This is a genomic window from Sphingobacterium kyonggiense, from assembly GCF_039536825.1.
GTDB classification, from domain to species: Bacteria; Bacteroidota; Bacteroidia; order Sphingobacteriales; family Sphingobacteriaceae; genus Sphingobacterium; species Sphingobacterium kyonggiense.
The window spans coordinates 72,815-188,157 of record NZ_BAAAZI010000004.1 but is presented as its reverse complement, the minus strand read 5'-3'; the positions used below and the strand labels follow the sequence as shown (position 1 = coordinate 188,157).

Below are 115,343 nucleotides of genomic sequence, written 5' to 3'. Positions count from 1 at the left end.
TTATTTATTATTTTAAAAACCAGGCAACCATTCCACTGCTCTCTAAGTTAGAGATGACTTATATCCCTTTTTCTATCTCATATCTCACGTCTCATATCTAATAGCGCAGCGGTCTAATTAGGTAAGTGGATTTATCCCCGACGAGAAGGAACAGAATGTCCGCCCGTTTAATTTAATTTTAGACAAAAGATAATAGAAAACAGATAATAGACATCTAAAAACTGATTCTAGATGGCGGGCGATGCATGCATCGCCCCTACAAACAACTGTGATTTTATTAATCCTAACCACCATTACTGTAGGGTCGAAGCATGCTTCGACCGCCTCTAAATAATCTCATAAGGACAAAAAATAACGGCATAAAAAAACCAACTGTCTTGAAATGGCAGTTGGCTTTAAAGATATAGTTTAAAGTTCCTAAATCTTCGATTTAGGATGACGGGTTCTTGTGGGGGTGGAGAAAAGACTCTTCGCTTCGCTCTGAGTTGTAAATAACATAATCAACCTTATCAGTCTCAAATCTCATATCGCAGTGATCTAAATAGATGGAAGCATACTTCAACCGCATCAAAATAATTCCTTAAAACTATCTCGCCAATTGGTCTAACTACTTTATGCTATCGACTATATACTGCCCGCAGGGCTCAGACTCTTCGCTTTGCTCTGAGTTGACCTACAGACGTCTTTTATCTGTTGTCTTGTGTCTGTTATCTCACATCTCCTATCTCACATCTAATAGCGAAGCGGTCTCCTAAAGCAACCTATTATTCTCATCCGGGAAGATCACCATAGGTTTGAAGGCTTTGGCTTCTTCGCGTTCCATAGTTGCGTAGGAGATGATGATGACGATGTCACCGACTTGCACAAGACGTGCAGCGGCTCCGTTTAAACAGATGGTACCAGTGCCACGTTCTCCTGGGATAACGTATGTTTCCAGACGGGCGCCGTTATTATTATTAACCACTTGTACTTTTTCATTGGCGATTAAGTCAGCAGCTTCCATTAAGTCTTGATCAATGGTGATGCTTCCTACATAATTCAACTCCGCTTGTGTAACACGAGCGCGGTGAATTTTTGATTTCATTACTTCAATAAACATATTGCAAAGTTAGGCTTTTCGATGTAAATGCTTTGTAAATTATTTTGTGGAATCTGCTTCCTGTAAGATGATATTGTCTATTAAACGTACGTTTTCTACCCAAACAACGATTAAGGCTACATAACCAATTCCAGGTTGAATACTTTTTACCGGTTCAAGACTGCTGGATTCAACAATGCTCAAGTATTCTAATGTCAATGCTGGATTACTAGCAAGTAAGTCCATCGCATTTTTCAGTAGTACTTCTACCGATTGTTGATGAATATTATCTTTAATGTAACGCAGGGCTTTAGAAAGATATAGCGCATTTTCTTTGCCTTCTTCCGATAACCTTGCATTTCTAGAACTTAAGGCTAGCCCCTTGTCACTACGGACAGTAGGGCAAATCAATAGTTTAATGGGCAATTCTTTGATGTCAATCATGCGTTGGATGACCATCACTTGTTGAAAGTCCTTTTGACCAAAGCACGCTTGATCTGGCTTCACTAAAGAAAAAAGTTTATAGACGATTTGTGTAACACCTTGGAAATGGCCTGGGCGATGTTCTCCTTCCCAGATGCGGTCTAGATTTCCCAAATCAATATGCCATTCTGGATCATTCGCAGGGTACATCTCCTCTACACTAGGTAGGAAAAGAATGTCACAATCTACAGATTCCAATAAAGCGATATCATTTTCTATAGGTCTGGGATAGTTCTCCAAATCCTTGGGGTCGTTAAACTGTGTGGGATTTACGAAAATACTGCAAACAGTGATGTCAGTTCTCGGCTTTGCGTATTCGATTAACGATAGGTGACCTTCATGCAAAGCGCCCATAGTTGGGACTAAGGTAATGGTCTTGTTCTCCTGACGGACTTGCTGGAGAATCTCCTGCAGTTCGGCTTTAGTACGTACTATTTTCACGTCAAAAATTTAGAAATTAGCTGCAAAAATGAGGAATAAAGTTTAAATTATAAAACGATGATTTTTAATCAATTGTAAAATTGATAAATTATATGTATCTTTGTAGACCGATTTTACTATTCAATAAATAAAAAAACAGTTGGAGATGGCAAAAACGAAAATCTTGTTTATTACCCATGAAATGTCGCCTTTCCTTGAATTAAGTAAAATTTCTGAAATAACACGCCAGTTACCACATGCTATGCAAGAAAAAGGATTCGAGATTCGAATTCTAATGCCACGCTTTGGAAACATCAACGAGCGCAGAAATCGTCTTCATGAAGTGATAAGGTTGTCGGGAATGAACATTGTGGTGGACAATAATGATAATCCGCTAATTATTAAGGTAGCATCCTTGCCGGCGGCAAGAATGCAAGTGTACTTCTTGGATAACGAAGAGTATTTCCAACGGAAGAAAGTATTCCGTGATGAGCAAGGGAAATTCTTTGACGACAATAACGAAAGATCCTTATTCTTCTGTAAGGGTGCTTTGGAAACTGTCAAGAAACTAGGATGGTCACCTGATGTGGTACACTGCCACGGATGGTTTACCGCTATGGTTCCTGCTTATTTGAAAACCGTTTATCAGAATGATCCTACTTTCAAAGATGCTAAGGTGTTTTACTCGCTCTTCAAAGAGGATTTTGAAAACGCTAGCTTAGGAAGTAAGTATGCTGAGATGGCTTCACAAGTGGACATCGACGCGGAAAAATTGAAAGATTATGCTTCAGGTTCTTATGTAGATATCTGTAAAGGTGCGCTTTCATTTACGGACGTAGTGATCAAATGCGATGAAGGGATCAATCCGGAAATCAATGCTTATATTCAAGAGCATAATATTCGCACATTTGAACCTGCTTCAGATGAGGATTATGATGCTTTCGGCGAACTTTATGATGAGTTCGTAAATGAAGAGGTTTCAGCTTAAGCTGCTCTTCAAAGAATCGAAATACGATTTAGAATATATAAAATAATATAAGCTGCATCTCATTAAGATGAGCAAGAAGATTAGAAAAAGGGCTTTAAGCATAAAACTTAAAGCCTTTTTTATGTGCTTCAGGTTTATTTGAGCATCTTTATGCAGATTTAAATAACAATATTGGCAATGAAAATTAAAGTAGGTTTTGGTTTTGATGTCCACCAGATGAAAGAAGGACATCCTTTTGTTGTTGGAGGCGTAACTTTAGATCACCATGCTGGTGCATTTGGACATTCCGATGCGGATGTATTGGCACATGCAATTTGTGATGCCATCCTTGGTGCTGCCAATTTGGAAGATATCGGTTATCATTTTCCAAATACGGATATGCGTTGGAAGGATGCCAACAGTTTAGATCTATTGCGTCACTGCATCGTTTTGATTAAAGAAAAGGGCTTTGTACTAGGCAATATCGATGGAATGCTTTGTTTGGAAGCGCCTAAGATTAAACCATATATCCCTCAAATGAAAGCTAATATTGCTGAAGCAGCAGGTATTTCTTTGGAGGATGTTTCTATCAAAGCGACTACAAACGAGCAAATGGGATTCATCGGAAGAGAAGAAGGTGTTGTTGCCTATGCGGTTTGCCTATTGGAAAAACAAGCTTAGTCGATATTTTCCGACTTTGTTCTAAAATAATTAATGGCAAGGATGACGGCTATAAATGCTAGCAGACTGCCTAAGTAAAATGGAGCGCCCGGTAAATATACCGAGGCGTTCTTTTTGGTAAATGCAGAAAATAAACTGGTCATCAGTAATGGACCAATGATGGCTGTCAGGCTGATGATACATGTTAGCCCTCCTTGAATTTGCCCTTGCTCATTAGCAGGTGTCTGATTGGATATGGAGCTTTGAATGGCAGGGCCGGCAATCCCAGCGAATACATAAAATATACTCGTTGCGTACAGCCATCCGGTATTAGGAGCAATACCCATAGCTAAAAGTGATATGCTGTTCAAGAGTAGACCCAATACAATGGCTTTTGGAATTCCTAATTTTGGAATTATTATGCGAATTAATCCTGCTTGGACTATGGTCAGTAATATGCCTATAAAGCCTAAAGAATAGCCCACCATTCGTTCATCCCAATGGAATTTCTCCATGGTGAAATAAGACCAGGTACTTTGTACGGCATGGGCTGCCACGTTTATCAGGAATATACAGATGACCAAGGCTTGAATTTGTGGGTATTTCCCAATATGCCGAAAACTACCTATTGGATTGGCGTTTATCCAACGGAAGTTTCTACGGTTTTCTTTTTTTAGAGATTCAGGTACTACGAAATAGCCATATAGGAAATTCAAGAAGGAGAGGCCGGCGGCAGCAAAGAATGGAATTCTAGAGCCGTAATGCCCAAGTACACCACCCAATACAGGACCAATAATAAAGCCTAAACCAAAGGCTGCTCCCAATAATCCAAAGTTTTGAGCTTTGTTTTCTGCTGTACTGACATCGGCAATATAAGCTGCAGCAACAGTATGACTTGCACCAGTAATACCGGCTACCAAACGACCTACAAACAGCCAAAAGATGGAAGGGGCAAAGCCTATGAGCAAGTAATTGATGGTGAAACCAAATAAGGAACACAATAATACCGGTCTACGTCCAAAATGATCAGATAAGTTGCCCAATATTGCTGCAAAAAAGAATTGCATAAAGGCATAGCAGAAGGTGAGCCAACCACCATAGGAGGAGGCTTGACTCAAGTCACCATGTATCAGCTCTTTGATTAATGCCGGCATTACTGGGATGATAATTCCCAATCCAATAGAGTCTAAAACAACTGTAATGAAGATGAAAAGAAGTCCTGCTTGTGATTTAGTATTCGGCATAAGATATAACGAAGGTAATTATTTTGAAGCACAATCTTCTAGTACGCTATAAACAGCTCAGCATCTTTTAGGTTTTATTTTTTTATTGCTATAAATACGGGTTTTTATGTAGAAAATTTTGGAGTAGGAAATGGGTTTTAAAGCCTGATTAGCTGATGTTTTAAAGAAAATTGAATTCTAGTTTAGTAACATTTCTATTCATCTAGAAAATTATGGTATTTTTGTAGCGTTCAACAAACAATTGGCACACTTACTGATATTATGGAATCCATGCAGGTCCATAATAAGTGGATTATTCGTTAAATAGCAAATGAAGAGAGAATCAAAGAATAGCAAACTTACAGAAGAAGATGTAAAACGGTATAGCCTAAATTATTGGAAGCTGTTAATCGGGTTAATTGTTTTTGCTGTATTGTTCCTCATTAGTGTCCGTGTGGGGATATTTGGAAAATTACCAACCTTTAAGGATCTGGAGAACCCAAAGAGTAATTTGGCTTCAGAAATAATAACTGATGATAACAAAGTTTTAGGTACGTATTATGTTCATAATCGTTCAAATGTAAAATATAGTGAATTATCGCCTTCTTTAGTGCAGGCATTGGTTTCTACGGAGGATAAGCGTTTTTACGAGCACTCCGGAATTGACTATTCCCGTACCTTATCAACCGTAGTTTTAACGCTTGGTGGAAATAAACAGGGGGGTAGTACCATAACCCAACAGCTAGCATTAAACTTATTTGGAGAGCGTCGCGCGAAGAATTCCTTAAAACGTATCATGCAGAAGTTCCAAGAATGGATTACTGCTGTACGTTTAGAGCGAAATTATACCAAAGAAGAGATTGTGATGATGTATTTCAACACCGTCGATTTTGGTGCTTATAATACCTTTGGTATTAAATCCGCAGCTCGTACTTATTTCAATTCGACTCCGGAGAAATTAACACCAGATCAAGCAGCCTTATTAGTTGGGATGTTGAAAGGTCCAGGTGAATATTCTCCTGTACGTCGTCCTGAACGTGCTTTGGCTCGCCGTAACTTGGTGTTGCAGAATATGCGTGATCAAAACTTCATCAGTAGTGAAGAGTTTGAGAAAAATAAGGCAAAACCTTTAGGATTGAAATTAACCATTTCAAACTATGGGGAAGGTTTAGCTCCGTATTTCCGTGCGGTATTAAAAGAAGAGATTAAGAAAGAGTTTCAACGTTTAGCTATCACTAAACCTGATGGTACTCCTTATGATTTAGATCGTGATGGATTGAAAATCTATACGCCGATTAATTATAAGATGCAACAATATGCAGAAGATGCTCAAAAGGAATGGATGACTCGTCTGCAACGTGAATTTGATAAACAGTGGAAGCGTAGAAATGCCTTTACTGGAAAGAATGCAAATCTTCTGATTACCGGTATGAAGCGTTCTGATCGTTGGCATACTTTAAAATCTGAAGGTATGACTGAGGATCAAATCAAAAAGGAGTTTGAGAAAAAGGTTCCAATGACCCTGTTTACTTGGAAGGGTTCAGTGGATACAGTGATGACGCCATTGGATTCTATTAAGTACACGAAATTGTTCTTAAGAAATGCCATGATGGCGATGGAACCAAAAACAGGTTATATCAAAGCTTGGGTTGGTGGTATTAACTTTGAGCATTTTAAATATGATCAAGTACGCTTAGGAACACGCCAGGTGGGTTCAACAGCTAAACCATTTGTATATGCTTATGCTATTGACAATGGTTATGGTCCATGTGTGTCTATACCTAACCACATGCAGACTTATGGCGATTGGACACCTAAGGGAACCGTTCAAGGTGGTGACCCTATTACTTTAAAGAATGCAATAAAATACTCACAGAACTATGCTTCTGCTTATTTAATTTCAGAAGTTGGGGCATCTAATGTTGCCGAATTCACGAAAAGAATGGGCGTGAATTCCAATATCCCAAATAACTTATCGATTGCATTGGGTTCTTACGATGCTTCTTTATTTGACATGGTGGGTGCTTATTCTGCCTTTGTAAATCAAGGTACTTATGTAGAGCCTACGATGATTTTGCGTATTGAAGATAAAAATGGTGCGCCGATTTATGAGAAGGCACCAAAAGTATCGATGGTATTGAACAGAGAAACGGCTTATGCGATGGTGGATATGCTGAAAGGTGTAGTCGATGGTGGTACAGGTAGTCGCTTACGTTGGGATCCTAACTTTGGTGGATTGAAAAATCCAATCGGTGGTAAAACAGGTACAACGAATGACAACTCCGATGCTTGGTTTATCGGTATCACACCGGAACTGGTAGCTGGAGTATGGACAGGTGCAGAAGACCGTGGTATTAGCTTTAGCAGTATGCAGTATGGACAAGGGGCGGCAGCAGCCATGCCAGTGTTTGGTTTGTTTATGCGAAAGGTGTATGCGGATAAGAACTTGAACTATTCGCAAGAAGACTTCCCTAAACCTGAGGGGGGTATTACCCGTTTTGAAATGGATTGTTCGAATTATTCCAAATTCTATGGAAATGAACCCTCACAATCCGATTCACAACAGTTAGATGATGATCGGTTAGGATTTTAGCCCTAACTTTAATAAATTTAAACCAGACCCGTACGGATAATACCGATTGGTCTGGTTTTTTTGTGTGAGATGATGGAATTTGATTATAAAAAGGAATTAAGCAAAATACCCCATAAACCTGGTGTCTACCAATATTTCGATAAAGATGATGTCCTGATTTATGTCGGAAAAGCAAAGAACCTTAAAAATAGGGTAAGCTCGTATTTTGTCAATCCGCAACAACTTAATAGTAAAACTCGGGTATTAGTTCGCAAGATCAATCGGATAGCTTTTACTATTGTGGATACGGAGATTGATGCCTGGTTATTGGAGAATAATCTGATCAAAAAACATCAGCCACGCTACAACGTCATGTTGAAAGATGACAAGACCTATCCATGGATTGTCATTAAGAATGAACGCTTCCCAAGAATTTTCTGGACACGTAAATACATTAAGGATGGCTCTCGATATTTTGGCCCATATGCCTCTGTAGGTATGATGCATATCGTGCTGGATATGATAAGGGAGCTGTTTCCTCTACGTACCTGTAACCTGAGTTTAACAGAGGAAAACATTTCCAAAGGGAAGTTTAAGGTTTGTTTAGAATATCAGATTGGAAATTGTAAAGGACCTTGTGAGGGATACCAGACAGAAGAAGATTACGATCAGAATCTTTCCGATATCAAAGATATCTTAAATGGAAAAATAGGTGTAGTGACCAATCGACTGAAAGAACAGATGCAAGCTGCAGTGGAAGCTATGGATTTTGAAGGTGCGCATAAGTTTAAAGTGAAACTGGAGAAATTAGCGAACTACCAAAGTAAATCTACCGTAGTAAATTCCTCCATCAGTAATGTTGATGTGTTTAGCATCGCTTCGGAGAATAATTATGCCTTTGTGAATTTCTTAAGGGTGGTCAATGGAGTTATTATACAAACTCAAACAGTAGAACTTAAGAAGCGATTGGATGAAACTGATGCGGAGCTACTGGCTATTGCTATTCCTGAGATTCGATCGAGATATCGTAGTCTTTCCCGAGAAATTATAGTTCCTTTCGAATTGGATATCGAAGGAAACGAGGAGATAAAATTTGTCATTCCTAAGTTAGGGGAGAAGAAGAAGCTATTGGAGCTTTCGCTTAAGAATGTCGCCTATTTTAAGAAGGAGCGACTCCTACAATACGAAAAATTAAATCCAGAAGTTAAAACAGAGCGTGTTTTGACACAAATGCAGAAAGACCTTAGGTTGCCTGTAATGCCAAGACATATTGAATGTTTTGATAACTCCAATATTCAAGGTAATTATCCTGTATCTGCCATAGTGGTTTTCAAGGATGCCAAACCATCTAAAAAAGACTACCGGCACTTTAATGTGAAAACAGTTGAGGGACCGAATGATTTTGCAACCATGGAGGAGGCTGTTTTTAGACGTTATAGGCGATTATTAGATGAAGACCAGTCATTGCCTCAACTTATTGTAATTGATGGCGGAAAAGGACAGTTAGGAGCTGCTTTGAAGAGCTTAAAGCTATTGGGCATTGAAAAGAAAGTAACGGTGATTGGTATTGCTAAGCGACTGGAAGAATTGTATTATCCGGGAGACCAATACCCACTTTATTTAGACAAGAAATCGGAGACGCTAAAGATTATTCAACACCTGAGAGATGAAGCGCACCGATTTGGTATTACATTTCACCGAAATCAACGCAGTAGGAAGACTTTCGTGTCTGAGTTGGACAATATACCCGGAATTGGAAAGGTGACGGTTGAGAAGCTCTTAAAGACTTTTAGATCGGTAAAGAAAATACGTGAAGCTTCTGATGAGGACCTAAAAAAAGTGCTTAACCTTAAACAGGTACAAGCACTTCGACAGTATTTTTCAGAATTGAGCCTAAAGGAAGCCTAGTTCAAGCTTAGCTTCTTCACTCATCATATCTCTATTCCAAGGTGGATCAAAAGTCAATTCAACGATTGCCTCATCGATCCCTTCAATAGCCGATACTTTTTGTTGTACTTCGTTCATCAACTCACCAGCAACAGGACATCCTGGAGCCGTCAAGGTCATTACTATCTTAGCTTGTCTGTTTTCTTTGGTAATAATTTCATAAACCAGTCCTAGATCTAATATATTAGCTGGTTTTAACTCTGGATCATATACAGTAGCCAATGCAGCCTCAATCTGAGGAGCAAGACCTAATCTATCCATTACGATAATGTTCATGTTTGTTTCCTTTCTAAATTAATTATTGGCAGCAGCCTTTTCATCTAAAACAGCCTGATAACAGGCTTCCAATTGTTTCATGACGATCTTCTGCTGATATTTTTTGAGGAATTCTTCTCTACAATTCGCTTTAATCTCTTGCTTTTTCTCAGGATCTAAAGCTGTCCATTCGCCAAGCTTTTGGATTAGTTGGCTATGGTTATGAGGGTCAAATAACATTCCTGTATACAAAGGTACAACCATTTCGCCTAAAATACCAACATTGCTAGCAAGCACTGGAACAGCTAGTGAATAAGCTTCTAAAACAGCCAAAGGCATTGATTCATAGCATATTGATGGAACTATTACTGCGCTGGCAGCTGCCATATGCTTGCGAAGGATGTCCTTATTCTGGAAACCAAAATATTGAATATTGGCACTGTGCTGACAAATCTTCTCAACTTCTTCCTGCAGGGGTCCTGTTCCAAAGACTTTCAACTTGTAATTACTGGCTTTCCATGCATGCAGTAATGGAAGTATTCCTTTTTCTTCTGATAGACGACCTACATAGACAAATTCATCACCGGTCTCTGCCTCCACAGCCGGGAAGTCCTCCACAAAATTGGGCTTAACACTAAACTTCTTAATTTTAACCGGAAAAGTAGAGCGTTCAAATAACCTCTTAGAGAAATCAGAAAGTACAATGTAACGATCAATCATATCGAAAGATCCTCTTTTTCGATGTGTCCAATAAGTAAAGGCCGTCCAAAAGGTCTTGATATAGGAGTTTTCCAACACTTTTAAGCGTACCGCTAACCAAGGAAAGTTCCTCGAAATAGAATCTAGGAAGATGTTTCCATCGTAAAAAAGTGTTGCCGAAGGACATAGCAAACGAAAATTATGCAATGTCATCAACATGGGGATACCTAGTTTTTTGATGTGTAAGATAAATAGGGGACCTAATCCATAATGCATGTTATGGATATGAACAATGTCGGGTTTGAAAGCCTTAATCTTCTCTTTTAAGCGCTTAGTCTCCTTCCAGTTCATGGGATAGGTAAGGTATTGTAGATAACCCGCCAATCCTTTCACATTTTTAGTCGTAAAACGCTCCACTTCATGGTTAGCTAATAGGGCATCCATTTCTTGTTTTACGACGAAGTCCTCGCCACCTATATGTTGGTACTCATTATGAACGATTAATATGCGCATATTGGGGGTCTAATTTCCGCAATTTACACAGTATACAGCGAATATTCAAAAGGCATTTCGCAGTAAATTGCTTATCTTCGTACCAATTTTTAGTAAATATGTTCGAGCAAAATCCCTATAGTAAACTAATCTCCAATTATATTCAGCAAGCAGAATTTCCAAATGAGCCTCGGGAACTTTACGATCCTATTCGGTATATTCTTTCCTTAGCGGGTAAGCGCATCCGACCTATGCTGGTTTTGATGTCTGCAAGGTTATTTGGAGAGCAAGATATGTCCAAAGCTTTACCTGCCAGTGCTGCCATTGAGTATTTTCATAATTTCTCCTTGATTCATGATGATATTATGGATAATGCTCCTCTACGTCGTGGAAAAGATACGGTACATGAGAAGTGGAACAACAATGTGGCTATATTATCAGGTGATGGTCTTTTGGTAAAAGCTTATCAGGAATTGGGTAAAAGTCCGAAGGAGCATATTGCAGAGTTACTAACTGTGTTCAATCAAGTAGCCATTGAAGTCTGTGAAGGGCAGCAGTTGGATATGGATTTTGAGAAACAGCTCGAGGTTAGAGAAGAGGATTACCTTCGAATGATCAAGCTGAAGACTTCTGTACTCTTGGGCGGCGCTTTACAAATGGGGGCTATATTGGCCAACGCTACTAAAGAGCAACAAGATTTAATTTATGGTTTTGGTGTTAACCTTGGAATTGCCTTTCAATTGCAAGATGATTTCTTAGATGTCTATGGAGATCCTTCCAGCTTTGGTAAACAAGTAGGTGGAGATATCCTGGCCAACAAAAAAACCATACTACATATTCATACTCAGCACCTTGCTAAAGATGCAGATCAGGAGGAATTCCAGTTGCTGATTCAAGATTCGAACATCAGTAATGAGGACAAGGTGAACCGTATGAAAAACTTATATGCAAAATTAAATGTTGATCAATACGCTGAAGGGGTAAAACAACGTTATATGCATTTAGCCTATGAACAATTATCACAATTGAATGTAGACGCAACGCGTAAAGAAGAACTATTTGCTTTAGCCGATATGTTGATGCATCGAGCTAAGTAAAATTAGTTTATTTGTAGAGTTTTTTTTATTTTGTAGCATATAGCGTATCGTAATTCGAATGGAGCCATTAAAAATCACCATATTTCAAGCTTACCTATTTTGGGAGAACGTAGATAAGAACCTTCAGAACCTCGGTTTAAGGTTGTCTTCACTACGTGAAAAAACGGATTTAATCATCTTGCCAGAGATGTTTAATACGGGTTTTACGACCAATGTGGAGAAGTGTGCAGAGACCATGAATGGGAAGACCATGCATTGGTTGTATGAGACTTCGCAGAAATTTGGATGTGTGGTTGCAGGCTCTTTGATAATCGAGGAGTCTGGCAAGTATTACAATCGTTTTATTTGGATGTCTCCGGATGGCAGCTTTGTACATTACGATAAGAGGCACCTATTTGGTATGGGCGGAGAGGACAAAATCTTTACAGCAGGTCAATCCCGTATCATTTTCCAATTAAAAGGTTGGCGTATCTGTCCAATGGTATGCTATGACCTCCGATTCCCGGCGTGGTCAAGAAACCAAAATGCAGCATATGATTTATTAGTTTACACAGCCAGTTGGCCAGATAAACGCTCTGCACATTGGCGAGCTTTAATCCCTGCTCGTGCAATTGAAAACCAGTCCTACGTAATTGGTGTTAATAGGGTAGGACATGATGGTAAAGAAGTTTACTATTCTGGAGGATCAATGTGTATTGCCCCAAGTGGAGATGTGGTTTATTATAAACCAGAGGATGAAGATCTATATACTTTTACCTTGAATCCAAAGGATTTGGAAGACAATAGGGCGCAGTTCCCTTTCTTGAACGATCAGGATCAATTTAAAATCTTATAATAGCTGAATTAGTTTAAAAGCGGCTTAGTCTTGATAGGGCCTTCTTAGTATGGCCTCTTGAATAACTGCTTGTCTCAGGTCAAAGCCATGTTCTTCCAAAGGCTGTAATTCTACATGCTTAAGCTTATTGGTCGTATCCTTACTTTTTTGGGTTGAATATCGCTCCTTTTGGATCCGCTTCATTTCTTGGATATGCACCACTTCTTCAGGCATTTCTTTCCTGTAGATGACATCTTCTTTAACGATAGGTTTCTGAACTTCTCTAAATTCTGGGTAATCTTCAAACCTAGGTTTCTGTTGAACAGTTTCTTGTTTTTGATGAGGGATATTAGGTGCAGGATGCCTCATTTGACGTTTTGGCATAGGAATATCGGCTTGTTTCGTTACAGTCTGCTGCTGACGCTTTAGTTTTTCCATGCGCTCCTTAGCTTTGTTCTGTTCCTCCTGAAATGATTTATAAACCTTATAAATAATACCAGCAATTATCAATAGACCTATTCCAAATGGATTTTCCATAGTCTAAATATAATGAATTAATCGAGCAAAAGCTTGTGTATTTCTAAAATAATTTGCTTTTATATATTTTTATTTTATTATTGCAAAGGCAACTTAGCCACCAAATTAACCTTACATGATGAGTGATGAGACGCGTTACGCGGATGAATTTTATTCTTTCCTAACGGGGAGAGTGTCTACGGCCATTGGCAGAAGACTACAACGAAATTTTAAAGAGAGTGGATTGAATATCACTGCAGAGCAGTGGAGTATTCTTTATTTTCTATGGGATGCAGAGGGATTAAGTCAACAAGATTTGGCCAGATTGACCTTCCGAGATAAGCCTTCGGTGTCTCGATTGATTTCTAATTTAGAGAAGCAAAAGCTATTGGTTCGCGTATGTAGTTCAGGCGACAAAAGAACCAACCAGATATATTTGACTGCTTTAGGGCACAAGTTGAAAGACAAGTGTATGCTACAAGCAGAAAAAACTATCTCCGAAGCGATGAGCGGCGTGGATAAGAAATCCATGCAACAAGCTCAACAACTTTTAGAGATAGTTTTTAACAACCTAAAATAGGTCCTATTTCTTGATCATCTTTCTATTAATCAAATACCTCTGGTGCGAAATCGCTACGGCTATTCACTAATTTACCAGTAGATTTGAAATAGATATCTTGGAAACTCAAGGTGTTCTGGCTATCCACTTTACGGAAGAATTTATCCGCAGATACATCGTCTAAGGTTTTGAAACCACAGGCTTCCATAATTTCCACCGTAGCACGAAGTGTATTTCTGTGGAATTGAGCAACACGTACGTATTTATCATCCACATTCAATCCTTTGTATAAGTATGGACGTTGCGTTGCAACACCTACTGGACAAACGTCCTCATTACATTTCAAGGCTTGGATACATCCTAAAGCGAACATCATTCCACGTGCAGAATAACAAGCATCTGCACCTAATGCAATAACCTTTAGGATGTCAAATCCTGTAACGATACGACTGGAAACGATGATTTTAATATGTTTCTTTAATCCGAAATTAATTAGCGTAGTGGTCACAAATGCCAAAGCATCATATAAAGGCATACCTAAGTTATCGGTAAATTCCAATGGTGCAGCACCTGTACCACCCTCTGAACCATCCACCGAAATAAAGTCAGGCATGATTTGCGTCTCTTGCATGGCTTGACAGATGTCAATAAACTCTTGCTTATCTCCAATACATAATTTAAAACCAACTGGTTTGTAGTCTGATAACTCACGCATCTTTTGGATGAAGTGCATCATCTCTACCGGATTAGTAAAAGAAGAGTGAGCAGGAGGAGACATCACATCTGTTCCAGGTACTACGTGACGGATTGCTGCTACCTCTGGCGTGTTTTTAGCCGCTGGTAGAATACCACCATGACCTGGTTTAGCACCTTGAGATAGTTTCAACTCTATCATTTTAACATACGGACGAGTTGATTTCTCGCGGAATAAATTTGGTTCAAAGTAACCGTGCTCATCACGACAACCGAAATATCCTGTACCTACTTGCCAAATTAAGTCACCACCAGAAATATGGTATTGGCTGATACCACCTTCACCTGTATTATGCGCAAAGTTCTGCAAAGCAGCACCTTTGTTTAATGCAGTGATTGCTGTACGGCTCAAGGCACCATAACTCATTGCTGAGATATTGAATACACTTAAGCTATAAGGTTGCTTACAAGCGCTGTTTCCCACCATAGTACGAAGGTTATGATCTTCGATGTGGACAGGGAATATACTGTGCGCAGCCCATTCGTTACCTATGGTTTGCGGGTCAGACTGCATACCAAATGCAACCGTCTCACGTTGGTTCTTCGCACGTTGGTAAACAATACTACGTTGGCGTCTGTTGAATGGACGACCATCTGTATCCGATTCCCAGAAATACTGACGTAACTCTGGACGGATAGATTCTAAAAAGTAACGGAAATAACCTACTACCGGATAGTTACGCAAGATTGCATGGCTTGTTTGGAAGCCGTGGTAAATTGCGACAATCAATAAAGGCAGAGGGATAATAAGTAACCAAAACCAACTTGGGGTAAAGATTAACCCAAATGAAATAATAATCAGGTTGATTACGATAATAATACCGAGAATGAGATTTCTTACAGGCATGATGTTTATCTTGTGCTTAATCCAATTTAAATTTATAAATACCTTTTACAAATGCTGCTATAAATGTGCCATTATTAATTCATAGCCAGCAAGCTCCGGTTATTTAAAGTGCAAAATTAGTAAGTTAGTTGATGATATGAAAAGAATTAACCTTTGTATTGAAGATTTAATGATTTTCTAATTTTCGTCCTTTTTCCCTTTTCTTTTTGTAATAAGGGTTGATATTTGTTGGTAAATAAGTTGCCAATCTGGATTGCTGCTAATAAACTGCAAATGTCTTTGCATCGTAATTTCATCATTTCGTATAGCAGGACCTGTCTGAACAAGGGCAGGGACTTGTTTTTGAACCTTTTCTGCCGTCTCCAGAATGATGGGACGTATCAAATCAAAGGATAATCCATGTTGTTCCATGAGCTCATATGACACTTGGAAAAGGGCATTCGTGAAATTATTCGCAAAGACTGCAGCGACATGAATTGCAAGTCTTTGTTCTGTTGAACATGGAAATACTTGATTCGATAGGTCTTTGGCGAATGCTGTAAGTTTGCTTTCTACTAAATCTGAAGATCCTTCTACGCCCAATGGAACTTGCTGTAGATCGACATCCACTGTTTTTGAGAAGCTTTGAATAGGATAGATAACCCCATGATTAAGATTGTTTTGCAACTGCTCCATTGGAGTAGCCCCAGAGCAGTGAATAACTATTCCTTTTAAATCTTTAGGAAGAGAATCTGATACGGAAGCAATAGCAGCATCACTTACCGGCAGTATATAAAGATCTGCATCTGTTTGGAGATCCGCTAGATCAGCAATCGCAGGTACGGATAAAACATTAGCCAATGCTTCAGCATTGGCTAATGTTTTACTATAAACTTGAATAAGCTGATGCTGTTCTAATTTCAGGATAGCCTTACCCAGATGGGTCGCTAAATTACCACTTCCAATCAGAACAATTTTCATTAAGCTAATTCTTTAGATCCTTTGTTTTTTCCATCTTTTACACGACGGTAGATTGCCATACAGAAACCGATGGTCATCACGATCGTTCCACACCAGAAGAAGTTGATGTAAGGGAATTTAATTGCTTTAAATACCACCCATTTCTTTTGAGGTAATGGCTTCTGGTAAGCCATTAGTTCTAACTTCTTCTCTGCAGGAAGTATCTTCGTGAAGCGGAACATCAACCCTTGTTCTTCAACCGTTTTCGGGAAGTCAAAGTAATTGTTGTTCTTCAATACAAATACAGGGTCTGCATTAAATTCTTTTCCATCAGCAGCGACAATCTTGATCTTCATTTTAACCATGAGATCATTAGCCCCTTTGGACATGTTTTCTACATTCGCATTGTGGTCAACACCCTCGATCACATAATAACCATTACGGTATCTCAAGGTATCCCCAACCGCCACCTGATAAGTAGCTGGCTCATCATATTCTTCCAAATTCGTGCCTTTACCTTCTTCTTTCGGTGTAACACCAGCTTGTGAATCAGATGCCGCAGCAGTAATCAAGGTATAAATATCGTGTGTCAAGAAATGCTTCGTACCTGGAGTTCCAATTAATCCTCCCATTTGCGGATTATTCTGTGCAAATGGACTAAGAATAAAGGATTCCAATACTTTGCCTGTTTCCTCGTCAATCTTTTCGTATTTAATTTTATAAAATACGTTCGGAGCAGCTATTGAATCGCCCACATAGGTAATTTTATAATCGCCCATCTGTACGGGCTCACCTTCTGTCAAGAATAAATTCTCACCTGGTTTTTCAACTTTATCAAAACCTGCAACGGCGATGTAATTACTGTTGTTTACAGAAATAACCTCATTGGTAGCCGCAGCGATCAAAGCTCCGATTAATAATAACCCAAAACCAATGTGGGATACAGCAGAACCTGCTAAACGCCATTTGCCTTTGAATGCATCACCTAGAATACGTAAGTTGGCAAGAATACCAAATACCGCAGAGAAGGTGATGAGGATGTACATGATGTTGGTGTAAACCTTCGTAAAGTAAACGATGGCTGCTGAAATGAAAACAGCAAATACTAATGAAGCGATCGTTGCTGCCCAGAATTTCTTAACATCAGAACGTTTGTATTTTAAGAATTGTGTAAATGCCGTCAATAACATAACAACAACTGCAAAAGCACCCTGCCATTTGTTATAATGTGGAATAGGGTCAATCGGTGGAGCGACCTTAGTACCAAATAAAGCGTTGAATACCGGAATAGAGGTTGTCGCGATCATCTGCACACAGGCAACTGTTAATACCAATGCACCGATAAACAACCAGAATTCACGAGAATAGATTTCTTCTTCTTTTTGTGTACTTGGCATCTGCTTTTTACGCGTTGTCAAGAAAAAGATCATGATGCCTAAGAATGTCAAGTTGAAAAGTATCAACTGTCCAGACATACCCAAGCTGGTAAAGGAGTGAACTGAAGTTTCTCCCAGAATACCACTACGTGTTAGGTAAGAAGCATAAATAACCAGCACAAAGCTGATCAAACATAAGAATGCCGAAGTAAAGTATGCATGACCTGTATTTTTAAAGGCAATCATAACGTGTACCGCTGCAATCAATGTAAACCATGGAATAATGGATACATTCTCTACAGGATCCCATGCCCAGAAACCGCCAAAGTTCAATGCTTCATAAGCCCAGAAAGAACCCATGATAATACCTGCTCCTAAGATCATAACAGCAAAAAGTGCCCATGGTAATCCAGGATTAATCCACTCTTTATAGCGTTTTTGCCATAATCCAGCTGCTGCATAGGCAAAAGGAACAATCATCGAGGCAAATCCTAAGAATAAAGTAGGAGGGTGGATAACCATCCAATAGTTCTGTAACAATGGATTTAAGCCACGACCATCTTTAATCATGCTTAAGTAGTTAGGGTCTTTTAAGAAAGGCCAGTCCATGGCATCACGTAAAAGGATAAAGGGTGAACTACCCACACGTGAGCCAAAGATCTCAACACCTAAAAGCATGGAAGCTAAGAAAAGCTGACACAGCATGACAAAAGTCATAACGGGTGCTTCCCAAGTCTTCGCTCTAAAAACCAATACTATTCCTAAGATGACTTGCCAAAACATCCATAACCAGAAACTTCCTTCCTGTCCTTCCCAAAAAGCAGAAATGATATAATGCGTAGGAAGGGTCGTTGATGAATGCGACCAAGCGTAATGATATTCAAAAAAGTGATTGTAGATAATGTAGAAAAGAGTAGATCCGATAACGAGGATGGATAAGGCATTAAGCCAAAAACCTATGCGTCCCAGTGTTTTCCAGGATTTATCCTCAGGTTGTTTCGCGGCGAAGAAATAAGATATTAAGGAAAATAAGGCTGCTCCGAATGATAATACAACAAAGAATTGCCCAATCTTTCCAGGAAGGAGATTCTCCCCAACGTAATTGACGTCCATATATGGTTAACTGTTATTGAATTAGTTTACTGATGCTGTTTTTGGCTCTGCGGTAATCTCTTGAACCTCCATTTGATCTTGATTGTACTTCGAAGGACACTTCATCAATATTTTACTCGCATGGAACGTATTACCTTCCATTTTACCAGTTAATACGATCTGTTCAGAACGCTCGATATCCTGTGGCTTTGAACCATTGAATACCACTTGACACTCTGTACTGTCGTTGTCATACATGTAAAAAGAAAAATGATTTGCATCCTTCACAGGATCATATGTCAATTCCTTCTGTTTGTTCAATACACCTACAACATACAATTCCGTATTCTTTTCCTTTGCTTCCGTAAAAGTAGAATACGTACTGGAGTCGGTGTAAATCACTAAAATCATCGCAATTGCTACCGCAATGATTACCATTAAAATGATAGAACTCTTCTTCATTATCTTCTAAATACTATTATCCAACTGCAAATTTACGAAATACTAAGGGAAGGAATGAAATTAGCAATTATTTGCAGTTATTTAGAATTGTTCTAATTTACTCTTGCTTTTGCGTGTAAGTGATTATTGCTTAGGTTATTCTGCCTATTAAAGATGAAAGCATTTTAAAGAAAAGATGAAATTTAATGGAGGAGGGTTGGGTGGGGATGGCTTAACTGAAGGATTTAAGTTTGTGTTTCTGCTATCAAGAACCCATTTTGATTGTATAATTTGTGTTATACAATCAAAATCGGCTCGATTTATTCTTCAGTTCCGTCTGGAAGCTTACAATTTTTTTGTTTCGATGTATTTGATCACGGCCGCTTTAATGGCTTGTGTGTATTTTTGATGAGATTGAGGAATAAAATCATAAATAGGATAGGTTTTCTCCCAATCAACATCCGCTAAAGTAGCATTTGCATTCGTAATGGACTTTTCCCATTCTAATTTTTGAAGATTAGGGATATTTGTTTTTAGCTCTTTGTTATAATCCATTCCTATTCCAGCATCCCGATCAGAAATAAAGTAGAATTCTTCATCATAATTTTCTCTATGAATAAGCGACTCACTCTTACTTTTGGTTGCGACGAATAAATCTATTTTCGCTGTTTTTAGTAAACCGCTAAATTGCTCAATTAAATCCTTTAATTTATTCGCTGAATCTGAATTTTTGATAACATTATTTTTATATAAAACACGTAGTTTCCCACCAATTGAAATGTTCGTTAATACATGTGTACCATAAGTTTCGACAAACTTATCTGGAGACAATGTTTCCAAATCTTTCAGAAAAGCAGCTGTAACATATTGTTGAATAGTAGAAGGCGTTTCTTCGATATGTAAGGATTTTATGTATCGAACGATATCTGTAGAAGCTAAACCGACATCATTAGATTGATGTTTGTTATCTTTTAAGGCTTTGTTTTCAGTAATACTACCTGTAAAAAGAAGTTGCTTAGGGTTGCTTAATTCCAATTTGGATTTTACACCAGATCTATTCGTTATATCCAACAAATATTCATTGGCATTTATTCCAGCATAAGAATTATTAAGAGATCCTGATTCTGGATTGATAACAATGGAAGTCTTTAATGCGGCATCTAACTTCTGTACATCAATCACCGGTTTTTTATAAGATGTGCTAGCAAGATATTCCTTGGTAACATCATAGCTGTAACCCAATATGCTAAACTTTTCATCCGTTTTAATCTGTGATTGATCGAATGTATAAATGTTAGCTTTTAATGCTGATGGCTCTGGTTCATCTACAATTTGAATATCGCCCTTCCCACACGATGTAAAAAGAAACAAAAGTAAAATACACTTAAATAAATTCTTGTTTAATAGCTCCATTTTAATGTTTTTTTTCGAATATAGTAAAAAAAGTTAACCATTAAACTAAATCAAGTGTTTTTAGCCGATGTCTTTAAGCTTCTATACTATCCGCTTTAAACTTTTCTCCTGAGAATCGAGTGACTAACATAGCAGCAACCGTATCGCCAGTAGCATTTAATACGGTAGCCAATGGATCAACCAAAGCGCCGATAATTAAAATAGAAGGCACAGCTTCATTTGGAATACCATAAATGGAGATCATCAGCATCTCACCGATAAATCCGCCGTTAGGAATACCGCCTGCAACCATAGATACCAGTAAGGTAATTCCAACTGCAGTAATTAACGTACTTGGTTCAAAGAAGTTCCAACCTAAAATTGAAAAAGCTACATAGATTTTTAATATGGAGGAAATGGCAGAGCCATTTTTATAGAGTGTGTTTCCTAAAGGCACGACAATGCTGGATATTTCCTTAGGAATGCCCATTTTATTGGATGCTAATAGATTGGCAGGCAATGTTGCCAAGCTGCTACAGGTACTTAGTGCTGTCAATGAAGGGGAGATGTTGTGCCTCCAATAGGATCCAACACCTTTGCCTCCTCGTGCTAAAAAAGCATAAACACTGAAAATGACGATGAAGAAAACCATTCCAAAGGCGTAATAAAATCCCAATGGTTTAGCATAAAAACCAAACAGTTCCGGGCCTAAGGTTTTAACTTGATAAGCAAAATAAGCACCCAAACCGATAGGTCCAGCCTTCATGATCAAGGTCAATAAGTTCTCCATCACTTTATTACCAGCATTTAAGAAGGCAGTGAAATGCTTGCCTGCTTCCCCAGATTTACGGGTAGCAACACCGACTAATAAAGCAAAAATGACAAAGGCCAAAATACTTTTACGTGAAAGCAAATTCCCAAATTCATCTACTGACAAAAAGCGTACGATTCGATCGCCCCAAGTCTCATTGGCATTGCCTGTCAGGGGGTCTAGGGCAGCGGAAGCATCCCTAATTGCTGTTACTGGAAAAGCCCATAATCCGGCAATGGTCAGTACGGCTGCGATGATGATGGTACTAATAAATACAATCGTCATAATGATGATGGTACGACCTAGTTTATTACTGTCCTCAATATTGGCTATCGAAGAAGATATGGCGAAAAATAATAGTGGAATTACAGATACAAACAATAGGTTTAAGAAGATATCCCCGACAGGTTTCAGGATATCTACATATTGTGGCGTAAAACGACCGATCAGGCTTCCAATGGTTATTCCTAACAGAAGTAGGATGATACTTCCGTAATTTTTTAGAATGCTGTTCATTTAAGTAATTTGTAAGGCTAAATTAACGGTTTTTTTCAGAATGTCAACTTTAATTTTAGTGGGTTTAGCTGCTGGATGTAGTAAGGAAAAGCATAAAATAATTCGCTTGCCCTGATAGTTTCTTGTAGATTTGCTCAAAATAATCAAGCATGGAATTTGTACAAACGGCTGATGGATCGAAAACACTCTACCACGCAGAAGTTGGAGAACACTATCACTCGAAGCATGGTGCACAGCAAGAAAGTAAACACGTATTCCTTAATACGGGTCTTCGTCATTGGTTGGAAATGTCGGGCAAAACGAATGTTGCCATATTGGAGATCGGTTTCGGAACAGGCTTAAATTTCCTAAATACCGCTGATTGGACCTCGCAGAATCAAATTACATTGGATTATGTCGGTATTGAAGCCTATCCTTTGACGGAAGAATTGATCGCCCAATCGGGGTACAACGAATATATTGCAACAACTATTTGGGATTTCTTTTTAGAAAAATACCCCCAAGCCTTAAATCATAAAGTCCAGTTTTCAGGTGATATACAATGGAAAGTGGCTGTTGATAAAGTCATGGACTTTGAAACAGTAGATCGCTTTGACGTGGTTTATTTTGATGCCTTTGCAGAAATACATCAACCGGAGATGTGGACACTGGAAACTTTAAGCCACATCAGCCAATTCCTGAATCCAGGGGCAGTTTTTGTAACATATGCCATTACAGGCAATTTAAAACGTGCCATGAAGTCCTTAGGCTTTCAAATAGAAAAGGCCCCAGGTGCACCTGGAAAACGTGAAATGCTGCGTGCTACCAAGCTGTAATGATTTTAAGGAAGCTGACCTACCGGTCGGCGGTTTTTCCCAGACCGTTTGGTCAAATCATCTCCTAAGTCTTCACGTGCCTCCTCGGCAATTTGTAATAACTTTTCTTTAATTTCCGGATACATCGTAATCACATTATAGCGTTCGCCTGGATCTCTTCGTAAATCATATAATTCTAGTTCAGTCGTACGTTTACTGTTGTATTTCCCTGCAAAACCATTGTCTGCCGGCATCACCTCTTCATAAGAACGATATTGATGTGGGAAGACGAGTTTCCAATTGTCCAATCGAACGGCCTCAAGATCATTGCGATTGTAATAATAATACATCCTATCTCGATGCGGTCCTGCTTTAGCATTGTAGATGGTCGATAGAAAGCTGATGCCGTCAATTTTATGCGGATGTTGATCATAACCTACCAATTCCGCAATACTGGCAAATATATCCATGCTACTGCTCAGGTGATTATTTATGCGGCCTTCTTTTATTTGCTTTGGCCAATACAAGATGCAAGGCACTCGAACACCACCTTCCCAACCAGCGCCTTTGCCTTCACGGAAACCTGCAGGAGATCCATTATGATTTCCAAAGTTTAACCAAGGGCCATTATCACTCGTAAAAACAATTAAAGTATTGTCTTCGATTTTATTCTGTTTTAAAGTTTTTAGTATTTCCTGCATGGACCAATCTACCTCATGCATGACATCACCAAACAAACCTTGTTTGGAACTTCCACGAAAGCGCTCTGAAGCTGCAATGGGAACATGCGTCATGCTATGTGCCAAGTATAAGAAAAAGGGTTTCTTTTTATGCGCTTGGATGAAATCGACGGCAGCATGCGTATAGGTCGATGTTAATGTAGCTTGGTCCTCTAGGGTTTTAATCTTGCGGATAGTATCTGGAACGACTTGTTCACTGTTGATCTCCAACAAAGGCAATACTGGATAACGACTGTATTGGCTTCCAGGTTTGGAAGGGCTTCCATCAAATTCAACCGGCCACATATCATTGGAATAGGGTAGACCGAGGTAATGGTCAAACCCTTGTTTGGTAGGAAGAAATTGAGGTTCATTTCCCAAATGCCATTTTCCAATCATCTGCGTAGCATAGCCTTTACTCTTTAACATTTCGGCAAGGGTGATCTCCTCGCTCGCTAATCCTTTTTTTACATTGGGACCATAGGCTCCTTGAATCCCCATTCTATTCGGGTAATTTCCGGTCAATAAAGCCGATCTGGATGCGGAACATACCGCCTGTGGCACTAAGAAATTGGTAAATCGAATTCCTTTATTCGCCATGGCGTCCAAAACAGGTGTTTCATAATCCAGTGCTCCGGTTACTCCTAAATCTCCATAACCCATATCATCCATAAATATGACGATGATATTGGGAAGCTGAGGGTTTGTTTTTTGCGCAAAAAGGGAGCTTATACAACTGATGGTAATTATGATGCAGGTTAAGAATTGTTTCATTTGTTGGGGGTTCAGGTTGTCTGTTGATATTCTAAAATTAGAAAATACCCTATTAATCTCAAAGTAATTTAAATTCGGATGTAGCTAAGCCTTCTGAATTTCTTTCAGTTGGGTATTTTTCTGATCCACTAGCTGCTGTTAAAAGTGACTGAATGATTATCATCTTTACTATTATAAATTGCACCTAACAAAGCTTAATGATGCTTTGGTTTTCCTTTGTAATTCATGGGTATTTTCGAGGTGTTTGCTTAGTTACTCTAAGGGAATTTCTTTGGATCTGATAGGGATTTTGTTCGGATCTCGTTCGGTTGGAACCGAACGAGATCCGAAGGAGATCCGAACAAGTTCCGAAGGAGATCCGAATAAGTGTCGAAGGAAACCCTAGTGAGAGACATGGAGACACAATAAAAGACATCAGAAATAGATGTGTGTAAAAAGTGAGAAAGAGGTAATTAGCAGTTGTACCTAGAGCGAACTAAGTTTTTCAGAGTTACCTTATTATATTTAAAATCGAAGCTGGTTTCAATCGCTGAACAGCAATCTTTTTGCTACTTACAACTCTGAGCTACGCCAAGAGTCTTTATTACCCAGCAAATTCCACGTCATCATTTAACGAAGGTGAAAGGTCTTTAAACTTTGCATTACACAACAGACAATATTCAAAAGACAACAGTGTCTTGTCCTAACATCCTAATATAGGATGGAAATAGACGGAAAATAAAAGGTTAATTAAGAGTTGATTGACCTTTATTTTGGTGAATGAATTAAGATTTTAGCCTGATTCTTTTTGCAAGAAGGATGTGATTTTTAGGTTTTGTAATATCAATAACTATAAAATACCCTATATGCGGTATTTTCTGATTGGTTAATTCTTTGAAATTTTGTCTTAACGAAACGAATAGGAAACACATTAACCAAAAATTATTAACATGAAAATATTAAAAAGAACGATGCAACTGTTGTTGCTTTTGATCAGCTTGGCAGTTGTGCCTGGTTGTGATGCTTTAGGCTTGGAAGATACTGATACAGAGGATGACGGATCAGGTGGTACAGGAGGAGGTGGTTCCACTTCTGGAATGTATGGGAACTGGGTTCGCGAGAATGCGTCTGGAACATTTGTTAAGTTTTCCGGATCTACTGCGGTAACTTGTGTCAATGGTACCCAAACCACGGGGACATTTAACGCGAGTGAGCCATCTATGACCTTTGTTATTCAAGGAAATACCATCAAGTTTCCATTGAAATTCAGTAGTACATCGCTTTTAGTGGGAGTTCCAGATCAGGCGATTAATACGCATAACGCGCAACGCTATTTAAAGAGCAATAACTTCTGTAGCTCTGGTGGTGGTGGAACAGGGGGAGGAACTGGCGGAGGTACCGGTGGTGGATCGGGCAAAGGAAATGCCATGTTTTGGACCAAATCTGATATCGGTTGTGGGGTTATTACCGTTAAGCTGAATAATATATCCCAGTCGATTAGTTCTTATTACAGTTCTACACCAAATTGTGGGGCAAATGGTTCAGCAAATTATAGCCTTAATCCAGGAACCTATAGTTTCACAGCTAGCTGTAGCAAGTATAATTGGAATGGAACTATTAACGTCACTGCAAATCAATGTAGTCGGATGGAATTGACGAAATAGAAAAATTAGTAATAGTATAGTGATGAGTAGTTAAAGTAAAAATGCTGAACATTTGTTCAGCATTTTCTTTGTTTTAGTGGCTTTCGGTTCCATCAGCACCATGTGCATGACCATGAGCTAATTCCTCAGCTGTTGCCTCACGAGTGTCTAGGATTTCGATGTCAAAATTTAATTTCTTACCAGCCATAGGGTGGTTCAAATCTGCAATTACTGCTTCTGGAGTTACTTCAGTAACTACAGCGCGGAATTGGTTTCCTTGGTTGTCTTGCAATGGGATAACTTCGCCTACTGGTGGAAGACCAATTTCTTGGAACATTTCTGCTGGTAATTGTGCAACTGCACGATCATCACGTTCACCATAGGCATCAGCAGCTTCTAATTCAAAAGAGAGTTTATCTCCAGCGTTTAAGCCTGCAATGTTCTCCTCAAATTTAGGAAGCATCATACCTACACCATATAAAAATGTTAATGGGTTTTCTGTTGTTGTCTGCTCTACAAATGTCTTCTCTCCATCATCTCCAATTGTATGAAGAACGTAATTTAAGGTAACAACGTTGTTGTTTTCTACTGCCATTCTGATTAAGTTATGGGATATTATCCCTGTTTATTATTTATTAATTCTATGATTGCTGCAATCGACTCTTGTGGTAGACTGCATGTTTTTCGTTGACAAAGGTATGCTTTTGAATCCATACCTGCTTTATGCTCTAACAAAGGAAGCTTACTTTTTGTTCCCCCTAGTGTTATTTTATTTGGAATGTAGTTCTCATCAAGCTCTTTTCGCCAAGCTATTGCTTCTTCTCCTGTAATAGCCACTTCCCAAAGTCCATAGTGTAATTCTAAAAGTTGAATAGCCCAGTTGGAGTAGGCTGAACCGTAACTCTTGATATGTGGGAAGACATTGGCAAATACCTGTTCAGCGATTTGTGTAAATCGGTCTTCATCAAATAAAAGACCTAATTTAAATAATTGACGAATGAAGGTTGAGGAAGATGCAGGTATTACGTTATCCATGATCTCGGACTTCCGAGCTATCAGGCTTTCTGCTTCTGAACTGGTATAGTAAAAGCAATGTTGCTCCTCATCATAGAACAGTTGAATAGCACGATCTGCCAAACGTTTTGCTTGATCTAACCAATATTCGTCAAAGTTAGCTTCATATATAGCGATAAATGCTTCTATGGTAAATGCATAATCATCCAAGAATCCTTTGATACTTCTGTTTTCATCAGCTGGTTGATGTAGCATATCTGCGCCATCCATGGCATGCTCTTCTAAAAACTTAGCTATGCCTAAGGCTAATTCTAAATAGCGTTCCTTTCTAAATACGCGATAGGCATCAATCAAACCTTTAAGGAATAAGGCATTCCAAGTGACTAATTGTTTATGGTCCAAACCTGGTCTTATGCGCTGTTCCCTATAGGCTAATAATTTCTTTTTGATCTCCTGAAGGTACTCATCCCATTGGGTGGTTTCAAAACCAACATCTTTGATCAGTTCTTCATCATCACCACGTACAAAAGGGATATTGGTCTGTTCTTCAGTCCAATTGCCACTTTTGGCTATGTTGTAATATTGCCTTGCCAGTTCAGCATCTGCACCTAAAATATCAAACTCATCATAATCGAAAGTGTAATATTTGCCTTCAACGCCTTCGCTATCGGCATCTAATGCACTGAAGAAGCCACCATTTTCATGACGCATTTCACGAACTGCCCAATTAACAGTTTCCTCTACCACGGATCTATATAGGGGCATAGGCCTTTCTTGGTATGCTTCGCTATAAAGGCTGATCAATTGACCATTATCATAAAGCATCTTTTCAAAATGTGGTACATGCCACTGTCCGTCGACAGAATATCGGGCAAAACCACCACCGATATGATCATAGATGCCTCCATTTGCCATTTTACGCAACGTGAAATGAACATGGTCCAAGACCGCTTGGTCTTTTGCTAAGGTGCCGTATCGCAAGAAAAATAGCCAATTGTTGGGTAATGGGAATTTTGGAGCGCGTTGATATCCTCCATCTTTGGGATCAAATTGTGCAATCCAAGGTATGACTACCTCACGGATATCGGATAGGCTATATTGTTCAGGAATAGCTTGAATAGGTAATTTTTCAGCTTTCTGAATGCCTTGGGTTAATCGTTCTGCATAATCTAAAGCTACTTCAGGCTGTTCCTCCCACATCTTGGCAAGCTGTAGAAGAACTTGTTGCCAATCCTGAGGTTTGAAATACGTGCCACCATAGATTGGTCTGCCATCAGGTAAGCAGATACAGTTTAGCGGCCATCCACCAGAGTTTGTCATGAGCTGAACGGCAATCATGTAAATCTGGTCAATATCTGGTCTTTCTTCCCGGTCAATCTTTATGGAAACAAAAAACTTGTTCATGGTTTGCGCAATAGCTTCGTTTTCAAAACTTTCTCGTTCCATGACATGACACCAATGGCAAGCCGAATAACCAATACTAACCAGTATTAATTTGTTTTCTGCTTTTGCTTTTTGAAGGGCTTCCTCAGACCAAGGATACCAATGCACCGGATTATGGGCATGTTGCTTTAAATAAGGGGACTGTTCTGTCTGTAATTTGTTTCCCATACCTTACTAAGGTAAAAATTTTTTTTACTTAACTAAACCTATCAATGTGGCTGTTCCACCAGAAAGCATAGAAAAGTTAATGCCATCTTCAAGTTTTAGGATCGCAGCATTGGAGGTCGCAAGTTCAACTTCGGAATGACTTAAATAATTTGTCAAATTGGAAAGTCCAGGGTTATGACCAAAAACAAGAACTTGCTCATACTGATCATCAACAGCGTTGATAACGTTTAAGATCTCCGTAAAATGAGCCTCATAGATGTTTTCTGTTTGCAGAATTTCACTTGTTGGATATTGGAGGATAGGGCAGAAGATTTCAGCAGTCTGTATCGCGCGATTTGCAGTAGAGGATATCACTAAGGTTTTGTTATCAACCTTTATTTTATTGCTTAAACTCTCAGCAATACGTTTAGCACGTTCAATGCCTTTGGGTTGAAGATCTCTGAAAAAATCGCTCTTGGAAAGACTGTGTTCCTCTGCTTTAGCATGACGAATGAGAATTAGTGTCTTCATATGTACAAAATCTAAGATTATGCATCCAATATAATATTAATTAACGCTCCATAGGTTAGGAAATTATTAAGGAATTGATTATTCCATATTTTGAGTAATTTTTTATCGATATATAATACGGATTTCAGGTTAGAAGAAAGTGCCTTATATCCTTGACAGGTAGGTTTTTGTCATGGTATTTTAATAAATTGTTAAGCTATAAAAATCATGAAAAAATATATTAGAATATAGTAGCTTTGCAGTCGAAAAATTCGTATTTAAATAGAATATAAGGGAGACGAATTTAGTGATATACTAACACATGAATTGGCTTAATAGAAACTTACTTGCTTTTTTATTTTTACTGGTACTTTCTTGTAATACAAATGAAGGAGATCTTCTTCCTGAAATCGATCCAGGACTTGATTTAACAGAACCCATAGCTTTAAACGAAGAGTTTTTGTTGGATCCTGTAAAAATGAGGATTAATAACATGGCAAATGGGAATTATCGTGGTTTAGCACATGGACGATTTTTCATTGACATCAGTGGTCCCGAATCGGCCTATTGCCATCCGGATGTTCAATATTTTCCCAATGGATTTCGTGGATACAAATATTGGATGGTATTCACTCCATATTTTGGTAAGGTAGGAACAGATTTCTATGCCAAACGCTATGAAAATCCAACAGTAGTGGTCTCCAATGATGCGATCAATTGGATTGAGCCTGTAGGGATTCAAAACCCTATTCAACTGACGCCGTCTTTTAAAGAGAGCTTTTTGGAAAAGAAAGGTGAATTGATTCAAGGTTTTTGGTCAGATGTAGATTGGCTGTACCGCAATGGTCAATTTGAACTGTACTACCGCGGTAGTTGCATTAATGCCGACGCTTTAAAACGTCGTGGAGCCAAAACAGCAAATAATCGCTCCAAACTCAAGGAAAATGCACAACGTACTATTGTTCGTCAAACTTCAACCGATGGTATTAACTGGAGTCCTTTGGAAGTGGCATTTACAAGTAATCCACCCCACTCACCAAAAAATAGCCATGTGCTCTCTCCTGCATTTGTTGAAGTAAACAAGGATATTTATAGTTATGAGGTGACTTTTAATAACAATAAGGATCGTATTAAGTCTGATGCACATACTTTAGTCATACAACGTAAATCAGGAAACGGATTGGATTTCTCGAATTTCACGTCCTCTAAGGTCATCAACTTCTTTAACAAACCTTGGTTAGAATTAGATACGGATAATGCTGTTTGGCATCTTAATGCTAATTATGATCAAGGCTATTATTTTCTTGTTCTATCTGTAGGAAATGTGAAGAAATATACCTCTGACCTTTTATATTTGGCCTATTCTAAAGATGGTATAAACTTTATAGTAGATCCTAAACCTGTAATTAGTTACCTGGCTTATCGTTCAGCAATCTTCCTAAAACAAACGGATTCCAAGTTTATGGATTTTGGTATGGTAATAGGAACCAAGGATGGTAATTTTAATTATGCAGAAATCAGGGTAGATAAGGATAGAATAAAAGATGCATTTAATTAGTATTTTGACTTGATGTAGCATCTACCAAAACGTATATGTACTTTTGAGTATGAATCCCACTATTTCTGTCATTATTCCAATATATAATCGAGGCAAATATGTTGCTGAAGCCATTGATAGTATAATACATCAGACTTATCAAGATTTTGAACTGATATTAGTCAACGATGGAAGTACGGACAATTCTGCTCAGATCTGTCGAGAATATGTTGAAAAAGATGCTAAAATAACCTATTTGGAGCAAGAAAATGCAGGTGTGTCTGTTGCTAGAAATGCTGGACGAGCCATAGCAAAAGGTAAGTATCTCTACTTTTTTGATTCAGACGATAAACTGGATAAGGAGTTTTTAAGAACTTCTATTCATTTGGCCCAAAAAGGAGATGCTGATTTGGTCGTCTGTGGTCAATACTATGAAAATAGGTTTCCCAATCCCATGGCATTGCCTACCTGCGCCACATTTGTAAAAAAAGCTTTCCTTGATCGCTATCCAGAAATTGTATTTCCTGCTGGTATTCAACCCTGCGAAGATGGGCTGTTCTCCCATCAGATTCTTGCTTTAACCGATAAGTTAGCTTTAAATAGGGATGCACATTATTTCTATAGGCAGCATGATGAACAGAATACAGCAAATAACTGGAAGTTTACCGAGAAGATCCTGACACAAATACCGAAATGGTTTCAAGTGCTGGAAACTTTTTACAATAATCAACAATTGTGGGATAAGAAGGCCCTTCACATAGCTCGTTTTATGGAACATGAACCCTTTGAATCGCGCTATAAGCAGATGCCCTTTGATACCCAACAAAAGCAATTGTTACATAGTCTAATAAAGGGTTTTATGGAAAAGCATGTTATGGCTCACCTAAAACCAGCGGATAAAGATCAGTTATCGCAAGTGTTTTTAGGCTTTTTGGAAGCAAAGGATGCAAAAGCCTATGATGAATGGTATGCTGATTTTGTGAGAAGTAATAAATGGAAATTAAAAGGCATGTATTTACTCAGTAAATTATTGCCATCCCGGGCATCCAAAAGATCATTTCGCCAGAAAATTCAACGTAAATACGGAGCATGAAAATCCTCATAGTACAATATCAAGGTTTTTTGAATAGTCAAGGTGGAACAGAGAAAATGGCAACTTTCTTTGCCAATACCTTTTCCCAAAAGGGTCATGATGTCGCTATAGTTACGCAAGATCCTGTGGAAGGTAAATCAGTATTCCCTTTAGATCCAGAAGTTCGATTAATCAACCTTTATAAAGGCAAGGACGATTGTATTGTCCTTCGGAAAATATACAATTACAAGGGTAAAAATCCACTTTCATGGATACGTTATAAAATCCAAAAGAAAATCGATAAAGCGCATAATAAGCGATTGATGGCAGCGCAAGGAGTTCGTACTATGGATGAGTTACAAATCCATAATTTAAAGGTACGATCAAAGAATTGGCCTTCTTTCTTTGCCGCTGAAAAACCCGATATTATTATTTCAATGGCAATTTCCACCTTGTTGGAAATAACCTATCAAGGGCCATTAGCTTATCCCATCATAAATACCGTGCATGGTCGTCCGGATTACGATTACAGCGATATCCTCTGGTATAGAAGCCCTCAAGACATGGATTTATTAAAGAAATCCTATTCATACCTGACGGGTATTCAAGTGTTGTTTGAAAGTTATGAGGCTTATTTACCCGACACATTTACTGGTATATGTAAAGTCATACCAAATCCGATCCCGCAGTACGAAGATGGACAATTAGCCAAACTAGATCAGGATAAGGATCGCTATCAACTTATACATGTTGGGTCTTTAATCAATGCTGGTAAGCAACAGGAATTGGCTATGGAATGTTTTGCTGCACTAAAAGATAAATATCCCAATTGGGATTTAATCTTTATAGGGGAAGGTCCAGATGAGCTTTATTTGAAGGAACGTTCTGCTGCATTGGGACTTGAAAATCGTGTGTTTTTTAAAGGATATACGGCTAAACCAGAGGAGGAATTGCGAAAGGCTGATGTTTTTATTTTCCCAAGTAAATATGAAGGTTTTGGTTTGGCTTTAGGAGAAGCCATGTCCATTGGGTTGCCGAGTATAGGGCTGGCATCTTGTTCGGGTGTAAATGAATTGATCCAGCATCAGAAAACTGGGTTTTTAGCACATGATAAAAATGAATTCGTGAATTATCTAGATCAACTTATGGCGGACAAGGATTTAAGAATTCAGATGGGAAGAGAAGCGCATCAATATGTGCAAGCATTTGATAAAACTATGGTTGCTCATAAATGGGAGGAGTATATTCATGAAATTCATAAGATGCACAATCTCCAAAACTAAACTTCTATTACAAAGGTGCATTTTGTATCTTTGAAGCAAAGCTAATTAACTGAACGAATATCTTTATGGCAATTCCAAAAACGATCTATCAGACCTTTAAAACAAACGATATTCCTTGGTTGACCAAATGCTACATCTGGCTATTCAGAAAGAAGAATCCCACTTACAAGTATGTATTTTTTGATGATCAGGCAGTAACTGATTTTATCAAAACGAATTTTGATAGTCGTGTTTATAAAGCGTATTCTCGGCTACAAATCGGAGCAGCAAAAGCTGATTTCTTTCGTTATGCGGTGTTGTATATACATGGGGGAGTTTACCTTGATTTAGATTCTGATCTTTTAGTTTCATTGGATAAGCATTTGGAAAATGATGATGTTGCGGTTATATCGCCTGAAAAGAACCATCCTGAATACTTTGCACAATGGGCCTTGATTTATGATAAAGGCCATCCGTTTCTTAAACGAACAATCGATTATGCGGTGGATAATATAGAGCAAAATCGTTACCCGCATGATGTGCATAAAACGACCGGCCCTTCGATATATACCAAGGCCATTAATGATGAATTAGCCGAAAATCCAGATACTCCGCATCGTGTTGTAGCACCAGACTACAAAGGAATGATGCAGTTCAAATATCGATTAGGAAAACTGCTGATTTATCGTGATCGGAAAAATCATTGGAAGAAATTACAACAACGTATTTCTGTAGTTAAGGAAGAAGATTAAAGACTACGATAACAATTCATGAGTTGCTCGGCTATTTGATCATCATTGAATCGTTGTACATATTGTATTCCTGACTTTGCCATTGCTTTTCTTTTAGCATCATCATTCCATAAAGATAAGATAGCTTCTTTAATCTCAGCGGTGTTTTCAGGGGATATATATACCGAGTCAGGACCAGCAGCTTCTGGAAATACCCCAGATTTATTGGTTATTACTGGCGTTCCTGAATATAATGCCTCTATAATGGGGATACCAAATCCTTCAAATCGGGAAGGATAAAGGAAAATAGTAGCCATACGATAGATAGTTGCCAATTCATCCATACTGAATCCCTCCAAAAATCGTACTTGACTTTCCATACCTTTTTCTTTTACATAAGCCTTAATCTCTGCGGCATATGCTGTAGGTTTCCCAATGATAATTAAAGGAATTTCTAAACTCTCAATTGCTTTGACTATTTGAAATGCATTCTTTCTAGGTTCAATTGAGCCTACATTCAATAGAAACTTCTTGGGTAGATTATATTGCTTTCTTAACGCTTCTTGTTGGGCTTCTGCGTACTCTACTTTGAATGCAGGATGGCATACTTGGTAAATTACCTCAATTTTGGATGGATCGCAGGGGTAATAATGCAAAATATCCCTTTTGGTTTGCTCACTAATAGCGATGATCTTATCCGCATGTGTTACGGCATATTGGGCTTTTTTATTATAAATCCAACGATCTAAAGGCTTGTAGAGTTCAGGAAATCGCAAGAAAATGAGATCATGTATGGTTACTACGGATTTGATTCCTGCTTGCTTCAAACCTGAAGGGATTTCTCCCGATAGTCCATGGAAGATTTCAACAGAATCTCTTTTCAAATCGTCTACAATACGTCTGTTACGCCAAAGTCCAGGTAATAAACTGTTTATTTTTCCCTGTGGTAACTTAATGCCTTGTGGTAGTTCCGAAGATGATTTAGCTAGTTTTGGCGTGTATTTGATGTATTTGTTTTCCGGAAATTGAGTTTCCAGAATGCGGATTAGGTCACGACTATAATTACCAAGTCCCGTCCGGTTAAGAAAGTATCTTTTAGCATCAAAGCCAATGGTAAGCATAGATAATCTGTTTTGTTGTTTCTTGTTACGAATCCTTATAGGAGTCCAATGGCGACAAAGGTAAATATTTACCTTGAATCGAATCAGGGATTCTTATCATAAAGATAATTTACTTCATGAAATTATACTTGATTATTTCACTTATTTTGGAGAAAATATTTCCTCTACCTTCGAAAGGACCATCGAAGGACTTATTAAGTCGATAGCTTCTACGCCATCACAAAGGCAGGATTTATTGCCATAAACAGAACTTGGTCTATTAGGATGATCTACCTGTATACAGTCTGAATTGGATTGACCATAGCCAATAAAGCCAGCAAAAGGATGGGTTGCACCCCATAAGGATAGGCATCGAGTGCCAACTAATGATGCCATGTGCATGCCAGAGCTGTCCATACTGATCATCAGATCCAAATGAGATATAACATCCAATTCCTCCGTTAATTTATAGCGCCCAACCAAAGAATGTACATTTTCATAGTTTTCAGCCCAATTTTCGGTGATTTGTTTTTCCTGTTCTCCACCTCCAAAGAGTAATACCTCATAGCCCTTGTTAGCCAAGGTTTGTATGATCAATTCCATCTTAGCATAGGGCAGCACCTTGTAAACATGCTGTGCAAAAGCAGCTATACCAATTTTCTTTTTATCGGATGCAAGGATAGGCATCATGCCCGGAGGTATCAAACGATATTCTTTTTGAAGTTGATGATCCAATTGCAATTGGAATCCTAATTGCCGAAAAACATCGGCATAACGCTCTGTAGTTAATTTCAGCTGTTTGAAAACCTTATTTTTAGTGCGGGTTAATTCCTTCTTTTCCTTTCTTCCCTTATCCAGTAAGCGTACTTTAACTCGAATGCTTTTAAAGAGTCCGTCTATTACTCTAGAACGAAGATTGTTGTGTAAATCAGCAATGGCATCAGGTTTATAAGCCTTTAATTCATTGAAAAGACTGAACAAACCAAATACTCCTTTATGCATTCCTTTGGGTTGAATAGGGTGGAACTTAAGGCGAGGGATATTTTGGAAAAAAGCAGCAAATAAAGATCGGGAAACCATAATGATTTCCGTATCGCTATGTTGTTCCTGAAACGCTTTGAGAACTGTAGCAACCATAGCCACGTCACCCATGGCTGAAAAGCGGGTTACAATAATGCGTTTCATCTCTGCTTATTTTTGTGAACCGTAAAGTACCGGATTTAGATTAGGGTCATTGTACATCTTCATCTGCTTGTACACTTTCATGTATTTACGACCAGCCTCAATATCTGCCAATAACTCATCAATACTTTGCGAAAGATCCTTACGCTGTTCTAATAAGATGTTTAACTTTTCAGTACAAGATTGCAGATGCGCATTGGAAACATCGGAACGCAAGGTTTCCTGTTCCATATGGTAGATCTTAAGTGCCAATATGGAAAGACGATCAATAGCCCATGCAGGACTTTCTGTATTGATTGTCGCATCAGCCAAAGAAGATACATCCTTGAATTTAAGTAAATAATAACTGTCGATAAATTCCACCGTATCGGTGCGCTCTTGATTCTGACGGTCAATGCGTCTTTTCCAATAAAGACCTTCACGGGGGTCGATATCTGGATTTCGAACTACATCCTCCATATGCCATTGAGCGGTGTCAATCCAGCATTTCATATACAACAAATGCTCAAGGCTTTCCTTATCGTATGGATTGTTGATGGGCTGATCAATTTGATCAAACTGATGGTAATCTTCAATTACCTGTTTAAAGATATTGTTTGCTGTAGCACTAATCATATACAAATATACGCTTTTACCCTACTAAACGTGGGTATTCAATGGGAATTGCATCTTGGCAATAAAGATTCTTAAAAATTGAAGCTTAACTCGTGAAAAAATCCAATACTAATGATGGGAATATTCCAAACACAAGTAACATAATAGTCAGTATAATGCCGATGTAAAGGATGGCTTTACTGGAAGGAGCAACTTGAATCTGCACTTCTGTATTGTTTCTTAGAAAAGCTTGTAATGGAATTTTGAAATAATAAAATAACGAAATAACCGATGTCAATGCCCCAACAATGAGCAAACCAAGATACATCGGCTCATTTAGTATTTGATACTGTTCAAAAATACTACTAAACACCAACAGTTTAGCAACAAATCCTGCCGTAGGAGGGATACCGATAAGGGATATTCCTACAAATGAAAAACAAGTAAATAAAATAGGAAACTGTTTTCCAATACCAGCATAGGCACTCATTGCAGTACTTCCAAGCTTTTGTTCCAGCACATCAATGAAGGCGAAGAAGGCTAAATTCATAATGTTATAAGCCAATAGATAAAACAATAGAATATCCATGTGCTCATGGCTATAGCCAATAATAGCCATCAAAAGAAAACCAGTATGTCCTATGGAAGAATAAGCCATCATTCTTTTGATATCAGTTTGTCGTAAGGCGATTAAATTACCTGTAAGCATGGTCACCATACTGACGATTCCTAGAAATAGGAAAGTCAATTCGCCAAAATAGAATGGCGAGCTAAGCCAAGTGGAGGCTAGCTTAGCAAAGAAAATCAACACAGCTATCTTAGGTACTGTTGATAAAAAGGCTGTGACTGGAGTAGGCGCTCCTTCATAGACATCTGGTGCCCATAGATGGAATGGGATAAAACTTAACTTGAAGCCAATTCCTGTAAAAATAAATAACAAAGAAATGCTGACCATTATTTCCGGAGCAGCAGTCAATCCCTGCATATGTTGGGGACTTAAGAAATTCAAATTTCCGGTAAGACCATAAATCAAGGACAGTCCATATAACATGACAGCAGAACAAGCCGAACCAAAAAGGGCATATTTCATTGCCGCTTCTGATTGTGCTTTATTCTCCGAAAAATAACCTACCAGAATGTAGGATGAAATGGAAATCATCTCAATAGCGATAAACACCATAAGCCAATGCTCGGTCATGGTTAGGAAGTTCATGCCTATGCCTGCTGCTAATAAAATACTGTATATATCGCCTTTACGCTTCTTAAAGGTTTTATGCTCAAAATGCTGCTGAATAAAAATGCTGGAAACAAATAAACTGAACATAATCAGTATACGCCCAAAGTAACTAATCTTCCCTAAACTGAGCATGCCAAAGAAACCTTGCTCCGTACTGGACTGTTGAGAGAACAATACTATAAAAGCACCCAATATACTTGCTAGGCAGATATAAAAGGAACTTTGTTTCCATACTTTGTCAAAGAAGAGTGTGCAAGCAATACTCATCAGAAAACCCAATGCCAATACAAGCTCTACCTTGATTAAAGGTACAGATTGTATAACTTGATCGATACTGCTGCTTACCTGTTGACTGAACTCCATGTGCCTTTTTTACAAATAGGGATTAATTAAATTCAAAAGACTCAATACAGAATTATTCAACACGCTAAATACCAAAGCCGGCATAATTCCTAATATTAAAGCCAATGCTAAAGTAGGGAAGAGGATAATTTGCTCTCGAATGCTAAGATCTTTTAAGGATACGGCCCATTCTTCACCACCTCTTAGACGTGTTTGCCCAAAGAACATGCGCTGTAATGTCCATAAGAAGTATGCGGCACTTAAAAGAATACCCAATGACCCGAATATGGCCATCCAACGAGGTATCCCAGTTGCCATACTTTCTGCATTGAATGTTCCTATGATGACAAAGGCTTCCCCAATAAATGCAGAGAATCCTGGTAATCCTAAAGATGCGAAAAATGCGATAGCTACATAAGCGGTGTATTTAGGCATCAAAGTCGCTAAACCACGGAAGTTATAGATATAACGGTCATGAACTCGATCGTATAATACACCTACCAAGAAGAATAGAGCAGCTGATAGGAATCCATGGCTTAACATCTGGAATACTGCACCTGAAATACCCTCTGCTGTCATAGATGCAATACCTAAAAGGACAAATCCCATATGCGATACAGAAGAATAAGCGATCAATCGTTTTAAATCTGTTTGTGCTAAAGCATTAAATGCACCGTATAGAATGGAGACAATTCCGATTAACCCTAACCACCAATTGGCATCAGCTGCTGCATCAGGAAATATCCCTAAGCATATACGGATGATACCATATCCGCCGATTTTTAACAAGATACCTGCAAGGATAATTGAAATCGGAGTAGGTGCTTCAACGTGGGCATCAGGTAACCAAGTATGAAGCGGTACGATTGGAACCTTAATAGCAAAAGCAATAAACAATACAATAAATCCGATCATTCTCGCCGATATACCAAATACCTCATTGACATTATCTAAGAATCCGAAGAATGCACCATCAACATAGTTTGCTGGATTCATCATATACAGCATGTTGAAGGTATGGGCTCCTGTCCGCGGGTTCTGAACTGAAAAGTATAAGCCTACGATAATTAACAACATAAATACCGAACCGAATAGGGTATAAATGAAGAATTTTATAGCTGCATATTCCCTGCGCGCTCCACCCCATATTCCGATAAGGAAATACAAAGGCAAGAGCATGACCTCATAAAAGACATAGAATAAGAAGAAATCCAATGCACAGAAAATACCCATCACAGCGGTATTTAGGAGCATTAACAAGGAAAAGTAACCTTTTCTGCTTTTTTCAACATTCCAAGATGCACCTACCGCCATGAGCATTACCAGTGAACTCAAAAGTAGTAGGGGAAGGGAGAACCCATCGACACCTAGGAAATAATCTATTTCCAACTTGCCCAATGAACCTAAGTCCATTCTTATCCAAGGTAAGTGTTCTACGTACTGATACGCCGCCACATCGTTAAATGCAGCTGTACTTGGCTGGTAATTCGCATATAAAAAACCAGCTAATATCAACTGTAATAAAGTCGTCCCCAGCGCAATATACTTGAATGTTCCATTGATTCGATTGGGTAGAACCAATGTCAATGCGACGGCAAGCAAGGGTAAAAAGATAAGTAAGGAGAGTAGTCCCATCTTATTTTAATATCAAATAAAGTAATCCAATTAATAAAACCGTGAAAGCGAATCCTAAATAATTCTGTAGCCTTCCATTTTGCACCCAGCGCAACAAATGTCCTAGGTAATAAGTTGATCCAGCAATTCCATTTACAAAGCCGTCAACTATATTTCGATCTATCCAGGCACTTGCCTGTCCGAGTACTCGAACAACAGACCCAGAAGCATTGACAATCCCATCAATAATATTTCGGTCAAACCAATAAAGGCCATTACTGAAACTTACCACAGGTTGAATAATTACACGCTGATATATTTCATTCAAGTACCCCTGGTTTAAGGAAAGTCGATTTAATAAGCTGTTTTCCTGCAATGGGTATCTTTGTTTGACATACCATTGATATCCCAGAACCCATAATAGGATGCTGCTCAGTGTCATGCCAATCGGTAAAATCAAATGCAAGCTGTGGATTTCTGCGAAATTATAATTCAATTGGAAGCCTTCCAATACAAAAGCATGATGATAGGCAATAGGATTCCAACTGAAAACAAAGAACAAGGAGCATAGCCCTAAGAATATCATCGGCCAAAGCATACTTGAACTAGCTTCATGAATCCCAGCTGAAGAAACATCCTGTCTAAGTTCACCAAAGAAAACCTTAAATATTAATCGTCCAATATAAAATGCCGTCATCAAACTGGCTAAAACCAAACCGATAGGGATTAGTAGGTACAAGCCGCCATGCTGAATTCCCCATTCGAAGGTGGAGATCAATATGGCATCTTTCGATAAGAATCCAGAGCTTAATGGGAATCCTGCTAATGCCAAGGATGCAATCGTCATCAAGACAAAGGTTTTAGGCATGTATTTTCTCAAGCCCCCCATCTGCTGGATATCCTGCGGATCAATATCCAATTGATGCTTTTCTTTAAAATGAACCATTTCATGGATTACAGCACCTGCTGCCAAGAACAACAGACATTTAAAGAAAGCATGTGTTACCAAATGAAAAATAGCGGCATCCCAAGCACCAACGCCTATGGCAACCATCATAAATCCCAACTGCGATATGGTGGAAAAAGCTAATATGCGCTTGATATCACGTTGCGCTAAGGCAAAATATCCAGATATAACAGCTGTTATGGTACCTATGCTGGCAATCAGCAACAATACCGTATTATTAAATATTGGAAATACGGTGCTCAATAAGAATACCCCTGCTGCTACCATAGTAGCGGCATGAATAAGGGAAGACACTGCAGTAGGGCCTTCCATAGCATCTGGTAACCACACGTGCAAAGGAAATTGTGCAGATTTAGCCATAGCACCCAAAAAGAAACAAAATCCTGTAAATGTCATCCATCCTGTAGACCCTGCTGGCATACTATAAAATAGCCCGTCTTGTGAAAATAGCTCTACTAAATTTAAACTGCCGTATAGGCTATAGATACTGGCTATTCCCAACAGAAAACCTAAATCTCCAATTCGGTTAATAATAAAAGCCTTCTTATTAGCCTGTGCTGCAGATTCTTTTTGAAACCAAAAACCGATAAGTAAGTAGGAAGCAAAACCAACCAATTCCCAAAAGATATACATCATCAAGAGGTTATCGGCAATGGTTAAACCCAACATAGCAAAACAGAAAAGACTCAGATACATCCAATAACGATGTATGCCAGGATCCCCCTTCATATAGGCTTTGGAATAGATATGGACTGGTAAAGCAATTATACAAACCAAAAATTGCATCAAAACTGTCAGGTTATTCAAAAGAACCCCTACTTGAAAGGAATGTTCGCCTATGGTAAACCAAGTGATGCTGCTGTGTTGAGAAGGCTGATTCCATACTTGTGCAAATACACAAATACCAGAAATGATTGAACTCAAAGAGATCGCTAGAATGGAAACCCAACCAGATTGGGATTTTCTTCCCAAAATAGCTTGGATAAGAAAAGCTAAGAATGGCAATGCCACAACAAGTAAACTTGCTGCAGTAGCTGATATAGTTCCCGTGGATGGCATTAATCTCTTAAGTCAGTGATTTTTTCAGGGTTAATAGTTTTATATTTTCTGTAGACATTCAATATAATGGCTAAGCCTACAGCTACAGCTGCTGCCGCCAAAACAATGGCAAATAATGCAAATACTTGTCCGCCATAGTTCAGTTTGTCATAACGACCGAAAGCTACCAGATTTAATATAGAAGCATTGATGATAAACTCGATGCCTACCAAGATCATGATGGCATTACGCTTCGCTAGGATAGCATATAAACCAATGCAAAATAAGCAAGCCGAAACAACTAAGAAATGCGTTAGTGTAATCATGATTCATCCTCCTTTCTGGATAAATGTGCTGCTCCAATTAGGGCCAACAGCAAGAATATCGATATGACTTCAAAAGGCAATAAGTATTGTGTCATAAACTTAATGCCCAATTGTTGAATGTTATTATCACTAGCCTGAATGACCTGACCTTTGTTTAAATTTTCGGTAATCCATCTTGGCGTGTTATCTTGCCATTCGATGATTCCATAAATCATCAATCCAAAAAAAGCCAATGTTAAGAGCAGGGACTGCCACTGAGGCATGGATAGAAATTTACTGGAGGTGTTTTGCAAATCAGCCAACAACTCCTTATTCGAAAGCATAAAGGCAAAAATCATTAAGATCAAGACCCCGCCAACATATACCATAATCTGAGTAATGGCAACAAAGTCTGCCAATGCAAAAATAAAGAGTCCCGCCATTGCGAACAGCACCACAAAGAACAAGAATAAAGCTCTGGCAGTATTTTTAAGACTGACCACTAATAAAGCGGACCCGATTGCTAATACAGCGAAGGCATAAAAGATGGCTAATTCCATTATTTCTTTTTGGCTGCCTCCTTTTCAGCTTGAAAGCGTGTCCATTCCTCTTTGCGTTTAGCAATCTCCTGCTCATTCATGTCTGAAAAAGAATAGTTAAGATCAGCTAGATTAGGCGTGCTACGATCATATTGATCGGTCATGGTTATACATTCTGTTGGACATACGACGGTACATAGTCCACAGTACATGCATTTTGCCATATCTATTTCAAATTTGGCTGCATACAGTCTTTTTACACTACCATCAGAAGTTTTTCCAATGGCATCTGGAGATTTGATCGACTCAATAGCAATACAATCTACAGGGCATGCCTTAGCACAAAGATCACATACTATGCAATCGTCAATTTCCACATCCAGTTGATATCTGGCAACTTCAGGGATAGGCATTTTGACTTTTGGAAACTGTACAGTAGTCACACCTCCTTGATTGTCAAAATAGGCCTCCTCTTTAATGTCCAAGGTCTTCCTAGCTTTACGCGCAGAGAAAAGGTGCTTCACTGTTAAAGTAAGCCCTTTAATGGCTGTCGCCAAGCCTTGTATGGTCGTCCTTAAAATCATTAAATCATAACGGTTATTCTCCAAATTCCTGATATGGCCATACAGACGAATGCCAAAGGAATAAGGATTTTCCAACATAAAACCATTAACTGATCCGCCCGGAACCTTGGTAAGGTCCAACGGATCCATATCTGTACGGCTACTATGAGCAGTGATTTGATCAAAGTCCAAAATATACCCCAATAAAGACCTGTTGTCCAATCGGCCAATCGTACAGGGCCAATATTAGGTAATGGGCTATTCCATGCGCCTAAGAAAATTACCACACCGAGCATGGCAACTAAAAACATCATCGCATATTCTGCCAAAAAGATAAAGGCAAATCGGATACCCCCATATTCTGTGTGAAAACCTCCAATTAGTTCTGATTCTGCTTCTGGAATATCAAAAGGAGCACGATTACATTCTGCTAATGAAGAAATAAAGAATATCAAATAGCTCACGATTAAATGAGGTGCCTGAAAAATATGCCATCCAAAAATACCCCCAATATCCGTGACATTCCATATCCCAAAGAAGTAGATATCCTGTGTAGATAATATACCTTGAGCATAGGCGATGTCATTCAGATTTAAGGTCTGGGTAATCATCACGGCTGCGATTAATGATAATCCTACTGGCAATTCATAAGATATCATTTGCGCAATAGCACGAATAGAACCTAGAAGTGAATATTTATTATTGGAACCCCAACCTGCCATCAAGATGCCTATGGCATCAATGGATACTACAGCCATGATAAAGAAAAGCCCTGTATGTGTATTCGCTGGTACAAAATCTGCTGACCAGGGCACAACCGAAAAACCAACAAATACTGCCGTAAAGATCAAAATAGGAGCTAGGGCAAACAATATTTTATCTGCAGCAGCTGGAGAAATAAACTCTTTTTGGAGTAATTTAAGAATGTCGGCAAAGGTCTGTAATAATCCAAATTTACCTGTCTCCATAGGGCCTAACCTATCCTGAACAAAACCGGCGATTTTACGCTCAGCATATACAGCAAAAAGCGTGAATAAAGCAATAAATAAAAATATTGCAACCGGTGTAAGGATATGGATAAATATGGATCCCAATCTTCTCTTTAGATTAATTCTTAATTGCTACAAACATAAGGAAAACACATGAATTAAGCAGAAAAAATAGAAAATATACTAGTCTAGTAGATTATTATTTTCAATGCCTCCTTTTGCTGCTTATTTTGTTTGATTAAGTTGTATTTTTGATGTAATAACATAAGTTTATAGCGTATTTTACTAATCAAAAAAGTTTCTAATTAATGTATCTCAATAAGTTTTTAAACTATAACTAATTAAGTATTTGGGGTATATAAACCTATTTTTCCCAATATAATGACAAGAAGTAGCATTATCGACAAACAATACGTCTTATTTATGGTATTTATATAAGAAAATAAGAAGTACAACTATGAAAAAAGTAATCTTTAGTATGCTAGCTGTAGCAACCTTGATATTCGCTAGTTGCGGAGGATCAAAACAAATTACTGCTGATGACACGGCTGACATTGCTAAAATCACCGGTAAAAAATGGCAATTGATCGAGTTAGCAGGAAAACCTATTGCGGGTATGATCAATGGAAAAATGCCTTATTTGCAATTCCATGCAAGTGAATCTCGTTATTCTGCTACCGGTGGTTGTAATACCATGAATGGTGGATATAAATTTGATAAAGGTCTGCGTCTTCGTTTCACAGGTGGAATTTCTACTATGATGGCTTGTCCTGACATGGAGTCTGACAGAGCTTTGGCTGAGGTTTTTAAATTAACCGATAACTACACTTTACACGATGGTGTTCTTTCATTGAACGTAGGTCGTCGTGCTCCTTTGGCAAAATTTAAGGAAGTAGCGAATGATACTGAATTAGCAGGAACTTGGGAATTGAGTTTTATGGCCGATACAAGACTTCCGTTAATTACTTTGTTCCCTGAAAAAAAAGCAACTATTACTTTTGAAGCTGGTTCAAACAAGGTATCTGGAAATGGTGGTTGTAATAACTATGGCGGTAACTTAGAAATCAAAGGCGATGAAGTGAATTTTAGTGATATCTTCTCAACCAAGATGGCATGTCCTGGACAAGGAGAAGGATTATACTTTCAAAAACTAGCATCAGTTGACAAGATTACGGTGTCTGGTGATACCTTAAGCATGTCCTTTAAGAATCGTAATATTTTGAGCTTTAAAAAGAAATAAGTTCATTTTTCAAAATAAAAAGGGCTCGAATGCAACTTGCATTCGAGCCTTTTTATTGTACTTTGAATAGTTCTATTAATTTAATCCTTCTTCGACCCAAAGTCCGTCGGATTTTATTATCTCAATGAGTTCATCCAATGCCTTGGCAGAGGAGACATTTCGTTTTACCACTTCTTTTCCTCTATACAAGGTTATTTTGTCCGGACCAGCACCAACATATCCATAATCGGCGTCTGCCATCTCACCAGGACCATTTACTATACAACCCATTATCCCAATCTTCAAACCTTTTAAATGGTTTGTACGGCTACGGATCATTTGCGTGGTCTCTTGTAAATCAAATAAAGTCCTTCCACAACTCGGGCAGGATATGTATTCTGTCTTTGATATTCTTGAACGTGTAGCTTGTAGAATTCCAAAGGATATGGAAGCCAATTTATCAGTCGGCGTTGCAGGGCTATCCAACCAAATTCCGGAACCTAAACCATCAATCAGCAATGCACCCAAGTCTGTGGCAGCATACAATTGAATCTTCGATATGGGTTCTTCAGGATCCATAATGTCACCAATTGGCCCAGAAAACTCAGCAGCGGCATAACTTCTTTTGATGATAACTGGACAATCAATACCGATCTCTTGCAGATTGGCGAAGAATTGACGCTGATCAGCCATACCATGTATATGATCTGTCTCTAAGATAAAGACTGTTGTGGAATCCATTTGCAATTGACCAAACAAATCACTGGTTAAATCATCATTGGAAACATATACCAAGTTCATGGATTTGTCCTTTTGCTCGGCATCAACATATTCCTGTAAAGAATATACCGGATGTATATTGGTTTTATTCGCTAAACCTAACCAGGTCTTGTAATGATAAAGTTGTTTTAGATTGCCAGGCATGGTAAAGGATGGCAAACTGTCGCCCAAGAAAACAAAGTCCACCGATTGATCGCCCATATGATACTTGTCCAATAAGGCATCGTATTTATAGCCTACATCTGATAGGATAAATGGATCCTTTAAATTCTTTTCTGAAAGGTCAACAATAATCCTAGGGACTAAAGAGCCGCCGATAAAGGCATTGACCTCCTTTGAAGTATAAGGTTTGGTCTCTACTGTATCAATTAATTGTAGGACTTCTCGAGTAGGTTCTTCTGCCAATTGCTTTGCTCTATTACTGTAGCGATTTACTAAAGCGATAGCAACTGGAGCTTCTTTTTCTGGTTCTTCGGTTAAAGAAACACGAACCGTATCTCCTAATCCATCTTCTAATAGCGTACCGATGCCCACTGCCGATTTAATACGACCATCTTCTCCATCACCAGCCTCCGTAACACCTAAGTGCAAAGGATAATTCATGTTTTCGGCAACCATCTTTTCCACCAATAGACGATAGGCTTGGACCATCACCTGTGGATTGGAAGATTTCATCGAAACCACTAAATTATAATAATGCAGGTCTTCACAGATGCGGATAAATTCCAATGCTGATTCCACCATGCCTTCTGGCGTATCGCCATAACGACTCATGATGCGGTCTGATAATGAGCCATGGTTAGTGCCAATGCGCATAGCTGTGCCATATTCCTTACAGATATTCACCAATGGAGCGAACTTCTTGTAAATACGATCTAACTCGGCTTGATAAGCTTGGTCGGTATAGTCAATTTGATCAAACTTCTTTTTATCGGCATAGTTTCCAGGATTCACACGAACTTTCTCTACAATCCTAGCTGCTACTTCTGCAGCATTTGGGGTAAAGTGAATGTCGGCAACCAAAGGAACATTGTACCCACGCTTGCGCAATTCATTCTTGATGTTTGCTAGATTCTCGGCTTCTTTAATGCTTGGTGCAGTAATACGGACATATTCACATCCAGCATCCACCATTTTGATAGTTTGTTCAACGGATCCCATGGTATCCATGGTGTCCACGGTCGTCATGCTCTGAATACGAATGGGTTGATGTCCACCCATAGGAATATCCCCAATCTGTACCTCTCGAGTCAAAAATCGACTATATCTCGTTTTTGAATTGCAATATCCTCCTGCTAGTCCTGTTAGTTTCAAACTGTCCATACAAGACAAAGTTAGCTATTTTTAAAAGTTAATAACGTAAAATGCTTAACGAATTTGCAGCTCCCTCGACTTTGATATGATAACGACTCGATGCTTGCTCATAATTTGTCGATTGTCGATAGTCTTCCATCTTTAAATCAACACCTTCAAACTTGTTGTTGGATAAAAAGGATTCTGTTTCTACTCGACAAGCTGCGCCTTTTGGAAGGTATAAAATGATTTTAGATGCTGCAGTGCTAATCTCTATATTGTTGGTGCCTTCTATTGGGGCTGGTAGATGCATGTCCATGCTCATCGCACCGGAATTTATTTCTAAAGATCCAATTTTTAGGTCTCTAAAGTCAGCATCTATATTTGCAGCTCCCACATTGTATTCCAAATCCCAAATTGGGGAATTGTTCAAATTCACTAAAATGGAATTATTGCCCGATTTGCTGGATCGAACTTTATTGTTCAATGTTAAATTTTGATTCTTATCCCCACTATTTACTAATGAAATTGACGAGTTTTGGCTTCTTGTGCTTGCTCTCATTAACGAGTCAGGAGCTATCTTATCATTCATTACAAATTTAGCTGCCCCGCCATTAATTGTTAAACGAATTCTATCTTCATCTCCTGCTTTTATTAGTCCAACTGCATTGGCTGGGATAAATTCTGAATCATCTTCATCGTTTACAATGCTGATGTTTCCTAGGATAGTTTCATCACTTGTTGCTCCTTTGTAAAAAAAGATGGAACAGATGATGATGTTACTAGCAGCGATGATCCAAGTGCCATACGTCCTGTTTTGGAATAAGAAACCAATACCAATGGCGACCAAAAATAAAGGCCATAATTTTAAGGCAGCAAAGAAGTTAAAGTCGATAATATGTAGATTATGCAAGAGAACAACTGTTCCTATGAATAATAACCAGATACCTGTTGCAATTTTGTTGTTCATTGTTTTGTTGTTTTGTTGAGTTCAAAACTAATACGATATTACAAATTTAATTAGGATAAATAGGCTATGATGCCTAAATTTTCGGTAAATCAATTAGATTTGTCGGTGAATTAATTCGTTTGGAATTGTTATCTTGAACACACATAAACATTTTGAGCAAGATAGGGGTTAATGTATTACCCTTAAATGGTTCAAAAAATCGAAATCATATCTATATATGCTATTCTATTATATCGGCGATTACATTTTATTGTTGAAAAAGGTCTTTCGCAAACCGGAGAAGTGGAAAATTTATTGGCGGGAAGTTCTTCACGAAATGAGTGATGTAGGCGTAGGATCGCTTGGGTTAATTGTTATTATTTCCACTTTTATCGGGGCGGTAATGACGATGCAAATCGCCTTTCAGTTGGTTTCGGATTTAATTCCTACGTCGGTAATTGGCCAGATTAATCGTGACTCCAACATCTTAGAGTTAGGACCTACCATCTCTGCTCTGGTGTTGATGGGAAAAGTAGGCTCATCTATTTCTTCCCAAATTGGTTCCATGCGTGTAACTGAACAGATTGATGCCCTGGAGATCATGGGGATTAATGCCGCAGGCTACCTTATCCTTCCAAAAATCATTGCAGGGGTCATCATGGTACCGGTATTGGTTACTGTAGCTATATTCTGTGCTATTATTGGAGGTATGGTCGGCGGCTCGCTTTCTGGAGCTGTCAGTGTGGATGATTATACAGAAGGTATTCGCTCTGGATTTAACGGTTTTACCGTTTCCGTGGCTATGGTGAAAGCTTTTGTCTTTGGTTTTATCATTACATCGGTACCTGCATATAAAGGATTCAATGTGCGGGGAGGTGCTTTAGAGGTAGGTCAAGCAGGAACGAAAGCGGTGGTAATAGGATGTATTACCATCTTGGCATGTGATTATTTGATCACCGCATTAATGTTGTAATAAACTCATGATTGAAATAACGAATATTCATAAATCTTTTGGTGATAACCTGGTACTTGATGGTATCGATGCAACCTTTGAGCCTGGTAAAGTAAGCCTAATAATTGGCGGTTCAGGCTCGGGAAAAAGTACACTCCTCAAGTGTATTGTTGGTTTGCACCAACCGAATGAGGGGAAAGTCTTCTTCGATGGTCAGGAATTTACACGTATGGATTTTGAGGAAAAGGTACCAATTCGTAAAGAAATAGGTATGCTTTTTCAAAACTCGGCGCTGTTTGACTCCATGACTGTGGAACAAAATCTCATTTTTACATTAGACATGTTCACCGAAATGAGTAAGTCAGAGAAAATTGATCGTGCAAATTTCTGTCTAGAAAGGGTTAATCTTGCTGGCAAGAATAAATTATTTCCTTCGGAATTGTCTGGTGGTATGAAAAAGAGGGTGGGGATAGCTCGTGCGATTGCCATGAGCCCGAAATACCTGTTTTGTGATGAGCCTAACTCGGGACTTGATCCAGCAACTTCTATTTTAATTGATGAGCTGATTCAGGATCTGACAGAGGAATATAACTCGACCACCATCGTTGTAACCCACGATATGAACTCGGTGATGGGGATTGGGGCTTACATCTTATTTTTGTTCAAGGGACAAAAATATTGGGAAGGGTCGAACCAGGATATGTTAAAGTCAGATAATAAAGAATTGAACGAGTTTGTATTTGCCAGTCCGCTTATGAAAGCTGCTCGTGATACCATGAAGCGCTAAGCAACAGGATGTTTATTTAGGTAATTTGCTATCTTTGCACAAAATACAGTAGCTTGAACACAATTTCCCCTATACAATTACTTACACCACAACATTGGAAAGATTACGAATTGATCGATTGTGGTGATTTCGAAAAATTAGAACGATTTGGCGAATTGATTTTAATTCGTCCAGAGCCACAGGCAGTATGGCCTAAAGCGCTTGGCGATGCAGAATGGAACAAACGTTATCATATCAAGTTCAAAGGTCGCTCAGCAACTAGTGGCGATTGGATGAAGAAAAACCCAAAAACTCCTGATCGTTGGCATATCCAATACAAGAATCAGGATGTTGCCATAAAATTCCGCTTAGGACTAACTTCCTTTAAACATGTTGGGATATTCCCGGAGCAGGCTGTGAACTGGGATTATATCTCCGAATCTGTAAAAGGCTTTAAAACACCAAAACCAAAGGTTTTGAATCTTTTTGCCTATACAGGTGGTGCTTCACTCATTGCGAAAGCAGCAGGTGCAGACACTACACACGTAGACTCCATTAAACAGGTGGTAACATGGGCAAATGAAAACCAAGAAATATCTGGAATTAGTGATATCCGTTGGGTAGTTGAAGATGCGCTGAAATTTGTGAAACGCGAATTAAAGCGTGGAAATACCTACAATGGTATCATCCTCGACCCACCAGCTTATGGACATGGTCCTAAAGGAGAGAAATGGAAATTAGAAGACCATATTATGGAAATGATGCAGGACGTGGTGAAGCTATTAGATCCAAAGGAGCATTTCCTAATCTTGAATACCTATTCCCTAGGTTTCTCTTCCGTTATTGTAGAAAATTTAATTAAGACCTCTTTCCCTCAGGTAGAAAACCTGGAAATAGGAGAGTTGTTCTTGCAGGCAACTGCTGGCCCAAAACTGCCATTGGGTGTTTTTGGAAAGTTCAGAAAGTTTGCCAAATAAAAATATTCTGATTGAAATTTTGAGACAGCCATTTTTTAATGGCTGTTTTTTTAGGCGCCATATTTTCTAAATGTACAATCTATTTCCATTCTATACCCAGCCATTTTCTTCCGCATCTTTTGTCTTTTGTTTGGTGTTTGTTGTCTAAAGCATAGTTTGTAGATCTTTCACCTCGGATGAAAGATGACGTGGGATTTGTTGGGAAATAGAGACTCTTCGCGTTGCTCTGAGTTGTAAGTGGTATTAAGATTACGGTTCAGCGATTGAAACCAGCTTCGATTTTAAATATAATAAGGTAACTCTGAGTGATTTAGTTCGCTACAGGTCCAGCTGCTAATTATCCCTTTTCCACTTTTTATACATATCTATTTCTGATGTCTTTTGTCTGTAGTCTCAACGTCTCTCACAGGGGTTGGATTCGCCACTCCTTCGGATCTCCTTCGGAACTTGTTCGGATCTCCTTCGGATCTCGTTCGGTTAGAAGCGAACGAGATCCGAAAGAGATCCGAGTAAAATCCTTTTAAAATGCGAGGGAGTGTCGAATGAAACTAGTGCGATTAAGCTGCTTGAATTGGAGGAATACCTTGTCTTTTCAGAATGGAAATGGAAGGATCATGATTTCAACTGAAGGTGAAATCATGCAAATAAAAAAAGCAGCCGTCATCACGACAACCACTTTTCACATTTTTCACAGTAGGCATTTAAATATTACACAATGAGTGGTTTAAGTTGGTTTTCATAGTTGGTCAACTGTTCCAGGAAAGCTGCCTTAGACTCTCCAAAAACTTGGTTTACCCGATCTTGTAAAGACCGATAGTAATTGATACCATCAACCAACTGTTGCTGAAATTTATGAATATACTTTTTCTTTTTATGGTCTATATCCGGTAGGTTTTCCTGTATGTAATTCGATAAATGTTTCACGTACAACTCCAGTTCATTTATGAACATGGATGGGCGTTTTACACCTTGAAGTACATTGATTCGACCGTAGATATGGTCTACCATTTCCTTTAAGCTATAAACTTTATTGAAGTAGGCCGTATTCGGGCCGGGGCATATAGCTACTGCTGATCGTTCTCTGGGTTTTAAGATTTGGTACTTCAGGTAAGCAGGTGTTGCCAAACCCTCGCATAGACATTGTTTTTCAACAATGCGATCATAGGCCTTCTGGTAATCCTCCGGATTTAGATTCTCAGCTTTTAGGGCATTGATCTTGTTGACCTGATAGGCTCTACTAGCTGTACACTGCGGTTCATCGGAAAACGTACTGTCTGAAATCAGGTATTTCTTGGTACAAGGAAATCCTGGTCTTCCTTGTGCAATCCTTTGCAAACGAGCTTTTTCGGCAGTGCTTTTTCGAAAATTATTGAAAGGTACGCCTAAAGGAGAGGCATTACTGATGTAGAAATCATTGGCATCTGCTTGGGCAAGGTTTTGAAGGGTTTCCTCATCGACTGTGGTTGCCTCTGGAACCAGTAGAAAAGGAGAACCCCAACCCACAGCATCCATGTCGTAATAGTCTAAGAGAAATTGATGTTCCTGTGTTGTACCCACACCCCCTTGTACGGTAAGACGAACAGCAGGAACTTGCTCAATTTCTAGACCTATATCTTCTAAGGCCAACTTGTATAATGGAAAAACATCATCCATTAAAGCTTGTTTGTTGGCTTTAAATTCTTCAAGAATCGGACCCAATAAAAAGCCATCGGTGGCAAACGCATGACCTCCGCAATTTAGGCCCGATTCGATGCGGTATTCGGATATCCAAATACCTCTTTTTGCTAAATACTTCGCTTGAATTAAGGCGGACCGGTAATCGGAAACCTTTAGTGTTATTTTCTTTTCAAAACTTCCCTGAGAATCTGGTAAAAATGCTGGCAATTCTGCTATATAAGCATATAACCTAGGGTTCATCCCAGCAGAAAGTATCAAAGAAGATTGTAATCCACTGTTGGCAAATCCGCGTACTGCAGCTGATGCATCGGAGTAGATCTCTGATAATGCTTCTCCATCCTTGCCATGGTTTATTTTATCAACCTTGGACATGATGTTGACATCAATGGATCCGGGTAAAATCATTTCTCGGATTTTCTCTTTCAGAATATCCTTATTGTGTCCACTTGGCATACTCTCCCATAAAGCGTATTGTTGCTTTAAAGGATGTAAATCAGGAAGGAGGTCGAAATATTGTTGAATGGTTCTGTTTTCGGAAAAATCGGCTTGATGCAGTTCATCGATTTGCTCATTGACAAGGCGTTGAACCAAGTTCAAATAGGCGGTTATCCTTCTTGCTCTAGCATCTTCTTCCTGTTCCTTAATCTCTTGATAGGCTAAGCCGACCGATTCACTATAATATGCCCTAAGGCGTTCCAACAATTCATCATCAACGATAGAGATAACGGAGGAAATGCCATATTTGGCCACCTTAATAGGAGTATCGACTGAGTATGCCAGGCCTAAAACAGGGATATGAAAGGAATGATTCATTTGCGTTTAAAATACAGCTGCAAATAGCACATTAAGCCGCAAATAAAAAGTAATAAAAAGAAGTAATGAAAAATGATGTTGGTCACTTTAAGCGTCTGTAAGGGCTTGGTTTTTTCGGAGCGCTTAAGTGTGTACTGAAAGGAAAAGCCCGCGTCAGCGGGCTTTAATATGTGTTATACAGCCTCTTTAGTGAGCACTGATTCTGTATCTAATTCTACCCGAAGGTTATTCACAATATGTTGCTGTCTATTTGGGGTGTTTTTTCCCATGTAATATTCCAATAATTGCGATAATTTATTATCCTTGGAAAGAATTACTGGTTCTAGACGCATATCTTCCCCGATAAATAGTCCGAATTCTGAAGGGGAGATTTCACCTAATCCTTTGAATCGCGTGATTTCAGGCTTGCCACCTAGTTTATCGATAGCGCGAATTCTTTCCTCATCCGAGTAACAATAGATAGTTTCCTTCTTATTACGCACGCGGAATAGGGGAGTTTGTAGGATAGAAACGTGACCTGCTTTTACCAAGTCTGGGAAGAATTGCAAGAAAAATGTCATCAACAATAAACGAATGTGCATACCATCCACATCGGCATCGGTAGCAATGACAATGTTGTTATAGCGTAGACCCTCAATTCCGTCTTCAATATTTAATGCGTGCTGCAATAAGTTGAACTCCTCATTCTCATAAACGATCTTTTTAGTCAATCCATAAGAATTTAAAGGTTTACCCTTTAAGCTGAAAACGGCTTGTGTCTGTACATCACGAGATTTTGTGATAGATCCACTGGCAGAATCACCCTCGGTAATGAATAGGGTAGTCTCTAGATTACGCTCATGTTTATCACTGAAGTGAATTTTACAATCTCTTAGTTTTCGATTGTGTAAAGAAGCTTTTTTAGCACGTTCATTTGCTAATTTCTTGATTCCAGCAATATCCTTACGTTCTCTTTCTGACTGTAAGATTCTTTTTTGCAAGGCATCTGCTGTAGCAGGGTTTTTATGCAAATAATCGTCTAATGCTTTCTTTACAAAATCATGGATAAAGGTACGTACGGTAGGGCCTTCTGGTCCAACACTTTGGGAGCCAAGCTTTGTTTTTGTTTGCGACTCAAATACAGGTTCCTGTACTTTGATGGCAATAGCACCAATAATAGAAGAACGGATATCGGAAGCATCAAATTCTTTTTTATAAAATTCGCGAATGGTCTTTACAATAGCTTCACGAAATGCCGCTTGGTGTGTACCACCTTGCGTCGTGTGTTGTCCGTTGACAAAAGAATAATATTCTTCGCCATATTGCTGACCGTGGCTCATGGCTATTTCTATATCATCACCTTTTAAGTGGATGATCGGATAGCGCATGCTTTCCGTTTCTACATTTCTTTCAAGTAGGTCTTTTAAACCGTTTTCAGAGATGAATTTCTCGCCATTGAAGTTAATGGTTAAACCTGAGTTCAGGAACACATAGTTCCAAATCATGTTTTCTACAAACTCTAAACGGTATTTATAATTCCGGAAGATGGAATCGTCCGGATAAAAGGTTACGGAAGTACCATTACGTTGGGTAGTGTCCTTTTGTTCATCTGTTAATAGCTCGCCTTTGCTGAACTGAGCAATACGGGTTACTCCTTGACGATAAGATTGAACAGAGAATTGGTTAGAAAGCGCGTTAACAGCTTTTGTACCCACACCGTTCAAACCCACTGACTTTTGGAAGGCTTTACTATCGTATTTACCACCTGTGTTTATCTTTGAAACAACATCCACAACAGATCCAATAGGAATACCTCTTCCGTAATCGCGTACAGTTACACGGTTTTCATTGACTGTAATGTCGATGATTTTTCCTGCTCCCATGACAAACTCGTCAATCGAGTTATCCACGACTTCCTTTAAAAGTACGTAGATACCATCATCATAAGCAGAACCATCTCCTAGCTTACCAATGTACATTCCTGGACGTAGTCGGATGTGTTCCTTCCAGTCCAGAGACCGTATGCTGTCTTCGTTATATGCTGTCATAAATTGTCAGTTACTTTTTTACAACCATCGCAAAAATATAAAAAACTTATTCGATTTTTTAAGATACAATATTAACAACTGTGAATTGGGTAGGGTAAGGGTTAGGGATTTGGTTGTGAAACGACAAAAAAGTCTTGATCGGAGAGAATATTGAAAAACATAGTAAGCTTTATTTATAATGTTTATTTGGTACAAAAATGTAAAAATAAGCATTATGTATAGTGCTTATTTTGTATGTTTATGTATAAATAAGAAGTTTTATGAAAAATTCTCGTCTTATTCCTACAGAAATAATTATTGAACGACTTCAATATGAGAATCCATGGTGGGTTAGTAAAGAGATTCCCTTGATTTATAAAAACATGTTAAGGCGTTTGTATTTTGATTTGTTCTATCCTTTTGTTACAGAAAAGGAAGTTCGTCGAGCTGTTGTACTCATGGGGCCTAGGAGGGTTGGAAAAACAGTGATGTTGTTTCACTGTATCGACCAACTTTTAGCAGATGGAGTAGATGCCCAAAAGATTTTGTTTGTTGGCATTGATAACCCTATCTATATACAGCGGAGTTTAGAAGATATTTTGGTTTTAAGTCAGCGCGCGGTTGGAGTAAAGGATTTGGATGGTTTCTATGTTTTCTTTGATGAAATTCAATATTTAAAGGATTGGGAAAGACATTTGAAGGTTTTGGTGGATAGTTACCCGAACGTAAAGTTCATTGTTTCAGGTTCAGCAGCAGCTGCATTAAAGTGGTATAGTACCGAAAGTGGTGCTGGAAGATTTACTGATTTTATGTTACCACCACTTACTTTTCAAGAATTTATTCATTTGAAAAATAAGAATCATCTAGTACAACAAAGTGTCATTCAATATGATGGTGAATCGATTGCTTACTGGGTGGCACCAAATATTTCTGAATTTAATAAAGAATTCTTGCACTATCTGAACTTTGGTGGGTATCCTGAAGTCGTTTTGTCTGAAACTATTCAAAAGGATATGGGGCGTTATGTGAAGAATGATATTGTAGATATGGTACTCCTGAGGGATCTTCCGAGTTTGTATGGAATTAAAGATGTACAGGAACTTAATCGGTTTTTTACATATCTAGCTTACAATTCAGGAAATGAATTTTCTTATGAGACTATGTCTAAAGAGGGGGCTATTCAAAAGGAAACTTTAAAACGCTATTTGGAGTATTTGGAGTCTGCATTTTTGATAAAGGTGCTCAACAAAGTCGACATTAACGCCAAACGCTTAAAACGCATCACAAGATTTAAGGTATATCTGACTAACCCATCTTTAAGAACAGCTCTATTTTCTCCTGTTAAGGAAAAAGATAAGGAGTTAGGTAATTTGGTTGAAACAGCTATATTATCTCAATGGATGCATAGGGAGAACCTTGATTTAACTTATGCGCGATGGAAAGAAGGTAGATTAGAGGGTGAAGTTGACTTGGTGTTGTTGGATGATAAGATGTTTAAACCCAAATGGGGAGTTGAGATAAAATGGAGTAACAGATATTTTAACTCACCTTGGGAATTGAAGAGCTTAATCACTTTCTGCAAAAGTAATCAGCTTAAAAGTACGATAGTTACGACCATTGATATGTCAGGTACTAAAATCCATGAGGGGATTAATTTTACTTTTCTACCCGCATCGGTTTATGCTTATAATATTGGGGATTATACGCTAAAGACTAAAACAACGGCTTATTAATCTACCTTAAGGTGCTAAGAATAACATATATTGTTATTGAAGATGTATGCCATCCTTTGAAATGAAGGTTTGTAAGGTGTAAAAATAAGGATGTTTTTAGTGCAAAAAATGCTTATTATTACAAAATTGTACTAAATAAGCATTGTCTATAGTGCTTATTTTTACATATTTGATATAAATAAGCATTTTTGTAGAGTTTTTACTTCTTATTTGTACATTTCGATTTAGGAGTCAATATAGGTTTGATAAGCTAAAAAATAAGGCCAACCCTTCGGTTGGCCTTAATATATTTTAATAGGATAATATGCTTATTTGCCGCGTCCGAAGTCGTCTTGTACACGTACGATATCGCTTTCATCGGAAGGGTTAGAAGCGTCGGTATGTTGCCAGATTTCTGCTACCACACCATAGTTTCCAAGGCCTACAAGACGGTGTCTTTCACCTTGGCTTAAACGAATGGTATCTCCTTCTTTTAATATTTTTAACTCATGTTCTTGATCATCAGGACTAGTTACAACACCTACTTCTCCACGGATTACTCTCCAGATTTCTGCTCTGCGGTGATGGTATTGCCAAGAAAGACGTTTGTTAGGTCCTACGATTAGTACTTTTGGACTTAGTTTTCCGGATATCTTCAAATCCTGTACGTCTAAGCCCTCAAAATAAGCATTTGCAAATTCTTGTGCTTGATCTTCATTAATTACAAAAAATCCGCCCCAAGGTCTGTTTTGGTCAACATTTTCAATCTTGAAGCCCTTATCCGCTAATTTTGTTTCAATTTCCTGGAATAAATCGCTTTTATCAATATATGTCATGGTTATTAAGTTTTCTTTCGTGAAGATAATATAACTTTTGTATTAATACAAGGATTTCAAAAAGGGTTTCAGGCTAATAACCCTATATTTGTAGGAATAGAAAATTGATATGTCAACACCTCTAGATAAGCAAAACGAAATCTTTGCACAAGCTGTAGCCTTTGTTAACCAAACTCAACAACCGATATTCCTTACGGGTAAGGCGGGGACTGGTAAAACTACTTTTTTAAAATATATACGCGAGCATAGTTATAAGAAAATGGCAATTACAGCACCTACAGGTGTTGCAGCAATGAATGCTGGCGGTACAACCTTACATGCTTTGTTTTGGTTGCCTTTTGGGACGTTTGTTGAGGATTATCCTTTGCAATGGGGTGATCAAGACCAAAATATTTACAATAAGCATCGTTTGTTCAGTACCATTAAATTGACAAAGAATAGACGAGCAATTCTTCAAGAATTGGAATTGTTAGTCATCGATGAGGTTTCCATGGTTAGAGCTGATACTCTTGATGCTATTGATGTAATCTTGAAAAGTGTTCGTCGGGATATGCGTCCTTTTGGTGGTGTTCAAGTGCTTTTTATTGGTGATCTTTATCAATTACCTCCTGTGGTGCAGGATAGGGAGTGGCAAGTTTTAAGGAACTATTATCAAAGTCCGTTTTTCTTTGAAGCCAAAGTCTTTAAACAACAGCCACCAGTGCTTATAGAATTAAAGAAAATATATCGTCAACAAGACGATCGATTCATTAATCTATTGAATAAGATCCGTAATAATCAGAGTACAGCGGATGATTTGGAAAGTTTAAATAGTCACTTTAAGCCTGACTTTAAAGTGCCTGAAGGAGAACAATACATCACCTTGACCTCGCATAATCGTCTTGCCGATCAGATAAATCAGGAGCAGTTGGAAAGCTTAGATTCTAAGCTATATCAAATTAAATCCATCATTACGGATGACTTTCAGAATAGTCTTTATCCAGTTGATGAGCTGTTAAGTCTTCGTGAAGGGGCGCAGGTCATGTTTATCAAGAACGATATAGGTGAAGATCGCAAGTATTATAATGGAAAAATTGGTACTGTAAAGGAAATCAATATTGACAAACATAAGGTTATTGTTTCTTTTCCAAATGGGGAGGATGATGTGGAAGTGAAAAGAGAGACTTGGGAAAACATTCGGTATTCTTACAATAAGGGAGAGGATAAAATTGAGGAAGAGGTATTAGGTACATTTTCTCAATTCCCATTGCGCTTGGCTTGGGCAATCACCATTCATAAGAGTCAGGGTTTAACTTTTGAAAAGGCTATTATAGATGCGGGGACTTCCTTTGCTGCTGGTCAAGTATATGTGGCTTTGAGTAGACTGACAGGCCTAGAGGGCTTGGTGCTCCGTTCAAAGATTCCGAGTCATGCGATACGTACGGATTATCAGGTATTGAATTTTATGCAACGCATGGAGGCAATTGGCGACCTTTCTCCAATCCTGCAAGAAAGTCGTCGTCGCTATTTGGGACAGATTTTGTTACATAGTTTCCGTTGGCATACTTTAACGGAAGCATTAAATCTTTTGTTAGTAGACCTCGAAGGAAAGAAAATAGAACAGAAAGAGGAGGCCTTAGAAGTATTGCAACAAATGTTGGAAAAACTGAAGGGACAGGAACAGGTAGCCAACAAGTTTATTACCCAATTACATCAGTTATTATCCCAAAAAGAGGATACAGATTATGAGAAGATTTGCGAACGATCTAAGGCTGCGGTTAGTTGGTTTTTACCAAACTTTCAAAAGGATTGTCTGGAACCATTAGAGGCTCATATTGAAGCTTGGCGTGTCAAGAAAAGAACGAAAAAATATATTAGCAATTTAAAGGAATTGCTACTTGATTTTAAACGCAAATTTGAGCAGTTAAAGCATAGTCAAACTATTGCAGAAGAGCTTACTAAGTCGAATTCAGATCTTTCGGATGAACTGTTGAATTGGGAGCGACCAAAAGATGGTGACCTCAAAAGTTCAGATGATGAAAAAGAGAAAGATACCAAGCAAATAACCTTAGAAATGTATTTGGAAGGGTTGGATATTGAGGAAATAGCCCATAAACGAAGCATGGTGAAAGGAACGATTATAGGGCATTTGGTTAATTTTATAGGACATGATATTGAGGCCACTGATTTAATGGATTCCAAGCTATTGGAAGAAGTAATTAATACCATAAAACAGCATCCCGATGCGTCATCCTCAGAGATTAGGCAATTTATGGATCAACGTGTGGAATATACAGAGATCAGCATTGGGAGAAAAGAGTTGGAATTTAGGAAAGAGCAAGATGCTAAACCTCATGTTATTTAATTATATTTGCCTCAATTACCTAAGAAATAGACGCGATTGAAAGACCGAAAGCCAGAAAAAAAGAAGGTTAATAAGTGGTTGGTATTTACCTCCATGCCCTTTCAAATGGGGATAACCATCTATGTTTTCTATTGGCTAGGTACTTTTATGGATAAAAAGTACCAAGTTGAAGGGGAGTGGTGGATGAAAGGGTTGACTATGTTAGGCGTTGTTATTTCACTATATCAATTTATCAGGCAAGTAAACTACATCAACAAAAATGAATAAATACGTATTGTTTATCCTAGTGCTACTGCTACTTACAGGAGTTAGTTTTGGAATACACCATGTTGTATTGCAGAGTAATGATCACGATCATTGGTGGATAGGGACGGGTTATAGTTTAACGGGAATGTATGTTTTTGGTGCCATATCATCGATGGTGATGTTGGCCATATTGGGAGGTATTGACTATGCGATGCCCACTCAGGTCGGATTTGCTTTTTTGGTGGGTATGACCTTGAAAGCAATCGGTAGTTATATTTTCATTCACAATGGGATAAATGTCCTCGAGAATGATTTCATTGAACTGAATTTTTTGGTTGTATTTTTCGTGTATTTACTGTTTGATGCCTTCGTGGCGTATTATCTTGTAAATCAGCAAGAACCAGAACCGTCCAAGTAAATTTTCAAAAAGTTTGAACATTTGTGGACTAATGCGAAAATAAATTGTAATTTTGCGCAAAATTTGTCATAATTCAACATCTTTAAAATGGTGAGTCTTAAGAAAGTACTTTTATTATTTACAGTCGTTTTATTCGCTGTTAATCCTTTTCGTTTAGCTGCTGAAGAGCCACATGCAGAAGGTCATTCAACAGGAAAACCCTCTAGCGCAGAGGAGGTTAATGCTCATATCCAACACCACTTAAAAGACGATTATTTCTTTAACTTCTTCCACAATTCAAAAACTGGTGAGAGCTTTGGTTTCCCACTTCCAGTTATTTTAATTGACAATGGATTACATGTATTCTCCGCTTCGGAGTTTGGTCATGGAGAGAAAGTCGTGGAAAAGGGAGGGAATTATTACAAATATTACCACAGCAAGATCTACAAAACGGATGCTGCAGGTACCATCACTTATGATGAAAAGGGTTTCCCGTCAAACAAGAAACCATTAGATTTCTCGATTACAAAAGCTGTTGTAGGTTTAATTTTAGCCGCGATTCTATTGTTCCTAGGTTTCACTAGTTTAGCAAAAACATATAAAAACGGTGCTAATGCCATTCCTAAAGGAATTGGTCGTGTTTTAGAGCCGCTTGTACTTTATGTACGTGACGAGATGGCTATCCCTAACATCGGACATCGTTACAAAGAATTTATGCCGTACCTATTGTCGGTATTCTTCTTGATTTTCTTGTTGAACATCTTAGGTTTGACACCACTAGGTTTAAACGTTACGGGTAATATCTCAGTAACACTGTGTTTAGCCTTGTTTACTTTTATCATTACGAATTTCAAAGCAAATAAAGATTATTGGAAGCACATTTTTTGGATGCCTGGAGTACCAGTTCCATTCAAGTTTGTATTAGCTCCAATTGAGGTTTTAGGTTTATTCACAAAGCCTTTCTCCTTAATGGTTCGTTTGTTTGCTAACATTACAGCAGGTCACACCGTAGTAATGGGATTAATAGCCGTAGTTTACTTATTGCAACACCAATTAACAGTTCCAGGTTCAATCGGTGTATCAATGGTACTTACCTTATTGTTATTCTTCTTAGAGTTATTGGTTGCTTTCTTGCAGGCGTTTATCTTCACCATGTTATCGTCCCTATTCATTGGTATGGCGGTTGAAGAGCACGCACATCATTAATTAGAATTTTTTTGTTAAATATTTATAAATAAATTTCATTATGTACAATTTAATTGGTGCAGGTTTAATCGTTATCGGTGCAGGTTTAGGTTTAGGTAAAATCGGTGGTTCCGCAATGGAAGCTATCGCTCGTCAACCAGAGGCAGCATCTAAAATTCAAACTGCAATGATCATCATTGGTGCGTTATTGGAAGGTTTAGCATTCGGTGCTTTACTTTTAGGTAAATAAGCCAATCAGATTAAAAGAAATGAACATGGCTTGCAACGGTTGGTTGCAAGTTGTGTTTCTAAAAAAAGACAAAAAATAAAAAATAACACATATAGCATTAAATAAATGGACGCGTTAATACATGATTTTTCCCTAGGTTTGTTCTTCTGGCAAGCGATTATCTTATTGATTGTTATCTTTTTGCTAGGAAAATTTGCTTGGAAGCCTATCGTAAATGCTTTAGAGGAGCGTGAGAAAGGAATTGCTGATGCATTAGCATCTGCTGAGAAAGCAAAACTAGAGATGGCTCGTTTGACTAATGAGAACGAACAGCTATTAAAAGAAGCTCGCGAAGAACGTGATTTGATCTTAAAAGAAGCAAAAGAGCTTAAGGATAAAATCGTTGCTGAAGCGAAAACTGCAGCACATGCTGAAGGAAGCAAAATGATCGAAGAGGCTAGACGCCAAATCGAAGATCAAAAGCTTAAGGCACTAGCTGAAGTTAAGAATCAAGTTTCTGCTTTATCTTTGGATATCGCACGTAAAGTATTGACTAAAGAATTTGAAGACCAAAACAAACAAGAAGCATTAGTTTCTGATTTGTTGAAAGATGTTAAATTAAACTAATTGGTTAACGAATTTTAAGCATTAAACTATGTCAGTTTTTAAAGTAGCCTCCAGATACGCCAAATCCTTAATTGATCTATCCAAAGAAAACAACAATTTGGATCAGGTTAAAGCGGACATGGAAGGTGTAGTAAGTGTGATTAAAGGAAGTACGGAATTACAAGCTGTATTGAATAACCCTATTATCAAGACAGACCGTAAAACGGCTATCTTGAAATCTTTATTTAACGATAAAGTTAAACCAGAGATTTTAGCGTTCTTTCAAATTATGGCTAGAAAAGGTCGTGCTGAATTAATCTATGCTACGGCACAGGAATTTATCCGTGAATATAACGAAGTAAAAGGTATTGTTAAGGCAGAAGTAATTTCTGCTGCTCCTCTTTCGGAGGCTAACCTTCAAGCTTTAAGTCAAACCATCGGTCAGCAGATCAATGCTGATGTAAAACTTACCAATAAAGTTGATGCTTCCCTTATTGGAGGTTTCATCGTTAAAGTTGGTGACAGACAGTTAGATGAGAGTATTCAAGGTAAATTGAATAAGTTAGAAAGACATTTTGCAGTACAAGGCATTTAAGCTTTGTATTGGCGCATGAAGATAAAATAGAATAAAAACCCCTTATACGAATTTAAACAATGATAGAGGTAAGACCAGATGAAGTTTCGGCAATTCTTAGAGAGCAATTGTCAGGCTTTAAGTCAGCGGCCGAATTAGAAGAAGTGGGTACCGTACTTCAAGTAGGTGATGGTATCGCTCGTATTTACGGCTTAACAAAAGTTCAATCAGGAGAGTTGGTTGAGTTCCCTAACGGATTACAAGGTATTGTGATGAACTTAGAAGAAGACAACGTGGGTGTTGTACTTTTAGGTGCATCTGATGAGATCAAAGAAGGAGATACAATTAAACGTACAAACCGTATCGCATCTATTAAAGTAGGTGAAGGTATGTTAGGACGTGTTGTAAACACTTTAGGTCAGCCAATCGATGGTAAAGGACCTATCGTTGGTGAGACATATGAAATGCCAATTGAACGTAAAGCTCCTGGTGTTATCTACCGTCAACCAGTAACTGAGCCATTACAGACTGGTATCAAAGCGATTGATGCGATGATCCCTGTAGGTCGTGGACAGCGTGAGTTGGTAATTGGTGACCGTCAAACAGGTAAAACTGCCGTTTGTATTGACACCATTTTAAATCAAAAAGAATTTTATGATGCTGGTCAACCAGTATTCTGTATATATGTTGCTGTAGGTCAGAAAAACTCTACTGTAGCTAACATCGTTCGCGTGTTAGAAGAAAGAGGAGCAATGCCTTACACGGTTATCGTTTCTGCATCTGCTGCAGATCCTGCACCAATGCAGTTCTACGCGCCAATGGCGGGTGCTGCTATCGGAGAGTTTTTCCGTGATACAGGTCGTCCAGCATTGATCGTATATGATGACTTGTCAAAGCAAGCGGTTGCTTACCGTGAGGTGTCTTTATTATTGAAGCGTCCTCCAGGTCGTGAAGCATATCCAGGAGACGTATTCTATCTTCACTCTCGTTTATTAGAGCGTGCTGCGAAAATCAACTCTTCTGATGATATCGCTCGTAACATGAACGACTTACCTGAGTCTATCAAGCATTTGGTAAAAGGTGGTGGTTCATTAACAGCACTTCCAATTATTGAAACACAAGCAGGAGACGTTTCGGCATATATTCCTACAAACGTTATTTCCATCACTGATGGTCAGATCTTCTTGGAGTCAAACTTATTCAACGCAGGTATTCGTCCAGCGATCAACGTAGGTATCTCGGTATCACGTGTAGGTGGTAATGCGCAGATTAAATCCATGAAGAAAGTTGCTGGTACTTTGAAATTAGATCAAGCGCAATATCGTGAGCTAGAAGCTTTCGCGAAGTTTGGTTCTGATCTAGATGCTGCGACTAAAGCGGTATTAGATAAAGGTATTCGTAACGTACAGATCCTTAAACAAGGACAATACTCTCCAGTAGCAGTAGAAAAGCAAGTTGCTATTATCTATGCAGGTACTAAAGGATTGTTCCGTAATGTTCCAGTAAACAAGGTTAAAGACTTCGAAGAAGAATATTTAACGCAATTGGAGCAACGTCATCCAGAAGTATTATCAGCTTTAAAAGCAGGTAAATTCTCTGATGATTTAACAGACGTATTAGAAAAAGTAGCTAAGGAATTAGCGTCAAAATATTAATTAGACATTAGATATTAGACAAGAGATAATAGACGAAAGCTCTTCAGGGAAATAAAGTCTATTATCTATTGTCTGACGTCTCTTATCTAGAAAGAACATATGGCAAACTTAAAAGAAGTTAGAAACCGGATTACCTCCGTATCCTCTACGCAACAGATTACCAAAGCGATGAAAATGGTATCGGCTGCGAAGTTGAAACGTGCTACCAATGCAATCGTTCAATTGCGTCCATACGCAAACAAATTGAGAGATATCTTGGCACAAGTTTCAGCATCAGTTGAGGGAAATAACTCGCCTTTTACCGAAGATCGTATCCCTACAAAGGTGTTGATCGTTGTGGTTACCTCGAACAGAGGATTGGCGGGTGCTTTTAATGCTAACGCCATTAAGACTGCAAATAATTTGATCGCTAATAAATATGCTGATCAATTTGCACGTGGCGATGTAAGCATTATTGCTATCGGTAAACGTGGTCACGATTTCTTCACCAAGCGCAATTTCTCCGTAATTGGTAATCATAACGATCTTTTCAATAATCTTGATTTTGAAAATGTTTCTAAAGTTACTGACTATGTGATGGAACAGTTTAAAGAAGGTAATATTGACCGTGTTGAGGTGGTTTATAACCAATTCCGCAATGCAGCAGTTCAAATTTTGACTTCAGAGCAAATCTTACCTCTTTTGCCTGAGGAGAAAAATGAAGATGTAGCAGAATTGGATTATATCATCGAACCATCCAAAGAAAAAATTATTGAGGAGCTTATCCCTAAAGCAATCAAAATCCAATTATATAAAGCGGTATTGGATTCTAACGCTTCTGAGCATGGTGCTCGTATGACCGCCATGGATAAAGCAACTGAAAACGCAGGCGACTTATTACGTCAGTTGAAACTATCGTACAACCAAGCACGCCAAGCTGCAATTACAACCGAGTTAACAGAGATTGTTTCCGGTGCAGCTGCACTATCCAATGGATAATTAAGAATTTAAATTGTATAAGGAAAGCCGTGATTTATCACGGCTTTTTTATTTGCCATCAACTATATTCTTGACTATTATCCATTATTTGTCAAATTATTAGTTTTCCTCTTGTCTAGATAGCGCTAATTATTACATTTGTAATCACCAAAGCAAACTATTAGTCTACCTACTTGGTTTGACTATTGGCTACTAATTTAATCATCGTAAGGTTTTTTGAGTATGGCAAAGAAGTTATACGTATCGAATTCTACCGAGTCTTCTCGGATGTTTAAGAATGACTTTTTAGAGTCATTGACAAAAGTACACTGGTCTGTTCCGTTGATATTCTGGATTCCGGTTATTATTTATTTTGAATGGAGAGCATTGGTCCTAGGAGCGCTGTCTGTTGAGACCGTAATAGGGTATTTTTTATTTGGATTGGCATTTTGGACATTGGCCGAATATGTTCTTCACCGTTGGGTATTCCATTATGTACCTAGCTCTAAATTTGGGCAGAGAATCCATTTTATATTTCATGGTGTTCATCATGATTTTCCAAAAGACAGATTGCGTTTGGTAATGCCGCTTTCGGCAAGTATCCCCATGGCGGCAATCATATACTTTATCTTCAGCTGGTTTTTTGGGACTTTTACCTTAGCGGCATTCTTTGGAGGCTTTCTATTTGGATATTTAATCTATGATGAGAGCCACTATGCGATGCACCATGCTAACTTTAAATCAGGATGGTTTAAGAAGATTAAGGACCACCATATGCTACATCATTATGCTGAACCTGATCGAGGATTTGGTGTAAGCTCTGCCATCTGGGATAAGGTGTTTGGATCAGGCTTTAATAAAAAGAAATCGATTAAGACCAATGAGGTGAAATCAGTTAAGATTGAACAACCTTCATAAGTCTATACAAAGAAAGAACCCTTGCTCGAGAGCTAGGGTTCTTTCTTTGTATGGTGAATATAATTCCTTACCATCTGATCAGGGCAGAACCCCATGTAAAGCCTGCACCAAATGCCGCTAAACATACCAGATCACCATCTTTAATCTTACCTTCTTCCCAAGCTTCACACAGTGCAATTGGCACCGATGCAGCCGTTGTATTTCCATATTTTTGGATATTATTAAATACTTGGTCATCGTTAAGACCTAAGGTCTTTTGAACGAATTGCGAGATACGCAAATTCGCCTGGTGGGGTATAAGCATATTGATATCCGTAGATTTCAAGTTGTTTTTAGCTAGCGCTTCACCAATTACCTCTGGAAATTTTACTACTGCCTTTTTAAACACAGCTTGACCATCCATATAAGGGAATGCCGATCCATCCTCCAACATTTCTTTGGTCATCAGCATTTGACCCAATTCTACATCTGGCCATTCAGGCATTTCTTCCAAGTAATAACCTGCAGAAGCACCAGGGTAATACATAGCTAATTTCTCTGCATCAGCACCATCCGAATGCAAGTGTGTACTCAAGATACCTTTACCATCTTCAGTTGTAGGTTGTAGCACAACAGCACCCGCACCATCACCAAAGATGACGGAAACAGCACGGCCTCGAGTAGAGAAATCTAAAGCAAAAGAATGTTTTTCAGAACCTACCACCAAGATGTTTTTATACATTCCGGTTTTGATAAATTGGTCCGCAATGGATAAAGCATATACAAAACCGGAACATTGATTACGAACATCTAATGCACCTACTTCTTTCATTCCCATTTCGCGCTGCAATAATACGCCACAACCAGGGAAATAATAATCTGGAGATAAGGTAGCGAAGATGACAAAGTCAATCTCCTCAGCAGTTGTATTTGCTCTTTCTATGGCAATCTTAGCGGCTTCAACACCCATACTTGTAGTAGTTTCACCAATGCGGTCAGCATATCGACGTTCTTTGATTCCTGTACGCTCTTGGATCCACTCATCGCTCGTTTCCATAAAACGAGTAAGGTCATTGTTGGTATATACATTTTTTGGGACATAGTATCCCAAACCTGCTATTTTTGATTGAAACATAGGGTTATTTTAAGTAAACAATTCAGCTAAATTAAAGAATTATTTGAAAAATAAGCTATTTTTGCCTTATGAGCGTAGAGGTTGAACAGGAAACATTTACCCTAGAGGAGATTTTAGCGGCCACTAAGGAATCCAATAAGTTAATTTTATGGAATGATGAGATCAATACATTCGATCATGTGATCTTCTGTCTGATGCATTATTTGCAATATACCGAAGAGGAGGCATCTAAAATTGCTTGGACTGTTCATACCAAAGGCAAGTGTACCATTTTGGAAGGATCCTATACCGAAATGGAAGTCTATCGGAAGATTCTTAAGTCGGAAGGACTAACTGTCTCCATTGAGTAAAAAACCCTTAAATCCTCGTAATAATGCGGTTACGATAGGTTCTATTACTTATTTAATCTGCACTTTTGCGGATGTATGTCACAATCCTACATTCGTATGTTATTTAAGAAAGTATCCATTTCCCTTATTTTTTTACTCCCTTTATTCGTTTTTGCACAGCAAGCAAATATTACCGGTTCCATCGTTAAACAAGATAGTGTAAGTCCTGCTTCAGGTGCTAGCGTAAGTCTTCTATCGACAACCACCCGTGCTTATTTACGAGGACAGCAAACCAATGCTCAAGGTAACTTCACCATAGAAAACGTTCAAGCAGGAACGTATATCTTGCAAGTTAGTTATGTTGGTTTTCAAACCTATACTCGTGAGAATTTTGTTGTTAAAGCCAATGAGCCCATCAATCTAGGAAAGATTGCCTTGACAGAACAAGGACAGCAGATTTCCGAGGTTGTGGTGCAAGGAAGAATTCCAGATCTGCAAATCGGGATTGATAAGAAAGTATTTGATGTATCCCAAAGTATGGTCTCTGTAGGGGGATCTGCACAAGATTTATTAGGTAATGTTCCTACTTTACAAGTACAGAGCGATGGCTCCATTAGCTTACGAGGCTCTTCCAATGTCCGCATTTTGGTAGACGGTAAAGAATCAGCTATGGCAGGTTCAGATATCAATGCATTCCTGCAGTCATTACCAGCAGATGCGATTGCTAAAGTAGAAATTATGACCAACCCATCCGCAAAACACGATGCCGAAGGTCAGTCTGGAATTGTCAATATCATCCTAAAGAAAAACATCCGTACCGGATTAAATGGTTCTGTAAACGCTTCAGGTGGATCTTATGAGAATGCAAATGCAGGGATAACCTTAAATTATAGACCGGGAAAAGTAAATTATTTCGGAAGTTATAACTTCAGCAGACGCAACATGTTGGGTGGCGGATATACCGATAACACCGATTATATCAATGGTAGTATTTCTCCTGCCAGTCCCAGAACGTATTCTACAGATGATAGCAGACGTCAAGGATACAACCATACCATTCGCCTAGGAACGGATATCTATGCTACGGACAAGACAACCTTTAGCTTAGGTGGAAACTTAAGTTTTCGTGATAATAATCGTACGCAGGACATCAATTATTCGTACTGGAATATTCCGGCATTTGGAGAAAACAGCTTCCGTAAGTCTGCTCAAGAGGAGAAAGACTTTGGTGTGGACTTAACATTTGATTACCGTCAGCAATTTAAAAGAGAAGGCGAGGAATTACTAGGAAACATCTCCTTTGGAGATGATCGTGAAGATGGTACAAACAATTTCCATCAAACCTATGCCAGTAACCGCAAGGACTTGCTTCGTGAGAATACAACCTCAGAGCGTGGTAGAAACTGGAATGTCCAATTAGACTATACACTTCCATTTGCTGAAGACCATAAGTTTGAAGCAGGCTATAGAACGATGATCCGTACTTCTAACGATCATCAGTATTCTGAATTGTTCGATACGTTGAGCAATGCTTTTCTTCCCGATTATAAGGTATCGAATGATTTCGATATGACCAGTACAGTACATGCACTCTATGCCAATTACCAAAAGAAATTGACATCTAAATTTGGTGCACAGGTAGGACTACGTGCTGAACAAGCCTATTTAAATTCTACCTACTATTCTTTAGACCCAGCTGTTCCAGCGGATAAACGTGCTACAGATGGTAATTTGGATTACTTTAGAGTATACCCAAGTGTATTCTTAAGCTATGATGTAGGTCAAGGGCAAGGGGATAAAGTTCAGTTAAGTTATACCCGCCGCGTAGAGCGTCCAAGAGGATGGCAGGTAAATCCATTCTTGGATATTTCTGATGAACAGAATTACCGTCAAGGTAATCCGAATTTAATGCCTCAGGATATTCATGCCTTGGAGTTGAGTTTCTCTAAATTCTATCAAAAATGGAATTTTGTATCATCTGCATACTATCGTCGTGTTAATGACATGTTCCAACCTTTCATTTATCCTTCTGAATTGATAGGTGATATCGTTGGTGACCGTAGTAATATCACCTATTCGAAATGGGAAAATGTAGCTGACAATAATTCTATGGGATTTGAATTGATCTCCAAGGTGAATGTATTCTCATGGTGGGATGTTACAGCGAATGCCAACTTGTTCTACATGAATATTACACCTAAGGCAGATTTTGAAGTTCGTTCAGCATCCAGTTTCAACTACCACGGAAACTTGACAACCAATGTGAAATTCACACCAACATTCTCTGCGCAAGTGAGAGGCGATTACCGCAGTGGCATGAAAACCTTACAAGGTGAAATGAAACCAATGGCAGGAGTAGATTTAGCATTGAGAAAGGACTTATTTAACAATAAAGCCAATATCATGTTGAACGTTAGGGATGCTTTCAATACCCGTAAGTTTGAAATGGAGAACTACCTGGTAGATAAGAAAATTGACTTTTCGCACCGTTGGATGCGTAGAATGTTTACTTTGTCATTTTCATATCGTTTCGGAATTCAGGATGTTAGCAAACGCAAGCGTTCAGAAAATAACGACATGGAGGATATGGGAGGCCAACAATTTTAATTCTTGATATTACGATTTGTTTGCCTAAATTTAGCGCTACAAATAAATCAACTACAACTATGAAAAGAAACTTTGCATTTATTTTAATAGGCGCGATAGGTCTAACCTTTTCGGCATGTGCAAGTAAAAATTCAACAGTATCTAAACAAACAAGTCCGGCTTACGAGCTCAACAATTTATCCAAAGTAAACATCAAGGAATTTAAGAAAAACTCCCAAGGAGCTTATGTTCTATTTGATGGATCATCATTGAAAGGATGGCGTGGCTATAACAAAGACCACGTACCTAGCAAATGGTCTATTGACAAGGGCATGTTGAAATTCAGCAAGAACCCTGGAGGTGCTCAAAAAGCAGAAGGAGGAGACCTTATCTTTGCTCATGACTTTAAAAACTTTGAGTTAGAGTTTGAATGGAAAATCTCTAAAGCTGGTAATTCAGGGGTGTTTTTTTTAGCTAAGGAAGTAAAAGGTCAACCTATTTATGTTTCCAGCCCTGAATATCAATTGCTAGATAACCAAAATCACCCAGATGCTAAAATGGGCGTTGATGGGAATAGAAAGTCGGCATCATTATACGATATGATTCCTGCTAAACCGCAGAACTCTTTTCCTGCAGGTGAATGGAACCGTGCAAAGATTGTAGTGAATAAAGGCAAGGTAACACATTTCCAAAACGACGAGAAGGTGGTAGAATATCAGCTGTGGACTCCTGAATGGACGCAACTGTTACAAGCAAGCAAATTCTCTCAAGCAAAATGGCCTTTAGCATTCGAGTTATTAAATAATGTTGGTGGAAAAAGTAAATCAGGTGTCATTGGATTCCAAGATCATGGAGACGATGTATGGTTGAAAAATATCACTGTAAAAGTATTGTAATGATTAATCTAAAGAAATACAGTAAGGAGAGCTTAATGGGCTCTCTTTTTTTTCTAAGCTTTTTTATTTCTTCAGCACAAGAAATTACCTGGAGAAACCCGCTTACTGAGCAAGTTGTTTTAGGACGCTCTAAGGAGCTTAAAGAGTCCGATGGCTATAATCGTCTACCCGCAGCATTAAAGCAAGATGTAAGAGAGCCTGTATGGTATCTCGGCCAACAAGATGCCGGCGTGTATGTGGAGTTTAGTACACCAGCAGAAAACATCTACGTTCGTTATACGGTGAAAGATAAATTGGAGATGGGCCATATGCCAGCAACTGGTGTGAGTGGATTGGATCTATATGCTCAAGATCCTAAAGATAAATCCTGGAAATGGGCACATGGAAAATTCAGCTTTAAGGATACCATCACCTATAACTTCTTGAATATAGGTTCACACCCTGAATACCAATACAGACTGTATCTGCCACTTTACAACCATGTAAAATGGATGGAAATAGGAACCAAGACCGGAGAAGCGATAAGTTTCAAGTCCAATGAAAAGAAACCCATTGTGGTGTATGGAACATCCATAGCGCAGGGAGCATGTGCCACCCGACCAGGATTAGGTTGGACAAACATGTTAGGGCGTAACTTTGATCAACCAGTTATCAATTTAGCATTTTCAGGAAATGGCAGATTGGAACAACCCATCTTGGACTTAATTAATCGAATGGACCCTGCAGTATATATCTTAGACTGCATCCCAAACCTGGCATTAAAAGGTGCTCGTACAGCTGATACCTTAACCAATTTGATTGAAAATGCAGTAAGGACACTCCGTAAGGATCATCCCAACACGCCAATCATCATGACAGCACACAGCTCCAGCCAATTAAAGGATGTTCTAAACCAACATACCAACGAGGAATTTGCTGCAAGCTCAGCTGTAGCCGAAAAAACGATTAAAAGCCTCATCAAAAAAGGCGATAAAAACCTTTATTGGGTGAGCTCTCAAGACATCGGTATGGATATCAATAGTACCGTAGATTATACCCACCCAAATGATATCGGTATGCAAAAGCTGGCGGATGTGTATACGAAGTTGCTGAAAAAGGTGATGAGGTAGATGACAGAGGAAGGACAACAGATGATAGACTTTTTTGTCAGTTTTTATTGGAGAGATTGAAGGAGAGGTGTCCTGGTTTATTGAGACAAAAGTTAATTTTAAGGTAATATGGAATGGTTAGCTTTACAAAAAGCTAACCATTTTTATGTTTGGAGAATTACCTTTTAGAAAATCAGCAAGAGCAAAGTGGTGGGATTATGATAATTCTGCAAGCTATTTTATTACCATTAATATCAGGGATGCTCATCATGTTTTTGGGATGATTGAAAATGAGCGAATGGTATTATCCGAATTAGGTTTATTAGCTGATCGATATTGGAAAGAAATTGATCAACATAATAAGAATATACGTGTAGATTTATTGCAGATTATGCCAAATCATCTGCATGGAATATTATGGTTAAATAAATGTGAAGGTGATTTGAATACGCGGTCGATGCATGCATCGACCCTACATAAAACCTTAAAATCCCAACATCATCAAATCTCCCCTCCAAAAGAGTCAATCTCTACTGCGATACGATCGTATAAATCTGCTGTCTCTAAGGATGCAAAGATTTATTGTCCAGATTTTAAATGGCAAAGAGGCTTTTTTGATAGAATAATTAGGAACAGTGCTGAATATGAACAGATTAAAGAGAATATTCTAAATAATCCAAAAAAATGGAAATCGATTTGATTTATGGAGCTAAAAACATCAATTTAACTGTAGGGTCGATGCATGCATCGACCGCTTAAAAATATCTCCCTCCAATCCTCTGATGTCTCCCCTAAAATATCCTCTGCAATTCCCCAAGATCTTGAATCATATGTTTCACATCCTTGGGTTTTTCTTGTTGTAGGGGGTTAAAGAAAATCGCTTCCAGTCCGGCGTTCATCGCGCCTCGAACATCGGCATCCAAATTATCACCTATCATGACCGCTTCTTCTTTTTTCGCTTCACCGTTTTGCAGTGCATGTTGAAAAATACGGGGATCAGGTTTGTTGATACCTACAATCTCTGAGATAACAATGGTTTTGAAATAAGGAGACAGGTTGCTGTGTGCCAATTTCTTCTCGCAGGCTTCCTTAAATCCGTTGGAAATTAAGTGCAGCTGATACTTGTCTTGCAAGTAGGCTAGGGTTTCATGCGCATTGGGAAAGAGGTTTGTCTTTGTCGGACAAATCTCCAAGTATTCCTCCTCAAAGGCTTCTGGAAACATGGAAGGATCCACGCCCAATTGACTAAAAGTATCTGCAAAGCGTGCTTTACGAAGAGTTGCTTTGTCGATTTTACCATGGTGATACAAGTTCCACAAACGGTGATTATTAGCCGTATAAGTTTCGATAAAGGAATCCGAAGACTCTTGTTGAAAAAGTTCGCTGAAACTGTACTTACCATAGAGTTCGTGTAAGGTCTCCTCGGCATTGCGGTCAAAATCCCAAATCGTGTGGTCTAGATCGAAAAATAGATGTTGTTTGTCCTTAAACATGCACAAATATACGGGCTTTGTGTAGCAAGCTCAAAAGCTATTCTAAGGCTACTGTCATATTATTTTGGTTGTTTTCTTATCCATCAGTATTTAAGTACATTTGCGGTTGAAATAATACGTATGAAAAAGGCTTTATTCCTATTTTATTTCTTGTTCTTTTACGCCATTACCCAATTGCTTTGGTGGGGATTTGTATTGATCAAATTTGAACCAGACCGTAAAGGTATGATTATAGGAGAAGGCTTAATCTTCTTTCTGATTTTCATTTGGGGGGCATTCCGTTTGAAAAAACATGTCAAACAAGAACATGAATACAATCAACAACAGCAGAATTTTCTATTGGCCATCACCCATGAGCTGAAGTCGCCATTGGCTTCGGTGAAGCTTTATATCCAAACCATCCTAAAACGCGATTTAGATCGTGAGCAACAAAAGGTGTTTTTAGCAAATTCCCTGAAAGATATCGAGCGTTTGGATGATTTAGTAGAGAATGTATTGTTGACTACCAAATTGGAGAATCGTGCCTATCAACTTCCCAAAGAGGTGTTCAATGTTTCTGAATTGATTGCGCAGGTGGTCGACCGATTGCAGAAGAATGCCTGCAAATCGCAGGTTATCAAATTCGATATTCAACCGGATATTGAAATTAAAGCCGATAAATTTGCCATCACCAACGTCATCACCAATCTGATTGAGAATGCCGTAAAATATTCACCACCATGTGCAACAGTCTTTGTCAAGCTTAAAGAGGAGGGTGCAAACCTGCTTTTTTCGGTAGAAGATCATGGTGAAGGGATTCCTGATGAAGAAAAAAAACTTATATTTAATAAGTTTTATCGAGTAGGAAGCGAAGCTACTCGTAAAACTAAAGGTACTGGATTAGGGTTATATATCGTGAAGACAGTATTACAAAAGCACCGTGCTTCCATTCGCGTTAAGGATAATAAACCTTCTGGAAGTATCTTTGAAGTAACATTTGAAAACTATGCAAGCTAAACAACGTATACTACTAGTTGAAGATGAAGAGCATCTTTTGGAAGCCATCAAATTAAATTTGGAGCTTGAAGGCTACCGTGTAACGACAGCTACAGACGGTAAGAAAGCCTTAAAGCTGTTCAAAGAAGAACGCTTTAACCTGATTATCTTGGATGTGATGATCCCTGAGATTGACGGATTCCAAGTGGCTGAAACCATTCGTTTACAGAACTCTGAAGTTCCTATCATGTTCTTGACTGCCAAGAATAGTTCAGAAGACCGTATCACTGGCTTGAAAAAAGGAGCGGATGATTATTTGGTTAAACCATTCAATCTGGAAGAGTTAATCCTGCGTGTGAGCAACCTTATCCGTAGAGGAATGAAGGGTGATGATTTAAAGGAATTAAACTCTTACACCATCGGTGATAAAACCATCTACTTCAATTCTTTTGAATTGCATCATGCTGACGGAACGATTTCTTCTTTAACCAAGAAAGAAACCATGTTGTTGAAGCTGTTGATTGAACGTAGAAATGAAGCCGTATCGCGTGAGCAGATTTTAGAGACAGTGTGGAACTACGATGTTTATCCATCAACACGTACGATCGACAACTTTATCCTTACTTTCCGTAAGTATTTTGAGCCTGATCAGAAACATCCGATCTATTTCCATTCCATCCGTGGTGTAGGGTATAAGTTTACAGATAACCAACACTAAGGGCAAGATTTAAGGACGATGACGAACAATGCTCGTAAAATAGTAATCGCCATAGCGATTGCTTTTCTATTGTATGCGATCTATTCTAAGCATTACAACATTGCCGTATATATCTTTGGAGGGATTGCTTATTTGGTTTGGAGTTACCTCAAGGAAGGTACGGTTTATTTAGCAACCCAGGCATTCCATAAACAAGATTACGAAAAGACAAAATCGCTATTAGCCGAGATCAAGAATCCGGACCAATTGCGTAAAGGGCGTCGTAATTTTTATGAATTTATGATGGGCAATATCGCCTTGAAAGAGGAACGCATTGAAGAGGCGGAATACCATTTTCAATTAGCGTCCAGATTGCCTTGGCGCAAGGATAATGAAAAGGGAATGGTCTTGATCAATCTGGCAAATATTAATCTGCGTAAGCAAGATTACGAACGTGTAGTAGCCTACCTGGATTTAGCAGAGAAGTTAAAACTAACCGCCAGACAAGTATCCATTATTGAAAAAATTAGAAACGAAGTAAATAAACATATATAGTGAACAATTTAAAGAATGATCTACTGATCCGTGCTGCATTATCGCAGCCTACGGAAAGACCTCCTGTATGGATGATGCGTCAAGCAGGACGGTTTATGAAAGAATATTGGGAAATTAAGAACAAATATTCTTTCTTGGAAATGTGCAAAACACCAGAGATTGCGGCAGATGTAACCATGTTGCCGATTGATCTATTGGGTGTTGATGCTGCCATTTTGTTCTCAGACATTTTAGTAACAGCAGAGGCAATGGGAGGTGACCTTTCCTTCGAGCAAGGTGTAGGGCCGCGTTTTGCTAACCCGGTTAGAAACTTAAAAGATGCTGAAAACCTTTCCGTAGATTGTTTGGATAAATTGCAATACGTAGGCGATGCTATTCAAGTTATTCAACAACGCTTAGATGGAAAAGTGCCTTTGATCGGTTTTGCCGGTGCGCCTTTCACTATCTTGAGCTATTTGGTTGAAGGTGGTTCTTCTAAAGACTTCAAATTAACCAAAACCTTATTGAACAATGAGCCTGAATTAGCGCATTATATCCTTCAGAAAATTGCAGATGTAACCATTGCTTATTTGAATATGCAGATTGAGGCCGGTGTTAATGCCCTTCAATTATTCGATAGCTGGGCTTTGGCATTATCTTGGAATGATTACCAAGAGTTTGCCCACAAATACAATAAGTACATCATTGAAAACTTAAATCGTCAAAATGTGCCTGTCATCTCTTTCTGTAAGGGAAGCTCGGTGTTTGCACCTTTGATGGCAGAAACAAATCCTGATGTCGTATCCGTAGATTGGAATGCTGATTTGTTGAACATTAAAAAATCCTTGCCAAAAGGAATGGCAGTTCAAGGTAACTTAGATCCTTTCGTATTATATGCAGATAAGGCAGTTATCAAAAAGAAAATCCTTGATCTTTTTGAACGCATGCGTGGTGAAGAAGGATTTATCTTCAACTTGGGACATGGAATTATGCCAGACATCCCATTTGATAATGTAAAATATGCTGTAGAGGTTATCAAAGATTTCCGCTACTAAAATAAAAGAAAGCTGAACCCCAACCGGTTCAGCTTTCTTGCTTCTAAACCAAACTGAAGGATTCCCCAAAAATACCTTTACCCAAAATCCTGACGACTTTTTTCAGCTGCATTTATTTTACAAAACATGATCCCTTTTAAGGAATTGTACAGATTACTATTCCTTTGAAATTCCTTCTACTTAAGGCCCTATCAACCTCGTGTTTTCCTTCAGTTTGCTTCGAGAACCCTAAGGAATTTCTAAGGATTTAATACGGATCTTGTTCGGATCTCGTTCGCTTCTAACCGAACGAGATCCGAAGGAGTTCCGAACAAGTTCCGAAGGAGATCCGAATAAGTGACGAAGAAAACCCTTGTGAGAGACCGCTTCGCTGCTAAATGTGAGATATGAGATATGAGATAGAAAGGGAGTTAAATGTGGGTTATAAGTTGGGATTTTCCGTTTCATGTAGGGCGATGCATGCATCGACCGCTAATAGATAATATCCTAAACCTCACCTCTAGTGTTTGTTGTTTACATCCTGAATCGAAGATGAAGGAACTTTAAACAATGCATTTAGATTAAGTAAATAGGTTGAAATATAGTTAGTTAAAAGGCGGTCGAAGCATGCTTCGACCCTACAGTTAGGGGAATTATCTCCTATATTTTCACGATTGTTTGTAGGGTCGATGCATGCATCGACCGCTAATAATCAATACCCAAATACCTTAATTCAAATCTTTTTTCAGTGTCCGAATTCTATTGTCTGAATTCTGTTGTTTTTCATAACAAATAACGGGCAGACATTCCGCTCGTTTTCATCGGGGATAAACCCCTCTTCAAACTCGCAGAGTACTGCCCCTACCTAGCGTGCTATCTATACAATTAACTAACCGCCCAATAGCCCGCCACGCGTAGGGGCAGCACTGAGCGCAGCGGAATGTCTGCCCGATTTAAAAATAGATGTGAGACCGCTTCGCTGCTAAATGTGAGATATGAGACCGCTACGCTATTAGATATGAGATGTGAGACCGCTTCGCTGTTAGACGTGAGACAACAGACACAAGCCAGCAAAGATTAACTCTTCAAATCTATTTGATATAGATGTTGATTTTCTACGATTCTGTATGTGCTTTCCTTTGAGTTTTCTAGTATATCATTAGATTTTCAAAACTTGTGTCATATAATCATATTTGATTATAATATTCCTATTTTTGAAGTTTATTACCATAAAATGCTTTATTTATACGCAAAATCGATCCATATTATCTTTGTTGTTTGCTGGATGGCTGGATTGTTTTATATGCCTCGTTTATTTGTTTACCATACGGAGGCCAAACAGAAATCTGATTTGGAATACCAGGTATTGCATAAGCAATTCATCACTATGGAGAATCGTTTGTGGTGGGTTATCACGACGCCTTCCATGTACTTGGTGGTTCTATCTGCGTTGGTTATGCTGTATGTTAGTCCGGGTTTGTTGAGTATGGGGTGGATGCATGTGAAGTTGAGTTTTGTTGTCCTATTGATCATCTATCATTTTATTTCTCAAAAAATCATGTATAAGCTTCGAGATGGTGTTTCCACATGGACATCTACCCAGTTAAGGCTCTGGAATGAGGTTTCTACCATTATCCTTTTTGCGATTGTCTTCTTGGTGGTGTTAAAATCTGCCTTAGGATGGGTCGTGGCTGTAGCGGGATTGGTAGGATTGGCCGTATTATTAATGATTTTGGTAAAACTCTATAAACGATATAGAAAATCGAAAGGTGAACAAGTTGACTAGTTAGCTGTTTAATAAGAAAATTATATGAAGAAGCTTTTAACACTCTGTATTGTCCTATGTTTTATGGCATCGGCAAAGGCGCAGGACCATAAATGGGCATTTGGTTTTTATGGTGATGTGCAATTAGAAGATGCGGCTTACGACGCCAGTTTTGGTGTTCAAGGACGCTATGATCTGGATGTCAGGCAATCTTTGCAAGCTCAAGTTCATGGACGCGGTGATTATATCGCTTTGGGAGCAGATTACCTGGTTCAAATCTTCAATAAAGAAAAATCAAAGTTCAATATTTTCTTAGGACCTGGTATCAGTCAGGATTTTTATACCTATGAGTTCACGAAAGATGGTGAGGTTGAAGGACCTATTCGTCGTAAGGAAAACTTTACCAAGGCTGTTGGGCAAGCAGGATTAAGCTATTACTTCCCTGAAGTCGATCTTTCTATTTACGCGGGATACAAATTGAAATATCAATTTAAAAATGAAAAAACCGAACCCAATTACTTGATGTTCGGTGTAAGATATCATATTTGGTAATGTTTTGGAGATTTATACTAATCTCCAAAACATAGATATTTTATTTCCAGGTATTCCTCCAAGCCATATTTCGAGCCTTCTCTACCTAATCCAGATTGCTTTACCCCTCCGAATGGAGCAGAAGCATTGGAAATTAATCCAGCATTTATTCCAACCATACCTGCCTCTAGCTGATCGGCAACTCGGAAACATTGTCTTACATTTTCACTGAAGAAATAGGCTGCCAATCCAAAAGGAGTATCGTTCGCTAAAGCTATTCCTTCTTCTTCCGTCTTAAATTTAAACAAGGCACAAATTGGTCCGAAAGTTTCTTCCTCTGCCACCAAGCTGTCCGGGCTAACATTGGATAAAACGGTAGGCTCATAGAACAATCCTGTTATTGCTTTTCCACCGGTTTCTACTTTTGCTCCTTTTGCTATAGCATCTTCCACATGCTCCTTTACTTTATCCAAGCCTGCTTGATTGATCAATGGCCCTACTTGAGTAGGTTTCTTTAGACCATCGCCTACTTGTAATTTCTTAACGGCAGCGGTTAATTTGGAACAGAATTCGTCATATACTGCTTCCTGCACATAAAATCTATTGATAGAAACACAAGTTTGACCTGTATTTCTGAATTTCCCGGCTATTGCACCAGTAACTGCTTTGTCTATATCAGCATCGTTAAACACCAAGAATGGTGCATTTCCACCAAGTTCTAAGGATATTCTTTTGATGGTAGATGCCGCTTGTTCCATTAAAGTCCTTCCGACTTCGGTAGATCCGGTAAAAGATATCTTCCGGATCAGTTCGCTAGTAGCTAATTCCTTTCCAATTCCCTTGCTGTCCTTGGAAGTAATAACATTTAAAACGCCTTTAGGCAGTCCCGCCATATCCGCAAGTTTCGCTAGTGCAATAGCGGAAAAAGGAGTTTGAGAGGCCGGTTTTAATACCACGGTACATCCAGCTACTAATGCAGGTGCTACTTTTCTGGTGATCATCGCCAATGGGAAATTCCATGGTGTAATCGCTGCGACGACTCCCACTGCTTGTTTGATGGTCTGCAGATGAGCATTTCCGGCTAATGATGGTATGGTCTCTCCATAGGCTCTTTTTCCTTCTTCGGCAAACCATTCCATAAAGGAGTTAGCATAATCCACTTCAGTTTGCGACTCATTGATGGGTTTTCCGCTCTCTAAGGTCATGATCTCCGCCATTTCAACTCTATGTTCATTAATCAAATTGAAGAGCTTACGAACGATCTTACAGCGTTCTCCAACTGGGGTGGTGCTCCAGCTCTTAAAAGCCTTATGTGCGGTTTTTATATATTTCTGACAATCCTTTACCGTTAGATCGGGCAAAGAACCAATGGATTTTAGTGTAGAAGGGTTAATGACTTCGAAAGTTTTGTCTGATTCAACAAAAGAGCCATTGTGGTAAGCTTTCTCTATAAGAAGGGAGTTTTTCATGATACTGTATTTTTAAGGAGAACATCCTTTGAGAAGGAATGTTTTACTAAAATAGTGACCAGTAAGTCACAATTGAATTAAATAAAAATGGAGGCTTTCGACCTCCATTTTATATGTTTACAGATTGCTTAGGGTATGACCCATGCGATCTCTTTTAGTTTTCAAGTATTCTTCGTTGTATTGGTTGGGTTGAATTTCAATAGGTACATTATCTACGATTTCAAGACCATAACCAATTAATCCAGCTCTTTTAGTCGGGTTATTGGACATCAAGCGCATTTTGGTAACTCCCATATAGCGCAAGATTTGAGCTCCAACACCATAGTCACGTAAATCTGCTTTGAATCCTAATTGAAGGTTTGCATCTACGGTGTCAACACCTTGCTCTTGCAATTTGTATGCATGCAATTTGTTGATCAGCCCAATACCTCTACCTTCTTGATTCATGTAGACGATAATTCCTTTGCCTTCTTGTTGGATCATTTCCATTGCTTTATGCAATTGTGGTCCACAATCACAACGGCATGATCCAAAGATATCTCCTGTAACACAAGAGCTGTGCACACGTACTAATACCGGTTCATCTTCTTTCCATTCGCCTTTGTAAAGAGCTAAATGTTGTTCACCAGTGTTTTTCTGTGTAAAAGCTTTCATTTTAAAGTCGCCCCATAGCGTTGGCATATCTACAGCAACCTCTTCTTGGATTAAGGTGTCGTGTTTTAAGCGGTATTCAATAAGATCTTCGATACTGATGATTTTCAGGTCAAAGCGTTCAGCAACTTTAATTAAGTCGGGAAGTCTAGCCATTTCACCATCATCTTTCAAGATTTCAACCAATACCCCAGCAGGTTCAAATCCTGCTAAGCGAGCTAGGTCGACCGATGCTTCGGTATGACCAGTACGGCGCAATACACCACCATCTTTTGCAATTAAAGGGAAAATATGTCCTGGGCGTCCTAATTCTTCAGGACGGATATTAGGGTCAATTAAGGCTTTGATTGTTTTGGAACGGTCAGATGCGGAAATACCAGTCGTACAACCATAACCTTGTAAATCTACAGAAACCGTAAAGTTTGTTTCATAGACTGCGGTGTTCTGGTTAACCATCAGGCCTAAGTTCAGCTCACGACAACGTTCTTCAGTTAATGGAGCACATACAAGACCACGGCCATGAGTAGCCATGAAATTGATGATTTCAGGGGTAGCATTACGAGCGGCAGTAACGAAATCACCCTCATTCTCGCGGTCTTCATCATCAACTACGATAATTACTTTTCCTGCTCTTATATCTTCGATTGCTTCTTCAATCGTGTTCAATTTGATATCCATCTGTTTCAAATAAGTGTACAAAGGTAACGGTAAATTGGGACTTATTTATAAGTAAGTTGTCATAAATATGCTTATTGAACGCCTCTTAGCTATTTTTACTGCTGCTAATTGTTGCATTCCGCACCTCCTTAGGGCGAATACCGAAATGATCAAAATAAAGCTTGCTGAAATGATGTGGATACTTGAATCCAGCAAGAAAAGCTATTTCTTTGATTTCTAGATTTGTTTTCAATAAAAGACCTTGTGTATATTCCATCCGCTTTCTACGTATATAAGCAAATACTGTTTCCGAGTATAGCTCTTTAAAACACTTTTTTAGTTTGAATTCATTGATTCCGAATTGTCGGGAAATTTGAGCTAAGTGTAAGTCTTGAGCAAAATTGATGTTTAGGAAGGATTTTATTTCCTCCAGAATACGCAGATCTTGTTCAGGCCATTCCACAAACTTTAATCGATTGCAAGCACCACAGAAAACAGATAACAGCAGTTCAATAGCTTTGGATTTAATGAAATCAACGGCGAATTCTGATCTATAGGTATGAGTCAATAATTGTTGAATGATTTGCTCTTGTTGTGGCTGAATCAGATTTGCCTTTCGAAAAAGCGTACAATTGCTCAACTTGAAATGATTAATCAATTGGTCTTTATCATATCCTTGGGAATGCAACAAGGCAAGTAGGAACTCTTCCTTAAAATACAGCTCCAATACTTTTCTGGAATGCGTATAAGTTAACTCGCCTTTGGTGTTTTCCATGAAGATGAATTGGAAATGCTTAGCCGGTATTTCAATAGGTTCACCATGGTAATTGTGAAAATAGGAGTGACCCTCGAGTTCAAACTGCACTTTTATAAGAGGTTTGCCATGCTGAACTAATAGTTGAAAGGGGTTTTCCAAGTTCCACTCATAATAGAAAATATGTAAATCCGGATATTGGGAAGACCAGACCTGACCATCAAAACAGGAATTCTCCACCTGCTTTTTCTTCCATCCATGCAGGTTGTTCTTAGGATCATCTTGCTGGTACATGTCCGTTTGGATGGTTTTTCCAAATAGATCATCCAGTACTACGCGCTTTAAATTATCCTTCATTTGTTATCGTTTATCCCTTAGCTGTTATTCCTGCGGTAACAAAAATAATACTTTTGCGCAGTTGTTTATAATTATTCTAAATAAGTTTATGTATAAAATTTTTACTTTGAAAGCTTCCCTAGCTTTTTTATTAGTCACACTATTACCGATTTGGTTGTTTGGACAATCAATAGGGACAATTAACGGAGAGGTTATCACCAAAGACGGTAAAGCGCTCGCTTATGCCTCTGTCCGAATAAAGGATACTAAAATTAGTTCTTCGGTTCAAGCTGACGGTCATTTTTCTTTACAGGTACCAGCTGGCCATCATGTTTTTCAAGTTACTTATGCCAATTATACAGTCTTTGAAGAAGAAGTGGATGTTAAATCGGGTGCAGTTCTGGAATTAGCAAAGATTGTAGTTCAGGCCAATTCGACTCAATTACGAGAGATTGTTGTGTCGGATATACAGCGGAATAAATTTGCCCGTAAGGAAACGGAGGGCGTGGCGAAGATGCCTTTAGCAAACTTGGAGAATCCGCAAGTATATAGCGTGGTTACCAAGGATTTGATGATGGAATTGGGGGCTACGGATTATATTTCAGCCTTGTCTCAGAGTCCAGGAGCAGTTATATCCAATGGTATTAATGATAGTGGTAACGGGATTACTATGCGTGGTTTTACCAATTCAAGTAATGCAAGCTCGGGTATGGTAAGAAATGGAATGCCTGTAAGCTCAAGGGCCGTATCTGAGGTGTTTAATCTGGAAAGAGTAGAGGTGATTAAAGGTCCGTCTGCCACTTTATTTGGAGCACAGACTCCAAGCTACGGCGGATTAATTAATAATGTAACGAAAAGGCCATTTGAATCTTTCCGAGGTGAAGTAAGCTACCTGACAGGCAGCTTTGGGATGAATAGATTGACTGCTGATGTCAATACACCTTTAAATGAAAACAGAACCGCACTTGGTCGCTTCAATGTGATGGGAACATTGAATAATTCTTTCCAGAACGAAGGACGTGAGCGATCAATGGGATTTGCCAGCAGTTTGTTGTTTAAGGCCAATAGTCGTTCTACTGTACGCTTCGATATGGATATCTATAATACGACCAAACCTTTGGTTGCATTACTTCGAAATACCAATAAGCTGTCCTATACAAATATGAAGGAATATCCAATGCCACATGATCGCTCCTTTACTTCAAATGATGTGGCAACAGCCCGTAGCAATATCAATATTGGAGCTGAATTGGAATATAAGTTATCCGAGAATTGGACTTCACATACTTCTTATTTATTTAATAATACCGGAGATAAGGGTTCTGTCTTTATGGTGCCAATGATCGTTGATGATCAACGTGTGGAACGCCGATACCGCATTTTTGATGATTATTCCTTGAACTTTACAGCTATTCAGCAGAACTTCAATGGGGCATATGAAATTGCAAAAGTGAAAAACAAAGTCTTGCTGGGATTGGATGCCACCCTATTTACGGATAAGAGCACGTATATGGTTCCATATTTTGCGATCCTGGATACAGTTCGTGTTACAGATCCGGTATGGAAGCCATTAACTAGAGCGGATGTTGATGCTTCTAGACCAAAACGTAGTCATGGGGATGGTGTAGATGAGAGTAAATACCAAGTTTACAGTGCGTACGTATCGAATGTAACTAATATTTCAGATCGACTATTTGTGATGTTAAGTGCTCGGGTAAATGCTTTCCGACAAGGATCTCTACGCCAGTATAATCCTGGACAACCTGAAGTGCGTGATGAGAACGGTAAAATCGAGCAAAAGGAGACCAAGCCATCTTACAAAGAAGTGGCTGGTTATAATCAAGTGAATGTTTCACCTAAAATCGGGATAGTTTATCAACCGATAAAAGATCAAGTTTCCGTTTTTGCCAATTACATGAACAGCTTTAGAAATATCCCTCCTTCGCAAGGGATTTCTAATCCCTTGGATGATAATTCCGCTCCAGAATTACAAAAATGGAAACCGGAACAAGCCTATCAATTTGAGGTGGGAACAAAATTGGAATTGTTTGGTGATAAACTGAATGCGACCCTGAGCTACTACGACATTACAGTTAAGGATAAGTTGAGGACGGTGTTAAATGACGTGAGTGCTCAAGATGGTGAGTTAAACAGTAAGGGTTTTGAAGTCGATATCATTAGTAGCCCGGTGCGTGGATGGAATATCATTGGGGGTTATGGCTACAATGACAACAAATACACGAAAAGCGAAGCAAACTTAGTTGGTAAAAGATCAGCATGGTCTCCAAAGAATGTCGCCAATTTATGGACATCCTATAAGTTTTTAGACAATGGTCTTAAAGGCTTGGGATTTGGCGCTGGACTAAACTATCAAAGTGAATCGATCATGAACATACAGGATGATTTTTACATCCCTGCAAGCACGGTAGTTAATGGTTCTGTATTCTACGATCAAGCAAAATATCGCCTGGGGTTGAAATTCAATAACCTGACAAATTTGAAATACTGGGATCTTTATGGGAAACCACAAAAGCCATTTGAATTCCTGGCAAATATCTCATTTAAATTCTAATCCATAAATCATAGGTACGAGTTGTTCTGGGTGAAAGCCCAGGCAACTTTTTAACATTAAACAAGATGCCTGAATTTCAACTCAAAACAAAACCTAAGCAAGCGACAGTTGCGACAAAGGTTTCTGCCCCTGCTAAGAAAAAGGGAAAAAAATGGTTTACAAGATTAAACGCCTGGCTGCATTTATGGCCAAGTATTGTTTCTGGACTTATTTTGGTTTTCGTTTGTTTGACGGGAACCATTATCGTTTATTGTGATGAGTTGTTGGATTTCTCAGCAGGAAAGGCTACTCATGTAAGCATCGGGAAAGAGAAAGTAACTTCAGACCAAATTCTGGGGGCAATACATCAAGCAGATTCAAATCTGCAAATATCTGAAGTGGTATTCTTTCAAGATCCAAGTCGTTCCATCCGGGTGAGAGCTTTCCATAAGGAGTCGGAAAAGTTAAACTTTGTCTATGTAAATCCTTATACCGCAGAGATCCTGAAGATTGATTATACAGGACATTTCTTTTACATCACAGCCCATCTGCATTCCAATATGTTGATGGGGAAAGTAGGAGGTTGGATTGTCACCATAGCGACCATCATCTTCTTTATCAGCTGTGTGACAGGATTAATCTTATGGTGGCCAAAACGATGGACCAAAAAGACAAGACAAGATAGCTTCACCGTAAAGTGGAAAGCTAAATTCAAAAGATTGAATTACGATCTGCACAATGTCTATGGTTTCTATTCCTTACTCCTTTGTTTCGTACTGAGCTTGACAGGGCTGATCATTTTCTTTCATCCCTTAGGTGAGTTAATCGTTGGCTCCTTTGGTGGTTCAGCTGAGCATATGGAGAAGGTGTTGCCCAAGGTTCAGGAGGAGAAGAAATCAGTTGATTATGCACAATTGGCTTACCAGAGCTTGGAAGAACACCCTGATAAAAAGAATGCTGGTATATGGGTCTATGGATTAAAAAAGGTCGGGGCCTATGATTTTAGGCTAGGTGTTAGTGGTCTAAAGAGTACTGAAAACCTAAAACATGTGGTTTATGACCGTTATACCGGAAAGAAAATAGATGTGGAGCAGCCCTATATCATTCACGAAGAGGTGGAGAATACCGTATGGCAACTGCACATGGGGCAATGGTGGGGACAGTTTGGGAAGCTGTCTACCTTTCTTGCAGGAATTATCGGGACATCATTGCCAATTACAGGTTTCTTAATCTGGTGGGGGAGAAGAAAGAAGAAAAAAAGACCTGTACGGAATTAATATCTATACTATGAAAAAACAAGATTTTATTATGCCAAAACTAATTAAACTATGCTATTACATCAGAAATTATTCTTGTTTTTTATGTTTTTATCCAGCTTGGCTAATGCGCAATCGGGAATAAAAGCCCAGGTTGTCAACGAGGACAATAAGCCAATGGCTCAAGTAAGTATTCAAGTTCAAAATAATAAAAGTCAACTCGTAAAAGAGCTTACAACCGATACGGATGGTTCGTTTTCCATCAATTTACCAAATGGAAATTACACGCTCAGATTAAGTTACTTGGGTTATGAGGATACAACCATAAATGGAATTGTAGCGGAAAATAAATGGACGGATTTGTTGCAAGTTGCTTTGCATCCAGATTTGCAGGTGATAGATGCGATCACCATTAAGGCTAATAAGCCGCTAATTGAACAGAAGACAGATCGAATGGTTATCAATGTGGCTAATTCGGTTCTATCAGATGGGTTGACCGCCCTGGAAATATTACAACGGTCACCTGGCCTAAATGTGGATGATGATGGCAATATCATCATGCGTGGGAAATCCGATGTTGCGGTCATGATCAATGGTAAACTTTCCTACCTATCGCAGAAGGAATTAGTAACCTTATTGCGTGGTACATCATCTTCATCCTTACAGAGTGTAGAGTTGATCACCAATCCTTCAGCAAAGTTTGACGCGCAAGGCTTAGGGGGGATCATCAACATCGTGATGAAGACGGAGAAGAGAAAGGGAATTAACCTTTCATTGAATGGCTTTGGAGGTGCTGGGAGAAAGGCGCGCTATGGCACTGGGGTTAACATGAATGCACAAATAAATTCATGGAATTTTCAAGGCTCTTATGAGCATGCATATAGAGGTGAGGAAGAATACCGAAGTTTTGATCGCTTTTTTGAATCACGATGGTCAGAGCAATACTCCAAAACATCGGAGCCACTAAAAACGAACAACCTCAAGGTTGGTGTTGATTTTATACCTAATGAAAAGACCAATCTGTATTTCCTTTGGTCTGCTGGGTTTGGAACATATGATAACTTCAATCAAGGTTATAACAATATCTTGTTGAATAATGGTCAGATGACTTCTAATTCTTTGACAGATAATACCAATCTGAGCAAATGGAACAATCATAACCTAAGTCTAGGATATCAACAGCGCATGAACAGTAGGGATGATCAGTTAAGTGTTGATATCGATGTGATGAAAGCCGACTTTGATGCCGATCAATTGTTGATTGCTGATTTTCAAAAAACAGCTACCCAAAATCCATACTTGTCCAAACGAAAGAATAAAACACCTTCAACAACTAAATTATTGGTTGCTAAAGCCGATTATTTGATGCACTTATCCAATAAGCATCGACTTGAATTTGGCGCAAAGAGTAGCTTTATGAATGCAGATAATAATGCGATTAATGACACATTACGGGCGAATGAGTGGGTACAAGATCTACATACAAGCAATCACTTCTTGTATGAGGAACAATTGCATGCTGCTTATTTGAACTATGGTATGGAGGCTAATGATTGGCGTCTGCAAGCAGGTCTGCGTATGGAGAATACCGATGCCCTAGGGAATCAATTGACCAGTCAATTAAAAAATCCTAAAAAATATACAAATTGGTTTCCGAGTTTAAGTCTTGGAAAAAAAATTAGTGATCAGCATCAGCTGCAACTTTCTTATAGTAGGAGGATTAACAGGCCCGATTATGACGATTTGAATCCCTTTCGATATTATGTGGATGCCTTTGTCTATTTCGTGGGAAACCCTTTGTTACAACCCGAATTGGCGAATGGCTATGAGTTGAACTATAGTTTTAAAAATAATTTACACCTATCCTTATTTTATACCGATGTGAAGGATGTGATGACCTCAGTTTTAACACAGGTGCCAGAGGAGAATTTGACTATTCGTACTGTTGCAAATGTCAAAGGGTTTAAGAATAAGGGGATGAATTTGAATCACTCTTTTAAGCCTACAAACCTCTGGACGAGCATTAACAATTTGAGTTTGTATGAGAATTATTATTTCGGGGCCTTTAATCAGGATGTTATTGATAATCGGGGTTGGAGTTTGAGTGTTCAATCGAATAATAGCTTTGCCTTGCCTAAGCAGTGGACAGTAGAGTTGAATGGACAGTTTAATTCAGCCGAATCCGACGGGGTATTTAAAAGGAAGCCTTCTGGATTTGTATCCTTGGGTTTGCAAAAGAAATTAATGAACGATAAGCTGACATTAAAATTAGTGGGCAATGATTTGTTTAAAACCATGCAATATCAAACCACGTCCAATGTGGGTTCGGTAAGAATGAATCAGAACTTTAATTTGGATTCCCGGACGTTTATCTTCTCCTTAAGTCTACGTCTTGGGAAAGAATTGAAAGGACCTGCTAAAGATAAAGGACCTTCGGAGGAGCAAAGCCGAGTTCGAGGAGGGTCTTAAAATAAACTATAAAAGCAGAATAATGAGTTAAGACTTGCTTAACTCATTATTTTGTTTCTTTTTGTTGAAAAAGGCGACTATCTTTTTCCAGAGAGCCTCTAACTTCATTTTATATTGATCGGCATCAAATAGTTTAGAATCTGTTGTCGATTTGTACGTCAAGAATATGGCTAATGGGGTAAGGACAATTATGGCCATCCACATGCCCCACATAGGAGCCAAACTAGCGTCTTTTGCGGCCTTCTCAGACACTGTTGCTATAACGTGGTAGATCAGGAAGAAAATGATCGCCATAACGACTGGGAGCCCTAAACCACCCTTACGGATGATGGCACCTAAAGGTGCTCCAATACCAAATAATAAAAGACAGGATACAGCCAGCGTAAATTTCCTATGCCACTCAATATCGTATTTAATATCCTTATCGGCATAAGGTAAATATTCCTGTTTCCTTATCTCCGCATTCTCTTTGATTTGTCTTGCTTGTCCTATAGCATTACTGATAGCCGATCTACGGTCTGTCATTTTCTCCAGGTCAGCAAGGTTAACCTTGGCAGGTACTAACTTCGATTTATTCTCGTGATAATAAGGAGAGAAGAAATTGATATAACGCTTTCCTTCTAGATAATTTACTTTGGAGATACTATCTAATGCAACCCTATTGGAGTCGGAGTAATGCTTCAATTGCCTTAGGTTCAGCATCTGGTGGTGATCTTTAAACAAGTCCTTATCAGTCTGGTTGAAGGCAAAGCTTTCCATATCAAACTTCTTGGTTGTTTCTTTGAATCGAAAACGAGTGAATTGTTGTCTAGGATCGTATCGTTTAGCGTTTTCGACATTTTTATCCTCATATCGTACACCATCTATTAACTCCAGCAACATGTATTTGTTATCCGCCGAGTTCTGTATATAGCCCTCTTTAGCAAAGATGACATTATTGGCAGTTCCTCCTGAAGGGTGCTCATAGATCATCAAATCGTAAAGGATCGTTCCTTCTTCGTTTTTGCTTTTAGCACGAATAGAATAGCCCGGGATAGTACTGTTGAATACACCGGGTTTCACTAAGAAATCGGCTTTTTTCTTACGAACATCGTATAATAGGGATCCCATTTTCAGGTTGACAACAGGAAGGATGTAATCGGAGAAAAAGAAGGATCCGGCACTGAAGAGTCCCACAACCACAAAGAGCGGCGTCATTGCTTTACGTAAGGATACCCCTGCTGCCTTAATAGCGACCAATTCATAGCTCTCACCCAAATTACCGAAAGTCATAATGGACGATAGTAACATGGATAGGGGAAGGGCCATACTTAATTGAACAGCGCTTTGGTAACTCAGCAACTCTAAAATAACATACCATTGGAAACCTTTACCAATCAGGTCATCGATATATTTGAAGAGGAATAACATCAGCAAGACAAACATCACAATAAAGAATGTCACCAAGAATGGTTTGATGAATGCTTGTAATATCAATAAATGAATTTTTTTCATGCTGTTGTTCGCCTAATCCTTATTTCCAATGTTTAAATTGCTGTGGATTTTTGCAAAGATACATTTTTTATCAGGCTTTAAGTGTTATAAAAGCGTTAATGATAAGGGAAATTGGATGGGTTTTGCTGCGGTTAGATGTAGATTGTTTCGGTTTAGAAACAATATACCCGATAAGGGTTTTACGGCTTATCGGGTATAAGAGAAAAGCTTTAAGCTCCAATAACTCTTTGTAAATATCCTATGGAGTTATTCCAAATCTGTTTTCTGTCTTCGAGGTTATCATCTTTAACGAAGTCTGTAACAGCTAATGCTACATCATTAGTCAATTCATCTTGAATAATTTCAATTTCAAAGTAGTAAGGTTCATCGTCCAACCACTTAAACTTCACACTCTTGTTTTCTTTAACAGAGATGAGTTTAGCACGGTGTGATTCGTTGTCCCAAATAAATTCATATATCCCATCATGGAAGTTGACATCATCAGCAAACCATTGCGCTAACTCGTTAGGCTCCTGTAGATATGGGAACAAAATCCTTGGTGAAGAATTCAATACATATTCAAGGTTTAATTTAGTTTTATCTGACATATATTATTTCTAAGTAGATCGTTTTAAAATATTGTTAGTAATCAAGGTTTGCGAGTGCCCCCCGCACCCGACTTTCTGTAATAATAATGATTTATTCCGTTATTAAAAAAATAGTAATCATCTTTTTTTTAACACAAGGGGGCTTATTAACATCCTGCTAAAACAGTTTTAGGGAACATTTTAGTGCAAAGCATACTTTAAAATGCAATAGGCTATCTTTTTGATTATAAATAGGTTTGGAGGTTGAGGTTGGTTACAGGGCTAAAAAGCGCATATTTTTATTTAAATTTTCTTTGAAAGTTGTTCCTTATTACTATCTTTGCATACCGAAAAACGGCGGGGTAGCTCAGATGGTTAGAGCGCAGGATTCATAACCCTGAGGTCGGCAGTTCGATCCTGCTCCCCGCTACTTAAGGAGACACCATATACAGGTTGTCTCCTTTTTTTTATGCCAATAAAAAATCTGTGATCCAAATTGTTAGTGTCTGGTAATTTATTATTCGATATTTGCAGACAATATTTTTATCCTTTTATGTAGTGTTGTCTGAAAAAGCTACTCTTTAATGTCATTTAGACCTTTTTTCCAAAGATCGATTTCTCCTTAGGGATTTAGCTTCTTGACCCTATTCCGGTTTGTTGTATTTTCCATGTTAGAAATTAAACACAATCTTTGACTATAAAGAGGTATAGTCAAAGAAAATAGACTTCCGTTGACTAAAATTATTATTAGTAAATTTGAGTCAGCTATGACAATAAAAGATAAAAGACTCACGCGAGATATTTCTTTTGTTTTTGTGCTGGTTGATTAGTCTTTATTACTCAAATGTGGATAAAATGGCTGTTTAGAGCGCAGGATTGATAACCCTGAGGTCGGCAGTTCGATCCTGCTCCCCGCTACTGGAAAAAAAGGTCATCGAAAGATGGGCTTTTTTGATTTTATAGATTTTTGTATTCTCCTTCAAAAGTTTCAGCTGCTTCACCATTTTTTATGCACCATGGACAAATATATTCTGGCTCTTCAACACTGTAGAAGGAACTGTCATACTTTAGATGCCTTTCTTCATTGCATGCAGAACAAATCCCATCTTACTCAACAAAAATATTAAGGTTATACACGTTCGGACAGAATATAAATTTTGGTAATTCCATAATCTAAATTATTTAGTTAGATTATGATTAAGATTTTTCTGTTCAATCTATAATCCATAGTAAAAACAGCTATTCCGTCAGACTTTCTCTCGTCAAGTGACCCTCTCCAAATAGAATTAACCGTTTTTAATCTATTTTGTTTTTAATTCAGCATCCGCTAATTAGCTAATGTTTATGCTGAAACTAAATAAAAAATCGCCAAACTTTCCAATTCTAATTCCTAGTTATGAATTGCTTTACTAACCAATGGTCCTTATGGTTTTTAAGAATATCAGCTTTTAGTGTTTCATCCTTTGTTTCCATGAATTGATACACTTTCAAGGGGATAGCATCTGGATATAATTTTCTAGATACATTAAGTGTTTTTACAACCTCTTCATTCTGTTTATTTGCTTTATATGATTCGGCTAAATAAATATATATAATCACTGGAATTTGATTGTATAAATTTGAATATTCATCAGATAAGGTATGGAGTATTTCCAATTGAATTTGTCGATTTGATTGGCCCGTTCGTACGGATTGCTCTGTAAAGTTTTGATATAGCAGCAACAAAATCAGCAAATGTTTATTTTTGGCCTGATCACTTTTCGCGATCTTGTCCAACTTAGCAATTGTTTCCTGAGAAATATTTAGGTTATCTGACTGTAGCGTTTCTTGGAATAATTCATCCATTAAATGATAGATTGTTTTGTCTGTACTATCTCTTATGGCATTTTTTGTTAATGAATTGATCATTTCTTTAATGCCCGAGTTCTCCTGTGCAATGGAAAAGGTAGGGATTGAAAAAATTAAAAATGCTATTAATAACTTGATTTTCATAGTGTGATTTATTTACTGTAAATATATTGAATGTCAAATGAAATAAATACGCGTTATTATTAAATTTATGTAAATCAAATATTAATATATTACCCTCGTTTTTAATGCCTTTAAAATATTCTGCTGATTTATTAAGCCTATTTCAACTAAGGAAAAAAATATGATTTGATTTTTATACTCTTCCTGAGTGTACTATCGATTATTCAGGAGAAAAAACTGTTGCAATTTTTCAACTTCAGCCTAATCTAATTTTCGAATAATTATTTCAGTTTTAAATATTTCTTTGATTTTAAATTTCATTAGCTAAATGGTTTGACCAAGGTTATTTGCTTATATAATTGGCTCATTTAGTGTATATTATACACCTGTCTAGTTAAATTATTTTAATGAAAGGATTGGAATTATCGTTAGTTTTGCCGTCGATAAAACAAACAAAACTAAGAATATAGCACCTATGAACTTAAAGAAAGTCCTTATTGCAAATCGTGGTGAGATAGCCATTCGTATTTGTCGTGCTTGTAATGAGTTAGGATTAGAAACAGTGGCCATTTACACCTATGAAGACCGCTATTCGCTGCATCGCTATAAAGCCGATGAATCCTATCAGATTGGATTACAAGACGAACCCCTAAAACCTTATTTGGATATTGAAGCTATAATAGCGGTTGCCAAAAAATGTCATGCAGATGCTATCCATCCAGGCTATGGATTCCTGTCGGAGAACCCAAACTTCGCCAGACGCTGTAAAGAAGAAGGGATTCAATTTGTTGGACCAACTGCAGAGGTCATGGAATTATTGGGAGATAAGGTTTCAGCTAAGGTAATTGCACAGCAAGCTGAAGTCCCAATTATTGAAAGTAGCCAGATTCCATTAAATGTCCTAAATGATGCTTTGTCTGAGGCAAATAGGATAGGCTATCCTTTAATGCTTAAAGCTGCTGCCGGAGGTGGGGGGAGAGGAATGCGGGTTGTTCGTTCGGATCAGGAATTAGAGGTGTCTTTTTCCAGTGCCAGTAAAGAAGCCTTGAATGCTTTTGGTGATGGAACTGTATTCTTAGAGAAGTTTATCGAGAATCCAAAGCATATCGAAATCCAAATAGTTGCTGATGCACATGGAAATGTGGTTCATCTTTATGAACGTGACTGCTCTGTTCAAAGGCGATTTCAGAAGGTAGTAGAAATGGCTCCTGCAGCTAATCTATTGACCGAAACCAAGGAACAGCTCTATGCTTATGCCGTTGCTATCGCTAAAACTTCTGGATTTAATAATGTTGGTACAGTGGAGTTCTTGGTGGATCAAACCGGTAAACCCTATTTCATAGAAGTAAATCCACGTATTCAGGTGGAGCATAACGTTACGGAAATGGTTACAGGTATAGACCTCATCAAAACACAACTTTATATCGCAGATCAATATAGACTTGATGATCCAATTCTAGGAATTGGTCAGCAATCGGAAATTCCACTTCATGGTTTTGCTATTCAATGCCGGATCACCACAGAAGATCCACAAGAAGGCTTCAAACCTGATTATGGAACCTTGATTACCTACCGCAATGCTGCAGGATTTGGTGTGCGATTGGATGAAGGTAGTGTTTATCCGGGAATGCGTATCAGTCCTTTCTTTGATTCCATGTTAGCTAAGATCAGTACCCAAGGTAATTCCCTGGAAGAAGCTGCTAAGCGTATGGATAGAGCACTCCGCGAATTTAGAATCCGAGGTGTTAAAAACAATATTGGCTTTTTAGAAAACCTCATCCTACATCCTGTTTTCTTATCCGGAAGTGCTACAGTAAACTTCATTGAGAATCACCCTGAACTCTTTCAATTTGTTAAAAAGAAAGATAGAGGAACGAAGATACTATCCTTTCTAGGCCATATTGCCGTAAATGGTAATCCGGATCTAAAAGGAGAGAAGTGGGAAATAAAGAGTGAGTCACCGCGTATTCCGATAGTGGATAGTTTTGCTCCTCATCCAAAAGGGACGAAGGATTTATTGACCGAGTTAGGGCCTGAGGGATTCTGTAATTGGTTAAAGAATGAAAAGAAAATACATTATACCGATACAACTTTTCGCGATGCACATCAATCCTTATTGGCTACACGCATACGAACATACGATATGATGCAAGTGGCAGAAGGCTTTGCTAAAGCACATCCACAATTATTCAGTATGGAGGTATGGGGAGGAGCTACCTTTGATGTCTGTCTTCGTTTCTTAAAAGAAGACCCTTGGCAACGATTGGCTAATCTACGAAAGGCTATTCCAAATATCCTGTTGCAAATGTTGATTCGAGGCTGTAATGGTGTCGGATATGCTGCCTATCCGGATAATTTAATCGAAGCCTTTGTTGAGAAGAGTTGGGAGAAGGGGGTAGATGTCTTCCGTATATTTGATTCCTTAAACTGGATGGAAAATATTGAACCCTGCATCGCTATGGTCCGTAAAAAGACTGGAGGTCTCGCAGAAGGAGCTTTGTGCTATACGGGAGATATCCTCAATCCGGATAATAAAAAATATAACCTGGAATACTACCTGCGTAAGGCAAAAGAAATAGAGAATGCTGGAGCCCATATTCTAGGGATCAAAGACATGTCTGGTCTTCTAAAACCTTATGCAGCATCGGAATTAATTACCGCATTGAAGGATACGATAAATATCCCAATCCACTTACATACACACGATACTTCTTCTCTTCAAACAGCCACCTATTTGAAAGCTATAGAAGCAGGAGTAGATGTGGTTGATTGTGCCCTCGGTTCTATGTCGGGTTTGACTTCACAGCCAAACCTTAATGCTGTTATTGAAATGATGAGCTTCCATGAACGGGAGAACCCTTTCAATAAAGAATCTTTAAACGAATATAGCGAATACTGGGAAGCGATTAGAACTTATTATGAGCCATTTGAGTCGGGATTAAAGGCATCTTCTACCGATGTTTTTACCCATGAAATTCCGGGAGGACAATTTTCTAATCTGAAACAACAGGCTACTAGTTTAGGATTGGGTGATAAAATACCTGAAATCAAAAAGAACTATGCTTTGGCCAATAAGCTATTTGGAAATATTGTGAAAGTTACGCCTAGCTCTAAAGTTGTAGGAGATATGGCTCAGTTTATGACAGCTAATCACTTGACAGAAGATGCTATTTTAAACTTCGGAAGCACCATGTCTTTTCCTGATTCGGTCATCTCTTTCTTCCGTGGTGATATTGGTCAACCAGAGGGTGGATTTCCAAAAGATATCCAGAAAATAATTCTCAAAGATCAGGAAGCCTATACGAATAGGCCGAATCTACATATTGCTCCTTTGGATTTAGATAGTGATTTTCAAGCTTTCCTAAAGCAATATGGTGAAGACAGAACCTTCTACGATTACCTCAGCTACCAATTCTATCCGAAGGTATTTCAAGAGTACCTGAGTCATTACCGGGAATATGGTGATGTCTCCGTTGTGCCAACCTTGGTGTTTTTATATGGTATGCAACCCGGAGATGAAACGATCATTGAAATTGATAAAGGAAAAACCTTATTGATTAAGCTAGTTTCCATTGGACCGGCGGATATTGAGGGCAATCGAACTGTTTTCTTTAAGTTGAATGGTCAAACCCGAAGTATTGAAATTCACGACAGTAAATTACAAATAAAACAGGTGGTCAATCGTAAAATTGACCCTTCAAAATCAAATGAAATTGGTTCTCCATTACAAGGTTTATTGTGCGATCTATTTGTTTCAGTAGGTGATGAAGTGGTTGCCAATCAGCCTTTGTTTGTCATTGAAGCCATGAAAATGGAAACTACTGTGACTTCCACTGTTGCTGGTGTAGTCAAACACCTGGAACTTAAAAAGGGTACTATGGTTAAGAACGATGATCTAATCTTGGAGATTGGGTAAAAACCTGTCCAATTAATGAACACATTTATACTATATGTTCATTTTTCACCAATATTTGGACATATAATAAAAACCTGTCCATTTAGTGAACAGGTTTTTGCTATATGTCCATTTAATCTAAAATATTGAATATGTTAACTAGTCCATGCTTTCTTATTTCTTCATAAGGTAATCAGCAACAGCTTGGTAGGCTGGTAGGGAATAAGGATCGTTAGCCGTGTTGCTTGCTGTATGATGAGAGGCTAATCGAATAAAAACCATCTCCGCTTTAGGGTCAATGTAGATGGTTTGACCATGTACTCCTCGTGCTGAGAATGCGCCATTAGCATTATGGCTCATCCACCACATATTTCTATAACTCCAATTCTTTAGATTGCTGTATCCCGCTTTGGCGAAGTCAGCCTGATTTCCTCCTTTACGGATATCTGCTATAGCAGCTTTAGGCAATACTTGCTTGCCATTAAAATATCCGTCTTTACGAATCATCTCGCCGAACATGCCTAGATCACGTAGATTGGCATTAAAGCCTCCTCCTGCGAAGGCAATCCCTGCGCGGTCTATTTGGTAGTAGCCATCGAAATTCGCGCCTATAGGTCTCCATATACGCTCTGATAAGAGATTTGGAATGCTCTTGCCTGTCACCTTGCTAATGATCCAACCCATAGCATCCGTGTTAATCGTTTTATAACCAAAAGCCTTTCCGTGTTCACCTGCTTTTTTTACAGTTTCCAAGTATTCGTAATAATTAGTAGGGCCTGTATAATCTTTAGGCAGAGGAGTAGGGTTGCCTGCAGCGGAAAAGATCCATACATCTGCTTTTGGATCAGCATAATCCTCACTGTAATCCAAGGAGGTCGTCATATCCAATACCTGACGTACAGTAGCATCCCCAAAAGCTGAATTCGCAAGTTCAGGTACATATTCTTTCACCAGCTTATGTTCATCCAGTATTCCTTCAGCTAAGAGCATTGCACCTAATGTTCCTGTAAAAGTCTTACTAACCGACATGACGGCATGGGTTCCATCTGCAGTTAATTCCCCAAAATAGCGCTCATAAACTACCTTGCCCTTATGTAAGATTAAAATACCATCCGTATAATTCTTCGCTAAGGATTCCTCAAAAGTCATCGCTTTCTTTTCTCCTAAGGGCATAAACTCTATTTTACTGATTGAAGAATCAAGAGCCTCATCAAATTGATAACGGTCATTATCTGCCGATTTTACAACCTTAGTTGGAAAGAATTCTCGCATATGGCATACGCTATAACGCAATGCAGGAAATTCAAAAAAAGTACCATCAAATAGAGATACAGTCCTGTCTTTTGCAGGTGGAAAGCCTTGCATCCAACCCATCACCTTTGGGTCGGATTGCTCTGCAGTTAGTGGCTGTTGAGCATTCAAATTCATACTAATCATTAATGCAATGGATAAAATGGAGAGATGTTTCATAGTGTTTATTGTGATCTGCTACTTTACAAATATGTTGAATCATCAAATTGTTTTAATATTACCAAATCCTAGAACCTTATGGTTATCGGGTGCAAAAAATATCAAATGAAAAGGTTGGATTTGATATGAATGGTTTAATGGATTCACTGAAAACAAACAAGGATTCCTTCGAATTTAAAAACAAGATATTTATTGGTGCGGCCTATATCAAAATTGGTGAAAAGTAATCCTTTATAATAAGCTGATTTCCCTGTTCACTTGTAAGTCCAATATGAAATTTTCATCGTGGGATACGACCAATATCGTTCCTTTGAAATTCTTCAGAGCTTCCGTGAGAATGATGATGTTTTGCAAGTCAATGTTGTTCGTAGGTTCATCAAGTACCATAATATCCGGTGCCTGGGTGGAGATATTTAAACAGCATAACAATAAGCGCATCCTTTCTCCTCCACTTAGACTCAGACAGCTTTTGTCCCAAGCATCTTTACCAAATAAGAATCTGTTTAAGCGTATCTTTATGTCATGCTCCTGCAAACCACTGTTGTTAAATGATTGTGCCATTTCATAAACCGACAAATTTGTCTGTACCAAAGAATACTCCTGATCAATATAAATATATCTCCTGGTATTAGACTGAATACTGCCTTTGGAGGGTTCCAATTTATTCAAGAGCATTTTTATTAGCGTAGTTTTTCCACTGCCATTCGCCCCTTGGATGTGAATTCGTTCTCCTGATCGTATTTGCAAGGATATATCTTCCTTCCAGAGCATACGATCCTTTATTTCATAGTTGATTTCCTTTGCTTCAATCAACAGTTTCCCTAGATGTAGGCCGGATTCATCAAAATTGAATTGCATCTGATCAATCTCTGGTAATTGAGCGCGAAGATCACTTAATTGACTTCGAATACCCGATATCTTATCCTCATGCACCGATTTCAGTTTGGAACTACTACCTTCAGCTTTGTTCTTCAAGGCACCCATCAGAATCTTAGGGATTCCTGCTGCCTCCTGTTTTTTCTTCCCTCTAGCATTCAATTTATTTTGACGCTCTATCGCTTCCCTTTCTTTGTCCTTCGCCTTTCGCAATTCCTTTTGTTGATTCTGTACCTGATTGCTCAAGGATGTTTGTTCGATTTCTTTTTGCTCTACATAGAAATCATAATTCCCACCATAACGTTTTATGCTTCCTTGAGATAACTCAGCCATATAGGGCATCAACTGCAACAGTTGTCGATCATGGCTCACCAATAGGATGGTCGAATTGCTGTTTGCTATAAAATCATACAATTGCTTTCTTGCAGGTTTATCCAAATGATTGCTTGGTTCATCCAATAGAATAAATTCAGGTTCGTGAATGGATATTCCAGCTAAGAATACCTTCGTTTTCTGACCTCCACTCAATTGGGATAAGGAAGTATCCAATGTAATATCAGCTAAGTCCCATTTTTCTAAAGCTTGGAGTACTCGATCTTCCAAAGTCCAGTCATCATTGAGGATCTCCATGTTGTGCTCATTGGCTTCTCCAGCTAGTATTTCCTGCAGGGCAATCCATTTCTCCGAAATGCTTAATGCTTCCGCGATACTTTTATCTTGATAAGCATCTAAGTTCTGAGGGATATAATAGGGAATGGCCTCAACCTGCAACAGCCCAGAATTTAAAGGCAATTGTCCGGCAATTATCTTTAACAAGGTTGATTTACCAGTTCCATTATTGCCAATTAAAGCAATTTTCTCGTTTTTATTGACTACAAAGTCTAGATCCTGAAAAAGGACCTCTTTATTTGGATGTATATAGGTGGCTTTTTGTAATATCAGCATAACTCTTTTCGCTAAAGGGTAAAACAATCAACATTTCCTTTATGGAAACTGTGTGAATGGGCGGAAAGAACTGAATATTACATATAGATTTTTTTCTTTGTGTTAGGCAAAGGTACAAATTTTCTCTTAAATGCTAGCCACGATAGTCTTTAGAGAGCGACAATGGTTCGAAATGTTAGGTTTATCCTAGGTCCATGAAGCTGTTTGGTGGGAGGGAGTCTATGCATCCAATGGCTTTGCGTTGTATCCTTCATGACCAGTAAACTGCCATTCTCCAGCAGCATATCGATCCGTTCTTTACTTTGTTTATGCTTAAAGGAAAACTTACGTTCAGCACCAAAGGTGAGGGAAGCAATGGCACCATTTTTCTTTAAGTCCTTTTCACCATCGGAATGCCAAGCCATACCTTCAGACCCATCATGATAGAGATTTAACAAACAGGAATTGTAACTATCACCAGATACCGATTCCACCATTTCCTTGAGTTCAAGCAACTCCTCAATCCAGGGCATGGCCACTTTCTGAATGCCGGAATAACTGTATTCAAATTGTTTGTCCCCATACCAGGCCACCTTTCTTTTTGTTTCCAGATGCTTACCGAAAATGATTGCCTGATCAGGTTTCCAAGCAACTTTCTTCAATAGCACATCGTAAAAATAATCCTGTTTATCCGTTATGACGCCATAGTAATTCACTGTCCCATCATAGGGCAGGTAATTACGTTGCGGATCTGCCTCGTTAAATAGTTTCATGGTCATTGCTATTTGTTGTATGTGCCTGTTCCCAGCCCAACATTAAGGTCTTTCTGATCGGTTCCCAATGATAACCTCCAGTATGCCCTGAACGCTGTATTACCCGATGGCAAGGGATTAAAAAAGCAATGGGGTTCTGCCCAATAGCTGTACCCACAGCCCTAGAAGCTGTTGGTTTATCGATTTGCTCTGCAATAGCTTGATAGGTCCTAACTTCTCCTGTAGGAATCTGTAATAAAGCTTGCCATACTTTCAATTGAAAGGCAGTGCCTTTCAGGTGTAGTTTTATATTTGCTAATGAACCATCCTCCTGATCGAAGATACGCATAGCCTCGGTATGAATAGGTGTGAGTTCTTCCTTCAGCTGTGCTTGTTTAAATCGTTTCTGGAGATCTGCGATTCCTTGTTCTTTGTCTTTGATAAAGGCCATATAACATAAGCCCTTATCGGTAGATGCTAATAAGCATTGCCCAAACGGACTACTTTGGTAGCTGTACGATAAAGTTAAGCCTTCTCCAGCTTGCTTGAATTCGGCAGGACTCATTCCTTCGATGTGAACAAATAAATCATGCAATCGGCTGGTACTGCTGACACCAGTGAGTACATGCGTGTCAAACAGGTTATATTCTTTTTCTCGAAGGAGCTTTTTAGCATATTCTAACTGAAGAAATTGTAAGAATTTCTTTGGACTTGTACCCGCCCATTCGGTAAATAAACGATGAAAATGAAATGGACTTAAATGCACATGTTCGGCCAGTTCATCCAAACTTGGCTTTTTCTGAAAATTGTCTTGAAGATATGTGATTGCCGAGGCAATGCGCTCATAATTCAATTCTTGTTGTGTTTTTTCCATACCCAAATTTCTATCCTTTTCCAGGAAAATAAAATCCGTTTCTTGCTGTATTTTATCTTCGCCAAAAAAAGGCATCCCCATATGGTAGATGCCTTCAATATACAAAATTAATATACTATTACTTGGCTAAATATCCGCCATCTACCGGATAATATGATGCGGTTACAAAGGATGATTTATCCGATGCTAACCACAATGCTAACTCAGCAACCTCAGAAGGTTTACCCAGTCGTTGAAAAGCATGTTGACTTTCCAGGAATTTTAAACTCTCCTCATTCATGGCATTTTCTACTAATGGTGTACTGATAAAACCAGGGCCAATGGCATTGACACGTACGCCTTTTGTGGCATACTCCCAACCGGCAGTTTTCGTCAATCCAACTACGCCATGTTTTGCAGCTACATATGCAGAAGAATTAGCGAATCCTACGGAACCTAAGATAGAAGCCATATTGATGATACTACCACCAACTTTGGCGATTTCAGGCAACTGATAATGCATACCATAGAAAACGCCGTTTAAGTTGATATTGATAACTTTATTCCAACTTTCAATGGATAACTCGCCAACAGGAGCAGCATCACCACCAATCCCCGCATTGTTGACCGCAATATGTAAAGCACCAAAATTCTCAATGGCAGCTTCTACAATCTTTTGATTATCCGCAGCTGATGAAGAATCCGCTTTGATGAAAATAACATCGGCATCGCCAAGGCTGTTGATTAATTCATTCCCCAATTTATCATTCACATCGGAAATGACCACCTTCGCACCCTCTTTCACGAATAATTCTACGATAGCCTTCCCAATTCCTGAAGCACCACCAGTCACAATGGCCACTTTGTTATCAAGTTGTTTCATAAGTATTGCGTTTTTTTATACAATGTAAACAACTTATCCCTAGAAAAATAGGATATAAATCAGTCTATAGCTGTTTATGACTTAAATAGGAAAATTGAAAGCAAAGCTTACAAATTCTTGATAATCTTTATGGGGTGTTCTTATAATCCTCCTCCAGGAGTATAGGACTCCCTTTACCATACTCATTGGCATACACTTTAATAAGTACCCCAACAGACGAAAGGATTAATGGACCGAATATCAATCCCAACATACCAAAGAGTTTCAATCCCAACAACACCCCAAATAAGGTTATAAGGGGAGGGACATTACCCAAAGTTTTAAGGATTGTAAAGCGTAAGATATTATCAATACTTCCCACCAATAGGAAGCCATAAAGTAAAATACCAATACCATTTCCTGTTTGACCTGCTGCTAGGGTGATTATCCCTAAAGGCACGTAGATGGTCATGGTCCCTAAGACAGGTACAATGGATGCTATTCCTGTTAAGATGCCCATCAAGATAAAATTATCCGCATCGAATATCCAATAGCCCAGCATAGCAACAACGCCTTGACAAAGCCCTAAAATAGGAATACCGATAGCATTTGATCGAACCATAGAATCGACCTCTGTCCAAATCTCCGATTTGCTCTTAGGAGAAAATGGAATCCCTTTCACAATATACTGTTCCATTCGTCGACCATGAACCTGCATAAAGTACAGCACAAAGAAAGTAACCAAGATATTGATGGTAATTTCAGCCACGGAGTTCAAGATACTCGGGACATATTTGGTAAAACGCTGTAAGATCGCCAGCAATGCCTCATCAGACATGTCGATATCCTTTAGGAAAGGCTTGTCCGACATATATTCCTTCAACAGGTTAAATTGTGCAACAATTTTATCCGTATTATTCGCAAAAGAACTTATCTGCGGTACCAAATAATCTACAATCGCCCAAATCGGCAATACAATAAATACCAGAGAGAGTAGGATGAACAGCAAACTCGTCAAAATCTTATTCCAACCTCTCTTTTCAGTCAAGGTAAAATACCCCTTTCTAAAAAGAATATAAAGGGTAATAGCCCCTAAGAATCCAGGTAAATAATAATATAGATTCTTAAAAATGACAATACAGATCAAAATGATTATGGTAATTAGCATGATCTGATTGATGGAATTGTTGTTGATTTGCTTAACTCTCATACCCAGCATAAAATTTAGTAGCAAAATAAGGAAAAGTTGTGAGATATGAGATATGAGATCGCTTCGCTGTTAGATGTGAGAATTGAGACAGTGTAAAGGATTTTCTATTATTAAATACCATTTTAAATCAAGCAGAGATCCCACTGAATTTAGTATTGCCCGAAGCTGGGCAGCAATTAATCGCCTAAAAGCAAGCTTACTAGGTAGCACGTTAGGTAGGGGCGGTACTGAGTGAGTTTGAGGAAAGGGGATTTATTCCCTAACGAGAACGAACGGAATGTCCGCCCATTTTTTTAGATAACAGAATTCAGAAAACAGATTTGAATATACATTAGATGTCGGTCGATGCTTGGATAGACCCTACAAACATTCGTGATTTTAATATCTTATACCCACCATAACTGCAGGGTCGAAGTATGCTTCGACCGCTTAAATATAAATGCTTTAAAACGTGTATAGCTTGAAGTTCTCTCATCTTCGATTCGATGACAAGATCTTGTGGGGGATAGGTGAGACTCTTCGCTTCGCTCTGAGTTGTAAATGTCTAATTTACCCCATTCTTTTTTCCCATTATCTATCCAACAGCGAAGCGGTCTTATATCTCACATCTAATAGCGCAGCGGTCTCCCATAAAAAAAGCCCCCATTCCTTTTCGGAATGGGGGCTTTTTTATGAGTTACTAGCTTACGCGCCTAATTGTACACGTTTGAAAGCAGTTACAGTTAATCCTTTAGCTACAGAGTCAAGGAATTGAGAAATGTTCTTAGAAGAATCTTTTACGAACTCTTGGTTCAATAAAGTGGAGTCTTTGTAGAATTTGTTCAATTTACCAGCAGCGATTTTCTCAACCATTTCTTCTGGTTTGCCTTCTGCACGGATTTGATCTTTAGCGATTTCAAGCTCACGCTCGATAGTTTTAGAATCAACACCATCTTTATCGATAGCAACTGGGTTCATAGCAGCGATTTGCATAGCTACGTCTTTTCCAGCTTCATCAGCTCCAGCAACATCTGCAGAAAGACCTACTAATACACCTAAACGGTAGTTACCGTGGATGTAAGCAACAACTTTCTCAGCTGTTACCGACTCGTATTTAGAAACGTCGATTTTCTCACCGATTTTACCAGTTTGGTCGATCAAAGCGTCAGCGATTTTAACACCACCGATTTCTAATGCTTTAAGGTCTTCCAAAGTAGCTGGGTTATTTGCTAATGCAAGATCAGCAACTGATTCTGCGAATGCTACGAAGTCAGCGTTTTTAGCTACGAAGTCAGTCTCACAGTTTACTTCAACTACGATACCTGATTTGCCATCAGCTGATGCCTTAGCAATGATTACTCCTTCGTTTGAATCGCGGTCTTGACGGCTAGCAGCAACTTTAGCACCTTTTTTACGTAGGTAGTCTACAGCAGCTTCGAAATCACCATTAGCTTCCACTAAGGCTTTTTTACAGTCCATCATACCAGCGCCAGTTTGTTGACGCAATTTGTTTACATCTGATGCAGAAATTTGTACTGACATAGTATTTTTTTTATAAAATTACAATTGATGTGTTAACATCCTGTTTACAGTAAAACAACAGTATGTTAATTTTTAATATTTTCCCCCTCTTTTTAGCTTCTTCAAGCCAATTTCGGGCTTATGGATTTTGCTTGTTAGCAAAAAACCGGAAAGACAGGGGCGGTAAAAGGAAGTTCATCTTCCAGAAACCAACACTTGTCTATCCGGCTTATAGGTTAGAATAAAATTATTCTACGTCTTTCGCTTTACGAGTGCGTTTTCCTGGAGTCGCTTCAGTAGCTTCACCATTGTCTACAGCTGCTTTAGCCGCTGCTGCTTCTTTTTCCGCGTCCTCTTCTTTATCGCGCTTACGCTCTTCTAATCCTTCAGTGATTGCTTTACCAATTACACTAGCGATTAAGCTGATGGATTTAGTCGCATCATCATTCGCAGGGATTGGGAAATCGATGTTTGTAGGGTCAGAGTTTGTATCAACCATTGCAAAAGTAGGGATGTTTAATTTCATCGCTTCTGCTACTGCAATGTGCTCTTTCTTAACGTCGATGATGAACAAAGCTGCAGGTAAACGGTTCAAATCAGCGATACCACCTAATAGGCTCTCTAATTTTACGCGCTCACGTTGTATCATTAACTTCTCTTTCTTAGACAATACATCGTAAGTTCCGTCTTTTTGCATCTTGTCGATGTTAGACATTTTCTTGATCGATTTACGTACTGTCGCGAAGTTAGTTAACATACCACCTAACCAACGTTCAGTTACGAAAGGCATGTTTACTGCTTTTGCTTGTTCAGCGATAATTTCTTTTGCTTGTTTCTTTGTCGCTACAAATAATACTTTACGACCTGATTTTACGATTTGTTTGATTGCTGATGCAGCCTCATCTAACTTCGTAAGCGTTTTGTTCAAGTCAATAATGTGGATACCGTTGCGTTCCATGAAAATGTACTTAGCCATTTTCGGATCCCACTTACGAGTAAGGTGACCAAAGTGAACACCTGCATCCAATAATTCTTGATATGTTGTTCTTGCCATTTTTTGATCCTCCTAATATTAACGTTTACTGAATTGGAACCTTCTACGTGCTTTACGACGTCCTGGTTTTTTACGCTCAACCATACGGTCATCACGTGTCATTAAACCTTTCGCGCGTAATGCAGGTTTTACCTCTGGGTTAAGCTCTACTAATGCTTTTGCAATCGCTAAACGAACTGCTTCCGCTTGACCTTTTACCCCACCACCTTGAACGTTAACTTTAATGTCAAAATTTGCAAGAGACTCTGCTACCAATAAAGATTGAGTAACAATGTATTGCAAAGGTAATGTTGGAAAATATACCTTATAATCTTTACCGTTTACGGTAATGTTTCCGTCGCCAGCTGCTAAGTAGATGCGGGCAACAGCAGTTTTTCTTCTTCCTGAAGTGTTAGTTGTTGACATGGTCGTTCTCCTTAAAATTTAACTGGTTTTGGATTCTGTGCCTCATGCTTATGCTCAGTTCCAGCATATACATAAAGGTTTTTAAATAATTGACGTCCTAAACGATTCTTAGGTAACATCCCGCGTACCGCTTTCTCAATGATGCGCTCTGGGTGTTTTGCCATCAACTCCTTCGGAGAAACAAAACGCTGACCACCTGGGTAGCCGGTGTAGCGAACATATACTTTGTCGCCTAATTTGTTTCCAGTCATTCTAACTTTGTCTGCGTTGATAACGATCACGTTATCTCCACAGTCTACGTGTGGGGTGAATGAAGGCTTGTGTTTTCCACGGATTACCTTAGCAATCTCGCTGGCCAAGCGCCCCAAAATCTCGCCTTCAGCGTCAACAACGATCCACTCTTTGTTAACGGTGTTCTTGTTAGCAGAGACAGTTTTGTAACTTAACGTATTCACTTGCTTTTATTTAATTAATTAATATTGTTTTATCCCTTCTGTAATCACTACAATAAGGTCTGCAAAGGTACAATATTTATTTTCAATTGTCAAAAGAAATTTTATCCCTTTTCTTCAGTTATTTTGGCAACCTAATCACATAGAGAAGTGGGACCACTGCGCTGTTAGATAGGAGATGTGAGATTTGAGATAGAAAGGGTGATAAATAACGTTCCTTGCAACTCAGAGCGAAGCGAGGAGTCTCACCTTCCTCCCTCAAGACAGCGTCATCGCCAAGCTTGCTGAGTGAACTTTTGACTATATCTTTAAAGCCAACATTCATTTCAAATTTGATTTTATTTTGCGTTATTGTATGTTTTTATGAGATTTTATAGAAGCGGTCGAAGCATGCTTCGACCCTACAGTTACGGTGGTTTGGAATAATAAAAACACGATTGTTTGTAGGGTCGATGCATGCATCGACCGCTATATCTCACATCTATTTCTGCTGTCTTTTGTCTGTAGTCTCAACATCTCTCACAGGGGTTTTATTCGCTACTTATTCGGATCTCCTTCGGAACTTGTTCGGAACTCCTTCGGATCTCGTTCGGTTAGAAGCGAACGAGATCCGAACAAGATCCCTATCAGATTCAAAGGAATTCCCTTGGAGTAACGAAGTCATCCCTAAGGAATATCATCGAAAACTAGAGGTAAACCGTAAGCCTTGTTCTTGTTGTTGTTTTTGATCTATAGGGTCATTACGAATGCGGTTTTTCGATTAATTAACATTATTTAAATAGGAGGTCATTAAACTTTTCTTGATTTTTGTGCTCTTTAAAATTAATTTATTACCTTGTTTTAGCTAGGTCTAGGAAGGGCCGAAGGATTAGGTAAATGTTAATTGGACGTTTCGATGAGAAAGAATTTTTGGAGCAAATCGTTGTTGTTGGGTTTAATGCTAAGCATTGGGCAGGTCGTATTTGCGCAGGATTTAAAGAATGATAATGGCTATAAAGCCCAATTGGCAGCGGTAGAAAGTCAATTGAAAAAAGGTGATATTGCCAGTGCATTGGCAATAATTGAGGAAACGTTGCAGCAATACCCCAATGGTTCAGATTTATATTATGCCAAATCCCTATTGTATGCACAAGTACGGAATTTTGATGTAGCTATTCCTGCTGCAGAGCAGGCTGTGGAGAAATCCCCGGAGAATATGCTGTACAAAAATCACCTTCTTGAACTCTATAAGGCCAGTGAAGATTATGAGGATGCTATCGTTTTTCTTGATAAATTAATAGCAGACCAAAAAGATAACCCGCAATTATATCGGGAAAAAATCATGCTGATGCATTCCGCCAAGCTCTCCTTGGAAGCATTAAAGGTTTATGATGAGACTAAAGCTAAATTTGGTGTCTCCGACACCTTAGATGTGTTAAAGGCGGAGATATTAATGGATTTGGATCGTCCGCGGGAAGCGGCAGAAGCCTTAAAGCCTTGGCGAGAGAAGAAAACCCAGATTCGTCAGGTGTACAGCAGCTTAAGCTATGTTTATGTTGATGCTTCAAATTTTAAGGATGCATTAGCTGTCTTGGAAGAAGGTTTGCAAAACAGTAAGGATGACTTGCTGTATTTGGATCTTGCGGATGCCTATTTGGCGCAGAAGAAATCTAAACCAGCTTATGAAAGCCTGAAGAAGGCCTTTGAGTCGGAAACGGTAAATTACTTTGATAAGCACCGTGCGATGTTTAAAGTCATGAATGAGCCAGCGGATTTCAGCATCGATCAAAAGCAGGAATTAGCCAACCTCCTCGTGTTAAAATATCCGCGTATTGCTGATTCGCACATGTTCAAAGGCGATGTACTTTGGCAAAAAGGCGAAATGGATCAGGCACGTTCGCTTTATTTAACAGCAGTTGCCATGCAGCCACAATTAATTGATGCCTGGCGAAAACTGGTCAATATAGACTTGGCCATGAACAAAGTTAGCCTAGCTATTACCGATGGAATGGAAGGCTTACAACGTCATCCAGGAAATGTGATGCTATCTTATTTTATTGGGGTGGCACATATGATGAAAAAGGATCATGCTGAGGCAAGGAAGTTTTTAGAAGCTGCCTTAGACCGAAGTGTTAATGATGATCCTATGGTGCAATCGATGATCTACAGTTCCTTAGGAGACTTATACAATGAGTTGAAACTGTATGCAGAATCGGATGTAGCCTATGAGGAAGCTATCAAATTAGACAGTGCAAACACCAATGCCATGAATAATTATGCCTATTACTTGTCCCTTAGAAAGGAGAAATTGGATAAAGCAGCGAAGTATGCAGAACAGGCAAATAAACTGGAGAAAAATTCCGGAACATTTCAAGATACATATGCTTGGGTTTTATTTCAACAGGCTAAGTACAAGGAAGCCCTTTATTGGATTGAGTTGGCGTTAAAGAATTCGGAGACATCGGCAACTTTGCTTGATCATTATGGAGATATACTCATTCAATTAGGCCGATCGAAAGAAGCAGTTAAACAATGGGAGCGGGCCTTGAGCATGACCAACAAAGGATCGGTGGATGTAGATAAGTTAAAAAAGAAAATAAGTGAGAAGAAATATATTGACTAAACTAAGTTTCTTTATGGCGGTACTCATGCTGATCAGTGCATGTGGGACTAAAAAAAGAACCGTAAAGATAGATTCAACCTTGCCTAAGGCAACGAATAATGAGCAGCTGTTGAAGAATTTCGAATTGAGTAATTTGAATTACCATACATTCAGCGGCAGAGCCAAAGCAAAGGTACAGATGGGTAAGGATTCCCAGAATGTGACTTTAAACCTGAGAATTGATCGAGGAAAGGCGATTTGGATTTCAGTTACTGCCTTGCTAGGTATTGAAGCTGCACGTGTGATGATCACTCCTGACAGCGTAAAGATCATGAACAAAATGCAAGGGGAATATATCGCTAAGCCTTTTTCCTATATCTATAAATACACCAATCCGAATATTAGCTATAAAATGTTAGAGGATATTTTGTTGGGGAATATATCGGTGGAGATGTTACGAACCGAACAGTTGCAAGTGGCGAGCAGTACGGATGATGTACAGATTATTGGTGTTCGCGATGGCTTGACCTTTCATTATGGAGTGAACAATGCCAACCGACCATTTAATTTCAATTTGATGGAATTGGGTAAATCCAATAAACTGGAGGCTACCTATAGCGATTATGAGATGATCGGGGGTTACAATTTTCCGAATCGTTTCACGTTAAACATTGAAGGAGATGGCGTAAAAGTCAATTCAGACCTGGCTTATAATAAGGCCGAATTTAACACAACAGCAGAAATGCCGTTCAAAGTGCCGTCCAGCTATAAGGTTATCAATTAATTAGTAACTCCTTGGTTCGGAAATAAATTATTCATTTTTTTGTTTTCGTATGGAGTATATCCTTATTTTTGGAAGTTTTAATTAGCGACAAGAATAGAATAAAGTGGTTCATGGATTTTAAAAAGATAGTATTAAGCATTATTTCCGTATTATTTCTCGTAAGTTTCAGTTACGGACAAAGTAGCGCCGAACTGAAAAAACAACGTGAGCGAATTGATCGGGAGATTGCTGACCTTCAAAAAGTATTGACCGCCAAAACAGCAGAGAAGATACTTTCACAACGCGAGGTGGCGGCTTTAAGTAAGCAATTGGACCTTCGTGAAAATAAAATCGGAACCATCAACAGTGAGCTTCGTATCATACAGAGCAACATCAACTCCAACAATAAGATCGTTGAAAAACTCAAGGAAGAGTTGGAGAAACTGCGTAAGGACTATGAAAAGATGATTCTTTTTGCCTTCCGCAATAAAAACGGTTACAACAAGATGATGTTCATCTTCGCCTCCAAAGATTTCAACCAAGCCTTTAAACGTGTCAAGTATCTACAGCAGTTTACCGATGCACGAAAGGTGAAGGTTTCAGAGATTGAAGGCCATAAAAAACAAATCGAACTTAAACTAGCCCAGTTACAAAGAGATAAGCAAACGCAACAGGCATTGTTAAAAGAACAGGAGAAGGAGCGTAACATTATTGCCAAGGATAAAGCGGCACACTCGAGCGAATTAAACAAATTGGCGAAAGAGGAGCGTGGATTCCGCGGTCAATTGTCAAGTAAACAACAGGAGCGTAAGCGTTTGGATGCTCGGATTAAGTCAGCGGTTGCCCGTGAAATGGAAGCTGCTCGTCGTTTAGCGGAAGAACGTAGAAGACGAGAAGTTGAAGCCGAGGCTAAAAAATCAGGAACAACGGTTGCTGAAGCTGAGAAGAAAGTTGTTAAGAAAACAGGTTCTGCCGTATTGAACTCTACACCTGAGGCAGCGAAGTTGTCAGCAGGATTCTCTTCAAACCGAGGTCGATTACCATGGCCAGTGTCGCAGGGTAATATCGTTCGTAACTTCGGATCTGTAGTGGTTGAACGTGGCGTACATGACTTCTATGATTACATCCGTATTCGTACATCAGACGGGTCACCTGTAAAAGCCATCTTTGAAGGAACGGTAATCGAGGTCGTTAATATGGGAACCACAGCCGTAATTGTACAGCACGGGGAATACTTCTCGGTGTACTCCAACTTGAAATCATCCAATGTGAGTCGAGGACAAAAAGTAGGGACTGGAACCGTATTGGGGGCTGCAGATTCTGACTCAGAAGCAGGTTATTCCTATGTAGACTTGAACATTTTCAAAGGACAAACTCCGGTGAATCCTACACAGTGGATAGCAAGATAGTTACAGGTTATTTATATTTTTATATCTATATTTGTTAGATATACTTTAAGGAAGAATTAGTAAATTATTAAATATGTACACATCAGGGTTATTATTTATCGGTACAAATGAGATCATTATCATTGTGGTACTGGCATTATTATTATTTGGGGGTAAGAAAATTCCTGAATTGATGCGTGGATTGGGTCGTGGCGTTAAGGAATTTAAAGAGGGCCAAAAAGAAGATCCTAATGCAAAAGAAGAAACAACGAATAACAATACCAACAATAACCAAGCGTAATTGTGATTGTTATCCATAATTAAGAGAAGTTTCATTAGACAAGACCTGTTTAATGAAACTTTTTTTATTTGTATCCCAGGGCTAAAACAAAGGGTTTTATCCTGAGAAATGTTACTTAAAGTAGCATTGAATAAAAAAATCCGAAAGGATGAACTAACCAAAAATATGTAAACAGTTCGCCAACGATTAGCGAAGAACTAAAAACTAAAGTTTACCAGTACCCACAATACTTATGAACAAAAAGATTAGTTTCCTAGTGACAATAGGCTTAAGTGTTTTTCTTAAGTTGGGCCATGCCCAAGAAGTGTCCATTGAAGCTTCCGGTTTTACCGAGAATGTACAAACTACCCTAATCGGTCAAATTGAAAGACAAAAAGAGTCCATTTCGTTACAATTGGATTCCATCAAGACCGTAAATGGAGGTAACATCGTATTTACTGATGAAGATGTTAATATCGCTCAGCGTATCCAGAGAATTCAAAAGACGGTTCCTTTGGAATACAATGGTCGTGTAAAGGCTTATCTGGATAAGTATATCTCCAGAAATTACAAACCTTATATGGAGAAGTTGCTCGGTTTAGGAGATTATTACTTCCCGATCTACGAGCAGATATTTGCCGAACAAGGCATTCCCGAAGAGGTGAAATACCTTTCAGTAGTAGAATCCTCTTTAAATCCACATACACTTTCCACATCAGGTGCTTTAGGGCCTTGGCAGTTTATTTATGGAACAGCCAAACTGTACCACTTGACCATGGATGGGGCTTATGATGAGCGTAAGGATGTGTATTCCTCCACTTATGCAGTTACTACCTATTTGAAAGAAGCTTACGACGAGTTTAACGATTGGTTATTGGCACTTGCCTCCTACAATTGTGGTCGTGGCTGCGTACGCCGAGCGATTCAACGTTCAGGCATGAATAGCCCAACCTATTGGGAATTGTCTCCATTTTTACCTAAAGAAACCCAAAATTACATCCCGAAGTTTGTAGCGATGACCTACGTGTTGAACCATGCTGAATTGTATGGCTTAAATGCGCAGTCGAATAACCTTCAAATGGAGAGTAAAGTCATGATGTTGGATCGATCCATTAGTTTGGATAATCTGGCTAAGAATCTAGGGATTTCAATGGAGGTCTTAAAAGAATTCAATCCAGCTTTCAAGCGTAGTCAAATAACTGCTTCAGTAGAAAAGCCTAGACGTTTGGTCTTGCCTTTTCAACGCGAAATGAGCGATTCGGAGATTTACTCGGCATTATATTCCCAACCTGCAGTAGAAACAAAAGCTGTACTTGCAGCAGCTGATCCTGAGGAAACGAAGTATCATCGTGGACAAAAAGGTGAATCGCAGCAGTCTATTGCCTATAAATATGGGGTTACTGTACAGAACCTTCGTGCATGGAATGGATTAAACGCTAATTCCTCCGTTCTAGGGCGCAATCTTGTTGTAGCGAAGTCTATGGACGATGAACTGCCTAATAAGGTCGTAGCGGCCGTTAAAACGAGCGTAGCAAAGAAGACCAGTCTAAGCTATGTAACGCATACGGTGAGAAAAGGAGATACCTTATCTGATATTGTTCAAAAATATAAAGGATCAAGTGTTAGCCGCCTAAAATCAGATAATAATTTGAAGGGATCTAACTTACGTATTGGTCAGAAATTAAAAGTATATAAAGGGAACAGTTAATTCCTACTTCTGGATTTAA

99 protein-coding genes and 1 tRNA gene are annotated in these 115,343 nt (G+C 38.7%); 50 read left to right on the top strand and 50 right to left on the bottom strand.

Features of this window, described 5'->3' with window-relative positions:
* Positions 1-751 precede the first annotated feature (751 nt).
* The gene (gene panD / locus ABD676_RS01940; protein WP_344672988.1) at positions 752-1,099 is read right to left on the bottom strand and encodes an aspartate 1-decarboxylase; all 348 of its coding nucleotides are present in this window, start codon (positions 1,097-1,099) and stop codon (positions 752-754) included.
* A gap of 39 nt (positions 1,100-1,138) precedes the next feature.
* Positions 1,139-2,002, bottom strand: coding sequence for a pantoate--beta-alanine ligase (gene panC / locus ABD676_RS01935; RefSeq protein WP_344672987.1), 864 nt, complete (start codon positions 2,000-2,002; stop codon positions 1,139-1,141).
* A 145-nt stretch (positions 2,003-2,147) separates the two neighbouring features.
* On the opposite strand from panC, the gene ABD676_RS01930 reads away from it, so the two are divergent.
* Both ABD676_RS01930 and ispF read left to right on the top strand, forming a co-directional pair.
* Complete coding sequence (locus ABD676_RS01930; protein ID WP_344672986.1) at positions 2,148-2,969, top strand: glycogen/starch synthase; 822 nt, start codon at positions 2,148-2,150, stop codon at positions 2,967-2,969.
* Positions 2,970-3,146: 177 nt separating this feature from the next.
* Positions 3,147-3,629, top strand: a complete 483-nt coding sequence (ispF, locus tag ABD676_RS01925) for a 2-C-methyl-D-erythritol 2,4-cyclodiphosphate synthase (RefSeq protein ID WP_344672985.1) — start codon at positions 3,147-3,149, stop codon at positions 3,627-3,629.
* On the opposite strand, the gene ABD676_RS01920 is transcribed toward ispF, so the two are convergent.
* Positions 3,626-4,852 (bottom strand): TCR/Tet family MFS transporter, encoded by a 1,227-nt coding sequence (locus ABD676_RS01920; protein WP_344672984.1) that lies wholly within the window; start codon positions 4,850-4,852, stop codon positions 3,626-3,628. The genes ispF and ABD676_RS01920 overlap by 4 nt on opposite strands.
* Positions 4,853-5,162: 310 nt before the next feature.
* On the opposite strand from ABD676_RS01920, the gene ABD676_RS01915 reads away from it, so the two are divergent.
* Positions 5,163-7,424 (top strand): penicillin-binding protein 1A, encoded by a 2,262-nt coding sequence (locus ABD676_RS01915; RefSeq protein ID WP_344672983.1) that lies wholly within the window; start codon positions 5,163-5,165, stop codon positions 7,422-7,424.
* 69 nt (positions 7,425-7,493) lie between these two features.
* Positions 7,494-9,311, top strand: a complete 1,818-nt coding sequence (uvrC, locus tag ABD676_RS01910; protein ID WP_344672982.1) for an excinuclease ABC subunit UvrC — start codon at positions 7,494-7,496, stop codon at positions 9,309-9,311.
* Here uvrC and ABD676_RS01905 read toward each other — a convergent pair.
* Complete coding sequence (locus ABD676_RS01905; RefSeq protein WP_344672981.1) at positions 9,297-9,626, bottom strand: iron-sulfur cluster assembly protein; 330 nt, start codon at positions 9,624-9,626, stop codon at positions 9,297-9,299. The two genes, uvrC and ABD676_RS01905, sit on opposite strands and share 15 nt — an antisense overlap.
* An 18-nt stretch (positions 9,627-9,644) precedes the next feature.
* Positions 9,645-10,817, bottom strand: coding sequence for a glycosyltransferase family 4 protein (locus ABD676_RS01900; RefSeq protein WP_344672980.1), 1,173 nt, complete (start codon positions 10,815-10,817; stop codon positions 9,645-9,647).
* Between the two features lie 98 nt (positions 10,818-10,915).
* Here ABD676_RS01900 and ABD676_RS01895 point away from each other — a divergent pair, with 98 nt between their 5' ends.
* Positions 10,916-11,893 carry a polyprenyl synthetase family protein gene (locus ABD676_RS01895; RefSeq protein ID WP_344672979.1) on the top strand — a complete coding sequence of 326 codons (978 nt, stop codon included), beginning with the start codon at positions 10,916-10,918 and terminating at the stop codon, positions 11,891-11,893.
* A gap of 58 nt (positions 11,894-11,951) precedes the next feature.
* Positions 11,952-12,728, top strand: coding sequence for an amidohydrolase (locus ABD676_RS01890; protein WP_344672978.1), 777 nt, complete (start codon positions 11,952-11,954; stop codon positions 12,726-12,728).
* 24 nt (positions 12,729-12,752) lie between these two features.
* On the opposite strand, the gene ABD676_RS01885 is transcribed toward ABD676_RS01890, so the two are convergent.
* A complete protein-coding gene (locus ABD676_RS01885; RefSeq protein WP_344672977.1) occupies positions 12,753-13,244 on the bottom strand; it encodes a hypothetical protein in 492 nt (163 codons plus the stop codon).
* Between the two features lie 115 nt (positions 13,245-13,359).
* On the opposite strand from ABD676_RS01885, the gene ABD676_RS01880 reads away from it, so the two are divergent.
* Positions 13,360-13,803, top strand: a complete 444-nt coding sequence (locus tag ABD676_RS01880; RefSeq protein ID WP_344672976.1) for a MarR family winged helix-turn-helix transcriptional regulator — start codon at positions 13,360-13,362, stop codon at positions 13,801-13,803.
* Between the two features lie 25 nt (positions 13,804-13,828).
* On the opposite strand, the gene ABD676_RS01875 is transcribed toward ABD676_RS01880, so the two are convergent.
* The 6 genes from ABD676_RS01875 to ABD676_RS01850 all read right to left on the bottom strand — a co-directional run bounded on the left by ABD676_RS01875 (position 13,829) and on the right by ABD676_RS01850 (position 21,949).
* Positions 13,829-15,382, bottom strand: coding sequence for an FMN-binding glutamate synthase family protein (locus ABD676_RS01875; protein WP_344672975.1), 1,554 nt, complete (start codon positions 15,380-15,382; stop codon positions 13,829-13,831).
* A gap of 177 nt (positions 15,383-15,559) precedes the next feature.
* Positions 15,560-16,342 carry a Rossmann-like and DUF2520 domain-containing protein gene (locus ABD676_RS01870; protein ID WP_344672974.1) on the bottom strand — a complete coding sequence of 261 codons (783 nt, stop codon included), beginning with the start codon at positions 16,340-16,342 and terminating at the stop codon, positions 15,560-15,562.
* Positions 16,342-18,810, bottom strand: a complete 2,469-nt coding sequence (locus ABD676_RS01865) for a heme lyase CcmF/NrfE family subunit (RefSeq protein WP_344672973.1) — start codon at positions 18,808-18,810, stop codon at positions 16,342-16,344. Before ABD676_RS01865 ends, ABD676_RS01870 begins: the two co-directional genes overlap by 1 nt.
* 21 nt (positions 18,811-18,831) lie before the next feature.
* Complete coding sequence (locus ABD676_RS01860) at positions 18,832-19,251, bottom strand: cytochrome c maturation protein CcmE domain-containing protein (protein ID WP_344672972.1); 420 nt, start codon at positions 19,249-19,251, stop codon at positions 18,832-18,834.
* Positions 19,252-19,575: 324 nt separating this feature from the next.
* Complete coding sequence (locus ABD676_RS01855) at positions 19,576-20,643, bottom strand: MAC/perforin domain-containing protein (RefSeq protein ID WP_344672971.1); 1,068 nt, start codon at positions 20,641-20,643, stop codon at positions 19,576-19,578.
* A gap of 73 nt (positions 20,644-20,716) precedes the next feature.
* Positions 20,717-21,949 carry a dicarboxylate/amino acid:cation symporter gene (locus tag ABD676_RS01850; protein ID WP_344672970.1) on the bottom strand — a complete coding sequence of 411 codons (1,233 nt, stop codon included), beginning with the start codon at positions 21,947-21,949 and terminating at the stop codon, positions 20,717-20,719.
* A gap of 149 nt (positions 21,950-22,098) precedes the next feature.
* Between ABD676_RS01850 and mnmC2 the strand changes: the two genes are divergently transcribed.
* Complete coding sequence (mnmC2, locus tag ABD676_RS01845) at positions 22,099-22,764, top strand: tRNA (5-methylaminomethyl-2-thiouridine)(34)-methyltransferase MnmC2 (protein WP_344672969.1); 666 nt, start codon at positions 22,099-22,101, stop codon at positions 22,762-22,764.
* Between the two features lie 5 nt (positions 22,765-22,769).
* On the opposite strand, the gene ABD676_RS01840 is transcribed toward mnmC2, so the two are convergent.
* On the bottom strand, positions 22,770-24,236 hold the full coding sequence (locus ABD676_RS01840) for a sulfatase family protein (RefSeq protein WP_344672968.1): 1,467 nt from the start codon (positions 24,234-24,236) through the stop codon (positions 22,770-22,772).
* Between the two features lie 929 nt (positions 24,237-25,165).
* On the opposite strand from ABD676_RS01840, the gene ABD676_RS01835 reads away from it, so the two are divergent.
* The gene (locus ABD676_RS01835) at positions 25,166-25,879 is read left to right on the top strand and encodes a hypothetical protein (RefSeq protein ID WP_344672967.1); all 714 of its coding nucleotides are present in this window, start codon (positions 25,166-25,168) and stop codon (positions 25,877-25,879) included.
* 73 nt (positions 25,880-25,952) lie between these two features.
* Here ABD676_RS01835 and ABD676_RS01830 read toward each other — a convergent pair whose 3' ends face one another.
* The 3 genes from ABD676_RS01830 to ABD676_RS01820 are packed head-to-tail and all read right to left on the bottom strand — an operon-like array spanning position 25,953 to position 28,993.
* Entirely contained in the window at positions 25,953-26,453 is a 501-nt protein-coding gene (locus ABD676_RS01830; RefSeq protein WP_344672966.1) for an FKBP-type peptidyl-prolyl cis-trans isomerase, read from the bottom strand.
* A 20-nt stretch (positions 26,454-26,473) separates the two neighbouring features.
* Complete coding sequence (locus ABD676_RS01825; RefSeq protein ID WP_344672965.1) at positions 26,474-28,483, bottom strand: thioredoxin domain-containing protein; 2,010 nt, start codon at positions 28,481-28,483, stop codon at positions 26,474-26,476.
* Between the two features lie 24 nt (positions 28,484-28,507).
* Positions 28,508-28,993, bottom strand: coding sequence for a SixA phosphatase family protein (locus ABD676_RS01820; RefSeq protein WP_344672964.1), 486 nt, complete (start codon positions 28,991-28,993; stop codon positions 28,508-28,510).
* Positions 28,994-29,294: 301 nt separating this feature from the next.
* Here ABD676_RS01820 and ABD676_RS01815 point away from each other — a divergent pair, with 301 nt between their 5' ends.
* From ABD676_RS01815 to ABD676_RS01800, 4 genes are all read left to right on the top strand, one after another.
* Positions 29,295-30,530 carry a hypothetical protein gene (locus ABD676_RS01815; RefSeq protein ID WP_344672963.1) on the top strand — a complete coding sequence of 412 codons (1,236 nt, stop codon included), beginning with the start codon at positions 29,295-29,297 and terminating at the stop codon, positions 30,528-30,530.
* Positions 30,531-30,579: 49 nt separating this feature from the next.
* Positions 30,580-31,602, top strand: coding sequence for a glycosyltransferase family 2 protein (locus ABD676_RS01810; protein WP_344672962.1), 1,023 nt, complete (start codon positions 30,580-30,582; stop codon positions 31,600-31,602).
* Complete coding sequence (locus tag ABD676_RS01805) at positions 31,599-32,864, top strand: glycosyltransferase (RefSeq protein ID WP_344672961.1); 1,266 nt, start codon at positions 31,599-31,601, stop codon at positions 32,862-32,864. The genes ABD676_RS01810 and ABD676_RS01805 overlap by 4 nt, the downstream gene beginning before the upstream one ends.
* A 65-nt stretch (positions 32,865-32,929) precedes the next feature.
* Entirely contained in the window at positions 32,930-33,595 is a 666-nt protein-coding gene (locus ABD676_RS01800; RefSeq protein ID WP_344672960.1) for a glycosyltransferase family 32 protein, read from the top strand.
* Here ABD676_RS01800 and ABD676_RS01795 read toward each other — a convergent pair.
* The 10 genes from ABD676_RS01795 to nuoH all read right to left on the bottom strand — a co-directional run bounded on the left by ABD676_RS01795 (position 33,592) and on the right by nuoH (position 44,149).
* Positions 33,592-34,695, bottom strand: a complete 1,104-nt coding sequence (locus ABD676_RS01795) for a glycosyltransferase family 4 protein (protein WP_344672959.1) — start codon at positions 34,693-34,695, stop codon at positions 33,592-33,594. The two genes, ABD676_RS01800 and ABD676_RS01795, sit on opposite strands and share 4 nt — an antisense overlap.
* Before the next feature lie 141 nt (positions 34,696-34,836).
* Positions 34,837-35,859, bottom strand: coding sequence for a glycosyltransferase family 9 protein (locus ABD676_RS01790; protein WP_344672958.1), 1,023 nt, complete (start codon positions 35,857-35,859; stop codon positions 34,837-34,839).
* 6 nt (positions 35,860-35,865) lie between these two features.
* Positions 35,866-36,471, bottom strand: a complete 606-nt coding sequence (locus ABD676_RS01785; protein WP_344672957.1) for a DUF4254 domain-containing protein — start codon at positions 36,469-36,471, stop codon at positions 35,866-35,868.
* An 85-nt stretch (positions 36,472-36,556) separates the two neighbouring features.
* The gene (locus ABD676_RS01780; protein ID WP_344672956.1) at positions 36,557-38,050 is read right to left on the bottom strand and encodes an NADH-quinone oxidoreductase subunit N; all 1,494 of its coding nucleotides are present in this window, start codon (positions 38,048-38,050) and stop codon (positions 36,557-36,559) included.
* A gap of 9 nt (positions 38,051-38,059) precedes the next feature.
* On the bottom strand, positions 38,060-39,664 hold the full coding sequence (locus ABD676_RS01775) for a complex I subunit 4 family protein (protein ID WP_344672955.1): 1,605 nt from the start codon (positions 39,662-39,664) through the stop codon (positions 38,060-38,062).
* 1 nt (position 39,665) lies between these two features.
* Entirely contained in the window at positions 39,666-41,669 is a 2,004-nt protein-coding gene (gene nuoL, locus ABD676_RS01770) for an NADH-quinone oxidoreductase subunit L (RefSeq protein WP_344672954.1), read from the bottom strand.
* Positions 41,669-41,974: an NADH-quinone oxidoreductase subunit NuoK gene (nuoK, locus tag ABD676_RS01765; protein ID WP_344672953.1), complete on the bottom strand. Its 306-nt coding sequence runs from the start codon at positions 41,972-41,974 to the stop codon at positions 41,669-41,671. The genes nuoL and nuoK overlap by 1 nt, the downstream gene beginning before the upstream one ends.
* Positions 41,971-42,513, bottom strand: a complete 543-nt coding sequence (locus tag ABD676_RS01760) for an NADH-quinone oxidoreductase subunit J family protein (protein ID WP_344672952.1) — start codon at positions 42,511-42,513, stop codon at positions 41,971-41,973. The genes nuoK and ABD676_RS01760 overlap by 4 nt, the downstream gene beginning before the upstream one ends.
* A complete protein-coding gene (locus ABD676_RS01755; protein ID WP_344672951.1) occupies positions 42,513-43,076 on the bottom strand; it encodes a 4Fe-4S binding protein in 564 nt (187 codons plus the stop codon). The genes ABD676_RS01760 and ABD676_RS01755 overlap by 1 nt, the downstream gene beginning before the upstream one ends.
* Positions 43,076-44,149: an NADH-quinone oxidoreductase subunit NuoH gene (gene nuoH, locus ABD676_RS01750; protein ID WP_344672950.1), complete on the bottom strand. Its 1,074-nt coding sequence runs from the start codon at positions 44,147-44,149 to the stop codon at positions 43,076-43,078. The genes ABD676_RS01755 and nuoH overlap by 1 nt, the downstream gene beginning before the upstream one ends.
* A 352-nt stretch (positions 44,150-44,501) precedes the next feature.
* Here nuoH and ABD676_RS01745 point away from each other — a divergent pair, with 352 nt between their 5' ends.
* Complete coding sequence (locus tag ABD676_RS01745) at positions 44,502-45,284, top strand: META domain-containing protein (RefSeq protein ID WP_344672949.1); 783 nt, start codon at positions 44,502-44,504, stop codon at positions 45,282-45,284.
* A 75-nt stretch (positions 45,285-45,359) separates the two neighbouring features.
* On the opposite strand, the gene ispG is transcribed toward ABD676_RS01745, so the two are convergent.
* Positions 45,360-47,366: a (E)-4-hydroxy-3-methylbut-2-enyl-diphosphate synthase gene (gene ispG, locus ABD676_RS01740; RefSeq protein WP_344672948.1), complete on the bottom strand. Its 2,007-nt coding sequence runs from the start codon at positions 47,364-47,366 to the stop codon at positions 45,360-45,362.
* A gap of 28 nt (positions 47,367-47,394) precedes the next feature.
* Complete coding sequence (locus ABD676_RS01735; protein ID WP_344672947.1) at positions 47,395-48,306, bottom strand: LiaI-LiaF-like domain-containing protein; 912 nt, start codon at positions 48,304-48,306, stop codon at positions 47,395-47,397.
* A 217-nt stretch (positions 48,307-48,523) separates the two neighbouring features.
* Between ABD676_RS01735 and ABD676_RS01730 the strand changes: the two genes are divergently transcribed.
* From ABD676_RS01730 to ABD676_RS01720, 3 genes are read left to right on the top strand one after another with little or no spacing between them, the layout of a single operon-like run.
* Positions 48,524-49,258, top strand: a complete 735-nt coding sequence (locus tag ABD676_RS01730) for an MlaE family ABC transporter permease (protein ID WP_344672946.1) — start codon at positions 48,524-48,526, stop codon at positions 49,256-49,258.
* A 7-nt stretch (positions 49,259-49,265) separates the two neighbouring features.
* Positions 49,266-50,024, top strand: coding sequence for an ABC transporter ATP-binding protein (locus ABD676_RS01725; RefSeq protein ID WP_344672945.1), 759 nt, complete (start codon positions 49,266-49,268; stop codon positions 50,022-50,024).
* A gap of 53 nt (positions 50,025-50,077) precedes the next feature.
* A complete protein-coding gene (locus ABD676_RS01720; protein ID WP_425565262.1) occupies positions 50,078-50,980 on the top strand; it encodes a class I SAM-dependent methyltransferase in 903 nt (300 codons plus the stop codon).
* Positions 50,981-51,688: 708 nt separating this feature from the next.
* On the opposite strand, the gene ABD676_RS01715 is transcribed toward ABD676_RS01720, so the two are convergent.
* Positions 51,689-53,470 carry a hypothetical protein gene (locus tag ABD676_RS01715; RefSeq protein ID WP_344672944.1) on the bottom strand — a complete coding sequence of 594 codons (1,782 nt, stop codon included), beginning with the start codon at positions 53,468-53,470 and terminating at the stop codon, positions 51,689-51,691.
* Between the two features lie 173 nt (positions 53,471-53,643).
* Positions 53,644-55,497 carry a DNA topoisomerase IV subunit B gene (locus tag ABD676_RS01710; protein WP_344672943.1) on the bottom strand — a complete coding sequence of 618 codons (1,854 nt, stop codon included), beginning with the start codon at positions 55,495-55,497 and terminating at the stop codon, positions 53,644-53,646.
* Positions 55,498-55,757: 260 nt separating this feature from the next.
* Here ABD676_RS01710 and ABD676_RS01705 point away from each other — a divergent pair, with 260 nt between their 5' ends.
* On the top strand, positions 55,758-57,209 hold the full coding sequence (locus ABD676_RS01705; RefSeq protein ID WP_344672942.1) for an ATP-binding protein: 1,452 nt from the start codon (positions 55,758-55,760) through the stop codon (positions 57,207-57,209).
* A gap of 308 nt (positions 57,210-57,517) precedes the next feature.
* Here ABD676_RS01705 and ABD676_RS01700 read toward each other — a convergent pair whose 3' ends face one another.
* Positions 57,518-58,024, bottom strand: a complete 507-nt coding sequence (locus ABD676_RS01700; protein WP_344672941.1) for a cupin domain-containing protein — start codon at positions 58,022-58,024, stop codon at positions 57,518-57,520.
* A 109-nt stretch (positions 58,025-58,133) separates the two neighbouring features.
* Here ABD676_RS01700 and ABD676_RS01695 point away from each other — a divergent pair, with 109 nt between their 5' ends.
* From ABD676_RS01695 to ABD676_RS01650, 10 genes are all read left to right on the top strand, one after another.
* A complete protein-coding gene (locus ABD676_RS01695; RefSeq protein WP_344672940.1) occupies positions 58,134-60,368 on the top strand; it encodes a helix-turn-helix domain-containing protein in 2,235 nt (744 codons plus the stop codon).
* 36 nt (positions 60,369-60,404) lie between these two features.
* Positions 60,405-60,635, top strand: a complete 231-nt coding sequence (locus ABD676_RS01690; RefSeq protein WP_344672939.1) for an AtpZ/AtpI family protein — start codon at positions 60,405-60,407, stop codon at positions 60,633-60,635.
* On the top strand, positions 60,628-61,032 hold the full coding sequence (locus ABD676_RS01685; protein ID WP_344672938.1) for a hypothetical protein: 405 nt from the start codon (positions 60,628-60,630) through the stop codon (positions 61,030-61,032). The genes ABD676_RS01690 and ABD676_RS01685 overlap by 8 nt, the downstream gene beginning before the upstream one ends.
* An 87-nt stretch (positions 61,033-61,119) precedes the next feature.
* Complete coding sequence (atpB, locus tag ABD676_RS01680) at positions 61,120-62,217, top strand: F0F1 ATP synthase subunit A (RefSeq protein ID WP_344672937.1); 1,098 nt, start codon at positions 61,120-61,122, stop codon at positions 62,215-62,217.
* Between the two features lie 40 nt (positions 62,218-62,257).
* Positions 62,258-62,446, top strand: a complete 189-nt coding sequence (gene atpE / locus ABD676_RS01675; RefSeq protein WP_021188666.1) for an ATP synthase F0 subunit C — start codon at positions 62,258-62,260, stop codon at positions 62,444-62,446.
* Positions 62,447-62,551: 105 nt separating this feature from the next.
* Complete coding sequence (locus tag ABD676_RS01670; RefSeq protein ID WP_344672936.1) at positions 62,552-63,052, top strand: F0F1 ATP synthase subunit B; 501 nt, start codon at positions 62,552-62,554, stop codon at positions 63,050-63,052.
* 28 nt (positions 63,053-63,080) lie between these two features.
* The gene (gene atpH, locus ABD676_RS01665; protein ID WP_344672935.1) at positions 63,081-63,626 is read left to right on the top strand and encodes an ATP synthase F1 subunit delta; all 546 of its coding nucleotides are present in this window, start codon (positions 63,081-63,083) and stop codon (positions 63,624-63,626) included.
* Between the two features lie 59 nt (positions 63,627-63,685).
* Complete coding sequence (gene atpA / locus ABD676_RS01660) at positions 63,686-65,260, top strand: F0F1 ATP synthase subunit alpha (protein ID WP_344672934.1); 1,575 nt, start codon at positions 63,686-63,688, stop codon at positions 65,258-65,260.
* A 99-nt stretch (positions 65,261-65,359) separates the two neighbouring features.
* Positions 65,360-66,238, top strand: a complete 879-nt coding sequence (atpG, locus tag ABD676_RS01655) for an ATP synthase F1 subunit gamma (protein WP_344672933.1) — start codon at positions 65,360-65,362, stop codon at positions 66,236-66,238.
* A gap of 222 nt (positions 66,239-66,460) precedes the next feature.
* Positions 66,461-67,135, top strand: a complete 675-nt coding sequence (locus ABD676_RS01650) for a sterol desaturase family protein (protein ID WP_344672932.1) — start codon at positions 66,461-66,463, stop codon at positions 67,133-67,135.
* Positions 67,136-67,202: 67 nt separating this feature from the next.
* Here the strand turns inward: ABD676_RS01650 and ABD676_RS01645 are convergent, their stop codons facing one another.
* A complete protein-coding gene (locus ABD676_RS01645; RefSeq protein ID WP_344672931.1) occupies positions 67,203-68,249 on the bottom strand; it encodes a 3-oxoacyl-ACP synthase III family protein in 1,047 nt (348 codons plus the stop codon).
* A 68-nt stretch (positions 68,250-68,317) separates the two neighbouring features.
* Between ABD676_RS01645 and ABD676_RS01640 the strand changes: the two genes are divergently transcribed.
* The 5 genes from ABD676_RS01640 to ABD676_RS01620 all read left to right on the top strand — a co-directional run bounded on the left by ABD676_RS01640 (position 68,318) and on the right by ABD676_RS01620 (position 73,848).
* Entirely contained in the window at positions 68,318-68,599 is a 282-nt protein-coding gene (locus tag ABD676_RS01640) for an ATP-dependent Clp protease adaptor ClpS (protein WP_344672930.1), read from the top strand.
* Between the two features lie 75 nt (positions 68,600-68,674).
* The gene (locus ABD676_RS01635; protein ID WP_344672929.1) at positions 68,675-71,185 is read left to right on the top strand and encodes a TonB-dependent receptor; all 2,511 of its coding nucleotides are present in this window, start codon (positions 68,675-68,677) and stop codon (positions 71,183-71,185) included.
* Positions 71,186-71,244: 59 nt separating this feature from the next.
* The gene (locus ABD676_RS01630) at positions 71,245-72,060 is read left to right on the top strand and encodes a 3-keto-disaccharide hydrolase (RefSeq protein ID WP_344672928.1); all 816 of its coding nucleotides are present in this window, start codon (positions 71,245-71,247) and stop codon (positions 72,058-72,060) included.
* Positions 72,060-73,169, top strand: coding sequence for an SGNH/GDSL hydrolase family protein (locus tag ABD676_RS01625; RefSeq protein WP_344672927.1), 1,110 nt, complete (start codon positions 72,060-72,062; stop codon positions 73,167-73,169). Before ABD676_RS01630 ends, ABD676_RS01625 begins: the two co-directional genes overlap by 1 nt.
* A gap of 145 nt (positions 73,170-73,314) precedes the next feature.
* Positions 73,315-73,848, top strand: coding sequence for a transposase (locus tag ABD676_RS01620; RefSeq protein ID WP_344672926.1), 534 nt, complete (start codon positions 73,315-73,317; stop codon positions 73,846-73,848).
* A gap of 91 nt (positions 73,849-73,939) precedes the next feature.
* Here the strand turns inward: ABD676_RS01620 and ABD676_RS01615 are convergent, their stop codons facing one another.
* Positions 73,940-74,641 (bottom strand): YjjG family noncanonical pyrimidine nucleotidase, encoded by a 702-nt coding sequence (locus ABD676_RS01615; RefSeq protein WP_344672925.1) that lies wholly within the window; start codon positions 74,639-74,641, stop codon positions 73,940-73,942.
* Between the two features lie 120 nt (positions 74,642-74,761).
* On the opposite strand from ABD676_RS01615, the gene ABD676_RS01610 reads away from it, so the two are divergent.
* From ABD676_RS01610 to ABD676_RS01585, 6 genes are all read left to right on the top strand, one after another.
* Positions 74,762-75,637 (top strand): sensor histidine kinase, encoded by an 876-nt coding sequence (locus ABD676_RS01610; protein WP_344672924.1) that lies wholly within the window; start codon positions 74,762-74,764, stop codon positions 75,635-75,637.
* Positions 75,627-76,334 (top strand): response regulator transcription factor, encoded by a 708-nt coding sequence (locus ABD676_RS01605; RefSeq protein WP_344672923.1) that lies wholly within the window; start codon positions 75,627-75,629, stop codon positions 76,332-76,334. The genes ABD676_RS01610 and ABD676_RS01605 overlap by 11 nt, the downstream gene beginning before the upstream one ends.
* A gap of 18 nt (positions 76,335-76,352) precedes the next feature.
* Positions 76,353-76,868 carry a hypothetical protein gene (locus tag ABD676_RS01600; RefSeq protein ID WP_344672922.1) on the top strand — a complete coding sequence of 172 codons (516 nt, stop codon included), beginning with the start codon at positions 76,353-76,355 and terminating at the stop codon, positions 76,866-76,868.
* Entirely contained in the window at positions 76,868-77,902 is a 1,035-nt protein-coding gene (gene hemE, locus ABD676_RS01595) for a uroporphyrinogen decarboxylase (RefSeq protein ID WP_425565261.1), read from the top strand. The genes ABD676_RS01600 and hemE overlap by 1 nt, the downstream gene beginning before the upstream one ends.
* A gap of 1,213 nt (positions 77,903-79,115) precedes the next feature.
* Positions 79,116-79,667: a protoporphyrinogen oxidase HemJ gene (hemJ, locus tag ABD676_RS01590; RefSeq protein ID WP_344672921.1), complete on the top strand. Its 552-nt coding sequence runs from the start codon at positions 79,116-79,118 to the stop codon at positions 79,665-79,667.
* A 24-nt stretch (positions 79,668-79,691) separates the two neighbouring features.
* On the top strand, positions 79,692-80,198 hold the full coding sequence (locus tag ABD676_RS01585) for a hypothetical protein (protein WP_344672920.1): 507 nt from the start codon (positions 79,692-79,694) through the stop codon (positions 80,196-80,198).
* A gap of 17 nt (positions 80,199-80,215) precedes the next feature.
* On the opposite strand, the gene ABD676_RS01580 is transcribed toward ABD676_RS01585, so the two are convergent.
* The 3 genes from ABD676_RS01580 to ABD676_RS01570 form a co-directional block, all read right to left on the bottom strand.
* A complete protein-coding gene (locus ABD676_RS01580; protein WP_344672919.1) occupies positions 80,216-81,646 on the bottom strand; it encodes an NAD-dependent succinate-semialdehyde dehydrogenase in 1,431 nt (476 codons plus the stop codon).
* 117 nt (positions 81,647-81,763) lie between these two features.
* A complete protein-coding gene (locus ABD676_RS01575) occupies positions 81,764-82,975 on the bottom strand; it encodes a bifunctional 3,4-dihydroxy-2-butanone-4-phosphate synthase/GTP cyclohydrolase II (protein ID WP_344672918.1) in 1,212 nt (403 codons plus the stop codon).
* Positions 82,976-83,060: 85 nt separating this feature from the next.
* Positions 83,061-84,065 carry a helix-turn-helix transcriptional regulator gene (locus ABD676_RS01570; protein ID WP_344672917.1) on the bottom strand — a complete coding sequence of 335 codons (1,005 nt, stop codon included), beginning with the start codon at positions 84,063-84,065 and terminating at the stop codon, positions 83,061-83,063.
* Between the two features lie 88 nt (positions 84,066-84,153).
* On the opposite strand from ABD676_RS01570, the gene ABD676_RS01565 reads away from it, so the two are divergent.
* The 3 genes from ABD676_RS01565 (at position 84,154) to ABD676_RS01555 (ending at position 90,320) form a co-directional block, all read left to right on the top strand.
* A complete protein-coding gene (locus ABD676_RS01565) occupies positions 84,154-86,616 on the top strand; it encodes a TonB-dependent siderophore receptor (protein WP_344672916.1) in 2,463 nt (820 codons plus the stop codon).
* A gap of 65 nt (positions 86,617-86,681) precedes the next feature.
* Positions 86,682-87,872, top strand: a complete 1,191-nt coding sequence (locus tag ABD676_RS01560; RefSeq protein ID WP_344672915.1) for a PepSY-associated TM helix domain-containing protein — start codon at positions 86,682-86,684, stop codon at positions 87,870-87,872.
* Between the two features lie 84 nt (positions 87,873-87,956).
* Positions 87,957-90,320 (top strand): TonB-dependent receptor domain-containing protein, encoded by a 2,364-nt coding sequence (locus ABD676_RS01555; RefSeq protein WP_344672914.1) that lies wholly within the window; start codon positions 87,957-87,959, stop codon positions 90,318-90,320.
* Between the two features lie 27 nt (positions 90,321-90,347).
* Here ABD676_RS01555 and ABD676_RS01550 read toward each other — a convergent pair whose 3' ends face one another.
* Together ABD676_RS01550 and ABD676_RS01545 are read right to left on the bottom strand one after the other, a co-directional pair.
* On the bottom strand, positions 90,348-91,814 hold the full coding sequence (locus ABD676_RS01550; protein ID WP_344672913.1) for an LptF/LptG family permease: 1,467 nt from the start codon (positions 91,812-91,814) through the stop codon (positions 90,348-90,350).
* A 209-nt stretch (positions 91,815-92,023) separates the two neighbouring features.
* Positions 92,024-92,401 carry an START-like domain-containing protein gene (locus ABD676_RS01545; protein ID WP_344672912.1) on the bottom strand — a complete coding sequence of 126 codons (378 nt, stop codon included), beginning with the start codon at positions 92,399-92,401 and terminating at the stop codon, positions 92,024-92,026.
* A gap of 335 nt (positions 92,402-92,736) precedes the next feature.
* Between ABD676_RS01545 and ABD676_RS01540 the strand changes: the two genes are divergently transcribed.
* Positions 92,737-92,810 (top strand) — tRNA-Met (locus ABD676_RS01540).
* 527 nt (positions 92,811-93,337) lie between these two features.
* Here the strand turns inward: ABD676_RS01540 and ABD676_RS18185 are convergent.
* Positions 93,338-93,481, bottom strand: a complete 144-nt coding sequence (locus ABD676_RS18185; RefSeq protein ID WP_425565266.1) for a CbrC family protein — start codon at positions 93,479-93,481, stop codon at positions 93,338-93,340.
* A 282-nt stretch (positions 93,482-93,763) separates the two neighbouring features.
* Positions 93,764-94,372: a hypothetical protein gene (locus ABD676_RS01535; RefSeq protein ID WP_344672911.1), complete on the bottom strand. Its 609-nt coding sequence runs from the start codon at positions 94,370-94,372 to the stop codon at positions 93,764-93,766.
* A 454-nt stretch (positions 94,373-94,826) separates the two neighbouring features.
* On the opposite strand from ABD676_RS01535, the gene ABD676_RS01530 reads away from it, so the two are divergent.
* Positions 94,827-98,267 carry a pyruvate carboxylase gene (locus tag ABD676_RS01530; RefSeq protein WP_344672910.1) on the top strand — a complete coding sequence of 1,147 codons (3,441 nt, stop codon included), beginning with the start codon at positions 94,827-94,829 and terminating at the stop codon, positions 98,265-98,267.
* Between the two features lie 153 nt (positions 98,268-98,420).
* Here ABD676_RS01530 and ABD676_RS01525 read toward each other — a convergent pair whose 3' ends face one another.
* Positions 98,421-99,716, bottom strand: coding sequence for a serine hydrolase domain-containing protein (locus ABD676_RS01525; RefSeq protein WP_344672909.1), 1,296 nt, complete (start codon positions 99,714-99,716; stop codon positions 98,421-98,423).
* 89 nt (positions 99,717-99,805) lie between these two features.
* Here ABD676_RS01525 and ABD676_RS01520 point away from each other — a divergent pair, with 89 nt between their 5' ends.
* Entirely contained in the window at positions 99,806-99,943 is a 138-nt protein-coding gene (locus tag ABD676_RS01520; protein ID WP_344672908.1) for a hypothetical protein, read from the top strand.
* 4 nt (positions 99,944-99,947) lie between these two features.
* Here ABD676_RS01520 and ABD676_RS01515 read toward each other — a convergent pair whose 3' ends face one another.
* The 9 genes from ABD676_RS01515 to rplM form a co-directional block, all read right to left on the bottom strand.
* Positions 99,948-101,537, bottom strand: coding sequence for an ABC-F family ATP-binding cassette domain-containing protein (locus ABD676_RS01515; RefSeq protein WP_344672907.1), 1,590 nt, complete (start codon positions 101,535-101,537; stop codon positions 99,948-99,950).
* Positions 101,538-101,686: 149 nt separating this feature from the next.
* Entirely contained in the window at positions 101,687-102,289 is a 603-nt protein-coding gene (locus tag ABD676_RS01510; RefSeq protein ID WP_344672906.1) for an alpha-ketoglutarate-dependent dioxygenase AlkB family protein, read from the bottom strand.
* The gene (locus ABD676_RS01505; RefSeq protein ID WP_344672905.1) at positions 102,276-103,142 is read right to left on the bottom strand and encodes a methylated-DNA--[protein]-cysteine S-methyltransferase; all 867 of its coding nucleotides are present in this window, start codon (positions 103,140-103,142) and stop codon (positions 102,276-102,278) included. The genes ABD676_RS01510 and ABD676_RS01505 overlap by 14 nt, the downstream gene beginning before the upstream one ends.
* Positions 103,143-103,260: 118 nt before the next feature.
* Positions 103,261-104,004, bottom strand: coding sequence for an SDR family NAD(P)-dependent oxidoreductase (locus ABD676_RS01500; RefSeq protein WP_344672904.1), 744 nt, complete (start codon positions 104,002-104,004; stop codon positions 103,261-103,263).
* A 127-nt stretch (positions 104,005-104,131) separates the two neighbouring features.
* On the bottom strand, positions 104,132-105,193 hold the full coding sequence (locus ABD676_RS01495) for an AI-2E family transporter (RefSeq protein WP_344672903.1): 1,062 nt from the start codon (positions 105,191-105,193) through the stop codon (positions 104,132-104,134).
* A 684-nt stretch (positions 105,194-105,877) separates the two neighbouring features.
* Positions 105,878-106,714 carry a translation elongation factor Ts gene (gene tsf / locus ABD676_RS01490; RefSeq protein ID WP_344672902.1) on the bottom strand — a complete coding sequence of 279 codons (837 nt, stop codon included), beginning with the start codon at positions 106,712-106,714 and terminating at the stop codon, positions 105,878-105,880.
* Positions 106,715-106,940: 226 nt separating this feature from the next.
* Positions 106,941-107,747, bottom strand: coding sequence for a 30S ribosomal protein S2 (gene rpsB, locus ABD676_RS01485; RefSeq protein ID WP_344672901.1), 807 nt, complete (start codon positions 107,745-107,747; stop codon positions 106,941-106,943).
* Positions 107,748-107,765: 18 nt separating this feature from the next.
* On the bottom strand, positions 107,766-108,152 hold the full coding sequence (gene rpsI, locus ABD676_RS01480; protein ID WP_344672900.1) for a 30S ribosomal protein S9: 387 nt from the start codon (positions 108,150-108,152) through the stop codon (positions 107,766-107,768).
* 11 nt (positions 108,153-108,163) lie between these two features.
* Positions 108,164-108,607 (bottom strand): 50S ribosomal protein L13, encoded by a 444-nt coding sequence (rplM, locus tag ABD676_RS01475; RefSeq protein ID WP_344672899.1) that lies wholly within the window; start codon positions 108,605-108,607, stop codon positions 108,164-108,166.
* A gap of 892 nt (positions 108,608-109,499) precedes the next feature.
* On the opposite strand from rplM, the gene ABD676_RS01470 reads away from it, so the two are divergent.
* From ABD676_RS01470 to ABD676_RS01450, 5 genes are all read left to right on the top strand, one after another.
* Entirely contained in the window at positions 109,500-111,206 is a 1,707-nt protein-coding gene (locus ABD676_RS01470) for a tetratricopeptide repeat protein (protein ID WP_344672898.1), read from the top strand.
* The gene (gene lolB1 / locus ABD676_RS01465) at positions 111,184-111,969 is read left to right on the top strand and encodes a lipoprotein insertase outer membrane protein LolB1 (RefSeq protein ID WP_344672897.1); all 786 of its coding nucleotides are present in this window, start codon (positions 111,184-111,186) and stop codon (positions 111,967-111,969) included. Before ABD676_RS01470 ends, lolB1 begins: the two co-directional genes overlap by 23 nt.
* Positions 111,970-112,079: 110 nt before the next feature.
* Positions 112,080-113,357, top strand: a complete 1,278-nt coding sequence (locus tag ABD676_RS01460) for a murein hydrolase activator EnvC family protein (protein WP_344672896.1) — start codon at positions 112,080-112,082, stop codon at positions 113,355-113,357.
* A gap of 73 nt (positions 113,358-113,430) precedes the next feature.
* Complete coding sequence (locus ABD676_RS01455; RefSeq protein ID WP_344672895.1) at positions 113,431-113,637, top strand: Sec-independent protein translocase subunit TatA/TatB; 207 nt, start codon at positions 113,431-113,433, stop codon at positions 113,635-113,637.
* Positions 113,638-113,869: 232 nt separating this feature from the next.
* Positions 113,870-115,324, top strand: coding sequence for a lytic transglycosylase domain-containing protein (locus ABD676_RS01450; RefSeq protein ID WP_344672894.1), 1,455 nt, complete (start codon positions 113,870-113,872; stop codon positions 115,322-115,324).
* Positions 115,325-115,343 lie beyond the last annotated feature (19 nt).

Excerpts from the sequence above, each read along its gene's own strand:
- panD (WP_344672988.1), bottom strand. The coding sequence starts at position 1,099 with ATGTTTATTGAAGTAATGAAATCAAAAATTCACCGCGCTCGTGTTACA.
- ABD676_RS01930 (WP_344672986.1), top strand. The coding sequence starts at position 2,148 with ATGGCAAAAACGAAAATCTTGTTTATTACCCATGAAATGTCGCCTTTC.
- ispF (WP_344672985.1), top strand. The coding sequence starts at position 3,147 with ATGAAAATTAAAGTAGGTTTTGGTTTTGATGTCCACCAGATGAAAGAA.
- ABD676_RS01920 (WP_344672984.1), bottom strand. The coding sequence starts at position 4,852 with ATGCCGAATACTAAATCACAAGCAGGACTTCTTTTCATCTTCATTACA.
- ABD676_RS01915 (WP_344672983.1), top strand. The coding sequence starts at position 5,163 with ATGAAGAGAGAATCAAAGAATAGCAAACTTACAGAAGAAGATGTAAAA.
- uvrC (WP_344672982.1), top strand. The coding sequence starts at position 7,494 with ATGATGGAATTTGATTATAAAAAGGAATTAAGCAAAATACCCCATAAA.
- ABD676_RS01905 (WP_344672981.1), bottom strand. The coding sequence starts at position 9,626 with ATGAACATTATCGTAATGGATAGATTAGGTCTTGCTCCTCAGATTGAG.
- ABD676_RS01900 (WP_344672980.1), bottom strand. The coding sequence starts at position 10,817 with ATGCGCATATTAATCGTTCATAATGAGTACCAACATATAGGTGGCGAG.
- ABD676_RS01895 (WP_344672979.1), top strand. The coding sequence starts at position 10,916 with ATGTTCGAGCAAAATCCCTATAGTAAACTAATCTCCAATTATATTCAG.
- ABD676_RS01890 (WP_344672978.1), top strand. The coding sequence starts at position 11,952 with ATGGAGCCATTAAAAATCACCATATTTCAAGCTTACCTATTTTGGGAG.
- ABD676_RS01885 (WP_344672977.1), bottom strand. The coding sequence starts at position 13,244 with ATGGAAAATCCATTTGGAATAGGTCTATTGATAATTGCTGGTATTATT.
- ABD676_RS01880 (WP_344672976.1), top strand. The coding sequence starts at position 13,360 with ATGATGAGTGATGAGACGCGTTACGCGGATGAATTTTATTCTTTCCTA.
- ABD676_RS01875 (WP_344672975.1), bottom strand. The coding sequence starts at position 15,382 with ATGCCTGTAAGAAATCTCATTCTCGGTATTATTATCGTAATCAACCTG.
- ABD676_RS01870 (WP_344672974.1), bottom strand. The coding sequence starts at position 16,342 with ATGAAAATTGTTCTGATTGGAAGTGGTAATTTAGCGACCCATCTGGGT.
- ABD676_RS01865 (WP_344672973.1), bottom strand. The coding sequence starts at position 18,810 with ATGGACGTCAATTACGTTGGGGAGAATCTCCTTCCTGGAAAGATTGGG.
- ABD676_RS01860 (WP_344672972.1), bottom strand. The coding sequence starts at position 19,251 with ATGAAGAAGAGTTCTATCATTTTAATGGTAATCATTGCGGTAGCAATT.
- ABD676_RS01855 (WP_344672971.1), bottom strand. The coding sequence starts at position 20,643 with ATGGAGCTATTAAACAAGAATTTATTTAAGTGTATTTTACTTTTGTTT.
- ABD676_RS01850 (WP_344672970.1), bottom strand. The coding sequence starts at position 21,949 with ATGAACAGCATTCTAAAAAATTACGGAAGTATCATCCTACTTCTGTTA.
- mnmC2 (WP_344672969.1), top strand. The coding sequence starts at position 22,099 with ATGGAATTTGTACAAACGGCTGATGGATCGAAAACACTCTACCACGCA.
- ABD676_RS01840 (WP_344672968.1), bottom strand. The coding sequence starts at position 24,236 with ATGAAACAATTCTTAACCTGCATCATAATTACCATCAGTTGTATAAGC.
- ABD676_RS01835 (WP_344672967.1), top strand. The coding sequence starts at position 25,166 with ATGAAAATATTAAAAAGAACGATGCAACTGTTGTTGCTTTTGATCAGC.
- ABD676_RS01830 (WP_344672966.1), bottom strand. The coding sequence starts at position 26,453 with ATGGCAGTAGAAAACAACAACGTTGTTACCTTAAATTACGTTCTTCAT.
- ABD676_RS01825 (WP_344672965.1), bottom strand. The coding sequence starts at position 28,483 with ATGGGAAACAAATTACAGACAGAACAGTCCCCTTATTTAAAGCAACAT.
- ABD676_RS01820 (WP_344672964.1), bottom strand. The coding sequence starts at position 28,993 with ATGAAGACACTAATTCTCATTCGTCATGCTAAAGCAGAGGAACACAGT.
- ABD676_RS01815 (WP_344672963.1), top strand. The coding sequence starts at position 29,295 with ATGAATTGGCTTAATAGAAACTTACTTGCTTTTTTATTTTTACTGGTA.
- ABD676_RS01810 (WP_344672962.1), top strand. The coding sequence starts at position 30,580 with ATGAATCCCACTATTTCTGTCATTATTCCAATATATAATCGAGGCAAA.
- ABD676_RS01805 (WP_344672961.1), top strand. The coding sequence starts at position 31,599 with ATGAAAATCCTCATAGTACAATATCAAGGTTTTTTGAATAGTCAAGGT.
- ABD676_RS01800 (WP_344672960.1), top strand. The coding sequence starts at position 32,930 with ATGGCAATTCCAAAAACGATCTATCAGACCTTTAAAACAAACGATATT.
- ABD676_RS01795 (WP_344672959.1), bottom strand. The coding sequence starts at position 34,695 with ATGCTTACCATTGGCTTTGATGCTAAAAGATACTTTCTTAACCGGACG.
- ABD676_RS01790 (WP_344672958.1), bottom strand. The coding sequence starts at position 35,859 with ATGAAACGCATTATTGTAACCCGCTTTTCAGCCATGGGTGACGTGGCT.
- ABD676_RS01785 (WP_344672957.1), bottom strand. The coding sequence starts at position 36,471 with ATGATTAGTGCTACAGCAAACAATATCTTTAAACAGGTAATTGAAGAT.
- ABD676_RS01780 (WP_344672956.1), bottom strand. The coding sequence starts at position 38,050 with ATGGAGTTCAGTCAACAGGTAAGCAGCAGTATCGATCAAGTTATACAA.
- ABD676_RS01775 (WP_344672955.1), bottom strand. The coding sequence starts at position 39,664 with ATGGGACTACTCTCCTTACTTATCTTTTTACCCTTGCTTGCCGTCGCA.
- nuoL (WP_344672954.1), bottom strand. The coding sequence starts at position 41,669 with ATGCCATCCACGGGAACTATATCAGCTACTGCAGCAAGTTTACTTGTT.
- nuoK (WP_344672953.1), bottom strand. The coding sequence starts at position 41,974 with ATGATTACACTAACGCATTTCTTAGTTGTTTCGGCTTGCTTATTTTGC.
- ABD676_RS01760 (WP_344672952.1), bottom strand. The coding sequence starts at position 42,513 with ATGGAATTAGCCATCTTTTATGCCTTCGCTGTATTAGCAATCGGGTCC.
- ABD676_RS01755 (WP_344672951.1), bottom strand. The coding sequence starts at position 43,076 with ATGATTTTAAGGACGACCATACAAGGCTTGGCGACAGCCATTAAAGGG.
- ABD676_RS01745 (WP_344672949.1), top strand. The coding sequence starts at position 44,502 with ATGAAAAAAGTAATCTTTAGTATGCTAGCTGTAGCAACCTTGATATTC.
- ispG (WP_344672948.1), bottom strand. The coding sequence starts at position 47,366 with ATGGACAGTTTGAAACTAACAGGACTAGCAGGAGGATATTGCAATTCA.
- ABD676_RS01735 (WP_344672947.1), bottom strand. The coding sequence starts at position 48,306 with ATGAACAACAAAATTGCAACAGGTATCTGGTTATTATTCATAGGAACA.
- ABD676_RS01730 (WP_344672946.1), top strand. The coding sequence starts at position 48,524 with ATGCTATTCTATTATATCGGCGATTACATTTTATTGTTGAAAAAGGTC.
- ABD676_RS01725 (WP_344672945.1), top strand. The coding sequence starts at position 49,266 with ATGATTGAAATAACGAATATTCATAAATCTTTTGGTGATAACCTGGTA.
- ABD676_RS01715 (WP_344672944.1), bottom strand. The coding sequence starts at position 53,470 with ATGAATCATTCCTTTCATATCCCTGTTTTAGGCCTGGCATACTCAGTC.
- ABD676_RS01710 (WP_344672943.1), bottom strand. The coding sequence starts at position 55,497 with ATGACAGCATATAACGAAGACAGCATACGGTCTCTGGACTGGAAGGAA.
- ABD676_RS01705 (WP_344672942.1), top strand. The coding sequence starts at position 55,758 with ATGAAAAATTCTCGTCTTATTCCTACAGAAATAATTATTGAACGACTT.
- ABD676_RS01700 (WP_344672941.1), bottom strand. The coding sequence starts at position 58,024 with ATGACATATATTGATAAAAGCGATTTATTCCAGGAAATTGAAACAAAA.
- ABD676_RS01695 (WP_344672940.1), top strand. The coding sequence starts at position 58,134 with ATGTCAACACCTCTAGATAAGCAAAACGAAATCTTTGCACAAGCTGTA.
- ABD676_RS01685 (WP_344672938.1), top strand. The coding sequence starts at position 60,628 with ATGAATAAATACGTATTGTTTATCCTAGTGCTACTGCTACTTACAGGA.
- atpB (WP_344672937.1), top strand. The coding sequence starts at position 61,120 with ATGGTGAGTCTTAAGAAAGTACTTTTATTATTTACAGTCGTTTTATTC.
- atpE (WP_021188666.1), top strand. The coding sequence starts at position 62,258 with ATGTACAATTTAATTGGTGCAGGTTTAATCGTTATCGGTGCAGGTTTA.
- ABD676_RS01670 (WP_344672936.1), top strand. The coding sequence starts at position 62,552 with ATGGACGCGTTAATACATGATTTTTCCCTAGGTTTGTTCTTCTGGCAA.
- atpH (WP_344672935.1), top strand. The coding sequence starts at position 63,081 with ATGTCAGTTTTTAAAGTAGCCTCCAGATACGCCAAATCCTTAATTGAT.
- atpA (WP_344672934.1), top strand. The coding sequence starts at position 63,686 with ATGATAGAGGTAAGACCAGATGAAGTTTCGGCAATTCTTAGAGAGCAA.
- atpG (WP_344672933.1), top strand. The coding sequence starts at position 65,360 with ATGGCAAACTTAAAAGAAGTTAGAAACCGGATTACCTCCGTATCCTCT.
- ABD676_RS01650 (WP_344672932.1), top strand. The coding sequence starts at position 66,461 with ATGGCAAAGAAGTTATACGTATCGAATTCTACCGAGTCTTCTCGGATG.
- ABD676_RS01645 (WP_344672931.1), bottom strand. The coding sequence starts at position 68,249 with ATGTTTCAATCAAAAATAGCAGGTTTGGGATACTATGTCCCAAAAAAT.
- ABD676_RS01640 (WP_344672930.1), top strand. The coding sequence starts at position 68,318 with ATGAGCGTAGAGGTTGAACAGGAAACATTTACCCTAGAGGAGATTTTA.
- ABD676_RS01635 (WP_344672929.1), top strand. The coding sequence starts at position 68,675 with ATGTCACAATCCTACATTCGTATGTTATTTAAGAAAGTATCCATTTCC.
- ABD676_RS01630 (WP_344672928.1), top strand. The coding sequence starts at position 71,245 with ATGAAAAGAAACTTTGCATTTATTTTAATAGGCGCGATAGGTCTAACC.
- ABD676_RS01625 (WP_344672927.1), top strand. The coding sequence starts at position 72,060 with ATGATTAATCTAAAGAAATACAGTAAGGAGAGCTTAATGGGCTCTCTT.
- ABD676_RS01620 (WP_344672926.1), top strand. The coding sequence starts at position 73,315 with ATGTTTGGAGAATTACCTTTTAGAAAATCAGCAAGAGCAAAGTGGTGG.
- ABD676_RS01615 (WP_344672925.1), bottom strand. The coding sequence starts at position 74,641 with ATGTTTAAGGACAAACAACATCTATTTTTCGATCTAGACCACACGATT.
- ABD676_RS01610 (WP_344672924.1), top strand. The coding sequence starts at position 74,762 with ATGAAAAAGGCTTTATTCCTATTTTATTTCTTGTTCTTTTACGCCATT.
- ABD676_RS01605 (WP_344672923.1), top strand. The coding sequence starts at position 75,627 with ATGCAAGCTAAACAACGTATACTACTAGTTGAAGATGAAGAGCATCTT.
- ABD676_RS01600 (WP_344672922.1), top strand. The coding sequence starts at position 76,353 with ATGACGAACAATGCTCGTAAAATAGTAATCGCCATAGCGATTGCTTTT.
- hemJ (WP_344672921.1), top strand. The coding sequence starts at position 79,116 with ATGCTTTATTTATACGCAAAATCGATCCATATTATCTTTGTTGTTTGC.
- ABD676_RS01585 (WP_344672920.1), top strand. The coding sequence starts at position 79,692 with ATGAAGAAGCTTTTAACACTCTGTATTGTCCTATGTTTTATGGCATCG.
- ABD676_RS01580 (WP_344672919.1), bottom strand. The coding sequence starts at position 81,646 with ATGAAAAACTCCCTTCTTATAGAGAAAGCTTACCACAATGGCTCTTTT.
- ABD676_RS01575 (WP_344672918.1), bottom strand. The coding sequence starts at position 82,975 with ATGGATATCAAATTGAACACGATTGAAGAAGCAATCGAAGATATAAGA.
- ABD676_RS01570 (WP_344672917.1), bottom strand. The coding sequence starts at position 84,065 with ATGAAGGATAATTTAAAGCGCGTAGTACTGGATGATCTATTTGGAAAA.
- ABD676_RS01565 (WP_344672916.1), top strand. The coding sequence starts at position 84,154 with ATGTATAAAATTTTTACTTTGAAAGCTTCCCTAGCTTTTTTATTAGTC.
- ABD676_RS01560 (WP_344672915.1), top strand. The coding sequence starts at position 86,682 with ATGCCTGAATTTCAACTCAAAACAAAACCTAAGCAAGCGACAGTTGCG.
- ABD676_RS01555 (WP_344672914.1), top strand. The coding sequence starts at position 87,957 with ATGTTTTTATCCAGCTTGGCTAATGCGCAATCGGGAATAAAAGCCCAG.
- ABD676_RS01550 (WP_344672913.1), bottom strand. The coding sequence starts at position 91,814 with ATGAAAAAAATTCATTTATTGATATTACAAGCATTCATCAAACCATTC.
- ABD676_RS01545 (WP_344672912.1), bottom strand. The coding sequence starts at position 92,401 with ATGTCAGATAAAACTAAATTAAACCTTGAATATGTATTGAATTCTTCA.
- ABD676_RS01535 (WP_344672911.1), bottom strand. The coding sequence starts at position 94,372 with ATGAAAATCAAGTTATTAATAGCATTTTTAATTTTTTCAATCCCTACC.
- ABD676_RS01530 (WP_344672910.1), top strand. The coding sequence starts at position 94,827 with ATGAACTTAAAGAAAGTCCTTATTGCAAATCGTGGTGAGATAGCCATT.
- ABD676_RS01525 (WP_344672909.1), bottom strand. The coding sequence starts at position 99,716 with ATGAAACATCTCTCCATTTTATCCATTGCATTAATGATTAGTATGAAT.
- ABD676_RS01515 (WP_344672907.1), bottom strand. The coding sequence starts at position 101,537 with ATGCTGATATTACAAAAAGCCACCTATATACATCCAAATAAAGAGGTC.
- ABD676_RS01510 (WP_344672906.1), bottom strand. The coding sequence starts at position 102,289 with ATGAAACTATTTAACGAGGCAGATCCGCAACGTAATTACCTGCCCTAT.
- ABD676_RS01505 (WP_344672905.1), bottom strand. The coding sequence starts at position 103,142 with ATGGAAAAAACACAACAAGAATTGAATTATGAGCGCATTGCCTCGGCA.
- ABD676_RS01500 (WP_344672904.1), bottom strand. The coding sequence starts at position 104,004 with ATGAAACAACTTGATAACAAAGTGGCCATTGTGACTGGTGGTGCTTCA.
- ABD676_RS01495 (WP_344672903.1), bottom strand. The coding sequence starts at position 105,193 with ATGAGAGTTAAGCAAATCAACAACAATTCCATCAATCAGATCATGCTA.
- tsf (WP_344672902.1), bottom strand. The coding sequence starts at position 106,714 with ATGTCAGTACAAATTTCTGCATCAGATGTAAACAAATTGCGTCAACAA.
- rpsB (WP_344672901.1), bottom strand. The coding sequence starts at position 107,747 with ATGGCAAGAACAACATATCAAGAATTATTGGATGCAGGTGTTCACTTT.
- rpsI (WP_344672900.1), bottom strand. The coding sequence starts at position 108,152 with ATGTCAACAACTAACACTTCAGGAAGAAGAAAAACTGCTGTTGCCCGC.
- ABD676_RS01470 (WP_344672898.1), top strand. The coding sequence starts at position 109,500 with ATGAGAAAGAATTTTTGGAGCAAATCGTTGTTGTTGGGTTTAATGCTA.
- ABD676_RS01460 (WP_344672896.1), top strand. The coding sequence starts at position 112,080 with ATGGATTTTAAAAAGATAGTATTAAGCATTATTTCCGTATTATTTCTC.
- ABD676_RS01455 (WP_344672895.1), top strand. The coding sequence starts at position 113,431 with ATGTACACATCAGGGTTATTATTTATCGGTACAAATGAGATCATTATC.
- ABD676_RS01450 (WP_344672894.1), top strand. The coding sequence starts at position 113,870 with ATGAACAAAAAGATTAGTTTCCTAGTGACAATAGGCTTAAGTGTTTTT.